This window comes from Microcoleus sp. B7-D4, from assembly GCF_036705125.1.
In the GTDB taxonomy this organism is placed as follows: domain Bacteria; phylum Cyanobacteriota; class Cyanobacteriia; order Cyanobacteriales; family Microcoleaceae; genus Microcoleus.
Map to the genome: position 1 here is coordinate 1 of NZ_JAUBTT010000021.1, position 84,626 is coordinate 84,626.

An 84,626-nucleotide genomic window follows, 5' to 3' on the forward strand; every position below is an offset into this window, starting at 1 on the left:
TTAAATAATGCGGCCCAAGAGGGACAATTTACCCGCGATCCTTATATTGCAGCCACTCAACCGAAGTCTATTCTTTGTACTCCTCTGCTGCACCAAGGTAAGCTGACTGGCATTCTTTATTTGGAAAATAACCTGACTGAAGGGGCTTTTACTACCGATCGCCTAGAATTGTTAAAACTTTTATCTGCCCAAATTGCTATTTCCATTGAGAATGCTCAACTTTACGATCAATTAGGGGAATACTCGCGAACGCTGGAACGTAAGGTTATAGAAAGAACGCAAGAATTGCAACAGGAAATCGCTGTTAGGATGCAGACAGAAAGAGCCTTGGGCAAGTCTGAGGAAAAGTTTTCTAAAGCCTTTCGTTCCAGTCCTAACCCGATCGCGATCGCCCGGTTTGCAGATGGACGCTACATCGAAGTGAACGACAGTTTCCTCAGCACTTTTAGTTACTCTCGCGAACAGGTAATTGGTTTTACAGCAAGTGAGTTGAATTTTTGGGTTAATTTAGAAGAATGTGACAGATACAAACAGCTATTGCAAGAATCAGGAGTGCTTCGCAATCAGGAATTCGATTGCCGTACTTCCGCAGGCGAGGTGAGGAAGATGCTGGTATCAGCAGATATTATTGAGCTGGGTGGAGAAGCGTGTATTCTCTTAGTCACTAACGACATTACCGATCGTCAAAGGGTAGAAGAAGCGCTCAAAGAAAGCGAGGCTAAATACCGTGACTTAGTTGAAACATCGCAGGATATGATTTGGTCAGTTGATGCTGAAGGGCGTTATACCTTCGTCAACGCTGCCGTCCAACAGATTTTTGGCTACTGCCCTGAAGAAATGATAGGGCGAAAATTCACTGATTTCAAACCACCTCAACAACTTCCCAAAGATCACGAGATATTCCAACGTATGCTGAACGGAGAGTCCGTCTTTCAGTATGAAACTATACACTTAGCTAAAGACAGCAGACCTATCAATCTCCGGCTTAATTCAATTGTAGTGCGGGATTCCGAGGGAAATATTCTAGGAATAACTGGCACAGCAAGCGATATTACGGAAAGTAAAAAAGCAGAGGCAGCCTTACAACAAGCCAAAGAAGTAGCAGATGCGGCTAACAAGGCTAAAAGCGAATTTTTATCAAAAATGAGTCACGAATTGCGAACTCCCCTCAATGCAATTCTCGGCTTTACCCAAGTGTTAGCCCGCGACTCATCCCTTTCTCACATACAGCAGGGACAGATTGGCATCATTAGTCGTTCTGGCGAGCATTTGCTGACGCTGATTAATGACGTGCTGGAAATGTCTAAAATCGAGGCAGGTCGGATTACCTTAAATCCTACTAGCTTTGACCTGTATCATTTGCTCCATTCTCTCGAAGAAATGCTCAAACTCAAAGCTGATTCTAAAGGTTTACAGCTCAGTTGGCACATCAGTTCTAACATTCCTCAGTATGTAAAAACTGACGAAAGTAAATTGCGTCAAGTTTTGATTAATCTGCTAGGAAATGCGATAAAGTTTACTACAAAGGGAAGTGTAACGCTTCGGGTTGCAGCAATTAGTGCGAAACAAAAGTCCCCCATAGACAACGAACCACGGACTCTTACGTTTGAAGTGGAAGACACTGGTTACGGCATTGCTCCTACTGAGCTAGATTCTCTATTTAAGGCTTTTGTGCAAACTGACGCAGGTCGGAAATCTCAAGAAGGAACAGGCTTGGGTTTACCCATCAGCAGACAATTCGTACAACTGATGGGAGGAGACATTACCGTCAGCAGTACCTTGAATCGAGGAACAACTTTTAGTTTTGATATCCAAATTAGCTCCCCTGATATGGCTGAAATTCAACCTCGACAATCAAGAAGGCGGGTAATTGGTTTAGAACCCAACCAACCCTCGTATCGCATCTTGGTGGTTGATGATAAATGGGAGAGCCGTTTGCTATTGGTTAATGTTCTCGAACCGCTTGGCTTGGAGGTACGCGAAGCAGTAAATGGTCAAGAAGCTATTACAATCTGGGAAACTTGGAAACCCCACCTAATTTGGATGGATATGCAAATGCCTGTGATAGATGGGTATGAGGCCACCAGACAAATTAAAGCCAAGATTCAAGATGAGGCTACCTCGATTGTTGCGTTGACCGCTAGCGCTTTTGAGGAGGAGCGAGCCATTGTTTTATCATCAGGCTGTGACGATTTTGTGAGCAAGCCTTTCCAAGAAGAAGTTATTTTTGCCAAAATGGCTGAACATTTAGGGGTACAGTATATCTATGAAGATTTACCGAACTTTACATTATCTCAGCTTGAGGGTCAAGACTTGAGTGTAAAAGAAGGGGAAAAAACTGAAAATTTAAGGACAACTTTGGGGACAATGCCTGCGGAGTGGGTGATACAGTTACATCAAGCAGCTATCGATGCTGATGCAGAGCTGATTTTAAGTTTGGTCGCCGCAATTCCTGAATCTAATACTTCTTTTGCGGAGGCTATCGCTGATTGGGCTAACAACTTTCGTTTTGATAAAATTACTAACTTAACTGAAGAAAATATTCCATGAACAGCCAGCAATTAGAATCTCATGTTGCAAATCTTTTAGTGGTGGACGATACCCCAGACAACCTGCGTCTTTTATCCACTATGTTGAGCGACAAAGGATATAAAGTTCGGGGCGTAATAAACGGGGAAATGGCATTAAAAGCAGCACGTTCAACCCCACCAGATTTAATTTTGCTCGACATCACGATGCCCCAGATGAATGGCTACGAAGTTTGCCAACATTTAAAAGCGGATGGCAGAACTTCGGGTATTCCAGTTATTTTCTTGAGCGCCCTAGATCAAGTGTTGGATAAAGTCACAGCCTTTGCTGTTGGAGGAGTAGATTACATCACCAAGCCATTTCATTTAGAAGAAGTTTTAGCTCGTGTCGAAAATCAACTAACTCTTCAGCGTTTGCAAAAAAAATTGCACGAGCAAAATGCGCGATTGCAGGAGTCAGAGGCTAAAGAGCGAGAGAAAGCCCAAGAACTAGAGCTGGCTCTACAACAGTTACAAAATGCACAAGCTCAACTCATCCAAAGCGAGAAAATGTCAAGTTTGGGGAATGTTGTAGCAGGAGTAGCTCACGAAATTAACAATCCGATTAGCTTCATTAAAGGGAACCTCTCGCCCGTAAGGGAGTACACTGAAGATTTGCTGAGGCTGGTGCAACTCTACGCAGAAGATTTCCCCAATCCCACAGCAGCTATCCAGGAACAACTGGAGGCAATCGATTTCACTTTTCTCAGGAATGACTTGCCGAAGCTAATTGCTTCTATGAGCATAGGAGCTGACCGAATCGGAGAAATAGTGCACTCGCTACGGAATTTTTCCCGCCTCGATGAAGCTGAGTTGAAAGCGGTAGATATCCATGAAGGGCTTGAAAGTACGCTGATGATTTTGCAGCATCGGCTGAAAGATGAAGCAGACCAAACGATAATTAAAGTGGTAAAAGAGTATGAGGATCTGCCAAAGATAGAATGCTACGCAGGGCAAATTAATCAGGTTTTTATGAATGTTCTGACTAATGCGATTGAGGCGTTGCAATCCCAAAAATGTTTGGCAAATGATGTAGATGATACCAGCCCAATCCCTACTATTACTATTTGCACGAAATTACTCTCCGACTTTCAAGTGGGTATTTATATTACTGATAATGGGCCCGGCATAACCGAAGATATTCAACAACGCATATTTGAGCCATTTTTTACAACGAAGAAAGTGGGTCAAGGAAAGGGGTTGGGGTTATCGATTAGCTATACTATTGTAGTGGACAACCACGGGGGGCAACTCCGTTGTTTTTCGATACCGGATCAAGGGGCGACATTAGCCGTCGAAATTCCGATTTACCACTCTAAAAAAGGTTTTTTTTAAAGCAGATTTGGTCGGGGTATAATCCACGCTAAAATAAAAGTAGTCAAAAAGGGTCTAAAATCGTGAATCGTGTTTATTTAGGAGTCATATCATGCCCGATCGATTAACCATAATATCCCGGTCGGGGCGGGTTTTTGAGATTGTCAATTATTGGCAGGTATTGTGGGTGAACCCGCCCCTACAAAAATTGCGGTCGAGGGGACATGATATCATTATGATTTGCAATCTTTACACAAATTTCCCTTAATGGCAAGTCGCCAAATTGCTTTTTTTTAGTAGCTTATGCACGCACTCTCAAACCCAAAATAATGATGAATTTAAACCCCGATCTTTTTTCCGTAAAAACCCTAGCAATTGTTTGTGCAATTGCTGCGTTGGTTGTCCTTGGGGGCAAAGTCCTTGCCACAACAATCGATTATGCACCGCCATTTAAAGAAACTAGCTTTTACAGTACGACTATATCTGCTAATAACGATTTAGCTGATATTTATTATCCTAAACCATCCGATCTTAATTCGGGTAATTACTCTTTCCCCATTGTACTGTTATTGCAAGGTGCGCTTGTAGATAAATCATTTTATTCAGATTACGCTAGCCATGTGGCGCGGTACGGCTTTGTGGTAGTTGTTCCGAATCATTTGCGCCCTTCGCCCTTCAATCCCACTTCACCGCCTAATTTGGCGTCGGAAACTTCGCAAATTGCGGCGGTTTTGTCTCAAATGGCGATCGAAAACACAAAGCCCACATCTCCGATCGCGTCTGTTATCGATACGCAGCGCCTTGGTTTATTGGGTCATTCTTTTGGTGGTGCAGTGGGGTTATCCGTTATTGCTAACAAATGTCTCCCAGAATTGTATTTGTGTCAAGAGCCATTTACGCGCCCGAAAGAACTATTAGCGGGTGCATTTTTTGGAGCTAACCTGCGGAATCCCATTGCTAATGAATTTGTACCCATCGCTAATGATGGCATTGCAGTGGCGTTGATTCAAGGATCTATCGATGGTGTCGCCCTGCCCGATCGAGCTCAAAGCACCTTTGACCAAATTCAAACACCACCCAAAGCTTTGATTACTGTTATGGGTGCAAATCACTTCGGCATTACCAATGTTAATAACCCCGCTGGTGCGATGCCCGATCGCAATACTGCTACCTTAGAGCGAGCCGTGGGTATTGAAACGATCGCCCGTTGGAGCGCCCTGTTTTTGCGGGCAAATATGCTTAAAGATCGATCGGCATTTGATTATATTTACTCTCAAGGTGACGCCCTCGATCCGAATGTCCGTGTTACCACCGTTGCAGTTCCCAAACCATCTTCTAAGTAGCTCCACCTAAAAAAACGTAAGATAGATTAAAGTTAATAGATAGTGTGCCTACATTTTTATTATTGGGCATCACTTATCTGACAGACGGCGAGCACTATATTGTGTTAACCATCTATGTACAGTAATTCTATATCGATAACGGTTGAGTAAAGTCCAAACGATCGAACCCATCTGATTGTGGTAGTTCTCTTAGGACATGATATTCCTCTAAATTCTTCAGTCTGCGGAGGCAGACATTGTTTGTATAGACGCGGTTTCAACCGCCGACTCCCCGCCGACTCCCCGCCGACTCCCCGCCGACTCTCCGGCAACAAACACCCGCCCAAGTGGGATCGCGAAGCTGTAATCCGCTACAATCTGTGTTTGGTAAAGAATTTTTACAAGTTCACAGCCCATTACAGCCTTTGCGGCTTGTACTACCCAACCTGCCTGAAAATATGGATTTTGCTACTCTTGCTGCCCAGCTAAATGCTGGAACTATCTTGCCAGAGGGAATTGTCATCATCACCCTCTTGGTGGTTCTCGTCGGCGATTTAATCGTAGGCCGCAGTTCCTCGGGTTGGACTCCCTACGTTGCCGTTGCGGGTTTGCTGGCCGCCGTCGCTGCCTTGTGTTTGCAGTGGGATAACACGGATACCATCTCGTTTCTGGGCGGTTTTAACAGCGATGCCTTGAGTTTAGTGTTTCGCGGAATTATCGCTTTGAGTACGGCTGTCACTATTTTGATATCCGTCCGCTATGTACTGCAAACGGGTACCGCTTTAGCGGAATTTATCGGCATTTTGCTGACCGCTACTTTGGGGGGAATGTTCCTCAGCGGCGCTGATGAATTGGTGATGATTTTTATTTCGTTGGAAACTCTGAGTATCTCGTCTTATTTGCTGACGGGTTACACAAAACGCGACCCGCGTTCCAATGAAGCTGCTTTGAAATATTTGTTAATTGGGTCGTCTTCTTCGGCGGTGTTTCTCTACGGGCTGTCGCTGCTGTACGGCTTGTCTGGTGGCGAAACTAAGCTGAGTGCGATCGCGGCTAACCTTTCTACGGTGAATGAAGGTCAATCTCTCGGTTTGGTGATTGCTTTGGTTTTTGCGATCGCCGGAATCGCCTTCAAAATCTCTGCAGTTCCCTTTCACCAGTGGACTCCTGACGTTTACGAAGGTTCTCCTACACCCGTTGTTGCCTTTCTTTCTGTCGGTTCCAAAGCAGCAGGTTTTGCCCTAGCAATCCGCTTGTTAACAACTGCTTTCCCCGCACTTATCGAACAGTGGCAGTTCGTGTTCACGGCCTTAGCCATTCTCAGCATGGTGTTGGGAAATGTGGTTGCCCTCGCCCAGACTAGCATGAAGCGGCTTTTGGCTTATTCGTCGATCGCCCAAGCCGGTTTTGTAATGCTGGGTTTGATTGCAGGAACAGAAGCCGGTTACTCCAGCATGATATTTTATATGTTGGTTTACCTGTTTATGAACTTGGGTGCTTTCGCCTGCATCATCCTGTTCTCGCTGCGGACGGGAACCGACCAAATTAGCGAATACTCAGGTTTGTACCAAAAAGATCCGCTGTTAACTTTAGCCTTAAGTATTTGCCTGCTTTCTCTCGGTGGAATTCCGCCCCTGGCTGGATTTTTCGGCAAAATCTATCTGTTCTGGGCGGGCTGGCAAGCAGGACTTTACGGCTTAGTTATTCTGGGATTAATTACCAGCGTAGTTTCGATTTACTACTACATCCGTGTTGTCAAGATGATGGTTGTAAAAGAACCTCAAGAAATGTCAGACGCGGTGAAAAATTATCCCGAAATTCGCTGGAACCTTCAGGGAATGCGCCCTTTGCAAGTCAGCGTTGTACTCACTTTGGTGGCGACAACATTGGCGGGAATTTTGTCGAATCCTTTGTTTAATTTGGCTAATGATGCTATTACCAAAACTCCCATGTTGCAGTCGGCATTGAGTCATGTGCAACCTGTTGTGGCTGCTAAAATTGACTCGAATTTGGTGTCTCGCGGGGATTAATTTTTCCTGGTTTTGAAATAGTAGAAAACGCCTGACTCTTTGCAGTTGGGCGTTTCTTTTTTGTTGTGATATACTGTTATAGCCTTTCGAGCTCTCATATGAGGTACTCATGGGCATAGGGCATAGGCCTCCGTGGGCATAGGCCTCCGTGGGCATAGGGCCTACCTCACCACGCTTGAGAACCGCTATAATTATGATTTTTAACCGCAGATGTAGGCAGATTAACGCAGATTAACGCAGATAAAAGTTAGTACAGAGGCAACAATGTTAGTACAAAGTAAGGCAAAGTTTTATAGTCCAGATGAGTACCGGGAGTTAGAGGAAACTGCTGAGTTTAGAAATGAATACCGCGATGGAGAAATTGTAAAAATGACGGGTGGTAGTATTAATCACAGCCAGATCATCGGTAATATTTATGCGTTCTTAAAATCTGCTTTGCGGGGAAAGAATGCCAGACCATTTATGAGCGATTTGCGGTTGTGGATTCCTCGGTATCGACGCGGGACTTATCCAGATGTGATGGTAGTTGAAGGAGAATTAGTTTGCACAGAGGGACGGAAAGATGAAATACTCAATCCTGTGCTGATTGTGGAAGTGCTTTCTAAGTCTACCAAGGATTTTGATCGAGAGGATAAGTTTCGGTTTTATCGATCTATCCCTGAATTCCGTGAATATGTGTTAGTCAATCAATCTGAGTTTTTAGTCGCACAATATATTAAAACCGAATCAAATGAATGGTTGTTTCGGGAATATGAGGGAGAATCAGCAATAGTTTCCTTCGCTTCAGTGGAAGTGCAAATGTCGATGCTCGATATTTATGAGCTGGTTGTATTTGAAACCCAGGAAACGGAAGTACAAGAAGAAAATTAATGCTATTGGGGGATGCGAATATCAAGAGACTCGACTGCTGAATCAAATTTATTCAGTAGTAATCGAGATTGTTACCAAGAAGTCGGGGATTTCGTTGGTTTGCACGTGAGTTTCCAAATTTAAATTAAGAGTAAAATTAGATGAATGTAATTTGGTTACTGTTAAAGGCTTCTTGGTTAAATGTTTCCATTGCCATACTCACAGGCTTAATCAGCGGCGGTTGCAGCGCTATGTTAATTTCCCTAATTAATCGTGCAATCAGCGACAATTCCAATGGGAATTTAGTCTGGTATTTTGCGGGATTAGCAATCTTGGCTCTTTTGAGTGGCTTTGTATCCCAATTTTTGTTAATCTACCTTTCTCAAGAAGCTGTTTACAATCTGCGGCTGAGTTTGAGCCGTGGCATTTTGTCTACTCCTTTGCGGAATTTGGAAGAGTTGGGTGCTAACCGCTTGCTGGCAACTCTCACGGATGATGTGGGAACGCTTTCTAATACTATATTTTTGATTCCTTTTCTCTGTGTTGATATCGCTGTTGTCGTGGGCTGCTTAACTTATTTAAGCACGATTTCGGGTACGGTTTTTGTTGTTGTATTTAGTTTTCTGGTGCTGATGATTGGCACGGTGCAGTTGTTGCTCAGCAAAATGCGGAAATTCTTCGATTTAGCCAGAGAAGAACAAGATATATTATTTAAGCATTTTCGCAGTATTACTGATGGAATTAAGGAACTTAAACTGCATTCCTTGCGCCGCCAAGAGTTTTTTACGGAAGAATTGCAGGTGAGTGCTGATGCTTCCCGCGATTATAACGTGACTGCTTTGAATACTGGTGCAGTTGCGATTGGAGTGGGTCAGTTGCTATTTTTTATGCTGATGGGTTTGCTGCTGTTTGCTTTGCCGAAATTTGTGCCTGTTTCTACTCCGGTTTTGTCAGCTTACATTCTGACAAGTACCTATTTGATGTCTCCGTTTAACAATATTTTGCAAAGGTTGCCGGCGATTTTTCGTGCTAATACTTCTGTGGAAAAGATAGAGAGAATGGGATTGGCTTTGGCGAGTCAAGCTGAGATAAATTCAACGCTTAAACCGTTTCAAACTGCTGAGTGGGAGACGCTGGAGTTAAATCGAGTAATTCACAGCTATCCGGGAGAAAAAGAAGACAGCAATTTTAGTTTGGGCGAGCTGAATTTGAAGTTTCATCCGGGTCAATTGGTGTTTATAATTGGCGGTAACGGCAGCGGTAAGTCTACTTTAGCTAAGTTAATCACTGGTTTGTACATTCCTGAATCGGGAGAAATTCTCCTAGATGGTCAGCCAATTACTGATGAGAATCGTGAGTGCTACAGGCAGAATTTTTCGGCAATTTTTTCGGATTTCTATCTGTTTGAAAGGCTTTTGGGGATGACTAATCACGATTTGGACAAGCAGGCTGCTGAATATTTGCGAGAGTTTCATTTGGACAATAAAGTTCAGGTGAAAGATGGAGTTTTGTCAACTACGGCTTTGTCTCAGGGACAGCGAAAGCGGCTGGCTTTGCTGACGGCGTATTTGGAAGATAGACCGATTTATTTGTTTGATGAATGGGCTTCGGATCAAGATCCGTTTTTCCGCGATATTTTTTACAAGCAGTTGCTACCAGAGTTGAAGCGGCGGGGGAAAACGGTGTTTGTGATTAGTCACGACGATCGCTATTTTGATATTGCCGATCGCGCAATTAAACTAGATTACGGTAAAGTAGAGTATGACCGCTCAAATGGATAAGTACCGAATTGTCGAAACTTTGACCGAAAGCCAGGTTTCCGACTTGATGGATTTGTACAAAAACGAGTTTTGGAGCGACAAGCGGACGCGGGAGGATGTTGTGAAAATGCTGGCGGCGACTGATGTTATCATTGGTTTTGTCGATGAGAGCGATCGGCTAATTGCTTTTACTCGCGTTATCACCGATTTTGTGTACAGAGCAACAATTTGTGATGTCATCGTCAACCCAACGCACCGCAAGATGGGACTAGGTGTGAAGTTGATGGATGCAGTTGTAAATCATCCTAAATTGCAAGCTGTTGAAACATTAGGACTTCACTGTTTGCCGAAGATGATACCATTTTATGAACGGTGGGGCTTCAGTGATGATGTGGGCGAGAGGAAATTTATGAAACGAAAAAAGTCCTGAGATTAGTAATTTTCTTTCATCTGCATTTATTCGTAGCCGTAAGGTGCGCCCATAAGGGCCCTTCTAAATTCCCAACTTTTCTCGCATCACATCTGGTGTCTCTCTAAAGCCTACTAAAACAGCCGTTCCATCTTTAACAAACATAGGACGTTTCAGCAGCATCGCATCCTTAGCAAAAGCCTCTACCCACTGTTCGCTAGTCCAATTATTCTTGTCGTCGCCCAAAGCGCGGTAGGATTGACCTGAAGTATTTCGCATGGGTTGAAAACCCAAAGCAGCTACCCAGCTTTGGATTGTTTCGCGAGTCGGCGGCTGTTCTTTGGTGTTAATGAACTCGTAATTAACATCGCTATCTTGGAGCCACTGGAAAGCTTTTTTGCAGGTTCCGCAGTTCGGGATTCCGTAAACTTGAATTGACATAATGATTGTTGACTGTTGACTGTTGACTGTTGACTGTTGACTGTTGACTGTTGGCTAATAACAACTGACTAATGACTGTTGACTGTTGACTGTTGACTGTTGGCTAATAACAACTAACAACTGACAACTGACAACTAACAACTGACAACTGACAACTGACTAATGACTACTGACTAATCTAGCTTGTTGAACCCATTTTTGCACGCGATCGACTGAAGGAGTTAAGTCATTGCGCTGCATTGTCGCTACGTGCAGCCTTAAAATTTGTTGGTGCAATCTCTCGACGGGCATTTGAGCCAATTGAGCCGGCGAAGCAACGCCGGCGTGAAGTAACAGCCCGCAATACTGACACCCTACACTTGGAATTCGAGCCAAATTTGCCATCGCTACCCATTTATTAACATATTGAATGTTAATCTGTAATTGATTGGCTAGCAACACTTTCGCCGCCTGCGTTTTCGTCAGGCTAATTAGTTGTCCGGTTGTCGTGATGCTGCACTCTTCCAGTTGAGATTGGTTTTCCTTGCTCAATCCCGGTAAGTGTGCTATCGGCCAGTCGCGTACTTGCACAGAAGTTTGAGGAGCTTTATGAGAAATTTTCATGTTTTTTCTGTTAATTTTACTTATACTTTAAAGTCTCATATATCAAACAGTCAATAGAGGATCTCGCTCACGTCACCCAATCAACAAAAACCAGACCCAGGAATTTGACTAATTGCGGGGGTTGTGACCTTTCTGCTAATTGCCTGCGGAGTAGCCGTTTCAGCCTGTTTTTACTGACTGGGGATCGGGCTTACAGCTTAACCCAATCATCCGGGTGATGACGACCAAGACTATAAAAAAGACAGCCTATAAATGCTAGCAAAAAAGAAGTGACCGATGAGAATTTTCTCAAAAATGCCTGCCAAGTTGGCAGTCAGAATTTTAGTGCTTTAATGCTGAGAATGCAAAAACTTGTGGCTGACTGCAAACCCAACTCTAAATTATAGGTTTTTACCCATGACAATTACACAAGGTGATGATTTGTTAACTAATACTCTACACCAACGGCGGCAAAAACTGGCTAGTTTAATTAATTTTCCGGTAATTTTATGGTCGGGGCGCAGCATTCCTCGCAATTATCCGGCACTTACTTATCCCTTTCGTGCCAGCAGTCACTTTCTATATTTTGCTGGTTTGCCCTTAGAAAATGCTGCCATTCGCTTAGAAGCGGGCAAATTAGAATTGTTCTTAGATGACGCACCTGCTAGCAGCACGCTTTGGCACGGAGAAATGCCGAAAAGAGCAGAAATTGCCGAACTAATTGGCGCTGATGCTGCTTTTCCAATGGCTGAATTAAAAGCGCGCTCAACAAATGCAGCAACGATCGCAATTCAGGATTCTTGGACTCAGTTGCAACAGTCTCAAATTCTAGATCGCCCTCTGGCACCGCCCAACTCGCCAACCGGAATCGACCTAGAATTAACCAAGGCCATCATATCTCTGCGCCTGAGCCACGATGCAGCCAGTTTGGCCGAATTGCGTCAAGCTGCCGCTGTCACTGTAGAAGCTCACAAAGCGGGAATGGCGGCAACCCGAAATGCTCAAATTGAAGCAGGGGTGCGCGCTGCAATGGAAAGTGTCATCATCTCCAAAAATATGACCTATGCCTATCCTAGTATCGTGACGGTGCATGGAGAAGTGCTGCATAGCGAACATTATCACAATCCCCTACAAACAGGAGATTTGCTGTTAGCAGATGTCGGTGCGGAAACATCAACGGGATGGGCGGCTGATGTGACTCGCACTTGGCCGGTTTCTGGCAAGTTTTCTCCGACTCAAAGAGCGATTTATGATGTAGTTTTGGCAGCACACGATGCTTGTATTGATAAAGTTAGTGCGGGGGTGGAATATCGAGACATTCACCTGTTAGCTGCTCGGATTATGGCGGAAGGATTAGTTGATTTAGGTATTTTGCGGGGCAATGTTGAAGATTTGGTAGAAATGGATGCTCACGCGCTGTTTTTTGTACATGGAATCGGACATTTAATTGGTTTAGATGTTCACGATATGGAAGATTTAGGAGATTTGGCTGGCTATGAAGAAGGAAGAACGAGAAGCAGTCGGTTTGGGTTGGGATTTTTGCGGTTGAATCGAGTTTTGCGTCCGGGAATGCTGGTATCGATCGAACCGGGATTTTATCAAGTTCCGGCCATCTTAAATAACCCAGAAAACCGCGCTAAATATGAAGATTTTGTTAAGTGGGAGGAGTTGGAAAAATTCGCCGATGTGCGGGGGATACGCATAGAAGATGATATACTTGTCATCGATGAGGGTAGAGAAGTATTGACAGGCAAATTGCCCACAAAAGCTCCGGAGATTGAGGAGTTAGTTGCGGTAAATACGTAAGTAGAGCCGAGTTCGATCGCACCATTGGTGTCAACTTAACGTCAAACCCAGTTAGAGACTGATGTTTGACTATTAAGGCTAGATCACCCTGGCGCCCCCCTTAATAAGGGGGGGACAGGAGTCTTCTCAAAGTCAACCCCTACTCCCCAACAATCAGGGGGATTTAGGGGGATCTAGACTTTACCTAAAAGCGACATTGATCAGGGGTTTCAGGCTTAAGTTGACACCAATGATATCGCACATACGCAGTTCCATCAGGGGTGAAAAAAAATAAATAAAGATGAATAAAGGTTGGCCAACAAGTCTTTTGATATTAGTTAAAAAAGTGGTCTCGCAAGTCAGAAAATTCGCTGCACTAATACTTCCACGCATTGTTCGCAAACCTATATCCTCGCGGCCGCCGATGCAAGCTGCACCTTTGCCCAGCAACGAAGAAGAGAGAATAGAAGCACTTCACCGCTACAACATTCTCGACACAGAAGCCGAAGCAGCTTTTGATGATCTAACAGCTTTAGCATCCTATATTTGCGGCACTCCTATTGCTTTAGTAAGCTTAATAGATTCTAACCGACAGTGGTTTAAATCCAAAGTCGGCCTGGAAGCGCCCGAAACTCCGAGAGAGTCAGCTTTTTGCGCCCACGCTATTTTAAATCCCAACGAATTGCTAGTTGTACCCAATGCTTTAGATGACGATCGCTTTGTCGGCAATCCGCTAGTAACTTCCGATCCCAATATTCGGTTTTATGCTGGAGCCCCGCTAGTAACTCCTGACGGTTATCCGATCGGCACTTTGTGCGCGATAGATACAGTTCCTCGTAATCTCACCCCACAACAGCTAGAAGCGCTGCGGACTTTAGGACGGCAAATTATTAACCAAATGGAGTTGCGAATAAATATAACTAAATTAAAGCGCGCACAGATCAGGAACAAACAAGTAGAAGCCAAACTCCGTTCTACAGACGAGCAAATTGTCAATTTTTTAGAAGGAATGAGCGATGCTTTTTTTGCTTTAGACACCCAGTGGCGATTTACTTACGTCAATTACAAAGCAGGGCAATTTTTGCAGCGATCGCCGGAAGAAATTTATGGTAAAAATATTTGGGAAGAGTTTCCCGAATTAGTGAGTTCTGATTTTTATGAAGAGTATCATGCAGCGGTAGCGAAACAAGTTGGAGTGAGTTTTGAAAAATATTATCTTCCCTTAAAAGTGTGGTTGGAAGTCCGGGTTTTTCCTAGTCATGACGGCCTTTCTGTGTTTTTTCACAACATTTCCAAGCGCAAAAAGATGGAAGCTGCACTCAAGAAAGAACAGAGAAAAACTGACGGTTTACTGCTAAATATTTTGCCCGGAGCGATCGTCGATCGGTTGAAGCACGAACCGGGGGTGATTGCAGACAAGTTTGAAAAAGCAACAATTCTTTTTGCTGATTTGGTGAATTTTACCCAAATTTCTACCACCATGTCCGCAACTAAATTAGTGTACTTGCTGAATGAAATTTTCTCAGCTTTTGACCAACTGAGTGAGAAGCACGGCTTAGAAAAAATCAAGACGATCGGGGACGCTTACATGGTAGCAGCCGGTATTCCCATTGAACGCCCCGACCACGCAGAGGCGATCGCCGAAATGGCGCTGGATATGCTAGTAGCAATTGAGAAATTAAATGTGAAGCTAGACGCGAAATTTGACCTCCGCATCGGGATTAATAGCGGCCCGGTGGTAGCAGGGGTAATCGGCACTAAAAAATTTATTTATGATTTGTGGGGAAATGCCGTGAATACAGCCAGCCGTATGGAATCTCACGGCATAACAGGCCGCATTCAAGTCAGCCACTATACTTATGACTTACTGCAGGATAAATATGAATTTGAAGATCGCGGCGAGATCGAGATTAAAGGTAAAGGGCCAATGCAAACTTATTTGCTGACGGGTAGAAAAACAGCAAGCGATCTCAAAATCTGAGAGTCAATAAAGCTAAGAGTTGAAAGTACCTGATTGTTGAGGAAATGCCGGAGGCTGCGATTAATCGCCTCGAAGGCGCGATCGCCCGCTCGGCAGAACGGCTGCTGCAGATCAACCAAATAAGATTATGCTATAGACAGAGATATCGCAGCAATCCTAGGCGCGGTACTCGACCTTATAAAAATACTAAGTTGAAGTCGTCGGAGCCTTTAATAATGGTTCAATTTCATATTCAAACCGATAGCGATATTCCAGCATCCACCCAACTATTCAATCAAATTAGGTTTGCGATCGCCTCGCGACAATTTCCGCCCGGACACCGCTTGCCCAGCACCAGACAGCTAGCCATGCAGACGGGTTTGCACCGCAACACCATCAGCAAAGTATACCGCCAGCTCGAAAATACCGGACTCGTAGAAGCCCAAGCAGGATCGGGCATTTACGTCCGCGCCCTAGGCAACGAAGGCGGCAACAAACTCAAATCTCCGATCCTCGAAGAATATCCCCTGGCCAACAAAATAGTGCAAGGAAGTATCGATCAACTGCTGGGACAGGGCTGTACGCTCAACCAAGCGAGGGAATTATTTTTGGCCGAAATTGACTGGCGGCTCAGGTGCAGCGCCCGCGTGGTCGTCACAGCCCCCACAGAAGACATCGGCGTGGGTGAACTGATGGCGAAAGAACTCGAACAAGCTCTCCGCATTCCCATACAGTTAGTGCCGATGGAACAGCTAGGTACTTTTTTGGATCAAATCTCTTCGGGAACTGTGATCACCAGCCGATATTTTATCGGAGAAGCAGAATCGATTTCGGCACCTCGTTCGGTGCGAGTGATTCCCGTAGACATCTACGACTACAGCCAGGAAATCCAGTTAGTCGGGGGTTTGCCGAAAGACAGTTATTTGGGTCTCGTTAGCCTGAGTCCGGGAATGCTACGATCGACCGAAGTCATCATCCACAGCATCCGGGGAGAGGATTTGCTGGTGATGACGGCCTTGGTGTCAGACGAGTACAAGATTAACTCGATCGTGCGATCGGCCAGAACAATTTTTTGCGACCAACCGAGTTTTGCTACAGTAAAAGCTGCCATCAATGCGGCTAGAGAAGATATTATTCGTCCCCCGCAACTGATATGCTCCGAAAATTACATCGGATCTAAGTCGATTAATTTGCTCAAGCGCGAGTTGGGCTTGGGGTAAGTCAGCAGTCATTAGTCATTAGTCATTAGTCATTAGTTATTAGTTATTGGTAGCCACTCACAAATAACATCGGACAAATAACAAATAACAATGCCCAATGCCCGATGCCCGATGCCCAATGCCCAATTCCGAATGCCCAATGCCCAATGCCCAATGCCCAATGCCCAATGCCCAATGCCCAATTACCAATTACCAATTATCCATGACAATTGAAATCCAACCTTCAATTAATGTTAAAACGGCGATCGAAAGCCGGCGGGCCGCGCGCAGTTTCCAACCCGATCCGATTCCCCCAGCAATATTGGCAGAGATTTTGCGATTGGGAGTGCGATCGCCCTCTGGTTACAACTTGCAGCCTTGGCGGTTTATCGTAATTCAAAACGCAGCCAGCAAAGAAAAATTAAAAGCTTGCGCCTTCGATCAGCGCCAAGTGGTAGAAGCCCCAACAGTATTAATCTGTTGTGGCGATCGGCGCGCCGCCAGGCCCGAAAACACCGAAGCCGTCATCGACTTGGGCAAAACCACAGGCGCAATGAATGACAATTTAGCCGGTTATATGCGACAAGCAATCCCGCAATTGTTCGAGAACCGTCCCTGCTTCGAGTCCCTAGAAGCTTGGACAAACAGACATACAATGCTCGCAGTAGCCCACTTAATGATTGCAGCTAAAAGCTTTGGGGTAGACAGTTGTCCGATGGAAGGTTTTGTCAGCGCTAAGGTGAAAGAAGCTTTTCAAATTCCCGAAGAAGTAGATGTTTGCTGTTTGCTGCCGCTTGGTTATGCAGCAGCACCTTTGAAACAATATGGCGGACGTTTTGACGTGACTCAAGTTTATTACAGCGAAAGTTATGGACAGGCTTTGCAAGCTGAGATTTGAGAGTTAAGATTTTGTGGCGACTTGAATTTTCAGAGTTAAGATTTGGAATGAATCGGGGTCAAAGTTCAAACAGATCAAAAATCCCGACTGTTCTGCAATCTAAAATCTAAAATTCCAAATCTAAAATCGAAAGTGGTGAGATTAGACAGAGGAGAAAATATGACAGCAGCAACGCGACAAAGCAACGCACAAATTCTAGAAGTTAAATTGCAGCAACACTTGCAAGCAGCCGGATTTAAAAACTTACCGCTTTATATTAGTTGTGATTTTCGAGATGAATCTTTAACGGTTGTGGGAGAACACCCGCGCAGTGTAGTTCTCAAAGCCAAACCGACTTTTGCGGTGCTAGAAGCAGCAATTCTCGAAATAGAACCCGAATCTATTCAACAGATTGGACTTTGCCTAAAAATTACCGGGCAAAAACAGCCTTATGCTTTCCATTCTTTTACCATGCACAACCCTGTTTTGTCAAGACCAAAAGCAGTGCTGTTGTTCAAAAAAACCGAGAATCCCCCTGCCGAAGAAACCGGGATAGTCTTAACAGAAAATGTGGTCGAGACGGCGGATGTAGAGGAGGAGATACCGTTAGAAACGGATGGGAAAGATGCGTGGGATGAAGAATATTTTCCCAATTTGTCTGAGAGTTCCAGCAATTCCGAGCCGATCGCCTTCAGCGTGCAAGCAATCCCGGCAGATATTGCAGACAATCCCTTCAATCCGCTGGATATGGAAGCGGTAACAGTTGCCCAAAAACCTAAGCATTCACCGTTGGCGATGCTGGCTGCAGCAGGAATGGTCAGCATGGCGGCGCTAATTTTGGCAGGCGGTTATTATATGCTGAGCCGGCCCTGCGTCATCGGAGGATGTAGTGCTTTAGCTAATGCCAAACAGTTGAGCGAGAATTCGACGAAGACGCTGAAAACGTCAAAAGTTGCCAACAGCCCCCAAGAAGCGCAGCGACAGTTAAAACAGGCGATCGCCCTTTTGGAACCGATTCCCTCATGGTCAATTCATCGCGGTGAAGCTCAAAGCGCTCTGGAAAGCTACCGTTCGCAAAATCAGAATTTAAACTCTGCGATCGATGCAGCGCGCCTCGCACAGTCAGCAGCCCAGAAAACCCAAAATCCGCCTTATTCTGCCGAGGACGGGCAGGAAGCGCAAGCTCTGTGGCAAAGTGCGATCGCCGAACTCGGAGAAATCCCCACAGACAGCCCAGTGTATCCATTTGCTCAGAGAAAAACGAAGGAATACCGGAAGAATGTAGCAACAGGAAATCGGCAGTTAAGCACAGAGAAAAAAGCCGAAAAAACGCTGCTCGCGGCCAAAAATACAGCCCAAATAGCAGAAGCTCGCGAAGCAGTAGCGACTACTGCCGAGACTTGGGATCAAGTGCAAGCAGGTTGGGAAGAATCCCTCGCAATCCTATCAGAAATTCCCACGGGCACGACATCTTACCAACAAGCTAAACTGCTAGTTCCCAAATACGAAACCAAACTTTCAGAAGCTCGCGAGCGCAAAAATGTCGAAGGAATTTCGGAAAATGCCTATACTCAAGCTGTGACTTTAGCAGCGGAAGCTCGAATTTTTGAGGGCAAAAACGCCTGGTTTAAAGCATCAGAATCCTGGCGAAGAGCTTTGAGTTACGCGGAGCAAGTGCCGGCGGCAACTGCCTATTCTCAGAAAGCCCAACCGCTGATCGCTTCCTACAAAACTTCATTGCAGCAAGCAGAAGTAAAGTTGCAGGAAGAAAGGAACCTGCAAAAAGCCCGCACCGATTTAGATAGAACTTGCAAAGGCAACCCCAAGATTTGCGACTATACTGTTAGCAAAGATTTGATTGCGGTGCAGATGACTCCAGGTTACGTGCAGAAACTGCAACAAACTTTCATTCAAGCAAACAACAACAATGCTGTGAAGTCTCGCCAAGCTGTAGAAAAGCACGTTCAAACATTGCAAAAAGCTTTGGAGGCGATCGCCGAAAACGCCCAAATCCCGATGCAGGTGTACGATGGCGAAGGCAAGCGGATTGGGAGTCACGAACCGAAGTAAGCTGTTACGGCATTTAATTTTAGTTTTTGGGGCGGGCTAGGAGCAACGCCCCACTCATTGTTTCAAGAAACATGATTGTTACAATTAAATGCGCGCTAACAACTTAGAACATCCGAACACACACTACAAGCTCGGCAATCAAACTGTATAAAATAATATTAGCAATCAAATGCTAGAAAAGGTCAAACTTCATAACTTCAAAAGTCATAAAGATACAGAACTTAGTTTAGATAGTTCACGCCTACACGCACTCGTAGGACAAAACAGTTCGGGTAAAACATCAGTTTTGCAAGCAGTGCATTATCTCAGTCGGCTTGCTAATTCATCATTTGACAAGATTTTTCAGCATGAAAAAGAGCCTCAATTTATTACAACAATTGGGCAAGATAATATGTCTGTTACTGCAAGTGGTTTTTGGAAAAACCCAGATATAAATAATTGGGAAGCTTCCTATGAGTGGAGACGAAACGTTAATCAGATGTGGGAGTTTACAGCATTATGGAAGGCAGATAAAAACCAGGAATATAGGAAAGTAATGTCTGAAACTTCCTTAATGACTACGGAAGAGCCAATTCAGCAATCTTTGAGAAACGCAGTTCATCTTAAGCTCGTAGCTACTAATCTTGCTAAAGCAGCTTACAGTGATGCAATTACACCGCGAGTTGAGTTCGATGGTTCAGGGTTAGCACCTACCTTAGACTATCTTCGTGACGAAGATCCAGATAAATTTCAATCTTTACAGAAAATGTTGAAACGGATTGTACCAGGTGTCCGCGAGGTAGGGGTAAGGCGAGCTAAAGTTATGGTCAATCGCCAACGCTTAATCGAAGTCGATGGCAAATCTATCTCCTACGAAGAAAGTCAGGAAATTGCAGGGCAAGAAGTTGTCCTAGACATGAATACTGGTAAGCGCATACCAGCCCATGCCATTAGCGAAGGCACAATGCTCGCTCTCGGATTACTGACTGTTTTGATGAATCCCAATCAACCTAATTTAGTGTTATTAGATGATGTTGAACAGGGACTCCATCCCAAAGCGCAACGAGAATTAATCGCTGTTTTCAAGGAAATTCTTCAATACAACAGCAATCTGCAAATTATTTTTTCTACCCATTCTCCTTACATTGTGGATGAACTTCTTCCTTCTCAAGTTCATGTATTAAGTAACAACTATTCAGGTGTGACTCGTTGCAAACGATTGGATGAACATCCTGATGTAGAATGGGCAAAACAAACTTTAACCACTGGAGAATTCTGGGATGCTGAGGGAGAAGATTGGGTGGTTGCAGGAGAAATAAATGATTGAGTTTGTGGTGATTGTAGAAAGTAGTGCAGACGCACGAACCGCTACTAGATTAGCCGATCGCGTTTTAGTAGAAAAAATTGATTGGTTAGAACCTGAGATGCTGCAACATCTATTTCAATGGAGTGGTTTAGAAGCTGGCACGGAGAATTCTTGCTGGAAAAATATTAATCAAATTATAGATAATTTCCAACAAAGCTTAGGATTTCGTCCTCCAAGGTATTTAGGTCATCGTAAAGATGGAGCCTTAAAAGCTGATGGTGCAGCAGCTATAAAAATTATTAATTTAGTACGATTTATTCAAAAAACACGACAGATTAAAGCAGTTCTCCTGATCCGCGATTTAGACAATCAACCTCAGCGAAGAGAAGGTATTGAGCAAGCACGTTCAGAACAAATCGAACGACAACCTAAATTAGAAATTATTATGGGTACAGCCGACAGAATGCGGGAAGCTTGGGTTTTAAATGGGTTTATTCCATCTAATCAACAGGAAAAACAAATTCTTCAAGAGATAATGACCGAATTGACGTTTAATCCTTGCGAGGAGTCACACAGACTACGCTCTAACTCATTGACAGAACCCGATCGCATTAGAAATCCTAAAGTTGTTGTCGAAAAGCTAACAGGTGGCAAGATGGAACGCGAACAACAGTGCTGGGAAGACACGCCTGTGGAATTTCTACGAAAAAAGGGTGTTTATACAGGCTTAACAGCCTATATTGATGAAATCGAGGAACGATTAATTCCTATTCTTTTATCTGAGTAAAAGAGTAACTCAGGATTTACGCATAACCTCTATCTTGCAGGTTTGCAATGCGCGCCTTACCGCTATGGGTAGGGCGTAAAATCACTTCTTCCCTAAGTCCTGTTCCTTCAAAACTAATCGGTATCCCCAGCAATTTCATCCCCCGTCAATCCAGCTTGAAAAACTTGTTTAGCCGTCAAATTCAACTCTGGAAAAGTTGGCGACTCAATCCTATCATTTCCCCGAAACAAACTCACCTCATACTCGCCATCAACCAACTGATAAACCGATATCGTTGGTTGCTTGGGATTCCCGATAAACCTACGGCCGCCCAAACCGAGATAATCCACAATCCAGTATTCAGGAATCCCAATTAGTTCGTATTCGCCTACTTTTTTGATGTAGTCATCTTGCCAATTCGTGCTAACTACTTCAATAACCAGCGGAATTGATGCGCCTTGAGTCACGGTTGAGAATTTTTTCCACATAGGTTCTGACGCTAAGTTGGGGCGATTTAATATCGGAAGATCGGGCGAATAAGCTGATTCGTTTTCCAGTGGCTTAACTAATGCTTGTTTGGGGATGAAGTACGGAAGTTTTACCTTTCTAAACTCAGCAGTTAACTCTGAGGCTAAAAAACCGATAACTTCTTCATGGTCTCCTAATGGCTGTGACATTTCAACAATCTCTCCATTGTGCAGTTCATAACGTCCGTTTTCTGGCTTCCATTCCGCAAATTCTTCAAAAGTTAGCGTTTTAGTTGCTGTTTGAATCATGGTTATTCTCCTTAGTGATGGCTAGGGCGGGCTAGAAGCCCACCCCACAAGATAACTCACTCTTTGTGGAACAGGCATCTTGCCTGTTCATAAAAATACTGCCACATACAAGTTCCTACCTACATTATATTATCAATTCCCAATGCCCTGTTTGGCCAATTCCCAATGCCCAATTCCCAATTACCATTTGATCAATTGTGCATCTTGATTAAAAAATTTCCGGGACAATCCCTCAGTCAACAGCAGAGTTGCGATTACAGTTGCCAGCGCTAACACAAACATAATTAAAATCTGGTAAGATGCTGCATCGAGAGGACTGACACCGCTCAGCATTTGACCTGTCATCATTCCGGGTAAAGTTACGATTCCTACCACCGTCATTGTATTTAATAGTGGGATTAATCCAGCTTTGATGGCATCTTTGCGGTACTGCTTTACTGCTTGCTGCGGCGTGGAACCTAAACTTAAATGGGTTTCTATTTCTAACTGGCTGCTATTAACTGTACTGACAAGTCTTTCGCCCGCGATCGCCCCGGAGTTCATGGCATTGCCCAAAATCATACCCGCTAAAGGAATCAGGTATTGCGGTTCGTACCAAGGGTCAGGTTGCAAAATTAGCAAGTTTGTATAGGCGAGAGTCAAGGCCGTACTGATAAAAATTGAACCCCAAACTAAGGGCAGTAAGTTCTTGATTTTTTTGCTGATGCGGTTGCTGGCAACCATGCTAGCTGTTGTCAGCATGATTGCTAAAACTGCTAAAACCAGCCAAGGATTTTTCCCCTCCGGGTCAAATACGACTGCGAGCACGTACCCGACTAAGATTAGCTGGATCAGGGTGCGCCCTGCGGCGATCGCGATCGTCCCCTCCAATCCCAATCCCTGCCACGCCGAAAGCCCGATCGCGATCGCCACCATCCCCAAAGCCCAACCCAAATCTGTAAAATCTAGCAGAATTAACACCGGCCCACCCTTTCGATAATGTGATTGTTTGCCTGTCCAAATATAAGATATTGCAATAAAGGTTTCTGAGAAACAGTTTTGCTGCAAGAATTTGCTTTGATAATGCTTGAAATTTATGGTGTGAAGAGTGAATAATGTTCCCCCCCTCGACTTAACCCGCCAATACGCGCTCCTTGGCGACGAAATAACCGCTGCGGTGCAAAAAGTGCTTGCCTCTGGCGGCTACGTAGGCGGCCCGGCCGTGAAGAGTTTTGAACGAGAGTTCGCCGACTACATCGGCGTTTCCGAGTGCGTTGGCTGCAACTCCGGCACCGATGCCCTGATTTTGGCTTTGCGAGCTCTCAAAATTGGCCCCGGCGATGAAGTGATTACCACTCCCTTTACCTTTTTTGCTTCGGCTGAGACAATTAGCGCCGTCGGTGCGACTCCAGTATTTGTCGATATTGACAGCGAGACTTTTAATCTGGATGTCGAACTCCTCGAAGCGGCAATTACCGACAAAACCAAGGCAATTATGCCCGTCCACATCTTCGGCCAACCGGTAGACATGACTCGGTTGATGGAAATTGCGACTCGGCACAATTTAGCCGTAATTGAAGATTGCGCCCAATCTGTCGGGGCCCAGTGGCAGTCTCGAAAAGTCGGCAGCATCGGCCATGTCGGCTGCTTCAGTTTTTATCCGACCAAAAACTTAGGCGCTTGCGGTGATGGTGGCGCGGTGACGACAAACGATCCAGCCCTCGCAGCTTCCATGCGAATGCTCAAAGAACACGGACAGTCTTCTAGGTATTTCTACGAAGAAATCGGCTACAACAGCCGTTTAGATGCCCTGCAAGCGGTGATTCTCAGCATTAAATTGCGATATCTCGACAGTTGGAACGCCCAGCGGCAGGAGAAAGCGACACTTTACAGCGAATTTCTCTCCCGCGTGCCCGGAGTTGCCCTCCCCAAAGAATTGCCCGAAGCAAAAGGAGTTTGGAATCAATACACGATCCGGCTGACAAGTCCAGAAGACGCGCAAAATCCCTCTGGCAATTTCCGGGACTCGGTGCGGGCTCAGTTGCAGGAAGCTGGCATCGGTTCGATGGTTTACTATCCGTTACCTTTGCACCTGCAACCTGTTTACAAATCTTTGGGCTATTCTGTCGGTCAATTGCCACAGGCTGAGCAAGTTTGTCGCGAAGTCTTGTCTTTGCCGATGTTCCCGGAACTGTCGAGGGATCAACAAGAGCGGACGATTTATGGTCTGAAAGATTGCTTGGCAAAGGGCGATCGCATCCGGTAGCTTTGGCGCGATGGCATCAGCGAGGGAAATGCAGGAGGAGAAAAGAATTGCAGGGTTGCATTGCTGTGAGAATGTGCAGCGGTCAGGGAGAGCTGTTAAGTATTTTGACTGATCACTTGTACTTTTATGTACTATATTTAATGAAAAGAAACAAATTTAGGCTAGCAATCCGCCTCGAACGGGTGCATTTTCCGCTCGCCTAAAACTTGAAATGCGATCGGTCAATGATGAAAAAGGAAGTTCGGCAACGGATTCGCTCGACGGATGTAACGGAGGTAACGGATTTCAGGAAGAGGGAAGAGGGAAGAAGGAAGAATAAAGAATAAAGAATGTTGGAACTTTCGACTTCTAATCCCCGATGCCCGATGCCTGATGCCCGATGCCCGATGCCCGATGCCCGATGCCCGATGCCCGATGCCCGATGGCCGATGCCCAATTCTCAATTTAACCTGTAATTTTCAGAAGATAAGAGGAAAATAAACGAGTGCCTCAGTATCAATTCACTCAGGCTAGACGCTACGATCCACAAGCGATCGCTCAGTATTACCGCAACCGTCCTTGGAAAGCAATTTGGCGCGCAATTACCGTTATTTGGTCTTTTGCGGGCTTTGTGCTAGGGATGCTGTGGGACAGTTGGCAGCACGAAGTCGCAGCACACCAGCCGGAACGGGCCGCCCACCTGCGACAAATACTCACTCGCTTGGGCCCAACTTTCATTAAAGTCGGCCAAGCCCTTTCTACCAGACCGGATTTGATCCGCAAAGACTTTCTTGAAGAATTGATCAAACTTCAGGATCAATTGCCGCCGTTTGACTCGGTGCGCGCTTTCGAGATTATTGAAGCGCAACTCGATCGCAAAATTAGCGAAACCTACAGCGAAATCTCCCCCGAACCTGTCGCCGCGGCAAGTCTTGGTCAAGTCTACCGAGCTCGCCTCCTCACCGGGGAAGCAGTAGCAGTCAAGGTTCAGCGACCGAATTTGCTGCCAGTCTTGAGCCTGGATCTTTATTTAATGCGCTGGGCCGCTGGATGGTTGGGCCCGTTGTTGCCGCTGAATCTCGGTCACGACCTTTGTTTAATAGTCGATGAATTCGGTATCAAATTGTTCGAGGAAATTGATTATATCAATGAAGGACGCAACGCCGAGAAATTTGCTACAAATTTTGCCGACGACCCGACAGTAAAAGTTCCCAGTATTTACTGGCGCTATACTTCAAATTGCGTTCTGACTCTCGAATGGATTGACGGCATCAAGCTGACAGATATGGCAAGTGTTAAAGCCGCAGGTTTGGATACCGATAGTTTAATTGAAGTCGGAGTCCGCAGCGGTTTGCGACAGTTGCTGGAACATGGATTTTTTCATGCTGACCCCCATCCGGGAAATCTGTTTGCCTTAGCGGATGGCCGCATGGCTTACATTGATTTTGGGATGATGGATCAGATGGAAGAAACAACTAAAGAAACTTTGGTTGATTCTGTCGTTCATTTGATCAACAAAGATTACTTACAGTTAGCTAAGGATTTTGTCAAACTTGGCTTTTTGACGCCAGATACAGATATTATGCCGATCGTCCCGGCGTTGGAATCTGTACTGGGTGATATCGTCGGCGAAAAGGTGTCAGATTTTAACTTCAAGACGATTACAGACCAGTTTTCGGAGTTGATGTACGATTATCCTTTCCGAGTGCCGGCGAAATTTGCCTTAATTATTCGCTCTCTGGTGACAGAAGAAGGTTTGGCCCTGACGCTGAATCCGAATTTCAAGATAGTCGAGGTGGCGTATCCTTATGTAGCGCGGCGTTTGTTGAACGGAGAATCTCCGGCACTGCGGCGGCGTCTGATTGAGGTATTATTCAAAGATGGCAAATTCCAGTGGAACAGGTTAGAGGACATGATCGCGATCGCCCGATCCGATCGCAGTTTCGACTTGCTCCCCACAGCACAACTAGGCTTGCAATTTTTGCTGTCCGAGGAAGGGTCGTTTTTGAGACGCCAGCTAATGTTAGCTTTGATTGAGGACGATCGAATCCACACCGAAGAAGTTCGCAGCCTGTGGAACTTAGTCAAGGAAGATTTGCAGCCCGGTCGCCTGTTCAACGTTGCTCTAGGCGCTTTGACGGAGTTTTCCACAGCAGGAGCAGCCGCGCTAACTCGATTTTAGTCATTAGTCATTGGTCATTAGTCATTAGTCATTGGTTATTTGTTGGTTGTTAGTTGTTGGTTCTAATAACTAATTCCCCATACCCAATGCCCTGCGCGGGCCAATGCCCCATGCCCCATGCCCAATTCCCCATTCCCCCTTCCCCCAATTAAGGAATTATTCGTGTATTATTTTCCAGAACCTCCCTATTTTTTAATGTCGGCTGGATTACTAGCAGGTATGGCTTCCGGCGTAGCATTTGAAGCAACTCTCAAACAATCGGTACAACAGTGGTCTAAAAATCGTTCTACTCGCACCTTGGCTAACCTGCCAAGGCTGCAATTGGTCATACCTTTTCTGGGAATGGCTGGCGGAATTTGCGTATTTTTAGCTTCTGGGATGGAGATTTTTGGCTTCCCAAAACTACTTTGTTATGCCCTAGCTTTGCCACTGACGGTACTCACGGGCTGGCTAGTTTGGACTCAGCTAGGTAAGCTTTTGATCGAGTTAGAACGCGGAGGTTCCCAAGCGCTGGATTTAGATTCTTTTGAACAATGAAAGTTAACTATCAACCTCTTTTGTGAGAAGCAAGGGGGTTGATAGTTATCTATGATTATCCTATTTGATGCTTTTTGAACCGCAGAGAACGCAGAGTACGCAGAGGAAGAGAAAGAAGAAGATGACAACTTAGGCAATAATTTGTGTATTTTTTTAAAAATAAAATCTAAAATCTAAAATCTAAAATCGAATGAGTATTTTAATTGTTACGGGTGCGGCGGGATTTATTGGCTCTAATTTAGTAGAAACTCTTTTAAATCGAGGGGAGACGGTGATCGGTGTTGATGAGTTCAACGATTATTACGATCCGGATCTCAAGCGCAAGAATATTGCACGATTTGAAAGGTATCCGGGTTTTGAATTGGTGGAAGGCGATATTTTGTCTGTAAATTGGCGAGGTCTTTTATCTGATGCGAAGGTAATATTTCATCTGGCGGCGCAAGCAGGAGTTCGTGCTAGCTGGGGCGATGGTTTTCGCAGCTATACCGAACGCAATATTAACAGCACTCAAGTATTGTTAGAAGCGGCCAAAGATGCGCCAAGATTGCAAAAGTTTGTCTATGCTTCTTCTTCTTCAATTTACGGCAATGCTGAATCTTTTCCCACGAATGAAAACGCTTGTCCGCAGCCGGTTTCTCCCTACGGAATTACGAAATTAGCCGGTGAACGTTTGTGCGGACTTTATTACAAAAATTTTGGCGTTCCCACTACTTCCCTGCGCTATTTTACTGTTTACGGGCCCAGACAGCGCCCCGATATGGCTTTTCACAAGTTTTTTAAGTCGATTTTGTTTGACGAGGCGATTTCAATTTTCGGCGACGGATTGCAAACGCGGGATTTTACGTTTATCAGCGATTGCGTTGCGGCGAATTTAGCGGCGGCTGAGGTTGCGGAAGCTGCGGGGGAAGTTTTTAATATTGGTGGGGGAAGTCGGGTAGTTTTGAAAGAAGTTATTGATACAATAGAGAGGATTGTCGATCGACCTATTCGGATAGATTTTACCGAAGCTGCGAGGGGAGACGCGCGGCACACTAGCGCGGATGTGTCTAAAGCCCAGAAAATCTTAGGTTATCAGCCACAGGTTGCTTTAGAAGAAGGATTAAGGCGCGAATGGGAGTGGATTCAGTCTGTGTACAGTTAGAGTACAGTTAGAGTACAGTTAGATGCTATCTATCCCAGAAATTCCGCAACTTAAATTGAACATTGTTGATTTTTTGAATTCGCCAACTTTTGAGGTTTATCTGCAATCGAAATGCTGCGATTATAGCATTATATTTTAGAAAAAATCGCACTTGTTGTGAGTAGTAATGGCTTCGATAATTTTATTCAAAACTTTTTTAGAATCAGTCATTGTACTTAGCCAATAACTGCCTGAATGTAGCCGATGATAATAACTTAAATTACTCACAGCATACAAGCTGGCGCCACTTTTTAACCACAAATAATTGAAAGCGGCGACATCGGAAGCTTGCACGCAAATATCTTGATTATCCTCGGCACAATCCAGGTATTTCTGTACATTGACGAAGTAGTTTCCATCATTAATAAAATTGCGAAATAATTTAGGATTGGGATTATTTAGAATTAATTCTCGTGCTTTTTCAAGATTGATTTCTGTGTCCGAAAATAATTTAAAATTAAAGTAGGGATTTGCGGATGTCGGACAGTAAATTAGGTTGGGATTCCATGCAGTTATGTGGTATAGTCTATCGACATAAGTTTCGCTCAAGGCATTGTCAGAGTCAAGAATAATTGCCCACTCATTTTTGCAGTGGGAAATCGCCATAATTTTGCTTTTATACGCACCAAAATTTTGCTCACCTCTGCAGATAGAAATCTTAGGTGACAAGTTTGCTATATTTGCTTGCATCCTAGAAAACTCTTCGGGGGAGGAAGCATCATCGTAAATAATAATATCATCAATCCGATCGTCATACAAAGCATTGCACAATGCCCCTACAACCAAACTAGAACGGTTAAAATGGGTAATAGCTAGAGATATTTTACTTCTGTTAGCCACAGACGGACGCCGAATTGAAGTTAAGCGAACGCCTAGAAGGCTTGTCCGCAAGTCCATCATAATTTTGTAATACTGTTGGTAAACTTTATTTTCGAGTTGTAAACTGCGAATTTTTCGGCCAGCTTTTCGCAAAATATTCATTTCTGTATTTGCCAATCTATACCTAAAGTTGATATTTTTTTGCCTGACAAAGGTTTTGGCATTTCTGTATCCGCGCACTAGCAAACTTGGGGATTTGAGTTTGGGGCATTTTTCCGGCGACTTCAAATAACGGTAGTGCAGAAATACATCTCGGTAGGGAATCTCCACATCTTCACCAGCACACAATAGATTAATTTTGGTAGCCGAAATACTCATGTAATGCAAATAAGTCAACCGTCGCCCTTTGTCATATAGAACATAATCTATCACATCAAATTGAGAAGACCAATGATTCCCCGTTACCTGTTCGGGTTGAGTATATGCAAAGTTGTAAAAAGATATTTTGCTGCGGGCTACTAAATAGTTAAGTAAAGATTGGTCAGCGCCCCGCAAAGACATAATTTCCGCTTCTCCTGATGTTAATTTTTCTAAAAATTGAGAAGCATTATTACGATTAAAAACCCCTAGTTTTGACGCAAACCAACCCGCACAAAAAGTATGAGATGGCAGTTCCTCCAAGTTTAAAACTTGAGGTAATTTTGCGGAGGACAAATCAAATATATAATTGAGGTCTGATTTGTATTGAAAATCGTTGGCTACCCAATCAAAATCATCAAGCTTTTGATAAATGTAATCGAGAGAACCCATTAACAGAGTGTCTGCGTCAAAATAGATGAATTTATCAAAAGGGCCGTCGAAACAACATAATTTTCGGTGCATCTCCAAACATTGAACAGGTTTCAAACCTTGAGATTGCCAAACTTTTTGAGCTTTTGCATGAGTTTTCCAAACTTGAGTCGCAAAGTCTTCCCAGAAATGGAGGGAATCGGTATTTTCAAACAGGGTGACATGAGGACGAGTTGCAATTTCTACTCGCACTTTTTTCATTCTGTCATCGTAGGGAATGATGCAAATAGGAATATTTTTTGCCCCATTGACTTCGAGGCTGTTTAATAAAGCGACTAAGTGGTCGAAAACAACATCGTTTGCCAGAATATAAATGCCGTCAGCCATAGTTTTTTAGTTAATAAGTAACCCAGCGCATATATATTGCTTTTTAGGTGCGGGCAAGATGCCCACACCACAACAAATAAAATTTATTGATTGTGGAACAGGCATCTTGCCTGTTCTCCAAAGCTTGTTGGCTGTCAGAAACAGAACAAAATTTATGAATTGTGGAACAGGCATCTTGCCTGTTATTCAAAGCTTGTTTGATGTCAAAAACACGCCCAAATTTATGAATTGTGGAACAGGCATCTTGCCTGTTCTCCAAAGCTTGTTGGCTGTCAGAAAAACCCCCGAATTTATGAATTGTGGAACAGGCATCTTGCCTGTTCTTCAAAGCTTGTCGGGTGTCAAAAGCACCCCCAAATTTATGAATTGTGGAACAGGCATCTTGCCTGTTCTCCAAAGCTGGTTGATAATGATACAACATATGATTTTATCCTCACCTACTGAAAACCCGAAATATTTTTTGCACTAAATTTGGTTGTTCCTCATTGAGATAACGATAATGTTTCCAAAGATTCCAATAAGGACTACCCGATTTAATTGGTATTCCCGCCCAGTGAATATATTTTAACCTTTTGCCTTTGTCATAAAGAACATAATCTATTTCTTGAAAATGTTTGGAACCAGCCCAGCTTCCAGGTTCGCTTGGTGAAGCTTTAACAAGGTTGCAGCGCTTGGGAATCAGCTTAAGAGTAATATAATTTAGTATAGGTTGGTCTGTGACATTTTGAGTAAAGTCAAAATATTCTCGATGCTGCGAACATTCTCGCAAAATTTCATACATTTGCGATTCTGTAATATTTCCTTTTCTGGAAGCCCAAAAACCGCTGTTGAATACATCTTGAAGCTGTGAGTCGGTAAAGATATTCTGTTCTTTTACAGCGGGTGAAAATACATTTCGCAGTTTTTCGCTGAGGTGGTGGTAGTCGCAGCAAAAAAAGTCTACTTCTGATAGTTTGTTTAAGTTGGCTGCGATGTCTTCAAAGACGATGATATCGGTATCGATGTACAGAAATTCATCGAGGGGGCCAAACCAGGCGGCGAGTTTTCGCATTTTGTTGGGGAGGGCTAAAAAGTTGCGATCGAACATTTGGCCAATTTCTCTGGTAAACTGTTCCACAAACTCCAGATTTGGGAACAATCGCACCCCGTGGAGACTGCTGAGTGCGGCTGCGACTTGCTGATAATTGTCGTCGAAGGGAATCAGAAAAATTGGTACTTGACAATTGTACAGACGTATGCTGTTTAAAAGGGCGATCGCACTTTCGATCACCTTATCATTCGCAACAATATAAATACCGCGATTCATACATTTATCCTCAACCTTCTCAATACCCTGGTTAACAAATTCGCCCCAGAAACCTCAGTATAAGACTTTGGCGCTTCGGCAAAAATCGGACGCTTTGACGGTTCCCGGAGATAGCGGTAATGCAGAAACAAATCGCGATAGGGAAAGTCAATATTTTCGCCCGCACAAACTCTCCGAATTAAATCCGGCGGCACACCAATATAATGAATGTAAGTAAGTCGGTTTCCCTTGTCGTACAAAATTCTATCTTGCTCTTCAAAATGTTTAGAAGTGACGCTACACCCAGTTTTTTCGCCATCCGGGAGGCTGTAAGCAAAATTATAGCTATTCATCCCCGTTTTCATCACCATATAATTGAGCAACGGCTGTTCTCCCGCACCTTCATACAGCATTTCCGCCTCGCCCGATTGCAGTTGAGCTAACAGCCATTCCCTAGTGTTTTGCTCAAACAATCCTTGCTTGCTGGCATAAAATCCCGAACAAAATATTTCCGAGTCGATCCGATTTGGCTCAAAAACTTCGAGGAGTTTTGGTGAGTGAATATTGTATACTTTAGTTGGGGATAGAAATTGAAAATCATAAACCACAAAATCCGATTTCTCTAACTTCTGAAAAACCGCATCAAGGGAATTCATCACCAAAGTATCGGCATCCATATAGATAAACTTTTCAAACGGGCCGTCGAAAGCGCAAAAGCGCCGGTGTGCGCCGTAAAGCCGGAATTTTTGGCGATTCAAACGATCGGGTGCGGCTGCTAGCATGAATTTGTCCCATCGCTGAATAGATGCGCTATCTTCATAAATAAAGACGTTGGGACGGTTAACAATTTCAGCTTTGATTTGCTCTATTTGGTCGTCGAAAGGATAAATACAGACAGGAGTATTTGAGCCTAAGATAACTTCAATACTGTTGAGCAAGGCAATTAGTTGGTCGTAAACTGTATCGTTGGCAAGCGTGCAAATTCCATTCATATCTATTAGTCCGCGAAGGCGGACTTTGTTTGTGTAGAAGCGGTTTCAACCGCCGAATCATTTAGTAAAATGGTAGAGGAGGGCGATCGGGGGGAGGCTAGGAAATAGGAATATCCAAAGAACAAGCTACACGAAAACCCCAGTATCTGTGACCCTCACCTGCCAAATACCAATAACGACTCATGCTACGGCAATAGGGAGCCTCATCTTCCCAGGAACCACCACGCAGAACTCGGTTATCATCTGTACCAGTTTCCCAAGAACTCCCGTCAGAAGGCGCGTCGATGTAGCTACTGTGCCGCCTATCACTGCACCATTCACAAACGTTCCCGTGCATATCGTAAAGTCCAAAAGCATTCGGAGGAAAACTCCCGACATTAGTTGTTTTTCGACGGTTAACTGGCGATTTTGGAACACGACAGAACTCATTTTGCTTGTAATTCGCTAGATTGAATGTAATAGTTTCCCCAAAATGAAATGGGGTTGTTGTGCCGGCTCGACAGGCGTATTCCCATTCTGCTTCACTCAGGAGGCGATACTTTTTCCCGGTTTTTTGCGATAGTTTGCTACAGAATTCGACGGCATCATTCCAGGATACTTGTTCTACAGGAAGTTTTTCACTTTTGAAATAGGAGGGTTGGTTTCCCATCACTGCTTGCCACTGTGCTTGGGTGATGGGATATTTGCCTGCATAAAAAGCCGGTACTGTGACTTCATGCTGCGGCCTTGCAAAATCATCTATAAGTTTCTCTGTTACTGGCGAACCCATTATAAATGTGCCACCTGAAATATAAACCATTTCCAGCATAACTCCGTTACCTAAGTCTTCTGGGAAGAAGCGAGCAGAGGACGTATTACGACTGTTTTCTGTTCCTTTAGGATCAACTGTGATGACATCAAACTCAAAGATAGGCAAATTGTTTAGTAAATGCAACTTTTCCTTTAAATCTTCTATCTTTTGCAGGAGGAAGTATGCAGCCAACTTCACCTTCATTGATTCATCTTGCAGTGTCCCAATTATTAAATCTAAACCTGCATCTCCATATTTGAGCGCTTCAGACAGTGCAGCAATTTTCACCTCGACAATCGGTGAAGCCAAACGACTCTTAACACCGGGAATCCCGCCTAAAACAGCCGCAGCGAATGGCACTTGAGATTCACCGCCCTTGACGGCATCGTATTCTCTGGGTTGATTTTGATTTTCTGTCATTGCGCTATTTCCTAAGATACAAACTTAGACAGCCAATTAAGCAGGTTCAATTCGTGGAGAATGATTTGTCTAGCTTCGGCAATTTTCTCCCTCGCTTCATGCCAATAATCCGGCGTAGCCACAACCTCTTTAATAAATTCTACTCCTTTCTCATCCAAACTCGGCAGCCGCAGAAAACTCCCCGCCGGCAACAACTTATCCGCCGCCGAACCGCCGTAATAAATTGGCAAACACCAAGCTAACAAAGCATCCCAAAGCTTCTCGCTGACATACCAATCGTTTTCGGCATAATTTTCAATAGCTAAGTTGTAATAGTATGGTGCGACAGCGTGCCATTTATTGTTTATAGTGCCATTCCCGCGCGCCCAAGTTGGCAAGTTTCGCCCGTAAAGGTCAAAATCCAATTCTTGCGATCGCAGCAATTTGATAAAATCTAATCTCTGGCGGTGATTGGCGCTGCGGCTAACACCTGAAGTAATCCAAGAACAGGATTTAGTTTTCGGCGGCGCAGGCATTTCATCTAGTTCTCGAAACGAGTTAGAGTGATACCAAATCGCGGGCATATAATCGGGTTTTGGTGCGAAATCGTCTGGCCCGGAAACGTAACCGCAATAAAGTTTGGCTTGTTCGTAGTTGGCTTTGGTAATTTCAATAACTTCTGGTAATGGTGGCTCGCGGATTAGGTAAATTATCCGTTCCTGGGGGACGCCGCGCAATTTTTCTCGAACGTCATTTTCGGGATTTTGGGGGCTGGGACGGCGAATTTTGTCGAGCCAGGATTGCTTTTTGGAAGGTTGGGGAAAGTCGAATTGATACATGAGTAAAAAGTCTGGTTCGGGGTGGTTGGCGAGCATTTGAATGTTGCCCCATTTGCCGAAGTTGTGGGGAGTTTGTTGCCACAGCCAGTCGCTTTGGTTCATGCCTGGGTATGTGGTGATTGTACCGATAATTTTTGGGTTCATATCTAATAATAAATCGGGTTTTTGCGTGTGGGCGGGGCGGGTTTATGAGATTGTTTACTTGAGGCGATTATGGTTGGTAAAAGCCGCCCCTACTGATAATAAATGTGGTTTTTGCGTTTGGCAGGGCGGGTTTATGAGATTGTTTATTTGAGGCGATGATTGTTGGTAAAACCCGCCCCTACTGAATTTTGAATTATCGGATATCGCACTTGCTCATCTACATAACCCATAATTTTCTGTATCCTATTTTCCCAGGAAAATTGCTTGACAAAATTCAATGTTTCTGCATAACCTTCGCTTTTCCTCGGATATTTGGTTAAACAATCTCGAATGCTTTTTGCAAATTCATACGGGTTATCCGGTTCGCACCAAGTTGCTGCTATATTTCCAGATTTAAATTCCATTAAAGATGCAATCTCCGTCGCTACAATCGGAGTTCCCGATGCCATGTAATCAAAGAATTTTAAAGGAGATGTGAACGTCGCGGCCTCTGTCAAACAGTGCGGGTGAGTCAAAACATCGGCTGCTTGCAGCAAGCTAGCCAGTTGATTTTGAGGCAGGTAGCCGAGAAATTTAATGTTGTTAACTTGCTTGGATTTGGCTAACTGCTGGTATGCTGTTACTTGGGATGAATCACCGCCCGCGATCGCAAATTGAACCAGTGGCAATTCCTTAGCCACATCCACCAACATATCAACACCTTTAAACGGGTAAAGTCCGCCTGCATAAACTGCTAAATGCTGTCTGTCATCTTCTAATAATTGCTGTCGCCAATTCTGGGCAGATTCTGTTTGTCGGGCGAGAAACAAATGGTTAAAACCGTTGTGCAGCATAATTACTTTTTCCGGTGGCATCCCATTCTTAATCATGCTGTCTCGGACAGTATCGGCAACAGTTACAGCAATTTGAAATAGAGGATTGCGAACGATTTCTGATTCAAATTGCTTGTTTTCATGGTGATGCTGTTCGTAGATAGCGGGAATTCCGTTTTTAACTGCTGCTTTGACAAAGTTCCAGTCGCGGGTGTGGACAATTTTAGTGGATTTAAGCAGGTGAATCGGTAAATAGTATTTGGATACTATTGTACTGGAACTCGTCCACTTGCTGTCCAAAAGGTCGATCGGCCACGGCATCGGTAAATCTGCTACTTTTAATTTATCTTGAATATTGTAAATTTTGGCAAGTTTGTCATCGGGTTTCCTGGGTTGAAAAGGAAAAAGCAAATCAACCGGATTCAAAGCACTCCAGCCTTTGCGGAGATATACCAAAACTGCTGGTAAACCGAGATTTGCTGCGGCATTTGCAGAGTGTGCAACTTGAACTAAGCTCGCTACATTGGGTTGCGGCAAGATATTTCGGGTAAAAAATACATAATATTTGGACATGGTAATTGGTAGTTAGTAATTGGTAATTAGTAATTGTTGACTGTGCAGACTGTTGACTGTTGACTGTTGACAACTGCCAACTGACAACTGCCAACTGCCAACTGCCAACTGCCAACTGACTACTTTTTAACAGCCTGACGCTTAATAGTATTTTCTATAAATTCTAAAGTAGTGAAAATATTAGCAGCCGAGTGAAATGATTCTCTGATTAACTCGTCTCTTTCTTCGGGAGAGTCTACCATTTCATCTACGAGCAATTTGAGGTAAGCTATCATGGGAGTCAGGCGAGTGCGAATTTCGTAAGAACCTCTAATTAGAGCTTCATCGCGAGCGGTTTCTTCGGCAAATTGCACTGAATACAAGCGAGTGTAGTACCCTCCTTTGGCTAGCAATTCTTCGTGGGAACCCATTTCTACTACTTGTCCGCGATCGATCACGGCGATTTTGTGGGCTTTTTGGACTGTGGAGAGGCGGTGGGCAATTACCAACGTTGTGCGATCGCAGCTCAATTTCTCGATCGCCGCTTGCACGTACCTTTCCGAAACCGTATCCAGCGAACTCGTTGCCTCATCTAAAATTAAGATTTCCGGATTTTGCAGCAGGGCTCTAGCAATTGAAATTCTCTGACGCTGCCCTCCCGATAAGATCACGCCCCGATCGCCAATTTGAGTATCCAACCCCTCCGGCAATAGTTGGATAAACTCGTAAGCATTCGCCCCCTTCGCCGCTTCCACAATTTCTTCCTCAGTCGCTTGGGGTTTAGCATAAGCAATATTTTCCCGCACTGAAGCATTAAATAAAAACGTATCTTGGCTAACAATACCCATCGCTTGCCTGAGACTTTTCAGCTCAAATTCGCGCAAATCCCTGCCATCTAGCGAGATATGACCTTCAGTAGGATCGTAAAATCTCGGCAGTAAATCTGCCAAAGTTGACTTGCCCGAACCCGAAGTTCCTACCAAAGCCAAAGTAGTACCGTGAGGTAGAAATAAATCAATTCCTTGCAAAACTAAATTTTTGTGGTTAGGATAACTAAAAGATATTTTATTAAAATGAATTCCCGATCGCAAATGAGTGTAAGGCACAGAACCGTTCAGCATAAATGGCTTGTCCTCGCAGCTCAAAAAATCATTAACCACCTCTACACTAGCCGACGTATTAGCAAATTGACTGCGCCCGCTATTCAACTGAGAAATTAAAGGAATTAACCTAAAAAGTACCAATAAGTAGGTTAATAAAATTGTCGAAATAGACTCTATCTCATTAGCAAATATTGTGCGACCTATAAATACAATCAAAATTACAACTATTAAATTAACAACTTCGTTAATTGGGGCGATCGCCGCATAATTTACCTGAGCCTGAAAATCCGCTTGTTCTCGCCTTTGAATTAAATGCTTGATCCGCTGATACTCCCTTTCCTCGTTCCCCGTTGACTTGACCAGCCGAATCCCAGTAATCGTTTCCAACACCCTAACCGAATAATCTTTCGACATTTCAGAAAGCAGGTAGCCAAAATACTTGGAACGGTTAATAATATATTGATTTGCCCAAGCAACTAAGGCCAGCAAAAGTGTAGCTGTCACCGTCAGTTTCCACGAGATAGAAAGTAGCAGACCCACAAACACCAAAACGGTGATTGACGTAGTAAACATTCCGATGGCCGTACCAACTGCACTAGCAGTCCGACCAATCTCTCCGCCCAATCTATTAATTAAATCCCCGACTTTAGTTTTCGAGTAAAAATCTAAATCTACTTCTAACAACAACCGCAAACCTGCTTCTCGCAAATCAAAAGTCAGAGAGCGCGTCAGAGAAGTAGCTACTAAAGTATTGATATAACTCGCAACATTTTTTAAGAAAATTGCCAGCACAACCGCCCCGGTCATCAACATTAAACGCTGATTTTCGGGCATTCCCTCAAAGGGATACATCAAAGTTTTAATTAGAGGTGGAGCACCACGCAGCTCGATAGCGTGCTCTAAAAAACTTAAAAGCACTGGTACAATCAGAGTAGTGCTGATACCGTTGAATAAAGCGCCAGAAAAGCCCAGCATCACAGTTAAGAGAATCCTGCCGGGATATCGTCTGGCAAATTTTAGGAGTAGCTTATTGGCAGACATGAAGCATTCCCAGCTAAACAGTACGGCATCTCAAAATATTCTTTAATAACAGCCAGCTTTTCTTCCTCCCGTGAGTTTTTTTTTAAATAACATTTACATACCTGCGATTATATCTGAAAGTATCGGTTTCATTGCTTCAATACTATATTCTTTTACACATTTTTCCCGAGCTTTCATTCCTTGTAAATTAGCCACTGTAAAATTTTGAAATATCCATTGAATTTTTTGTGAAATTTGAGCGGGAGAACTAGGATCGACTAAATAACCCGTTCCTCCTAAAATTTCTGGAATATCCCCCACTCGCGTAGACAAAACAGGCTTAGCCATTGCCATGCCATCTGTCAGCTTGAGCGGAAACTGAGCCACGGCTGTGAGAGTTTCTCGCTGAGGAACAACGACAACATGAGCCGCCGCTACAACCGACGGCATCATCTCCACTGGAAACCTTGGCAGTTTAATAATCCAACGCCCCCATTGTTTCACAAGTTTATCATCATAATCATCATAAGGACTCCCGCCGACGATCGCTAATTTTAAATCGGGTTCATTTAACTGTTCGAGGGCCATCAAAACATCCTCAACACCTTTGTGAGGTCGCGGCGCACCGGGGAACATTAAGATTCTATACCCGGACAAGCCGTAACGCTGTCTGCTCAATTCAGGATTGTATTTAGCAGGGTCGAACATTGCAGTATCCTTACCATTAGGCAAATATACACCACCAAAACGCTGTTTTAAAAACTCAGTATCAACGGTGACTGCATCCGCACGGTGAATGAGACTTTCCATCCACTTGAGATAGAGGGGATTATCGGGTTCTCTCAATTGACCATTGTGTTTAAAAATATCTCGATAAAGTTGTTTGAAAGAGGGACGGTATTGCCATTCATCTCCCCCGTACCAGCTCAGTTCCCAGTCGTCTATATCTAAAATTATAAAGTGGCGACTCGCCAGTTTTTTTAGCAGCGATAACCCAAAGCTTGTCGGTTTAGGTTTGACTGCATAAATAATATCCCCATCTATTTTTTTCCAAAGTTTTTGAGCATCCATCAAAAACCCCGGATAATTTTGAGCTGGTATCGCACATACGGGGATGTCTCTGGGAGGAATAGCATACAAGTCCTTGCCAAACTGAAATCCCACTACTTCTACATCACATTTAAGCTCTATCAAGACTTGAGCTAATAAAAAAGCACGAATTGCACCTCCTCCTGACAAATCGCTCACTACTAATGAAACTTTCACTGAGTATTTTGTTTAAAACATTTGTTTAATTTTCCTGCTTAACCGAGCTTTTGTCAAGGCGATAGGGACTCACGCACTCCCGACCAAAGCAACCGGGTTTTTAACCAGGGGAAAGGACAGCAACGCGTCTTTTGGTAAAAATCAACCAGTGATGCACCCAGGACTGTTATTCAAGCCAGCAATAATTCTTATAGGTAAATTTTCGGATATGTTGAGGCTAATTTTTTTTATGGTGGGCTGAATTTTGTTGCTTTTGATGCAGTTGGCCAACAAACTTTAATTATTTTAAACGCCAGGGATTGTTAAGTTGATTTGGTAAAAATATTTGAGCCGTGCGATCGACTATTCTAGTAAAGAGCGATCGCGTCACGTTCTTCGCGTATTGAGGGCGGTAAGGATAAGTGCAGTGCATTACTTTAATCGGTTTGTCGATCGTATAAACATCTTTCCACTTATCTAAGTAGTTGTAAACCGGGGACAAAGTTGTCATTTTCGGTTTCACCGATTCCACAGCAGCCGCAAAAGCGCCCTGGTCTTTTAACAGTAGCACATTTTGATGCGCCACTACCATCTCGAAATATTTCTTAAAGTTTGTAAACAATTCCTGAGTTTTACTGCTTTTCGTAAAAGCGATAAATCCGCCATTGTATTGAATGCTATTTTCATTTAGCGGCAACCCGACCGACTGCAAAGTTGACAGAATATCCTGCTTGACTCTTAATAAATTTGCCGCTTTAGCAATCGCAGGCTGCACATCTTCCGTCACCAACAAATCCACCCCATCAAGAAAATCAAACACCTCATCTATTGGCGACAGCAAACAAATATCACAATCCATATAAATAGTTTTCTCAAACAGAGATTCCCCGTACAAAGCCAGCTTAGCTAGCCGCGACGCTAAAACAGGATTTTCATTAGAGGGCGCAGGTTTCAATATGACATTTCCGAACACGTGAAGTAAAGGATATAAAATTAGAGGAACTCTATCTATTAAAATAATAATGGGTTCCCGGTGAAACTTCCTGACAGACGCCAGAAAATGAACGCAATCCTGGAAAGAGTAAAGACCAGTTAAAATAGTGATAAATCCCTTGACTGCTAATTTATTTGAATTCATTAATTTACTTATTGATTTACTTATATAGCAATCCTAAATCATTTGTAAAAATATGTAGGGGTAGTGCTACCCCTACTCCCCGTGCCTACCCCAGTCAAGGCGGGGCAACCGGGCGTGGGTTTTGCCCCTACAAGAATTACACGAATCATTTAGGATTGCTATAGCGGTTCTCAAGCGTGGTGAGGTATGCCCACGGAGGCCTATGCCCCATGCACGTCGGGTACCTCATGTTACTGAGAAATGCTATATTTCCCTCAGTGTGTCCACTCCCAAAAGCTCTCACTCCAGTCATCTCGACCGTGAAAAATTCCTTGCCATTCATAAAAATGTACAAAATCTTTCAGGTTAATTGTTTTATTGACATCGCGGATCATATAAAGAGGTTTATCTCCATAAAAAGAAGCCCACATAGTATAACTGCTAGGCGGCCCGACAACATAGTCGCACTCAGCCAAAGCATACATATCTTCAATTAAATGACCGCTGCCAAATCCACAGTTAAAATCGTCAAAAAAACTCGGATTTTGCGAAACATTAGAACAAATCAAAAAGTTTATTTTTTTGCCTTCAAATAGCCTCATCACATAATTCATGACTTCTAAATATTGCTCACTTGTGTAAAAGTATCTACCCTTTTGATGCTGAACATAATCCCCTTGGCGGATGTGAATTCCGACTAGGATATCAGAGTTATTTTTTAAAGTCAATATCAAACGATCTACATTGATTCTATATCGCTCTAATGGTGCAAAGTATGCTCTAATCGGGTCGGCGTACTTGTGTAAATAGGGGATATCTTCTACAAACCAGCCATCTCGAAATAGCCAGCCTTGAAAAAAAACAATTGAACCCTGCTTGATTTGTTCGATCTCCTGATATTTGAGCCAACTAAAAGGTTGTTTTCGGGTTATTTCTTGCGTTTTTAATATTTTTTGTTTGCTTAAATACTTAATAAAATTATAATATTTCCTTCTGACAAACTTGTTACCTGCTGCGGTAAAATATGGAGGAGGATAACAACACAAAAAATCCCCTGCGGTTCCCACAAAGAATTCTGCATATTCGTCAAAAGCAGGATTGAGAACAGTCAAATTATGCTCGATCGCCCAAGCGATGAAATTAGCAAAAAGCAGCAGTCGGTTGCCCAGTTGTCCCGATTTAGCAGATATTATTAGCATATTGTATTTTTGGGGCGGGCGGGACGCCCAACCCTACTCCCCACAAGAATTCAATCAAACTTTGCTGTAATGGTAAGGTGCGCTGCACCTTACAGACTAAGAGTTGTGGCGTTTTTGGTGCCACTGCCAAGCATGGGAGATAATGTTCTTAATGTCGGGATATTCAGGAGACCAGCCCAAGGTTTTGATGGCTTTCTCGCTGCTGCCAACCAAAGCAGGTGGGTCTCCCGGACGCCGCACGAAACCGCCTTAATCTCTTTTCCCGTCACTTGACGAGCCGTTTCTATCACCTCTTTCACCGAAAACGCGCCGCCATTGCCCAAATTAAAGAAATCAGATTTGCCACCATTTAGCAAATATACTAATCCTAAAATGTGACCAGATGCCAAATCGTTAACGTGAATGTAATCCCGAATGCAAGTACCGTCAGGAGTCTCGTAATCCGTGCCAAAAATCGCGATCGAATCTCGTTTACCCAAAGCCGCGAACAACACCAGTGGGATCAAGTGAGTTTCTGGATTGTGATCCTCTCCTAACAACCCGTTAGGGTCAGCCCCAGCCGCGTTAAAATAGCGGAAACAAACAGACTTGAAATCATACGCAGCGTCAAAATCCGACAAAATCCTTTCTACCATTAACTTAGTAGCACCGTAGGGATTGATCGGATTTTGCGGGTGGTCTTCTGTGAGCGGAATTTTCTGCGGTACACCGTAAGTCGCGCAAGTAGAAGAAAACACCAATTTCTTCACGTCAGCAGCGATCATTGCTTCCAAAAGCGTAATAGTGCCGATGACATTGTTGCGATAATATTTAGCTGGGTCGGTAACAGATTCGCCCACGTAAGCGTAAGCAGAAAAGTGCATTACCGCATCAATCTTGTGCGTAGCAAACAAGTTGTCTAGAAGAGTGCGATCGTTCGTATCGCCAACTACCAACTCGACCTGCAAAGCCCGATCTACTATATCTCTGTGACCGTAAACTAAATTATCCAAAATCACCACACCGTAACCGGCGTTTTTCAGCGCTAATACCGCGTGAGAGCCAATATATCCAGCTCCGCCCGTCACCAAAATAGTTTGTTTTTCTGAACTCATTTTCTTCTGCCTGTTTTTGTAGCTGGGATTGCCAAGAGCCTTGTTACTTTGAGACTTCCACATCAGACGCTTTCACACTCCGCGTGAGCCGGAGAATTAAAGCGAAATATATAGGCTTTGCTGTGCCCGACGGGACGATCGCACTCCTAAAGAACGCTTTTTACACTCCAGATAGATGCTGACTGTGCAAGTCTTTCTGTTCACTCGATAAACTTGAGGCGACCAATTTGGATATAATCAAATATCCGATTAATCTGATGTCGATCCTCTTCTGAAATTTTATCATCTGACAGGATAGCCGAAGTCAAAACTAAGTGTTCCCTGCGACTGATCTTGCCAGACGCTACAATCCGATCGACTTTTTGAGAAATTGTTAAGTTCGATTTGTTGTGAGAGGTTCGCATTTATTCGATCGCTTTTATGCCAAAATAGTTAAAGCCGATTGCAGTTCATGACCCAAAAATGGTGCGTACCCGACCGCAAATCAATTTGCTCAACAGCAGAAATAACGTATCAGAAACGTATCAGAAACGTATCAGAAACGTATCAGAAACGTATCAGAAACGTATCAGAAACGTATCAGAGTTTTACTTCCCAAGATAGATATGCGGACTTAATAAATCTGCAATCAGCCTTCGGATAGCGTTCAGACTAACTTAATTATATAATATTTTTCCGAGAGAGGCACTTTTCTATGCAGGTTTATCGGCTTCCGGTACTGTCCGACAATTACATTTTCTTGCTGCACGACCCCGATCGCCACACAGCAGCAGTCGTCGATCCAGCGCAAGCAGAGCCGGTCTTGCAGCAACTGATCTCGCTCGGAGCCGAATTAACAGCAATTTTCAATACGCACCACCACAGCGACCACGTAGGCGGCAACCAGCAACTGATCGATCGCTTTCCCCAAATTAAAGTTTACGCTGGCGCAGAAGACCGAGGCAGAATACCCGGACAGCAAGTGTTTTTACAAGCGGGCGATCGAGTTTCTTTCGCCAACAGAACCGCCGAAGTCTTCTTCCTACCCGGCCACACAAAAGCTCACATCGCCTACTATTTCCCCCCCAACAACCCCAGCGAAACCGGCGAATTGTTCTGCGGCGACACCTTATTTGCTGGAGGCTGCGGCAGGCTCAAAGAAGGCACTCCCGCCCAAATGTTAGCCTCTCTGCGGCAACTGCGAAACTTGCCTGATAGTACGAGAGTCTGGTGCGCCCACGAATACACGCTGAACAACCTGCAATTTGCCTTGAGTGTGGATGGCGACAATCCCGATTTACAGCAGCGCTTCGCCGAAGTCAAGGAAGCGCGCAGTCGATCGCAACCTACAATACCATCATCGATCGGGCTCGAAAAAAGCACAAACCCATTTTTGCGCTGGGATTTTCCCAACATCCAATCAGCCACCAACACCCGCGATCCAGTGCAAACCTTCGCTCGATTGCGCGGCATGAAAGACCAATTTTGAACTTAACGTTTTTGTTGTTTCAGGTAACTCTTAAACTTGAGTATCGGTTCGCTCAACCATCGGTCAAGTCTTTTGTATTTTAGGTGAAAGCTCGACAGCCCCTTAAACTTATTTGGGATTTTTTCCAGTTCATCCTTAAACGGTGTCTGAGACAACATATCGAGCCATAATTGATTGGGGGCGGAGCTTTCCCACGGTTTCGGTCTTGACATAAAGTGCATCACTTTACTTGACATATCATCAGTCTTGTGGTTGTTCCATATTTGGTCTAATTGCTTCCACCTTCCCACTAAAACTGAATTTAATGCACCTTGATCGCGATCGCCCCAAACGTGGGTTCTAGCATTTTGGAGCAACTTTTCCGACAGTTGCTCTTCCTCCCAAAGCTTCATGTTGTAAACTAAAACACCACTATTGAAATAAGGGTTTCGAGCTTGATAATTGTTGGGATTTCCCCAGAAGTTGGCGGCGGCTGCTATCGGCATAGTTTGAAAATCTAGGTTCCACAGCGACTTTAAGCTGTCCAGAACGATCGTATCGCTGTCGAGCCAAATCAGCCTTTCTGTTTCTTTGGTATATTTTCGCGGCTCCAATTTAACGTAAGGAAGTTTAGAACCTGATACCGAAAGAAGTTGGTCGTAATTAGATTGCAATTCTTGCCATTCAATCGGGTATTTGCAGCAATTCTGTAACTGTTCCTTTTGCGGTGAATATATCCTGGTAGATACAACGGTAATTTTGACCTCCTCCTCCCCAGATTGGCTAACATTCAGATCTACAGACTTGAGAAGTGCTGCTAACCCCAGAATATAGGTGCGATCGGCGGCTGTGAATATGTGCATAGGATTAAGTTTGTGAGATGAACGGCAAACGTGACACAAACGTTGGGACTGGAGGAAGCAGGCGACCCTGTATTGAGGTAAATGCGATCGCCCGTTTACCGTTGAGACGAACAAAATCTTGCCTAAATTTCCGGTTAGATTTACACAAAGAAACGGGGTTTCTAAGTAGGTAGGCGCAAATAAAGTTTACAATGTAACAGAATGTAAGGCGGGCGTAACAAGAGCGATTGCTTCGTTTCACTCGCTGCGAGAGAGGGGTTATGTATTTTCAAGCTTCATCTACTTATTTACCTGTGTGCAAGTGCCATCTGTGCGCGCCCGAAAACAAGCAACAGCCATTGGTAATATGCAGCAACGCGATAAATAATGAGAGGGACTAACCTGGCATTTGAAACAGCCAGAAAATTCCCCGTCGCCTGTGCTGAATCCCGCAACTGGTTCAGACGTGGGACTCTACGATAAAATAAATTGTCTAGATATCGATATTACCGCAGAACGATCGACATCCATCTTAGGTTTGAAGTGTCACCCTGCTCAAATCAAAAGTTCCTCTGGTTATTTCCCTATTATTGACCGCCATGTGCTTTGCCCAAAGTAAAATGAGCGTTGTTAGAAACCGATGCAAAACCCCCCCAATACTGAACCCCAAGCAAAAATCGACCCCTCTGTTTCAACGGATTCTAACAAAGCGTTCTACCCAGCCGCGCCTTTGCCAACTGATGTAGGGATGGTTCTGCAATTGGCAGATGGTAGCATTCAGGGCTGCAATTCTCACGCCCAGGAGCTATTGGGGATGACAGCAGAACAGATGCAGGGCTGGACTTCAATCAACAGTCGCTGGCACACTCTGCGTGAAGATGGCTCGGATTTTCCCGGCGAGACACATCCGGCGATGGTGGCGCTGCAAACCGGGCAACCATGCTCAAATGTCATCATGGGCTTTGATCGGCCACAGGGAGAATTGATTTGGTTGAGGCTCAATTCTCAACCTTTATTTCAGGGAGATCGATCGACTCCCTATGCGGTAGTAACCACCTTCACTCCTATCGCTCAACAAAAGCCTGAACCAGTCTGTAACGCGCCCGCGCCCCAACTGTCAGACACCCTCGAAAGTATTTCGGACGGGTTTTTTACTTTGGATCGAGATTGGCGATTTACCTACCTCAATTCGCAAGCAGCGCGGTGGCTAAATCGACCCTCGCAAGATTTGATTGGCAACAACATTTGGGAAGAGTTTCCCGAATCAGCGGGCAGTTTGTTTGAGATCGCATCTTGCACCATTCTCAAGAACGGGCAAGATGCCCGTTCCACAAAAGATGAATTTTCTTCTTGTGGAACAGGCATCTTGCCTGTTCGGGAACAAATTACGGTTAGTTTTGAATCTTTTTATCCGCCACTCAATGCTTGGTATGCGGTACGAGCCTATCCCATCCCATCGGGACTTGCCGTTTATTTTCAAGATGTCACCGAGCAGAAAGCGGATCGGGCTGATTCAATTAAACAAGCACAAACTGTGCAGCAGCAAGTAGCAGAAATAGAGGCGATTTATGCTAGTGCGCCGATCGGACTTTGCTTTATAGATACCGAGTTGCGGTTTGTCCGCATCAACGATCGGCTAGCAGAAATTAACGGAGTTCCAGCCGCCGCCCACATCGGCAAAACATTGCGCGAAATCTTGCCAGAACAAGCAGATGAGTTAGAGCCGCTTTACCGACAAGTTATTGAAACTAAAGTTCCTCTCAAACAGCTCGAAGTTCGCGGGACGAACTCAGCACAGCCGGGAGTCGATCGCGATTGGCTGTTGAGTCTCTATCCGCTGAAGGCCGAGGACGATCGCGTCTTGGGCGTGAATGTGACGGTGCTAGAAATTACCGAACGCAAAGCTACCAAAAAAGAAATTCAACGGCTCAACCAAGAACTAGAGCGACGAGTCAATGAACTCGAATCGATACTTGATGCTGTACCCGTCGGTATTACGATCGCCCACGACCCCCAGTGTAAAGTAATTCGCGCTAACCGATTTGCCCAGGCGATGTTGAAAGTGCCACCCGATACCAATGTTTCTGGAACCGGAGAGCAAGCTGCAGCCCTTCCCTTTAGACGACTCCGCAACGGAGAAGAAATTCCGGGAGAACAACTGCCCATGCAACTGGCCGTGGCTTCCGGCGTTCAAGTGCGAGATGTGGAAATTCAAATGGTGCGCGAGGACGGGGTAGCCTTTGATTGGTTGGTGAATGCGGTGCCGTTATTTGACGAACAGGGCGCAGTTCGTGGCTGTGTGGCGGCCTTTATGGATATTAGCGATCGCAAACAAGCTCTTGCTGCTTTGGGTCGTTCCGAGGAAGGCTATCGCACTTTGTTTGAGTCCCTAGACGAAGGTTTTTGCGTCATCGAAATGCTGTTTGACGAAAACGAAAAGCCGATCGATTACCGCTTTTTGGAAGTCAATCCTGCCTTTGTCAAACAAACCGGACTCGAACAAGCTACAGGTAAAACGATGCGACAGCTCCTTCCAAATCACGAAAATTATTGGTTTGAGATGTACGGCAAAGTCGCGCTCACGGGGGAACCCTTGCGCTTTGAACACGGCTCGGAAGCCATGAACCGCTGGTTTGAGGTTTCGGCGTTCCGCACTCCTGAGCCGCAGAGCCGAAAAGTTGCCATACTTTTCAAAGACATCAGCGATCGCAAACAGTCGGAAAATCTCTTGCGGCAACAGGAAGAGCAACTGCGGCTGTTCGTAAAACATTCGCCTGCGGGGGTGGCGATGTTTGACCGCCAGATGCGGTATATGCTGGTGAGCGACCGCTGGCTGGCAAGTTACGGGCTCGGCGATCAAAACATTGTGGGTCGATCGCACTACGAGATATTTCCCAATTTGCCCGATCGTTTCAAACAAATCCACCAGCGCTGTCTGGCGGGATCAGTCGAAATCTGCCAAGAAGATCAGTTTCCCCGCCCTGATGGCTTGATCGACTGGGTGCGCTGGGAAATTCACCCTTGGCGAACCAACACCAATGAGATTGGCGGCATCATGATTTTTTGCGAAATAATCACCGAGCGCAAAAACGCTGAACTCGCGCTGCAAACTGCCAACCAACAAGTCAGCAATATTATAGAAAGTATTACCGATGCCTTTATGGCGATCGATTCGCAATGGCGCTATACCTACGTTAATGCCACAGCAGAAAAACTGCTTTCTCGTTCGAGAAACGAGTTGCTAGGTCGATCGATCTGGGAGCTATTCCCCGCCGATAAAGAATCGAATTCGATGGTATATCAAGAATTTCATCGAGTCGTTAACGAGCAAGTTCCTGTCAAGTTTGAAGAATTTTCGCCGTCGCTCCAGATGTATATAGAAGTGAGCGCCTACCCAGCGGCCGCAGGACTTACGGCTTATTGGATCGATATTAGCGATCGCAAACGCACTGAAGAAGAACTGCGGCAAAAGAATGCGATTTTGAACGTGATTAACGAGTCAGCACCCACGCCAATTTTTGTCAAAGATCGAGAAGGACGGATTATTTATGCCAATCCAGCTACGCTGGACGTACTGGGAAAACCTGCTGCTGAAGTAATTGGCCGGCGCGATCGCGATTTATACCCAATAGCAGAACTTGGAGTCATAGTCTCGGAAAACGATCGGCGCATTATGGAATCCGGCAAAACAGAAGTCGTCGAAGAATCTCCCGATGGCATTCGGACATTCGTGGCAATGAAAGCTCCCTACTGCAATCAGGCGGGAGAAGTCATCGGCCTGATTGGCATCTCCAGCGACATCACAAATCGCAAACGAGCAGAAGTCGCCATGCAAGAACAAACTAAGTTACTGCAAGTAATCATTGACAGCATTGGTGATGGTTTGATTTTGGCCAACCAACAAGGGGAGTTTGTGCTGTTTAACCGAGCCGCCGTGGCGATATTCGGTCAGCTATCGAATGAAAAATCCTGGGAGGAATGGTCGAGCACCTACGGGCTATTTTTGCCAGACCAAAAAACCCTCTTCCCCAACGCTGAGCTACCTCTAGCCAGAGCCATCAAAGGTGAATATGTCAATGATGTAGAAGTATTTGTCCGCCGCGAAGATGCCGAAAATCGCTGGATCAGTATCAGCGGTTATCCGGTAGTTGATATTAGCAGCGAAATCAAAGGCGGAGTGATTGTCTGTCGGGATATCACAGAACGCAAACAAGCTTTATCAGCGCTGCAAGAAAGCGAAGAACGATTCCGCAATATGGCTAACAACGCTCCATTTATGGTATGGGTAACAGACTCCACAGGCTATTGCACTTTCTTGAGCGAAAGCTGGTATGACTTCACAGGTCAAACTGAGGAAACAGGTTTGGGATTGGGTTGGGTAAACGCGGCGCATCCAGAAGACCGAGAACAGGCCAAAAATGTGTTCTTGACCGCCAACGAACGCCAGGAATCTTTCCGCGTGGAATATCGCCTCCGGCGCCAGGATGGCAGATATTCTTGGGTGATTGATGCGGCTGCTCCCAGATTTTCCGAAAGGGGACAATTTGAGGGTTATATCGGCTCTGTTATCGACATTACAGAGCGCAAACAAGTGGAAACTGAGCGCGATATGGTTCTGCAATTAGAACAAACTGCCCGCGCGGAAGCTGAGCGAGCTAACCGCATTAAAGACGAGTTTCTGGCGGTGCTTTCTCATGAGTTGCGATCGCCCCTGAATCCGATTTTAGGCTGGTCCCAACTGCTCGTCGGCGGCAAGCTGAACGCGAGTAAAAGTGCCAAAGCCTTTGAGACTATTGAGCGCAACGCCAGACTGCAATCTCAATTAATCGAAGACTTGCTTGACGTGTCTCGGATTCTGCAAGGAAAACTCAGATTGAATGTGACTCCGGTGAATCTGGCAACCATTATTCCGTCTGCTGTGGAAACCGTGCAATTAGCAGCCGAAGCTAAAAAAATTCAAATCCAAACAATCTTAAATCCCGATGTCGGGCAAGTTCTCGGCGATACAAGTCGCTTGCAACAAATTGTGTGGAATTTGTTATCAAATGCGGTGAAATTCACGCCCGAAGGCGGTAGAGTGGAAGTTCGATTAGGGCAAATCGCACGCCAAGCTCAAATTCAAGTCACGGACACGGGTAAAGGTATTCTTCCCGATTTCTTGCCTTATGTTTTTGACCATTTCCGACAAGAAGATGGCGCTACAACGCGCAAATTTGGCGGCTTGGGACTGGGATTGGCGATCGTTCGCCAACTGATCGAACTTCACGGCGGAACGGTGTTTGTAGAAAGCGCAGGAGTTGGTCAAGGAGCCAAGTTTACGGTGAGATTACCGCTATTAAATGATGATTCTAGAAGGCAGGAGGATGAAGCCCTCAATTGGTCAGCTTGTCCCGATCTCTCATCCTTGCCGCTAGCTGGATTGAGAATTTTGGTGGTAGATGATGAACTCGACTCGCGAGATTTTGTGGCTTTCGTGCTTGAGGAAGCGGGTGCAGAGGTGATTTCCCTCTCATCTGCTGCTGAGGCGCTAGAGTCGATCGAACAAACTGCACCGGATTTGCTCGTCAGCGACATCGGAATGCCCGAAATGGACGGGTATATGTTGATAAATCGCATCCGCACTCAGCTTGCGCCTGAGTATCGGCAGTTGTTGGCGATCGCCTTAACGGCCTATGCTGGAGAAGCGAACGAGCGGCAAATTTTGCAAGCCGGATTTGACCAACACTTAGCCAAGCCGATCAATTCGACCCAGTTAGTTGCTACTGTAGCGCGATCGATCGCCCGTGAGCGCCTTGAAAATAAAGCCTGAGCGATCGGTAAGAGATTGCACTGTAGTTGATTTAGCTCATTACAGCACCCGCGTTTTGCGTAATTTCAAACTGAATTTGCCCCTTAAAAATATTATCCCTGTTTCTTCCCTCGAACGTCGAATCTCGAACCTCGAATCTCAACATCCATCCATTAAATCCGTTAAATCCGTTACATCCGCTACATAATCCGTTGCCGAACTCCCTTGCGATCGCCCCTCAAACTTCGCTATTATAAAAAGTTGCAGTTAAAACCCCACAACCCACGATCATGGCCAAGCGCGTTCAATTAGTTTTAAATAAAGATGTCAGCAAACTCGGCAAAGCTGGCGACGTAGTAGAAGTAGCCCCAGGCTACGCCCGCAACTATCTAGTACCCCAAAACCTGGGATTTAAAGCCACTCCGGGCATTCTCAAGCAAGCAGAGCGCCGCCGTGAAGAAGAAAGACTGCGCCAGCTAGAGCTCAAGCAGCAAGCTGAAGTCCGCAAAACCGCCCTCCAATCGGCTGGGCCTTTCATCATCTCCAAGCAAGTTGGCGAAGCAGACGCGATTTTTGGTACTGTCACCAACCAAGAAGTAGCAGAACTGATTTTCAACTCTACCAGTCAAGAAGTCGATCGGCGCGGCATCACTCTGCCCGAAATTCGCCAAACTGGTACATACAAAGCTGAAATCAAACTACACGCAGAAGTTACTGCCGAAGTTGATATTCAAGTTGTTCCGATGTAATTAAGAGTCATCAGTCATCAGTCATTAGCCATTAGTTGTTAGTCATTAGCTAACAACTAAGCACTGCTAAGTAAGGACTCAATAACGCTAACTTGCAGATTGAGAACCGGAGCATCTCTCCAGAGAGTAAGAAGCATTTTTTCAGGAGTGCGAGATCGAGAGAGCGTGAGTCTGGTATAAACGCGAGCTCGCGACAGAGCGCACTCCTACAACCTTACACTGATAATAACTAATGACACCGCCGGAAAAACGGACACAAGCCCCGACGCTCATGAGAGTCGAACCTAAAATTTTAGGATCTTGTTCAAGCTCCCAGATTCATCTGTAGAGTAAATCTAAAATCTAAAATCTAAAATCTAAAATCGACTGACTGAGGACTATTGACTAATGAGCGATTTGATGCCGACAAATATAGAGGCAGAAGAAGCAATTTTGGGCGGGATTTTAATAGACCCCGAAGCTATTTCCCGAATTGCCGAACTGCTGCGACCGGAGTTTTTTGCCATCACCGCTCATCAAGTCATTTATCGATCGGCATTAGGGCTATTTTTACAGGGCCAACCTACCGATTTAATGACGGTAACAACTGCGCTAACCGACCGCAACCAGTTAGAGCAAGTAGGAGGACTAACTAAATTAGCACAATTAGTCGATCGCACAGTTTCCGCAGTCAACATCGACCAATATGCAGTTTTAGTAGAAGACAAATATCAGCGCCGCAAATTAATCGAAGCTGGCAACAACATAGTACAATTAGGTTACGAGACGGCAACACCACTAGAAACAGTCTTAGACCGCGCCGAACAAGAAATTTTCAGCATCACTCAAGAACGTCCGCAACAGGATTTAGTATCGATCGGCGAAACATTAAACCAAACATTTCAAGACCTAGAAAATCGCAATGAAGGCCTCACACTTCCCGGTATTCCGTGCGGTTTTTATGACTTAGATGCTATGACAGGAGGCTTTCAGCGATCGGATTTAATCATCGTTGCAGCCAGGCCGGCGATGGGCAAGTGCCAAGCAGCCTCTACCGTAATAGTAGAAAGTGATGGAACTGTTTCTAGTATAGAACAAATCTATCAAAAACGTCAAGCTGAATTACTAACATTAGGAGAAGATTGGCAATTTCACCTAACTAGACCATCAGCTTTTATAGATGATGGAATTAAGCCTGTATTTCGGGTTACAACAAGACTGGGACGCTTTATAGAAAGTACAATTACACACCCATTTTTAACAATTAAGGGCTGGCGGCAGTTGAGGGAAATACAAGTAGGCGATAAGATTGCTGTTCCCCGCAGGATGAATCTTTTTGGTAAAGAAACCATCCGAGACTGTGAAGTTAAATTATTGGCTTATCTAATTGGCGATGGGTGTTTGACACGCAGCGCGCCACACTTCACCAATGGAAATACTGCTATACTACAAGATTTTGCTGAAGCTGCTACTAGCTTCGGAGGTCTTAAGCTGCGATTTAACGATAAAGGGAGACGCGCACCAGAATATTATGTCATGGGCGATCGAGAAAGTTACACAGATAGTATAAAAAACTTTGGTTATAATTTAGAACTAATCCTTTTAAAACGAAATTTTGACTCTAAAAAATTAGCGCGAGAATTGAAAGTTCCACCGCGATTAGTCCGGTCTTGGGTGGAAGGAATAGCATTTCCCAATCAAGAATTATTTAGTGGCATTTGCAGAGTTTTAAGAGTAGATCCAGAACACCTAGCCGATGAGGGAATGGATGTTATTAATACAAGTCATAAAAATCCCCTGAGAAATTGGTTAGAAAAGTTAGGTCTGATGGGAAAAAATGCTCATGAGAAAACCGTACCGGACATAGTGTTTAGATTGCGGCGATCGCAAGTTGCCCTTTTCCTCAACCGCCTCTTTTCAACTGACGGCTGGGCAACCCTACTTACCAGCGGTCAATCTCAACTAGGCTACTGTTCTGTCAGCGAGGGACTAGCCAGACACGTACAGCATCTACTGCTGAGATTTGGCATCATTGCAGCCCTCAAAAAGCGTTCTGTCAAATACAAAAATACTCGTAGACCAGCTTGGCAAATCGATATTACTGATGCAAAATCAATCAAAACATTCATATCAGAAATTGGCATTTTTGGCAAAGAGGTAGCCTTATTCAAAGTAAAAGAAGCATTAGAAAATAAAGAATCTCACAATAACCGCGATTTGATTCCTGTAGAGGCGTGGGAATACCTAGCATTAGCAAAAGGCAACGAATCTTGGGCATCCTTAGCAAAACGCGCAGACATCAAAGGTCACTCAAATATCCACGTTGGTAAACGTGCGCTGTCCAGAGAAAGATTTTTAGTTTTAGCAACGGCTTTAGATAATTTATGGCTGAAAAAACTGGCAGATAGCGAGGTTTACTGGGATGAAATAGTTTCTATCGAACCGATGGGAAACAAGCAAGTTTACGACTTAACTATCCCGGAGACACACAATTTTGTGGCTAACGATATCTGCGTTCACAATACAGCTTTCTGTACCAACATCGCCCATCACATCGCCGCCGGACAGCAAAAATTGCCGGTTGCCGTTTTCAGCTTAGAAATGTCGAAAGAACAGCTAGTGCAGCGTATCCTGTCGAGTGAAGCCAAAATAGAAAGTAACCGATTGCGATCGGGTAGAATCAGTCAAAACGAATGGGAACCAATCAGTACAGCCATTGGCAATTTATCAGAACTACCGCTGTTTATTGACGATACTCCCAATATTACCGTCACAGAAATACGATCGAAAGTCCGCCGCCTCCAAGCAGAACAAGGCGGAACCCTAGGATTAGTCTTGCTAGATTACCTGCAATTAATGGAAGGTACCAGCGACAACCGCGTGCAAGAACTATCTCGAATTACCAGAAGTCTTAAAGGTTTAGCCCGCGAACTCAACGTGCCGATTATTGCCTTATCTCAGTTGAGTCGGGGTGTGGAAGCCAGGACAAACAAGCGGCCGATGATGTCTGATTTACGCGAAAGCGGATGTCTCGGTGGCGATAGTTTAGTTACCTTGGCGGATAGTGGATTAGAAGTCCCGATTCGTGATTTAGTCGGCAAATCTGGCTTTGCTGTTTGGGGATTAAATTCAGATACTCTGAAACAGGAAAAAGCGATGGTGACTAATGCTTTTTGTACTGGAGTCAAGCCCGTCTGGGAGATGACGACTTGCTTGGGAAATTCGATTACAGCAACAGGCAATCATAAGTTCTTTACATCAGATGGTTGGAAGCGGTTAGATGAATTAAAAATAGGCGATCGAATTGCTACACCTCGATCAATTCCTTGTACTGAAGTGCAGACGATGGGTAATGCTGAATTAGCTTTACTAGGACATTTAATTGGTGATGGTTGTACTTTACCCCGACATACCATTCAGTACACGACGCGAGAATTAGATTTAGCTGAATTAGTTGCACATTTGGCTACAGAAGTATTTGGTGATAAAATTAATCCCCGCATTAAACGCGAACGCGATTGGTATCAAGTTTATCTCTCCGCTAGTTATCGTCTCGCTCCCAATATTAAAAATCCGATTACTAAATGGCTCGAACAATTAGAAATATTTGGTTTACTTTCCCATGAAAAATTTATTCCCAGTTTAGTATTTACCCAACCGCAAGAATCGATCGCTCTTTTCCTTCGACACCTATGGGCAACTGATGGTTGTATCAAACCGACTAAAGGGAAGAAATGTCTTTATCCAGCTATTTATTATGCTTCTAGTAGCGAGAAGTTAGCCAGAGGAGTCCGTTCTCTGTTGCTTAGACTGAACATCAATGCGGCTGTCAGAGTTATTTCTCAAGGTAAAAAAGGGCGCGCACAATATCAAGTTTGGTTAGGAGGGAAATCAGACATAGAAATATTTGCGAATGTAATTGGTGCAGTTGGTAATTATAAAAAATCTAGTTTGGAAGAGGTAAAAATATATTTAAATAATGCTGATAGTGGGAAGACTAATCGGGATTTAATTCCGAATGAACTTTGGCGAACTCAAGTCAATCTTGCCCAAAAGCGCCTTGGTTTAACCGTCAAACAGATGCAAGATTGCTTAGGTATGCGTTATTCAGCCACAACGGATTACAAATGTGATATTGGTCGAGAACGCGCATATCAGTTGGGGAATATTTTGGATGCCGAAGAGATATTCAAGCTAGCTGTTAGCGATATCTATTGGGATAAGGTGAGAGAAATCAATTTTTGTGGCGAAGAAATGGTTTACGATATGACAGTAGAAAATATTGAAAGCTTTGCCACACAAGGTTTGTATGCCCATAATTCCATAGAGCAAGACGCCGACTTAGTAATTATGCTCTACCGCGATGAATACTATAACCCTGATTCCCCCGATCGCGGAATTGCAGAAGTAATTATTACCAAACACAGAAACGGGCCCACAGGAATCATCAAACTATTATTCGACGCCCAATTTACCTGCTTTCGCAATCTGGCATCTCCGAAGCGATCGTAAATCAACCAGAACATACACAGAAACCCGGTTTCTTAAAAAAAACCGGGTTTCTAAACACCGTAAAAGTTTTACGTTGAATTAGATTGAGCTACCTAACCAGCGATTTTCAACAATTCCACATCAAAAATCAGCGTAGCATTAGGAGGAATCACCCCGCCCGCACCGCGAGCACCGTAACCGAGTTCAGGGGGAATAATCAATTGGCGGCGGTCTCCAACTTTCATCGTACCGACACCTTCATCCCAACCCTTAATTACTTGACCCACGCCAATTTTGAACTGAAAAGGTGAATTGCGATCGCGCGAACTGTCAAACTTCGTGCCATCCTCCAAAGTTCCCGTGTAGTGTACGACAACCGTCTGCCCGGTTTTTGGAGTCGCCCCCTTACCCTCTGTCAATTCAACATATTTCAGACCTGAATCTGTGGTGACAGTTTTCTCAGTATTAACAGTTTTCTCAGTATTATCAGTCATGTCATTGCCAGCGATAGTAGCTGGTACCTCTGGTAAAGTAGCATCAGCTACTAGCAAGCTATTTTCATTCAAAGACTGCGCTGACAACTTCTCAATAGCAGTCTCGGGTAAAAGATTGTTCAATTCGGCTGCAACTGCTTGGGACCCAGAACCGCCCATTTGAGCGACTATCAAAAACAAAAAGCAAACCAGCATTACTCCCAAGCTGACTAGAACTCCTCGCAAAATTAATCCTCCTAATACTTTTAACCGCGATATCTCAGATATCTAAGACATCTCGTACAACAAGAAATACCAAATGTTATCTGAACTTTTCTACCAAAAAAGGGCAGGTTCCAGATAATTTGAAAGGCAAAAGTATGAAGTCAGAATGTTTGTAATTCTACATAAGTGGCTTCTACATAAGTGCCTTTTTTTAGCCTTCTGCCTTCGGGTGACAATCTTATCACAAGATAGCAGCGAACTTCTCGCGGGCGTTAGCGAAGCTTGCAGAAGAGGATCGAACTCAGCGCCAGTTACGGTTTTCTAAATCCCGCATCTGACGTTCTAAACGATCGAGCCTTCCGCGCAACTCATCCATTTCCGACTGTCGGGGAACTCCCATATCTTGCAGCATATTCCGTAGTTGCCGCTGCAACTGCGTATCCCAATTGCCCTGTTCAGACTTGAGGTGCTCCGTCATGTCATCCACAAAGGTTTTGGCTTGCTCGGAATTGATTTTGCCATCTTTGACCCATTGCTCGCTCACTTCCTGCAATTTCTCTGCCACCAGGGAGGTAGTACCAATGCCCAGCATTACCAGTTGTTTGAGTAAGTTGCTATTGTTATCCATAGATTTTTCCTAATGTTGGCCCTTTGATACCCGATCGGCTCAGGTCGCCTGCTGTCGCTGCGAAACCATCTGTAAACTTAAAGTTACATCAGCGCACACCTACCTTTCTATTTTGGAGCATCCAGCCGCCTGATGGCGAGGCGATCGCCCATTCTCGGCGTTCGGAAAACCCCCTAATGAGCCTACCCACCACATTACCCCATCACCCTGCTGTCTATGCCTGATTGCCCCCGCTGTCACCAACCTGTAGACGCCCAAGCGCTCGCCTGTGCACACTGCAAAATCCCCCTCAAAGCTTTCGGTCATCCGGGTATCCCTCTTTATCGATCGAAACCCGAAGAATTTCTGTGCACTACCTGTATTTATCACGAAGACGACACTTGCAACTACCCGCAGCGTCCCTTTGCCAAAGAATGCACGCTTTATCACAATCAAGCTGAGCCACTTGTGCCACAGACGATCCGTTACAGCAGCGGCGGCTGGCCACAATCAATCAAAAATTGGTGTCAGCGCCATCTGGTTTGGTTAGCATTATTAGGTTTAATTATTATTAGCATTGCTCTGTCGATTTAATCTCACATCTTGCACCATTCTGAAGAACAGGCTTTCCGGCCTGTTCCACAGGAGATTAATTTTCTTGTGGAACAGGCCGAAAAGCCTGTTCATAAAAGGCTTATTGACAATGGTGCAACATCTCAGTTTAATCTGATTGTACAAAGCGTAGAATAGAGAGATATCTGTTAATCTGGGTTGCTCTATTATTCTCTAAATTATTCATGAGTTACGTATTCGGCATCGACGGCGGCGGCACTAAAACAATCTGCCTTTTAATGGATGACAACCACCTTGTTTTAGGACGGGGTGAAGCAGGGCCGTCCAATTATCAAACCCTGGGAATTGAGACAGCAAAACAATCCATCCAATTGGCGATCGAACGAGCAGTTCTGTCCGCTCAGGTCGAGTCTGTAGGCAATCTCAACATAGAAGCAATTGGTCTGGGACTAGCAGGCGTCGGGCGTCCAAAAGATCGTGAAATAGTGCAATTTGTAGTGCAGAACTTGCAGTTGACGAATACTTTACCAGTAACCCGATCGTTCCTGCCCAGGAATATAGTAATTTCCAGCGACTGCGCGATCGCACTTGCTGGCGGTACAGGCCATCCAGTGGGTATCGCCGTTATTTCAGGAACCGGTTCGATTGTTTTTGGGCAAAACCGTCAAGGGAAAACTAAACGAGTCGGCGGTTGGGGATACATTTTAGGCGATGAAGGCAGCGGATATAACATCGCCCTTCAGGGTTTGCAAGCTGCTTTGAAGTTCTATGACGGACGCGAAGATTTTACTGTGCTTGCGGAAAAATTTCAAGAGCATTTAGGCCTCAATAACCTAGAAGAATTGGTAGAAGTCGTTTACGGGCGCGGTTGGGGAGTCAAAGAAATTGCTGCTTTAGCGCCGATTGTCGAGGGAGCAGCAGCAGAGGGCGATCGCGTCGCTGACTGCATTATCAATAATGCTGTGGCCGAATTAACCTATTCAACAAAAATAGCCATTTCAGCGCTATTTAACCAAACAGAAGAATTTGAAATTGTGATCGTAGGAGGTGTGTGGGGTGGAGAGGCAAATTGCCGAGGTCGGTTTGAAGCGGCCATAAGTGCGATCGCCCCAAAAGCTAAGGTAATTTCGCCCCGATACGAACCAGCTTTCGGTGCAGGATTGCTAGCTTTAAACGCTCTCAACAATTAATTGTTGACTGTTGACTATCTTCCTTATCTTCCCGATAGCCCCTGTCTTGCGGATTTTCTAGATTTTTCCAAATTTTAAACTTCTGGATTATCAACCTTATCTTCCCAACTGGTAGAATTCCAGCCTGCCATAATCAAAACATCAGATGAATGCGAAACCAGAAACAAATTTAGCAGTAGTGCGTTCCTAAGTAAACAAAAACGACAGCAAGGAGACAATTTATATGATTACTTCTCAAAAATGGCGTTCAGCAACAGCAGCAATCCTCGCACTGGGCATTACCGTTGGAACCAGCGCGCCGCTGGTGGTAGCTACTCCCGCAGAAGCCCAACAAAGAATTTCCCAATTTGATAGCATCCGAATTCCGTCGGGCAGTGTAATTCCAGTTAGGTATGAAAAAGACAAAATAGTTGTCACCCGCGAAGAAACGGCACCTTTAACTTTAACAGTAGCGCAAGACATCCGCACACCTCAAGGCAGAGTATTAATCCCTGCAGGCAGCCAGATAGTCGGGGCACTGCAACCTGTCAGAAGAGGCAATCAAAGTGGTACTCAATTTGTTGCCAGAGAGTTAATTATCAGCCGCCGCCAACGCTATCGGATTGACGGAAATTCAGGAATTATTACCCGAACCGAAAGAGTCCAAAAAGGTGCTGGCACAGGTTCAGTAGCGCAAGGTGCAGCCTTGGGTGCAGCAGCAGCAGCAGCACTCGCAGGCATTACCGGCGACAAAGCGATCGCGACTGAAGAAGTATTGGGAGGCGCTGGGATCGGCGCTTTAGCTGGAGTATTGTTGGGGCGGCGCAGCGTTGACGTGCTCGTGATTCGCCCGGAACAAGATTTGGCAGTGAGATTGCGATCGGACATCGTGCTCCGCTAATATTGGGCTATTCGGATTAATTATTTGCAGTAAAACATTGTCGATCGCTAACTTGTGGTCTCCCGATCATTGGCTAGGCATACTGTTAAGGTTGTGCCTAGCCATGTTTGTTGGCGGAATTATTGGATGGGAGCGCCAACTCAGAAACAAACCAGCGGGATTGAGAACTCATATGCTAGTAAGTATGGGTTGTGCACTGTTTGTTTTAATGCCGCTGGCAATGGGGAAAAATGAAAACGGAGGAGATGCTGTAGCGCGCGTAATTCAAGGGATTGCTGCCGGGATTGGGTTTTTGGGAGGCGGAGAAATCCTGCGGCAAAATCACCAGGAAAGAGGCAAAGTTGAAGTTCACGGCCTCACCTCTGCCGCCGCTATTTGGGTGTCAGCAGCTTTAGGAACTGCTGCCGGATGCGGGTTGTGGCAACTGGCATTAATTGGCGCTTTAATGTCGCTGTTTGTTCTGAGAGTAATTAAAGAGTTAGAGCGTCGAGCTCGTAGGAAATAGTCTCAAGGATTATATAAAAGTGGGTATAATAACCGTTATAACGTTTGTAGTGACGGGAAGTACGAGCGAGTTTTATGACGGTCAAAATCCTCACTACCAACTAATTTTATTGCGGTCGATGGAGGGTAAATAATATTAGCTGTTTCATACCAAGTCCAGTTAATCATTGAGCATAAATTGTTGGCCCTCATCCCAGCCATACCTCTCAAGAAAGTGAAAAATGAGCCTTACACAATTTGAGGATGATTATTGTGGGCATTGGTGTCAACTTAACGTTAAACCCTCATTCCGGCAGGGGTTTCAGCAAGAGTCTCAAAGTCAAAGTCCTCTCAAAGAGGACTAATGAGTTCTTCAGTCCTCTTTGAGAGGACTTTCGCTATGAGACAGGGAATTCATTCCCTGGCGGACTTCCGGGTGAGCGGGAGGACTGGCGGACTAAAAGCTTAAGTTGACACTAATATATTGTGGGGTGTTCCGCCTGGTGTGAAAATACACGCCTTCGGACTACGAGAGCCCATTCCACAAAAAAACAATCAAAATTATCCCGCAATTATGCAACGCCTACAAAGTGGCTCAAACGCTTGAAATCTCTGCTTGGGGCGATCGATAAATCTTCTCCATTTGATAGAGAATTAACAATACATAACTTTTCAAGCATAATGCTCAACTGTTACGAAGCAAACACCTTGACAGGTCTAGTCATCCAAGCCTGACCTTTGACGAGTCAAGTCCTCACTCTCCACTGACATATTCATTTTAATATTTATTTCAATTTTATTTAATTTGCTCAACACCCATTGAACCAAAATACCAATATTTTATAATTTAATTAGTAGAGAAGTCATCCAAAAATTATAGCTTTTCCGCGTTTGTTGAGGATAGAAAATAATCGTTATCTTGCCAGATAAGTGAACAAGAAATTAATTCCTATCCGGGTAAATTGGCATTTTAATCACTTCCAAAGACTCTTGCCTCACCCGACCAGCCATCGCAGCTAACTGCAAGCTCATAAAAGCATTCAAATCTTCCAAATCACACTTTGCTGAGGAAAAAATCTTCTGCATTTCATTTTCTGCTTCCAAACTCAGATATCCAGCGGCAATAGCTTGTTTTACAACTTCACGAACCTGCACTGTAGAAATGTCCCTTACTAAATTTCAACTAATCAAAAGCCAACTAATTACTAAAAGGAAGTTTCGGAAGCCGTCTCGCCAAAGATTTCAAATTTTTTCAGCTCGCGAGACTCTTGTTTCACTCCTCCGGACATAGCTGCTAGTTGCAAAGCCATAAAAGCATTTAAGTCTTCCAAGTCATATTTGGTGGTAGTTAACATCCGCCGCAGTTGATTTTCGGCTTCAAGGGTTAGATAGCCTAGAGCCAGAGCTTGCTGGGCGAGGTCGCGAATTAGTACCATAACACTTCCGGATTTTATTGGTTCAAGCCTCAGTATCAACTTTTTTCACAGAATCAGCAGTGACGGCTATTGCTCGATCGGTGTGACATTGTGACGGGCCACTCGTGACAGCCGGAGTCGCAGAGTGTGACTAATTATTTGCAAGGTTGTGACGGCGATCACATGGGGGATGCCAGAGGAGGAGTCGGAGAGTGGGGAGTCGGAGAGTGTCCGGGTGTCTGGGTGCGGGAGTCGGAGAGTGTCCGAGTGGAGGAGTCGGAGAGGGGGAGCATTTTTCTTCTTCCCTCGGACTAATGACTGATGACTACTGCCTTCTACCTTCAGAAGACGCTCAACGTCTATAATCAGCAAGTTAAATATTTACTGCAAGACCCATATGGAACTAGCTCATAAAGATTTGCTACAACAAATAGCCCGACTATCTGAAACTTATGCTAATTTGGCCGATCGCCTATCCCAAGCAGCAAAACAACTGCAAGACTCCGGCCTTCCTCCCTCTGACAGCTTGCTGCAAGAAGTAGCCACCTACAGCCGCAACTTTGCTGCAGTCCAAAAACAAGCTCTCGAAGCAAACAACTCCGCGATCGCCCCAGGGGAAATTACTTCCCTCAAAGACATTCAAAACTTAGTCGAGACTGCCGCAGCTTCTGAAGGTAAAGCAGAAATTCGCGATGCAGCATTGAAAGTGATCGATCGAGTATTGGCGATCGCCCACCGCGAACAAAGCGACTTCGCGCCCTTACAATCAGTTCATGCCAGAGCCCGCGAACTGCAGCGCGCAATTTCCGAATCAACCCCAACTCAACTGCATTCAGACGCAGAATCCTTAGTCAGCGGCAAACACCCAGTTTCAGCAGTCCTCGCCCTGGTGGAACAGCAAGACAAATTAGACGACGAACAGTGGGTAATCCTCGAAGAAACAGTCAGCGCCGCTTTTGGCAAACAAATAGCCGTAGCCATTTCCAGAGGCAAATTAACCATTGCTGAGATGGTAAAAGCAGCACCTGCAAAAGTCGAACCCGCATTTAAACCAGCGCCAGAACAAAAAATCAGCGCCGAACCTTTGCCAGAAGTGATTGTCATCCCGTCAGGAAATGTGGCACCGAAACAAGTTACAGTTGCGCCACAGATCCAGATTTTGGAATCCCCCGCACCTTCTGCCCCCATGCACGAGGTGATTATTGTTCCCAGTGTGGAAGTACCTAAGTCTCTTCAGACAACCGGTTCCGGGAACATTGTTTTTGGAGCACCTAGGGACATTCAACCAGCGGTGGCAGTAGAGGGCGCTTTGGGAATCAAAGTTTTGGTGCACATTCAGGGAATTGGCGATCGAACTTTCGGTTCTCAAGAATACGCGGGTTCTAAGGGTCAAGGGCGGCGCGTCGAAGGATTTCAAATTAATATCGATCCCCCAATTCCCGGCTTAAATGTCGAGTACATGGCTCACGTCGAAGGTGTTGGCGATACTCCTTGGCTCAGCGAGGGAGAATTGGCCGGTTTTCGGGGTCAAGCGAAACGAATTGAAGGATTTGCAGTGCGATTGAGCGGGCCGCAAGCTGATAAGTACGACGTATTTTATACCGCTCACATTCAGAATATCGGCGACACCGACGTGTCCTCCAACGGCGAATATTGTGGCACTCGTGGCAAAGCTTTGAGGATCGAGGGTATCAAAGTTTGGATCGCGCCGTCTGCTAGTTCGCAAGCTGCGGCGCCTGTGGGTTTAAAAGTGTTGGCGCATATTCAAGGAATTGGCGATCGAACTTTTAGCGATCGAGAATACGCGGGTACTAAAGCTCAAGGCCGCCGCGTGGAAGGATTTCAAATTAAAATAGAGCCTCCCGTTGCCGGTTTAAATTTGCAGTACATGGCTCACGTTGAAGGAGTTGGCGACACTGCTTGGATCTCGGAAGGGGAGTTAGCTGGATTCCGGGGCAAAGCCAAGCGGATTGAGGGATTTGCCGCGCGGCTGACTGGGCCGCAAGCTGATAAGTATGACGTATTTTATACGGCTCACATCCAGAATGTGGGCGATACTCCTGTTACTGCTAACGGTCAATATTGCGGCACTCGCGGCAAAGGTTTGAGGGTTGAGGGGATGACTGTTTGGGTTGAGCCGAAAGCGTAAAAAGTGAGAATGAATGGAAAATTTGCATGGGATTTTCCATTCATTTAACACCGGGTTTTTAACCAAAATATGCCATGACATTCAGGGGTATTAGGTGAAAAAATCCGGTTTATCGCCACCCAACGACAGGAATTATAGCGCACGATCTCAGAAACCGGGTTTCTGAGTGTATTTTTCGTACTCAACCGAAATTTGTCGCAGAAACCCGGTTTCTCGTCACCTGCAAAGTCTTGGCGCACGCTGATCTCACTACTATTTGTTAAATTGGTTGAAAATAATGCTTGAACAATAGGTAAAAGCTTCAAAAACAAGAGTTAAGTTTAATCAAATTTTGTATATTAAACTGGTCGGCGTTGCTTAATCAGGGCATCAAAAAAAATAGTTAAAAATCCAGAAGCTTTGTGGATAGTGGTTTCTCTGATATCATTTCCGGTTACACTCATACATGATGTTGACGGTTGACGGTTGACGGTTGACTGTTCACTGTTCACTGTCAACAGTCAACCGTCAACAGTGAACTCGAATTTACTATTCCGATGCTAACGGATTTGATATGACTTGCATATTTAGCCCTTCATACCGTAAATCAGCAACGCCACTTTTTGTTGGGTAGAGTTTCGATTCGCACTGTACTCGACAAAACAGGACAACCCGACCAATAATCCGTAACTCAACTCGATGACTTATTTCCCTTGCAACACCGTACCGTTCGAGGAGAATTGTAGCTGCGATTAATATCATTTACAGTAATTAATAGCGAAACAAAACCTATAATGGTCAACTAGAAAAAATTATGCCATACAGTCAATTTACTACGATCGCCAAAGCGAAACAAGCTTTCGGTCTCACAGTCCAAGAGGGAACTCGCTTTATACCTCCGCTAAACCCGATCGCACCCTCAGACATTCTCAGCGGTACTCTCAATGATAGCCTCCCCATCGTCGCTACATCGGGAAGTGAAAAAGCGCGATCGGAAGGAATCATCTATCCCGTACTGCTGGAAGTGAGGCGGATTCTCGATCGCCAAATTAGCCTCTTCTCCGGCGAAGATTTCACCATCGACGAAGCTGTCGGACTGAATGGAGTGTTTGATTTTCTGCTGACGCGATCGTCCGAAGTCCTAGAAATTGAAGCCCCCGCCGTTGTAATTGTCGAAGCTAAAAAGACCGACCTCAAAAGCGGATTGGGTCAGTGTATTGCCGAAATGGTTGCCGCTCAACGCTTCAATCAAGCCAAAGAAAAAAACATCCCCATCATTTATGGGAGCGTGAGTAATGGCATTCAATGGCAATTTATCCAACTCGAAAACCAAACTGTGACGATCGACTTATCCGTCTATCCTCTGCCCCCTGTCGAGCAAATCCTCAGCTTTTTCGTTTGGATGATGCAGAATGATGCCGTTAACTCAGAAACAATTTAACCGATACTTTTTTGCTAACATTTGCTAACAAATACATAAGTTGAGATCATATCTCAACCAAGGCGTATCAACCGATGCCCGTAGAATTTTCTACAAGCACTTATATTCTTGCCTTCAGCTTGGTTATCGCTTACAGCCCCACGCCAATCTGATTATTTGCTTTGATAATGTAGAGGCAACTTATTTATATAGCGGTTGCGTACTACCAAGGTTTTTCACCTACATCTGAGTGGCTAAATTCATTCTATATGACATGAAGACCAGAAGGCAAATGTAAGTGATTGTTAGCAAATCTCAGAAAAAGTCTTACTGTTAATCAACCTTCCAAAGCCGCCAAAAGACACAGCAACAAAGCCTCCGTCCACTCGACTACAGCACCGTAAGTATCGCCCGTGTGGCCGCCCAAACGGTGGTTAAACCAGGCTCCGGCAAAAATTCCGATCGCACTTCCCCCCAAAGCCATCCCCACCGCCAACAGCCACCGATCGCCCTCCAAGACAACTTGCACCACGCTCAAACTCAGCAGCAACAGCACTCCCGGTATAAAATCAAAAGGAGAATAAATCGATTCCTTGTGAAAAGCTCCCTTACCCTCTGCCCGGAGATAGGGATAGCGGGCGATCGCCACCAGTTGGGCCCACCTCCCCCAACCCGCGACACCCATCAAAGCCAGCCAGCGATAGTTATTCAAGTCCGAGAGAGCGGCAGTTTTCAGCAGCACGATCGCGATCGCAGCCATCGCCCCAAAAGCCCCTGTAACGCTGTCCCGCATGACTTCCAGCCGACGCACGGGGTCGGGTACAGCCAGCCCGTCCGCCGCGTCCATTGCCCCGTCTAGGTGCAGCCCGCCAGTCACCGCGATGCCCAAGACTACCACCAAGGCCGATCGAGTCAGAGCAGGCATTCCCAACAACTGCAACCCAACATCCGCCAGTCCCACCATCCCCCCAATCAAAAGCCCGATCGCCGGTGCCAAGCGGGCAATGCCCCGAAACTCCAAAGTCCAAGACACCGGTACCGGCAAACAAGTATAAAAAGCGACTGCGGCTGCGATGGCAGCGCCTTGATTCCGGAAAAAGTCGATCGTAGAGCGAACCCATTTATCATGCACCATAAGATAGAAAATTTTTCATCTGGTATGCAGTTGTCAATCGATTAGCGTGTGCCAGAATTGGACTGTAACACCCTAGTTTTTTGGATCGAGCATTCCTCCTGTCGCCCGCTCTTTTCCCCGGAAAACCTCTGTCGGCAGCGATCCCAAAGCTCCCTATCTAAAAAGACTAAACTCAAGATCCGCGTTTCCCTTCCCAAAAATTCTAGCTAACTCCCTGATTTTCAAGACGGGAACATACACTACAACAGAGGCTTTTACTCCATGAGTCACGATCAATTGAATAACAGGGTAGTTGCTCCTTGCATCATCGATACAGGGATTGTCGTCAACAAACGCGATATCAAAAGATTGCTGTTTGATTTAGGACGTGTCCGCTACCTTCACATACAAGATGGCCAGATTTATAGCGAAGGGGAAGGTTATGTACTCGAAGTCTTCGCCAACCCCCACCGTTCTACCCTGATTGCCAATCATGCGCTTTATTTGAACGTGTATAGTTTTGATTACCTGGAACTGAAACAGTCCCCGGTCGATGGTGCTTATTTTGACTTGGTTCAAGACGGACGGCTGTTGCGGTTAATTCCCCTCTCCAATCCTTTGCAAGAACAATTCGCCCGGAATTTAAATGCTGCGGCTTTGGATGCGGTTGTCGATCAGGTACTCTCAGGCAACTGGGATCTGCAATTGGATGATGATGATTCCCCCTTTTAATGGTCAGTCGATTTTAGATTTTAGATTTTAGATTTTAGATTTACTCGCAGCGCCGTGAATCTGGGAGGTAGAACTAAGGTCTAAAATTTTTTGCCCTCCACGACGATTGTCGGAAACTTGTCTCCGTTTTTGGGCGGGGTCATTCGATTTTAGATTTTCGATTGTCGATTTTGGATTGACTTGCGCGAGATAAATTCGGGGGCTTGAGGATTTTCGATTGTCGGTTTTGGATTGATTCCACGGATAAATCACGTGGCGGGTACCATCTAGAAATTCTCGGTCATGAGTTTTTTGTCGCGATGTCAACAACAATAGATTAAATAACACTCACATCTTGCACCATTCTCGCTTAACAGGCTTTTCGGCCTGTTCCACAAAGAGTGAATTTTCTTGTGGAACAGGCCGAAAAGCCTGTTCCTAAACAAGTAATTGAGAATGGTGCAACATCTCAAATAACACGGACGGCCGAGTAGCGGTTAACGAGCATCGAGGACTAATGACTGAGGACAAGGCGAAATTTTCTTTTAAATGTCAGGCTAATTGCAGCCATACCCAAGCGCGTGCAGGGGTTTTTGCTACTCCCCACGGTGTTGTGGAAACACCTAAATTTATGCCAGTGGGGACGCTAGCTAATGTCAAAACTTTGACACCTGCACATCTTGAGGCGGCGGGTTCTCAAATGGTTTTGGCAAATACTTATCACTTGCACTTGCAGCCGGGGGAAGCAATTGTCGCAGGCGCGGGCGGATTGCATAAATTCATGGCTTGGCCGGGCCCGATGCTGACGGATTCGGGTGGCTTTCAGGTGTTTAGCTTGAGCCAAATGCGGACTATTTCTGAGAATGGGGTGACTTTTCGCTCTCCCCGCGATGGCCGCATGATTAATTTGACGCCGGAACGATCGATCGAAATTCAGAATCAGTTGGGCGCCGATGTGATTATGGCCTTTGACGAGTGTCCCCCTTACCCGGCTACACGGGAGGAGGTGGAGGCGGCCACAAATCGCACTTACCGCTGGCTGCAACGCTGCATTCAAGCTCACTCGCGTCCGGATCAAGCTTTGTTCGGCATCGTCCAGGGGGGCGTTTTCCCTGATTTGCGATCGCGCGCGGCGAACCAGTTGGTAGATTTGGATTTACCAGGCTACGCCATCGGCGGCGTTAGTGTGGGGGAATCGGGGGATTTGATCGCAGAGATTGTGAAGGTGACTGCGCCCCTGTTGCCGGCCAATAAACCGCGTTATTTGATGGGGATTGGGACTTATCGGGAAATGGCGCTGGCGGTGGCGAGTGGGGTAGATATGTTTGACTGCGTGATTCCGACTCGGCTGGCCCGCCACGGGACGGCTTTTGTTGGTGGGGAACGCTGGAGTTTGAAAAATGCTCGGTTCCGGGACGATTTTGCTCCGCTGGATGAGTCTTGTCCTTGTTATACCTGCCAAAAATTCAGTCGGGCTTATTTGGCCCATTTGGCGCGGGCTAACGAAGTGCTGGGGTATACTTTGCTTGCGATTCACAATGTGACGGAGTTGATTCGCTTTACTGGGAGGATGCGGGAGGCGATTTTTGCCGATCGATTTACTGAAGAGTTTGCCTACTGGCTTGCACCGAGAGTCGATCGATCATGATTGCCGTGGGTGAAGATATGCGACAATTATGAAAATTGTGTTGGATAGGTAGGTTGATTCATGGAAGCTGCATTACTCTTAGCAAAACTGCCCGAAGCTTATTCGATTTTTGAGCCTTTGGTTAATGTTTTGCCGGTCATTCCCGTATTTTTCTTGCTGCTGGCTTTTGTTTGGCAGGCGGCTGTAGGATTCAGATAAGTTTGATTTTGCTAAAAGCAGGGGCAATTTATGAATTGCTCCTGCTTTTACGTGTTGAGTTTTTGGGCTGATCTCGTTTACGGTTGTTTCGGAATGATTTAACCGCAGAGACCGCAGAGACCGCAGAGGAAGAGAAGAGAGAGATGAATAATTAATCCGTGTAGTGCCTTGCTTCAGCTACCGCCGATCGCACTTTTGAATGCCGGTCTTTCTGTGATCCGCTTGATGTAATCTACAACAGCCGGATAAGGACTGAGGTCGAGTTTTAGCATCATCGGAATGTAGGCTAAAATTGACCCGACTGCTGCGTCGGCGACGCCGAATTCATCACCCATTAAAAATGGCTGTTTCTCGAAGATTTCATTTAACGGTTTTAACAACTTGGGAGTTTCGCGATCGCGAGTTGCTTCTGTAAATATTCCCGGCCCCAGGGTGGCGTTAGCAAACGTGACCCACTGCACGATTTGAGCTTGCTGCTCCAAAGTGTCTGGCATTTTACCATGTTTTTGAGCTAAATATAGCAGAATTGCGCCGGATTCCCAAAGTTTAAAATCTCCATCAACAATTGCCGGTACTTTGCCGATCGGGTTAATTTCGAGATACTCTGGCTGCAAGTGTGCCCCTGCTTGCATATCCAGGGTGACGAATTCGTAAGGAATTCCTATTTCTTCTAGATACCACTTGACAATTGAGGCCCTGCTGCGGGCTCCGCCGTAAAGTTTCAGCACAAAATTTTTATCCTTTAACGCAATATTGCTGTTATAGCATTTTTTGGTCAGTTGTCAGTTGTCAGTTGTCAGTTGTCAGTTGTCAGTTGTTAGGAAAGCAGTTGTCAGTTGTCATTTGGGAAAATTCCCAATTATCTTTTTGCCAATTACCTTTTTCCCAATTACCCATTCCATTACCAATGACTACTGACTAATGACTGCTGACTAATGACTAATGACTAATGACTAATGGCAGTTCTGTCAAGTGCATAAACAAGATTCTGCTGCCAATAAAAATCAAAATTGCTCCGCCCAATATCTCAATTTTATTAGCAAACAAGTTGCCGCACTTGTTCCCGATAAACACGCCTGCAAAGGCTAAAAAGAAAGTAATAAATCCGATCGCAGTCACCGCAAGAGCAATAGAATCTTTCAGGACAGCAAATCCGATACCAACTGCGAGGGCATCGATACTCGTCGCCACCGACAGCGTTATCAAAGTCCCCGTATCTAAGGGATTGAACTTTTTCTCGCATTCTTCGCCTTGCAGCGATTCGTAAATCATTCTCCCGCCAATGAAACTCAACAGCCCAAAAGCTATCCAATGGTCGATCGGTGTTATCAAAAAACTAAAACTAAGACCGATTAACCATCCTATTACGGGCATTAAAGCTTGAAAACCTCCGAAAAATAAGGCAATTTTTAAAGCTTTATTGACCTTCATGTGTTTGATTGCTAAACCGCTCGAAACAGCGACAGCAAAAGCATCTGCTGCTAGTCCCAAGGAAAGTAAGATGGTAGTGGCTGCATCCATTTTTGTAAAGTGTTAGGTGTTATAAATAAAGTGTTCCTCTTGACTGTTTTAGTTTACACTTAATTTTGATATTATTGCGTTTTTATCATAATGTTTTCATTTTTATTTCAGATTTATTTCACAATTGGCGAGGGTTGAAAAAATTTGCGCTTAGCTGTATTATGTAAAAGATTATTTATCAACTAGCAGAATTAACGATGCCGCCATCTAGATTGTACCAGCCACTGCTGCTCAGGTTACTGCACGGGGTTAACGCTGCGATCGCCCTTTTAGCAATTGTGAGCGCATTTCTGGTTTACAACACCTACGATGGGCGGTTTGGCAAAGTCCCCGTGCCCCAGATTGCAGATATTATCGGGATTCACGGCACTTTTGGCAAGATGTTGCTGTTAGGAATAATGCCGGCTTTTGCATTGTACAGTTTCCACGCAGGTCAAAAACGCTTGGTGCAGCCGGATTCTTTTGGGAAACTAACGCAGTTGGGAAAACCGATTTGGTGGTACAGTTTGCACCGGATTGTGAACACGTTGATGTTGCTGGCACTGACTTGGGCGATCGCTTCTGGCAGTATGGTTAAGGAAGAATGGCTGCCGGCTGGGGAATTGACGCGGGTTTGGTATTATTTACACGCTTCTGGTTGGGTGGTATTGGTATTTTGTCTGGCAATGCACTTGTTGATGAGTGCGAAGGTGGGGGGTTTGCCACTAATTTTGTCGATGTTTGATGCCGCGTATCGCCCGGAGGATTCGCCCGCTGCTTGGTGGAAGAAAATTCGCTCTTTGGTCGATCGCTCTTAATGTGAAAATGCTTAATTTGAAAATGAACAGAAATATTTTATTAATTGTTGCGGAAGTCTTAGTCATGGGAGGCTGGTTGTTTGCTGTGGTTGCACCTTTATTATTTCCATAATCCTATCATAGCAATTTGGGTTAACAAATGATCGTTAGGTTTGTAGTGAGGACTTCAGCCCTCTGTTTTATGGCTAAAGTCCTCATACCAATTTAATGTGAAGTTGCACATATCTCGATCCCCCTCGCATCCCCCTTAAGAAGGGGGACTTTGAGAGGAATCTTGTCCCCCCCTTTGTAGGGGCGGTGCCCCCGTGCCCGCCCTCTTGGCTAGGGGGGATCAGATTCTATGCAACCTCATAAAAAATTGGTATCAGTACAAACCGAAATTAAGCTTTTCGCGCAGCTTGCTAGCAAGATTTGCGACGGGTTTCTCTGGCGGCCAAATGCGATATCAAACGATCGGCAATTTTACCCTAAATTCAGCACCGCCCCCAGTTTGAGATTTAATTTGAGGTTGAACCGGAGATTCAACTGTCAGGCGGCCGCCGTGCAATTCTACAATAATTTTATAGCAAACCGACAACTCCAACCCGGTAAAATTTTTAAAGGATTTAGTATGACCAAACTCCTCAAATATTCTGGGTTGAATTTCCGGCGGAATAATTGAGCCATTGTGGGCGATCGCTACAACAATAAATCTGCCTTTATATTCCTCGACAATATCGGTTTTGATTGTAATAATTTGAGCGGAATTTTCAATACTTTTAACTGCATCTATAGCATGGATGATCAGACTCGCGAATACCTGGCTCAGTTGACCGGGATAACAAAAAATTGGTGGCAGGTTGTTGTACTCCTTGACTACTAATATTTTTTGCTCCAGTCTGTGAGCCAGCAACAGCAAAAGATTGTCGATGCTCTCATTAACGTTGGCGTGTTCTTTGTTGGCTTCGTCAGGAAGTGAAAATTTCCTCAAAGCCAGGACTATCTGGCGAATGCCATCGGCTCCTATTTTCAAAAAATTGAGGATTTGTGGCAACTCTTTGCTGATAAAATCTAGGTCGCAACGCTCTATTTTTTTGGCAATTCGTGGCACAGGCTCAGGATATTGTTCTCGATAGAGGCGAATTATACTAAGCAAATCTTTGATATAATCATTGAGGTGAATCAGGCGGCCGTAAATAAAGTTAATCGGGTTATTAATTTCCTGAGCAACTTCGGAGGCTAGTTGACCCACAATTGTAATTTTTTCGCTTTGTACTAAATGCTCTTCGGTGATTATGAGTTTGGCTAATACTTCTTCCAAAAGTTGGATTTCTTCTTGAATTTGCCCGTGGAGTTGGGATTGGGAAATTGCGATCGCCAGCGAGTCTGCAATTGCTTCCAAAACTTCCACCTCGTCGGGAGTCGCAAACCGGCGCTTTGCACAGGCAAACAGATATCCAAGCCGATGATTCTGAGTTAGTACGGGTACTGCTGCGTAGTGACGATTTGTGAGTTCGATATGGGCGTGTTCCTCAGACGCTGTGGCATCAGGGGCGGCGGTTTTATGTAGCAGTATCGTTTCGCAGCGGTGAAGCCGTGCAGCTAAATCTCCAGAGGGCCCTCCTGGAACACCAAAGATTCCCAAGCGCCCCGGCAAACCTTCCCGGCAATATTCCCAGCCAAATTCTAAAGTATCTTGTCGGGGGTCGTACCATGCGAAAATTGCTCGATCGAGCTTCAGTAAAGTACCGAGTTCGTCTACTGTAGTTTGGAGGATGCGATCGAGGCCCAAGCAAGCGCGAATGCGGCCGGTCAAGCGGTGGAGAAGGGCTTCTGTGCGACTGCGAATGCCATTTAGGACAAACAGCTTGAGCGCCACCATTGTTGCGAAAATAGCTGCGGCGGCAAGTACGCCGGCGGCTACTGCTAGTATCTTGAAAGGAAGGAGTTCTTTTTCGAGATTGTCGCGGGGAATTACAACGGCGATCGACCATTCAGCTTGTTCTAAAGGAAGATAGGCAACATAAACTCTGGCGTCGTTGATTTGAGTCAGCACAATGCCCGTTTTTTGATAAACCATCTCCCGCGCTACATTCGCCAAATTAGCATCTGCGGACTCTAAAAGACTCGGAGCCGGCTTGTGGATATTTCCGATTAATCGAGCGTCGGGATGGACAATTGGCACTCCTTGAGAATTGAGAACAAAAGCGTAAGTTCCTGCCCCATATTCCAGCTTTCCTACTACTTCGGCAATTCGATCCATGCTAATGACGCCGTTCATTACTCCGATCGGCTTTTCGGTTGTTTTATCAAGAGAATTTACCGAACTTGACCACACTGGAGCCGAAATGGGAACAATCCTTCTTGGTTTTTTGAGCGTGCGAGAAATGGTAGGATCTGAAACATAGACTTCCCCAGCCATTGCCTTTTTGAAGTGTTGGCGGTCGCTAACATTAATCAAGGATCTGCCCACTTTTGTGGTGAAATAAGAACCGTCGGGATCAATTAATGCCAAGTGCTGGAATTCTTGCAGTCGATTTACTTCCGATTTTAAATAAGGCTGTGCCACTGACCAATTCATCGAACGAACGGGAGGAGTGTGGGCGAGGATTTCGATCTCAGCCTTTCTAGTGCCGAGCCAGCGATCGATCTTGTTGGCGCGCTCCCTAACTTCTAACAAAGCATTTCGCTCGCTTTTGGTGATAATCAAGCGGCGAACGCTTTGATAGCTGATACAACCCGTAATGCTAGCTGCCAGAATTGTTACGCCCAAAATTAAGAGCGCAGTTTGGTACCCAAGATGGTATTCGCCCTTTAATCCCGCTGGCAATAGTCTAGTTAATTTCCACCACTTTACTCTCGCAAAGCTTCGCATGGTTTGACCAATTTGTGAGATTGAAATCCTTAGCTCACCTACGCTGTACTCGCCCGCCTGCCAGTCGTCTTAAACTACTAGCATTCAATAATTGCGGGGATTTTTTAATTTTTTCCCCCCGAGCAGATCCTCTCGTTTCCGGTTGCACCGAAATGATATAAAGGACACGGCAGTGCCGTTTCCCTACCCAGATTAATTGTAGGGACACGGCACTGCCGTGTCCTAGCGGTGGGTAATATTAATTCCGAGGCTACCCGATTTGATATCACTTTGTTAAACAGGAATAATATCATACCACATTTTTGACCAATTAAAAAAGTTTATCAACTACTTAATTTTTGTTTACAGTCGTTAATAATTTATGTTATTTAGGTGATGTGAGCAGTAGACATTTTAGGTTGAGATGTTTGGTGTGTGTATTAATCAATAGTCCAGACTGTTTTTAGTTCGTAGTCTGAAACCCTTGATTTTCGGTTGGTATTTCGAGTACGCGATCGCCTTGAAACCGTTATTCTACGGTTGGTAATCAAAAACTGTCCGCAGTATTGCTTAATAACGAAATATTAAAAGTTTTTCGTTCATTATTAATGAAGGAAAAACTTGTTAAATCTTTAATTTACATCTCAACAATCAAAACTATTTTCCGTGCATCCGCTGGCTGAGGCACTGCTAAATTGCCCCAGTTGCGGGATTTGTTTAAAGAACCTTGTGAGTGTGTTCGTGCTGTTTCACATTGTCTTCAGTGCGAATGATGCGCTCGGAGTTGAGCACCCTTTTGCGTTCTAAGGAATAAGTAAAGTCGTTGCGAACTGTTCCCAAGGGAATGTGAAGTTGAGCTTGGGGGCGGATTTTGTAAGTGCGGGCAGCAGCGATCGCCCGAAAGCCAAATTCTTCGCTAAACTGAGCGGATGTCGGGAATTCTGGCAACATTTTGGGTGTTTCGCCGTCGAGCACTGCTCCCAAAGTCGTCCCGCAAACCATTAAATAGGATGTGGGAATTCCCTTCACAATTGCTTCTAAAGCTGCTGAGGGAATAGCTTCGATTACTTGCACTTCAAAAACTTCGCCTTCTTCTTTGATGAAGCAGGTAGCTACACCGACTGCTATGTAGTCGTCGGTGCCGAGATCAGGAGCGTTGGGATAAACTGTTGCAGTCGTCATAAGAAAAGCTTGGTAGTGTGGAAACCGGGAACGAGAAATTATATCATTTCCGGTAACACCGGAATGATGTTGGCTGTTGACTGTTGACTGTTGACTGTTCACTGTCAACAGTCAACCGTGAACTCGAATTTACTATTCCGATGCTAACGGATTTGATATTAAGCGATTTTAGATTTTAGATTTGAGATTTATTGCACGGTTTTTTTCGGGGATTTTACGTGAAAAATCTTAAACCGGCTGTTCTAATACCTAAAATTTTTTGGTTAAGCTCCAAGGAGCCGATCGCACGATTGTGTCGATCGTACCACATCAAGGTAGATGCCGGATGATTCGGCAAGGATTCCCCGCCGCCACAACGTTTGCGGGAATATCTTTGACAACAACACTGCCTGCGCCGATCGTGCTATTGTCGCCAATAGTGACTCCTGGACAAATAATACTGCCGCCGCCAATCCAAACATTATTGCCAATATTAATTTCAGCGGCGAGTTCTAGGCCAGAAATTCTCATTTCCGGGTCTGTGGGGTGAAAAGCGGTGTAAATTTGTACGTTGGGCCCGCACAATAAATTTTCGCCAATATTAACTCGATTGCAGTCGAGAATCACGCAGCCAAAATTCATATACAATCCGTTTCCCGCATAAATATTACTGCCGTAGTCGCAGTAGAAAGGTGGCTCGATTTCAACTTTTGGGCCAACTGCACCGAACCATTCGGCGAGAATTTCTAACCGTTTGTCTGGTTCGTCTTCGCGGGTTGAATTGTAAGTTCTGGCGAGGCGGCGGGCTCGCTGGCGATCTAAAATTAATTGCTCATCGGCAGCTAAATACAATTCGCCGGCAAGCATTTTTTGTTTTTCGGTTTTTTCCACAGTTTTTTCCACGGTAAGAATCGGCGGTTTCAACCGCTACTTCACCAACAAACTTCCTTTCTAAGTGACTGAAGAATAATGTAGGGTGCGCTAAGCTGTGTTGCATCTAGATTGCCTATGGTACTAGAGAGGGAGAGGGGGAGAAGGGGAGAGGGGGAGAGGATTTGACGATTTTTGATCGGGACTCGAAATATACAATTTAAATGCACAACAGCTTAGGCGCACCTTACCGCTATAATTAGCGCGTCAGATCATTTTTTGATTTTGTAGCATACATTTAGGGTTCAGGTTTTGACTGCAAACAAACAGCTAAATCCAGATTGGCTAATTTCTCAAAAGCTCGATCGATCGATCCTTTTCCCCGCAAAAAACCAGTATTTGCACCGGGACAAATATACTGTAAAGTTTCCGGCGAAAATCGATCGATAATTGACTTGACGCTGTTAATTTGCCTAGGCCAGTGAAAAGTTTTTGCCGTCAACAGCGGTACTGGGGCACCTTCGAGGTTGGGAAGCAAGTGTCTGCCCGAAAACAGCACTCCACCGCTGCCACTATGATAAAGGCAAGAGGAACCAGGAGAATGGCCAGGAGTCCAAAATGCTTTCATTCGATCGCTCACCACAAATTCTCGCTCAAAAACCGTCACCTTCACACCCGGCAGTAAATAAGCTTCCTGCTCTTGAATCAGGATCTCGCACCCCGTGGCTTCCTGAATCTCCCGCGCCTTGGCCATAGCGCCGCGGTGGGTGAGAAACAGCAGTCGCACGCCGCCGTGTTCCCGCAAAAATGTTTGGTTAATCTCATCCCAAGCGGGACAATCCACCAGGATGTTAGTTTGGTTTTCTACAATGAAATAGGCTGTTGCACCCAGGGTATCCCGGTTAGGGGGGAAAGCCAGGATATTGTCGAGCACGGGCCTGGGTTGTTTGGAGACTGAACTCTGTTGTTTCAAGGAAGTATTTCAGAAGGGAATGGGATAAATATTATGTTCTTTTTACTATGGTTGTTCGTATTGGGGCTGATATCGTACTTCTTGTTGCAGAACGGCACCAGCCGCATCACCAGGACTCCGATATGGCTGCTGTGGCTGGTAATGATGGCGCCCGCGCTGATTTGGAGTGGTTGGATGTTAGTGTACGGCACCAGCAAAACTGTACCGCCGGAGTTGGTAATTATACCTTTTCTGGTTTGCCCTTTTTTGTATTGGTTTTTGGTACAGTTGGGGCGCAAGAAAATTACTGCCGAAACGGCAGAGCAGTTACCAGACTCTGCGACTGAACCTGTAAAGCCAAAACCGCCCGTGCGCCCGATCAATCAAGAAGAAGAAGCGAGTTTGCGCGATTGTTTTCCTTGGTCAATTTACTTTTTGCGAGATTTGGAATTTCGGCCGCAGGCTGTAATTTGTCGCGGACAGTTGCGGACGAACCCGGAGGCGGCTTATCAGGCGATTCGGGAGAATGTGGAGAGGCTTTTTGGCGATCGCTTTTTAGTAGTATTTCAAAACAGCTTGAGCGGTCAACCTTTTTTTGCTATCGTTCCCAATCCCAGCCACCAATCAGGGGAAACTCCTGTCACAACCGAATCTGCAACCCGGCCATTTTTCGCCTTAGCTTTGCTGCTAATCACAGTGTTTACGACTACGCTTGTCGGGGCGCGACTTGCTGGAGTTACTGAACAAGCTTTGCAGTCCAACCCATCAATGTTGCTGCAGGGTTTGCCTTACTCGCTGGCTCTAATTACTTTTTTGGGAATTCACGAATCCGGCCACTATTTAGCTGCCAGATTTTACCAAATTCGCACGACTTTGCCTTATTTTATTCCGATTCCTTTTTTCTTGGGAACTTTTGGCGCCTTCATTCAAATACGGAGTCCAATTCCCAACCGCCGAGCTTTATTTGATGTTAGTATTGCCGGGCCCCTGGCGGGTTTAGTTGCGGCAGTGCCATTATTAATTTGGGGTTTGGATCATTCGACAATTGTACCGCTGTCAGACAAGTCGGGAATGTTAAATTTTGACTCTTTCAAACCCAATTTTTCGCTGCTGATGAGTCTCTTGAGCAAGTTAACCTTGGGTGGTGCTTTCAATGCGGAAACTGCGATCGATTTGCATCCGGTAGCGGTGGCGGGTTATTTGGGTTTGATCGTGACGGCGTTTAATTTGATGCCGGTGGGACAACTCGACGGCGGGCACATTGTACACGCGATGTTCGGCCAGCGAGCGAGTATGGCGATCGGGCAAGTTGCTAGACTTTGTATGCTGCTGCTTTCTTTTTTGGAACAGGGTTTACTGCTGTGGGCAATTATTTTGTTTTTCACGCCGCTAAACGACGAACCGGCGTTGAATGATGTCAGTGAATTGGATAATGGGCGGGATTTTTTGGGGCTAATAGCGATCGGGCTTTTGTTAATGATTTTGTTACCCGCGCCCAGGGTACTCCTTGAGTGGTTAAATGTTTAGTCTCAAGAAGGGGAAGGGGAAGGGGAAATAGGAAGAAGGAAAAGGTTCATAAATCCTAGGGACTTTAGCATTTATCAACCCGCTCTTTCTAGACGCGATCGCGACGAGCGCGGCAAAATACATATTGTTAAAAAATTATCATCAATATTGACATTGAAACCATAGATGTGTTATTGTTTTCCCTGATTACGGGATAGATTCACCCACTGCAAGTGCTGCCATAGGTGCGATCGGCTAGATTTGCTAGCTAGTAGCTAGGTAAATTGGGAAGTCGATTCAGGGGAATTGGCATTTCAAATTTAATTAAACAGGACTTACGCACAGCCTATACATATAGCGTTCATATAGCGTTTCGTAGGGGCAATCCCTCCGGCGTTGCCTCTATCCATAGGATTGTTGCGTCCAGAACTATTGAATTTACCCTAGTCCCCTCGTCTTTGGTATAATGTGCGGGATCATTTAATAAAATTAAAATCGAGCTATGAATATTTTTGTACTTTCTTCACGGGGTTTATGGTCGAGCGTTTCCTGGGACCCTGTTTTTGAATTAGAAAATATTGTGGTACGAACCTGCAACGCACAACTTTTGGTACCATCTGCCCGCGATGTAATCCAGTGGTCATCCACACTTTATCCGCTAGCTGGTCGAGTAATCCGTAAAGCTGTTAAGTCTACTACAGGTGTATATAATTTACCACCTTTACCTCAATTGTCAGACAAACCTAATGTTTTACTGATGATTGGGATATCAGGAGCCGATCTGGAACTACTCTCAAGTATACCTAAGTGGAGGGAGCGTTTTGATGTTGTCATCGCTTATATTTTCGATTCTTGGGCACCGGAAATTTATTCAAAAAATGTCTATCATTTAGATCATTTATTCGTGGCACTTCCAGAAATTATAGATGAACTGAAAAAACGTTTTGGTATACCAGTATCCCTGATCCCTTTTGCTGCTGATGTTCTCGCTCAGGGTTCGTGTCAACTCAAGCGTTCAATAGATTTAACAAGCTTCGGGCGGATACCTTCACATTATGACACTGTGTTGTTAAATAAATTCAATCAACCTGGTTCCGAACAAATTTACTATAAATCTACGCCCAGAACAGCAGAGGAATTTCCGAAATTGCCTTACGAAATGCGTAGAGACGAGCCAGATACTCGGCTGCTATTTCACATTCTCAGACATAGCAAACTCACCTTGGCATTTGACACTCTCTATCCTGGTATGCGTCGGTTTCCTTACTCGTTTATTACACTGCGTTGGTTTTATGGTACTGCGACTGGCGGTGCGGTAGTTGGGAAGCGTCCAACTACACCTCTAATGGATGAGTTGATGAATTGGGAAGATGCTACTATTGAGTTGCCCGATGACCCGCAAAAAAGTGTTGAATTCATTAATGAACTTTTACAGGACGAGGTGAGGCTTAATTCTATATACAAACGCAACTATGTTGAGAGTTTAGCCCGTCACGATTGGAGGCATCGGATTCAAAGTATGCTGGAATCTGTGAAAATTCCTCTACCGCAGGGACTGCTGGAAGAACTGTCACAGATGAAGATGATTCATGAAAAAATGGTCAGCCGATTTTAGATTTGGGATTTGGGATTTGGGATGGGAGCTAGTACCTAGGTAGCGAATAAATAGACAAAATGGTACACTTATAGACAAAGCTACGGTGTACCATTTTGTTTAAACCACACGAATTCGCGAAAAAGCTCGGATTGTCAGTAAAAACACTCCAGCGTTGGGATGTTTCAGGAAAACTACCAGCCAAGCGCACCCTGTCGGGGCATCGGTTCTACACAGAAGACGATTTCTTGATAGCCAACGGCTTGAAGCCCGTAGAAGCCAAACGAAAGATCGTAGTTTACTGTCGAGTTTCATCCAGCGGGCAAAAGCCAGAGCTAAAAAACCAGTTGCTAGCGATGGAAGCCTTCTGCTTGGGACGAGGACTGAGCGTTGACGACTGGGTATCAGAAATTGGTGGCGGACTAAACTTTAAAAGAAAAAAGTTTCTAGCAATTATGCTGTCAATGCTCAAAGGTGAAATATCAATAATTGTAATTGCACACAAAGATAGGATGTGCAGATTTGCCTTTGAATTCATCCAAGAACTTGCCGTATCAGTCGGATGTGAAATTATAGTCGCCAACCAAGAATCACTGTCTCCTCAACATGAATTAGTAGAAGACCTGATGGCAATAATTCACTGTTTCTCCTGTCGGCTGTACGGTTGGCGAAATTACTCCAAGGAAATCAAAGAAAATTTAAAAAATGCTATTGACAAACCAGTACAGGACGTGGCAGAGTTAAACAAAGAAATCCAGTGTTGAGGTCGAACAATGCTTCTATCCATCAAAACAAAGTTAAAGCTAAACAAAAGTCAATCAACAGTTATGAGTAAACACGCTGGCATAGCGAGATTTACTTATAATTGGGGACTGGCTACTTGGAGCAGCCTTTATAAAGATGGATTGAAGCCCAACAAATACTTGCTCAAAAAATTCTTTAACAATCATGTAAAACCTGAATTTACGTGGATAAAGGAGGCGGAAATCTGTCAAAAGATAACTCAATACGCCTTTGACAATCTTGGAGATGCGTTTGCTAAATTTTTCTCAAAAAAAGGTGGATATCCCAGGTTTAAGAAGAAAGGGCATCACGACTCTTTCACGATTGATGCTAGCGGTAAGCCTATCCCCGTAGGTGGTACGTCTATAAAGTTACCGACAATCGGCTGGATAAAAACTCACGAAGGGTTGCCTCATACAACTTGCAAGTCAATCACCATCTCGCGCACTGCCGAAATTGAACTAGCAAAGCATCATGCAAAAATAGCAAACCTCAGAAAAGATACTCTGCATCAAATCACTACTTACTTATGCAAAAACCACGCAACGATAGTAGTAGAAGATTTGAATGTCTGTGGAATGCTAAAGAATCACAAACTTGCGGTATGGTAATAGCTGACTGCGGATTCCACGAATTCAAGCGCCAGTTAGAATACAAAGCTAAAAAGTTTGGCTGCGAGATCGTCGTTGCCGACCGCTGGTTCCCATCAAGCAAGACCTGTGTGCGATTCGTTCAGTCGAAACCGTGAAAACGGGGGATAACTGGCTTCTCTGGGGTAATCCTTAAAAGGATTGAGTTCGCACTTTAATCCCCTGTAGATGACAACTGAATTACCTTGTATGTGACTGCAAGTACCCTAGAAAGCAGAAGTCATACCCTACAAGTGCAGTAGTGACAGCACTACCCCTACTGAGGAGATTGGTTATCAAAATTGGTAAAGCGGGGTAGAAAGGTGGTAACTGCGAACTGTACGCAGAACACCATCGAGCATGAATTTATGAGTAAAGCTGCGGCTTGAATCCACGTCTGAACCATCGTGATGCTTAATGGGCTACGACAGTTATTGCCCAAGCCAAAAGGCAAAGATAACGGTGCTGGCAATTGCAGGTCTGACCAGTATGCACTACCCATAAACGGGCGTGGAAAGTGGGACTCTAAGGATTCAAACAAAAGGTGATTTGGAACGAAGTAACCCCTCAAAATCTCTCAGAATGGTCGAAATCTGAGCAGGAAACCATCCGCATGAATCGAGGGGAAGGATTGTCTAAGAAGCCAAAGCTTTGAGTAATATCGAAGATATGCTGACGTAGACACTTTGACTCAGATTGTAAAGGTGTAATTAGTAATGTATAAGTCTAAAACCGAACAACAGTTCAGGGTGGAATGGGAGAATGACATCCCTATCTGTATAGGTCAAGAGTCAAACCAGCAATGGAGAGACATCAACTGGAAACAGGTAGAAAGAGTCGTCTACAAGTTACAAACACGCATTTACAAAGCCAAAAGTCGTGGTGATTACAAAGCTGTCCGCAGGCTTCAAAAGACTCTGATAAATTCACGGTCAGCCAAGCTACTAGCTACCAGAAAGGTAACACAAGATAATCAAGGTAAGAAGACGGCAGGAGTGGATGGAATTAAATCTCTATCCCCAGAAGCACGTCTCAAACTTGCAGGACAATTACAACTTACGGATAAAAGTCGAAAAACTCGCAGAGTATGGATACCCAAATCCAATGGTGAAAAACGTCCACTTGGAATACCCACAATCAGGGACAGGGCAACTCAAGCCTTAGCTAAGTTAGCACTCGAACCGGAATGGGAAGCCATATTTGAGGAAAATTCCTATGGTTTTCGTCCGGGTAGAAGCTGCCATGATGCTATAGTCGCAATCTACATACATATCAACCAAAAGCCTCGATATGTATTGGATGCGGATATCGCTAAATGCTTCGATAAAATCAATCATCAAGCGTTGCTAAAGAAGATTAACAGCTTCCCAAGAATGCACCCAGCAGATCCAGGCATGGCTTAAATCTGGTGCAATGGATGGAAACCAACTCTTCACGACCGATGAAGGTACTCCTCAAGGTGGGGTAATATCCCCCTTACTGGCAAATATAGCCTTACATGGTTTAGAAAAGCTGGTTAAAGAGTATGTCAAATCAATCGATAGGAAGGATGTCAACGGCTACAAAATTAGACCGAGAGACAAAGTGAAAGCCACTGCACTAATCAGGTACGCTGATGACTTTGTGTGTATGCACGAAGAAAAAGAAGTTGTCGAAGGTTGTCAGAGAATTATATCCGAATGGTTAGCCGAAATGGGATTAGAATTAAAACCAAGCAAAACCAGAATCTGTCACACACTCGAAGCAGTAGAAGACCAAAATGGTTTTAACTTTCTTGGCTTTAACATTCGACAATATCCCACTGGCAAATATAGAAGTGCCAGAAATTCAAACGGTAATCCACTAGGATTTAATACGCTCATCACCCCAAGCAAAGAAAAAAGAGCCACCCACCAGAAAAAACTGGGAGAAGTGATAGACCGTCAGCTTAACGGAAAACAGTCCGAATTAATACTTGAACTTAATCCAATTATCAAAGGCTGGTCAAACTACTACTCCCATGTTGTCAGTCAGGAAACATTCAGCAACATGGATTATCTAGTCTGGCAAAAATTAAAAAGATGGGCTATTCGTCGTTGCCCAAAAAGCAATAAGTACGAAATATTCTCAAGATATTGGAAAACAGTAGGCACGGACAACTGGAGATTCTGCACGACCGAAGGATTGAAGTTAGCCAAACACGGCGAGACAGAAATCACAAGGTTCGTCAAGGTTCAAGGTAACAGAAGTGTTTATGACGGAGATTTTACCTACTGGGGAACCAGACTGGGAAAACATCCTGAAATTCCAATGAGAATGGCAAGGCTACTCCAAAAGCAGAAAGGAAAATGTGCGTACTGCGGAAACTATTTCAAGCAAGACGATGTTATGGAAATTGACCATATTCAACCAAAATCTCAGGGAGGGAAAGACCAATATGGCAATCTCCAACTTCTTCATCGTCATTGCCATGATACAAAAACTGCCAGCGATGGTAGTTATGGTGCTTGTGTAAAAAGCTCAGTCAAAGAGGAGCCGGATGAGGTGAAAGTCTCAAGTCCGGTTCTGAATGAGAGGTGGGGAAAGTGATTTCCCCATCGACTCTAACTCAAATTGCGGACACATCCAAGATATGCCGTTGAAAGAAAGGATTTACAACTGTGAAAGTTGCGGTCATTCGATGGACAGGGATTTAAATGCAGCCATAAATTTATCGCGGTTGGCTAAACCGTGAAAGCTTACCGAGGGATAGCCGCTCCCATGCTCCCGATGAAGTAAGAAGCAAATGTCTAGACTTGTCTAGTATTTGTAGAGCAGAATTACTGATACTTTTAATCCAGACAATCCCCGACAATCGGCAACAATCTGAATATAGCACACTCATCAGACAGGTCCCAGAGTATGGTGGTATCCCACAAAGCTTTGAGAAAAATCCCCAA

Annotated in this window: 70 protein-coding genes and 1 pseudogene; 42 read left to right on the plus strand and 29 right to left on the minus strand. The window is 44.8% G+C overall.

All coding sequences use genetic code 11. The annotated features are described in order from the left end of the window. The 7 genes from QUB12_RS10805 to QUB12_RS10835 form a co-directional block, all read left to right on the plus strand. Nucleotides 1–2,550: PAS domain S-box protein (locus tag QUB12_RS10805; RefSeq protein WP_333144853.1), on the plus strand; the 2,550-nt coding region annotated here is incomplete at its 5' end. Beyond that, the gene (locus tag QUB12_RS10810) at nt 2,547–3,902 is read left to right on the plus strand and encodes a response regulator (RefSeq protein WP_333144852.1); all 1,356 of its coding nucleotides are present in this window, start codon (nt 2,547–2,549) and stop codon (nt 3,900–3,902) included. The genes QUB12_RS10805 and QUB12_RS10810, both read left to right, overlap by 4 nt. Nucleotides 3,903–4,210: 308 nt before the next feature. Continuing rightward, a complete protein-coding gene (locus QUB12_RS10815; RefSeq protein ID WP_333144851.1) occupies nt 4,211–5,224 on the plus strand; it encodes a poly(ethylene terephthalate) hydrolase family protein in 1,014 nt (337 codons plus the stop codon). 437 nt (nt 5,225–5,661) lie between these two features. Then, on the plus strand, nt 5,662–7,233 hold the full coding sequence (locus QUB12_RS10820) for an NAD(P)H-quinone oxidoreductase subunit N (protein WP_333144855.1): 1,572 nt from the start codon (nt 5,662–5,664) through the stop codon (nt 7,231–7,233). 264 nt (nt 7,234–7,497) lie between these two features. After that, nucleotides 7,498–8,103 carry a Uma2 family endonuclease gene (locus QUB12_RS10825; RefSeq protein WP_333144850.1) on the plus strand — a complete coding sequence of 202 codons (606 nt, stop codon included), beginning with the start codon at nt 7,498–7,500 and terminating at the stop codon, nt 8,101–8,103. Between the two features lie 140 nt (nt 8,104–8,243). After that, complete coding sequence (locus QUB12_RS10830) at nt 8,244–9,863, plus strand: cyclic peptide export ABC transporter (protein WP_333306698.1); 1,620 nt, start codon at nt 8,244–8,246, stop codon at nt 9,861–9,863. Next, nucleotides 9,844–10,272, plus strand: coding sequence for a GNAT family N-acetyltransferase (locus tag QUB12_RS10835; protein WP_333104348.1), 429 nt, complete (start codon nt 9,844–9,846; stop codon nt 10,270–10,272). Before QUB12_RS10830 ends, QUB12_RS10835 begins: the two co-directional genes overlap by 20 nt. 63 nt (nt 10,273–10,335) lie before the next feature. Here the strand turns inward: QUB12_RS10835 and QUB12_RS10840 are convergent, their stop codons facing one another. Together QUB12_RS10840 and QUB12_RS10845 are read right to left on the minus strand one after the other, a co-directional pair. Beyond that, the gene (locus tag QUB12_RS10840; protein WP_333306700.1) at nt 10,336–10,692 is read right to left on the minus strand and encodes a Spx/MgsR family RNA polymerase-binding regulatory protein; all 357 of its coding nucleotides are present in this window, start codon (nt 10,690–10,692) and stop codon (nt 10,336–10,338) included. 159 nt (nt 10,693–10,851) lie between these two features. Beyond that, nucleotides 10,852–11,295 (minus strand): DUF4332 domain-containing protein, encoded by a 444-nt coding sequence (locus QUB12_RS10845; RefSeq protein WP_333306702.1) that lies wholly within the window; start codon nt 11,293–11,295, stop codon nt 10,852–10,854. A 396-nt stretch (nt 11,296–11,691) separates the two neighbouring features. Here QUB12_RS10845 and QUB12_RS10850 point away from each other — a divergent pair, with 396 nt between their 5' ends. The 7 genes from QUB12_RS10850 to QUB12_RS10880 all read left to right on the plus strand — a co-directional run bounded on the left by QUB12_RS10850 (nt 11,692) and on the right by QUB12_RS10880 (nt 21,237). Further along, nucleotides 11,692–13,080, plus strand: coding sequence for an aminopeptidase P family protein (locus QUB12_RS10850; RefSeq protein ID WP_333306705.1), 1,389 nt, complete (start codon nt 11,692–11,694; stop codon nt 13,078–13,080). A gap of 403 nt (nt 13,081–13,483) precedes the next feature. Further along, nucleotides 13,484–15,040 carry an adenylate/guanylate cyclase domain-containing protein gene (locus tag QUB12_RS10855; protein ID WP_333306707.1) on the plus strand — a complete coding sequence of 519 codons (1,557 nt, stop codon included), beginning with the start codon at nt 13,484–13,486 and terminating at the stop codon, nt 15,038–15,040. A 215-nt stretch (nt 15,041–15,255) separates the two neighbouring features. Further along, entirely contained in the window at nt 15,256–16,239 is a 984-nt protein-coding gene (locus QUB12_RS10860) for a GntR family transcriptional regulator (RefSeq protein WP_333144854.1), read from the plus strand. A 118-nt stretch (nt 16,240–16,357) separates the two neighbouring features. Next, nucleotides 16,358–17,116, plus strand: coding sequence for a nitroreductase family protein (locus QUB12_RS10865; protein WP_333300941.1), 759 nt, complete (start codon nt 16,358–16,360; stop codon nt 17,114–17,116). Between the two features lie 159 nt (nt 17,117–17,275). Continuing rightward, entirely contained in the window at nt 17,276–19,165 is a 1,890-nt protein-coding gene (locus QUB12_RS10870) for a hypothetical protein (RefSeq protein ID WP_333144843.1), read from the plus strand. Nucleotides 19,166–19,334: 169 nt separating this feature from the next. Further along, entirely contained in the window at nt 19,335–20,471 is a 1,137-nt protein-coding gene (locus QUB12_RS10875; protein ID WP_333144842.1) for an AAA family ATPase, read from the plus strand. After that, nucleotides 20,464–21,237, plus strand: a complete 774-nt coding sequence (locus QUB12_RS10880; protein WP_333144841.1) for a hypothetical protein — start codon at nt 20,464–20,466, stop codon at nt 21,235–21,237. The genes QUB12_RS10875 and QUB12_RS10880 overlap by 8 nt, the downstream gene beginning before the upstream one ends. A gap of 113 nt (nt 21,238–21,350) precedes the next feature. On the opposite strand, the gene QUB12_RS10885 is transcribed toward QUB12_RS10880, so the two are convergent. Together QUB12_RS10885 and QUB12_RS10890 are read right to left on the minus strand one after the other, a co-directional pair. Beyond that, the gene (locus QUB12_RS10885) at nt 21,351–21,992 is read right to left on the minus strand and encodes a Uma2 family endonuclease (protein ID WP_333144840.1); all 642 of its coding nucleotides are present in this window, start codon (nt 21,990–21,992) and stop codon (nt 21,351–21,353) included. A gap of 180 nt (nt 21,993–22,172) precedes the next feature. Continuing rightward, nucleotides 22,173–22,952 (minus strand): ABC transporter permease, encoded by a 780-nt coding sequence (locus tag QUB12_RS10890; protein ID WP_333144839.1) that lies wholly within the window; start codon nt 22,950–22,952, stop codon nt 22,173–22,175. 127 nt (nt 22,953–23,079) lie between these two features. Here QUB12_RS10890 and QUB12_RS10895 point away from each other — a divergent pair, with 127 nt between their 5' ends. The 4 genes from QUB12_RS10895 (at nt 23,080) to QUB12_RS10910 (ending at nt 28,076) form a co-directional block, all read left to right on the plus strand. Beyond that, nucleotides 23,080–24,237: a DegT/DnrJ/EryC1/StrS family aminotransferase gene (locus QUB12_RS10895; RefSeq protein WP_333306709.1), complete on the plus strand. Its 1,158-nt coding sequence runs from the start codon at nt 23,080–23,082 to the stop codon at nt 24,235–24,237. Nucleotides 24,238–24,721: 484 nt separating this feature from the next. Next, nucleotides 24,722–26,398 carry an AarF/ABC1/UbiB kinase family protein gene (locus QUB12_RS10900; protein ID WP_333144836.1) on the plus strand — a complete coding sequence of 559 codons (1,677 nt, stop codon included), beginning with the start codon at nt 24,722–24,724 and terminating at the stop codon, nt 26,396–26,398. A 117-nt stretch (nt 26,399–26,515) separates the two neighbouring features. Next, nucleotides 26,516–26,935 (plus strand): hypothetical protein, encoded by a 420-nt coding sequence (locus QUB12_RS10905; protein WP_445300660.1) that lies wholly within the window; start codon nt 26,516–26,518, stop codon nt 26,933–26,935. Nucleotides 26,936–27,125: 190 nt separating this feature from the next. Further along, nucleotides 27,126–28,076 carry an NAD-dependent epimerase/dehydratase family protein gene (locus tag QUB12_RS10910; protein ID WP_333144835.1) on the plus strand — a complete coding sequence of 317 codons (951 nt, stop codon included), beginning with the start codon at nt 27,126–27,128 and terminating at the stop codon, nt 28,074–28,076. Nucleotides 28,077–28,211: 135 nt separating this feature from the next. Here QUB12_RS10910 and QUB12_RS10915 read toward each other — a convergent pair whose 3' ends face one another. From QUB12_RS10915 to QUB12_RS10975, 13 genes and pseudogenes are all read right to left on the minus strand, one after another. After that, on the minus strand, nt 28,212–30,110 hold the full coding sequence (locus QUB12_RS10915) for an Npun_R2821/Npun_R2822 family protein (protein WP_333306711.1): 1,899 nt from the start codon (nt 30,108–30,110) through the stop codon (nt 28,212–28,214). A 43-nt stretch (nt 30,111–30,153) separates the two neighbouring features. Beyond that, nucleotides 30,154–30,531: a hypothetical protein gene (locus QUB12_RS10920; protein WP_333306713.1), complete on the minus strand. Its 378-nt coding sequence runs from the start codon at nt 30,529–30,531 to the stop codon at nt 30,154–30,156. Nucleotides 30,532–30,543: 12 nt separating this feature from the next. Beyond that, the gene (locus tag QUB12_RS10925; RefSeq protein WP_333306715.1) at nt 30,544–31,416 is read right to left on the minus strand and encodes an Npun_R2821/Npun_R2822 family protein; all 873 of its coding nucleotides are present in this window, start codon (nt 31,414–31,416) and stop codon (nt 30,544–30,546) included. Next, on the minus strand, nt 31,413–32,387 hold the full coding sequence (locus tag QUB12_RS10930) for an Npun_R2821/Npun_R2822 family protein (RefSeq protein WP_333306718.1): 975 nt from the start codon (nt 32,385–32,387) through the stop codon (nt 31,413–31,415). Before QUB12_RS10930 ends, QUB12_RS10925 begins: the two co-directional genes overlap by 4 nt. 97 nt (nt 32,388–32,484) lie before the next feature. Continuing rightward, complete coding sequence (locus QUB12_RS10935) at nt 32,485–33,597, minus strand: formylglycine-generating enzyme family protein (protein ID WP_333306720.1); 1,113 nt, start codon at nt 33,595–33,597, stop codon at nt 32,485–32,487. A gap of 11 nt (nt 33,598–33,608) precedes the next feature. After that, nucleotides 33,609–34,559 (minus strand): glycosyltransferase family 10 domain-containing protein, encoded by a 951-nt coding sequence (locus QUB12_RS10940; protein ID WP_333306722.1) that lies wholly within the window; start codon nt 34,557–34,559, stop codon nt 33,609–33,611. A 143-nt stretch (nt 34,560–34,702) separates the two neighbouring features. Beyond that, on the minus strand, nt 34,703–35,944 hold the full coding sequence (locus QUB12_RS10945) for a glycosyltransferase family 4 protein (protein ID WP_333306724.1): 1,242 nt from the start codon (nt 35,942–35,944) through the stop codon (nt 34,703–34,705). A gap of 119 nt (nt 35,945–36,063) precedes the next feature. Continuing rightward, nucleotides 36,064–38,067 carry an ABC transporter ATP-binding protein gene (locus tag QUB12_RS10950; RefSeq protein ID WP_333144827.1) on the minus strand — a complete coding sequence of 668 codons (2,004 nt, stop codon included), beginning with the start codon at nt 38,065–38,067 and terminating at the stop codon, nt 36,064–36,066. Nucleotides 38,068–38,160: 93 nt separating this feature from the next. Next, nucleotides 38,161–39,312, minus strand: a complete 1,152-nt coding sequence (locus QUB12_RS10955) for a glycosyltransferase family 4 protein (protein ID WP_333144826.1) — start codon at nt 39,310–39,312, stop codon at nt 38,161–38,163. Nucleotides 39,313–39,592: 280 nt separating this feature from the next. Then, entirely contained in the window at nt 39,593–40,429 is an 837-nt protein-coding gene (locus QUB12_RS10960) for a hypothetical protein (RefSeq protein ID WP_333144825.1), read from the minus strand. Nucleotides 40,430–40,683: 254 nt separating this feature from the next. Then, on the minus strand, nt 40,684–41,607 hold the full coding sequence (locus QUB12_RS10965; protein WP_333306727.1) for an alpha-1,2-fucosyltransferase: 924 nt from the start codon (nt 41,605–41,607) through the stop codon (nt 40,684–40,686). Nucleotides 41,608–41,703: 96 nt separating this feature from the next. Further along, a pseudogene (gene galE, locus QUB12_RS10970) lies at nt 41,704–42,701 on the minus strand (UDP-glucose 4-epimerase GalE). A gap of 200 nt (nt 42,702–42,901) precedes the next feature. Beyond that, nucleotides 42,902–43,105: a hypothetical protein gene (locus QUB12_RS10975; RefSeq protein ID WP_333144783.1), complete on the minus strand. Its 204-nt coding sequence runs from the start codon at nt 43,103–43,105 to the stop codon at nt 42,902–42,904. 290 nt (nt 43,106–43,395) lie between these two features. On the opposite strand from QUB12_RS10975, the gene gloB reads away from it, so the two are divergent. Beyond that, nucleotides 43,396–44,169 carry a hydroxyacylglutathione hydrolase gene (gene gloB / locus QUB12_RS10980; RefSeq protein ID WP_333306729.1) on the plus strand — a complete coding sequence of 258 codons (774 nt, stop codon included), beginning with the start codon at nt 43,396–43,398 and terminating at the stop codon, nt 44,167–44,169. A 2-nt stretch (nt 44,170–44,171) separates the two neighbouring features. Here the strand turns inward: gloB and QUB12_RS10985 are convergent, their stop codons facing one another. Next, entirely contained in the window at nt 44,172–45,011 is an 840-nt protein-coding gene (locus QUB12_RS10985; RefSeq protein WP_333144781.1) for a glycosyltransferase, read from the minus strand. 388 nt (nt 45,012–45,399) lie between these two features. On the opposite strand from QUB12_RS10985, the gene QUB12_RS10990 reads away from it, so the two are divergent. From QUB12_RS10990 to QUB12_RS11005, 4 genes are all read left to right on the plus strand, one after another. Then, entirely contained in the window at nt 45,400–45,609 is a 210-nt protein-coding gene (locus QUB12_RS10990) for a hypothetical protein (RefSeq protein ID WP_333306731.1), read from the plus strand. 21 nt (nt 45,610–45,630) lie between these two features. Beyond that, nucleotides 45,631–50,799, plus strand: coding sequence for a PAS domain-containing protein (locus QUB12_RS10995; RefSeq protein ID WP_333306733.1), 5,169 nt, complete (start codon nt 45,631–45,633; stop codon nt 50,797–50,799). Nucleotides 50,800–51,068: 269 nt separating this feature from the next. Further along, complete coding sequence (gene rplI / locus QUB12_RS11000; protein WP_333144779.1) at nt 51,069–51,527, plus strand: 50S ribosomal protein L9; 459 nt, start codon at nt 51,069–51,071, stop codon at nt 51,525–51,527. Nucleotides 51,528–51,914: 387 nt separating this feature from the next. After that, nucleotides 51,915–56,018 carry a replicative DNA helicase gene (locus QUB12_RS11005; protein WP_333306735.1) on the plus strand — a complete coding sequence of 1,368 codons (4,104 nt, stop codon included), beginning with the start codon at nt 51,915–51,917 and terminating at the stop codon, nt 56,016–56,018. Nucleotides 56,019–56,110: 92 nt separating this feature from the next. On the opposite strand, the gene QUB12_RS11010 is transcribed toward QUB12_RS11005, so the two are convergent. Both QUB12_RS11010 and QUB12_RS11015 read right to left on the minus strand, forming a co-directional pair. After that, the gene (locus QUB12_RS11010; RefSeq protein WP_333144777.1) at nt 56,111–56,716 is read right to left on the minus strand and encodes an FKBP-type peptidyl-prolyl cis-trans isomerase; all 606 of its coding nucleotides are present in this window, start codon (nt 56,714–56,716) and stop codon (nt 56,111–56,113) included. A 280-nt stretch (nt 56,717–56,996) separates the two neighbouring features. Then, nucleotides 56,997–57,323, minus strand: a complete 327-nt coding sequence (locus QUB12_RS11015; protein ID WP_333036214.1) for a phasin family protein — start codon at nt 57,321–57,323, stop codon at nt 56,997–56,999. A gap of 216 nt (nt 57,324–57,539) precedes the next feature. Between QUB12_RS11015 and QUB12_RS11020 the strand changes: the two genes are divergently transcribed. From QUB12_RS11020 to QUB12_RS11035, 4 genes are all read left to right on the plus strand, one after another. Next, the gene (locus QUB12_RS11020; protein ID WP_333144776.1) at nt 57,540–57,896 is read left to right on the plus strand and encodes a zinc ribbon domain-containing protein; all 357 of its coding nucleotides are present in this window, start codon (nt 57,540–57,542) and stop codon (nt 57,894–57,896) included. A 203-nt stretch (nt 57,897–58,099) separates the two neighbouring features. Beyond that, complete coding sequence (locus QUB12_RS11025; protein ID WP_333144775.1) at nt 58,100–59,065, plus strand: BadF/BadG/BcrA/BcrD ATPase family protein; 966 nt, start codon at nt 58,100–58,102, stop codon at nt 59,063–59,065. A gap of 223 nt (nt 59,066–59,288) precedes the next feature. Next, nucleotides 59,289–59,945, plus strand: a complete 657-nt coding sequence (locus QUB12_RS11030; protein WP_333306737.1) for a hypothetical protein — start codon at nt 59,289–59,291, stop codon at nt 59,943–59,945. A gap of 103 nt (nt 59,946–60,048) precedes the next feature. Further along, entirely contained in the window at nt 60,049–60,450 is a 402-nt protein-coding gene (locus tag QUB12_RS11035; RefSeq protein ID WP_333144774.1) for an MgtC/SapB family protein, read from the plus strand. A 920-nt stretch (nt 60,451–61,370) separates the two neighbouring features. Here the strand turns inward: QUB12_RS11035 and QUB12_RS11040 are convergent. Together QUB12_RS11040 and QUB12_RS11045 are read right to left on the minus strand one after the other, a co-directional pair. Then, nucleotides 61,371–61,583, minus strand: coding sequence for a hypothetical protein (locus tag QUB12_RS11040; protein WP_333144773.1), 213 nt, complete (start codon nt 61,581–61,583; stop codon nt 61,371–61,373). A 50-nt stretch (nt 61,584–61,633) separates the two neighbouring features. Next, a complete protein-coding gene (locus tag QUB12_RS11045; protein ID WP_333109616.1) occupies nt 61,634–61,864 on the minus strand; it encodes a hypothetical protein in 231 nt (76 codons plus the stop codon). Between the two features lie 126 nt (nt 61,865–61,990). Here QUB12_RS11045 and QUB12_RS11050 point away from each other — a divergent pair, with 126 nt between their 5' ends. The 3 genes from QUB12_RS11050 to QUB12_RS11060 all read left to right on the plus strand — a co-directional run bounded on the left by QUB12_RS11050 (nt 61,991) and on the right by QUB12_RS11060 (nt 65,412). After that, nucleotides 61,991–62,158 (plus strand): hypothetical protein, encoded by a 168-nt coding sequence (locus tag QUB12_RS11050; RefSeq protein ID WP_333144772.1) that lies wholly within the window; start codon nt 61,991–61,993, stop codon nt 62,156–62,158. Nucleotides 62,159–62,240: 82 nt separating this feature from the next. Further along, a complete protein-coding gene (locus tag QUB12_RS11055; protein WP_333144771.1) occupies nt 62,241–63,992 on the plus strand; it encodes a hypothetical protein in 1,752 nt (583 codons plus the stop codon). Between the two features lie 793 nt (nt 63,993–64,785). Next, nucleotides 64,786–65,412, plus strand: a complete 627-nt coding sequence (locus QUB12_RS11060) for a hypothetical protein (RefSeq protein WP_333144769.1) — start codon at nt 64,786–64,788, stop codon at nt 65,410–65,412. A gap of 316 nt (nt 65,413–65,728) precedes the next feature. Here QUB12_RS11060 and cobS read toward each other — a convergent pair whose 3' ends face one another. Beyond that, nucleotides 65,729–66,526, minus strand: a complete 798-nt coding sequence (gene cobS / locus QUB12_RS11065) for an adenosylcobinamide-GDP ribazoletransferase (RefSeq protein WP_242722367.1) — start codon at nt 66,524–66,526, stop codon at nt 65,729–65,731. A gap of 261 nt (nt 66,527–66,787) precedes the next feature. Between cobS and QUB12_RS11070 the strand changes: the two genes are divergently transcribed. From QUB12_RS11070 to QUB12_RS11080, 3 genes are all read left to right on the plus strand, one after another. Continuing rightward, nucleotides 66,788–67,237: a hypothetical protein gene (locus QUB12_RS11070; protein WP_333144768.1), complete on the plus strand. Its 450-nt coding sequence runs from the start codon at nt 66,788–66,790 to the stop codon at nt 67,235–67,237. Nucleotides 67,238–67,733: 496 nt separating this feature from the next. Beyond that, the gene (gene tgt, locus QUB12_RS11075; protein WP_333144767.1) at nt 67,734–68,864 is read left to right on the plus strand and encodes a tRNA guanosine(34) transglycosylase Tgt; all 1,131 of its coding nucleotides are present in this window, start codon (nt 67,734–67,736) and stop codon (nt 68,862–68,864) included. A 60-nt stretch (nt 68,865–68,924) separates the two neighbouring features. Further along, nucleotides 68,925–69,062, plus strand: a complete 138-nt coding sequence (locus QUB12_RS11080; protein WP_006634808.1) for a photosystem II reaction center protein K — start codon at nt 68,925–68,927, stop codon at nt 69,060–69,062. A gap of 173 nt (nt 69,063–69,235) precedes the next feature. On the opposite strand, the gene QUB12_RS11085 is transcribed toward QUB12_RS11080, so the two are convergent. Both QUB12_RS11085 and QUB12_RS11090 read right to left on the minus strand, forming a co-directional pair. Continuing rightward, nucleotides 69,236–69,790: a glutathione S-transferase family protein gene (locus QUB12_RS11085; protein WP_333144766.1), complete on the minus strand. Its 555-nt coding sequence runs from the start codon at nt 69,788–69,790 to the stop codon at nt 69,236–69,238. A gap of 211 nt (nt 69,791–70,001) precedes the next feature. Next, nucleotides 70,002–70,583 carry a manganese efflux pump MntP family protein gene (locus QUB12_RS11090; RefSeq protein ID WP_333144765.1) on the minus strand — a complete coding sequence of 194 codons (582 nt, stop codon included), beginning with the start codon at nt 70,581–70,583 and terminating at the stop codon, nt 70,002–70,004. Between the two features lie 197 nt (nt 70,584–70,780). Between QUB12_RS11090 and QUB12_RS11095 the strand changes: the two genes are divergently transcribed. Beyond that, nucleotides 70,781–71,380: a cytochrome b/b6 domain-containing protein gene (locus tag QUB12_RS11095; RefSeq protein ID WP_333144764.1), complete on the plus strand. Its 600-nt coding sequence runs from the start codon at nt 70,781–70,783 to the stop codon at nt 71,378–71,380. Nucleotides 71,381–71,825: 445 nt separating this feature from the next. Here the strand turns inward: QUB12_RS11095 and QUB12_RS11100 are convergent, their stop codons facing one another. The 4 genes from QUB12_RS11100 to QUB12_RS11115 all read right to left on the minus strand — a co-directional run bounded on the left by QUB12_RS11100 (nt 71,826) and on the right by QUB12_RS11115 (nt 77,217). Beyond that, entirely contained in the window at nt 71,826–74,132 is a 2,307-nt protein-coding gene (locus QUB12_RS11100; RefSeq protein WP_333306739.1) for a cache domain-containing protein, read from the minus strand. A 798-nt stretch (nt 74,133–74,930) separates the two neighbouring features. Next, entirely contained in the window at nt 74,931–75,395 is a 465-nt protein-coding gene (locus QUB12_RS11105; RefSeq protein WP_333144762.1) for a hypothetical protein, read from the minus strand. 309 nt (nt 75,396–75,704) lie between these two features. Beyond that, nucleotides 75,705–76,265: a sugar O-acetyltransferase gene (locus QUB12_RS11110; RefSeq protein WP_333144761.1), complete on the minus strand. Its 561-nt coding sequence runs from the start codon at nt 76,263–76,265 to the stop codon at nt 75,705–75,707. A gap of 277 nt (nt 76,266–76,542) precedes the next feature. Continuing rightward, complete coding sequence (locus QUB12_RS11115) at nt 76,543–77,217, minus strand: MBL fold metallo-hydrolase (protein WP_333306741.1); 675 nt, start codon at nt 77,215–77,217, stop codon at nt 76,543–76,545. Nucleotides 77,218–77,250: 33 nt separating this feature from the next. On the opposite strand from QUB12_RS11115, the gene QUB12_RS11120 reads away from it, so the two are divergent. The 8 genes from QUB12_RS11120 to QUB12_RS11155 all read left to right on the plus strand — a co-directional run bounded on the left by QUB12_RS11120 (nt 77,251) and on the right by QUB12_RS11155 (nt 84,421). Further along, nucleotides 77,251–78,723, plus strand: a complete 1,473-nt coding sequence (locus QUB12_RS11120) for a site-2 protease family protein (RefSeq protein WP_333306743.1) — start codon at nt 77,251–77,253, stop codon at nt 78,721–78,723. A 481-nt stretch (nt 78,724–79,204) separates the two neighbouring features. Further along, a complete protein-coding gene (locus tag QUB12_RS11125) occupies nt 79,205–80,317 on the plus strand; it encodes a glycosyltransferase (protein WP_333105143.1) in 1,113 nt (370 codons plus the stop codon). 92 nt (nt 80,318–80,409) lie between these two features. Then, on the plus strand, nt 80,410–81,060 hold the full coding sequence (locus QUB12_RS11130; RefSeq protein ID WP_333306749.1) for an IS607 family transposase: 651 nt from the start codon (nt 80,410–80,412) through the stop codon (nt 81,058–81,060). A gap of 9 nt (nt 81,061–81,069) precedes the next feature. Next, complete coding sequence (locus QUB12_RS11135) at nt 81,070–81,690, plus strand: transposase (RefSeq protein ID WP_333306745.1); 621 nt, start codon at nt 81,070–81,072, stop codon at nt 81,688–81,690. After that, nucleotides 81,684–81,827: a zinc ribbon domain-containing protein gene (locus QUB12_RS11140; RefSeq protein ID WP_333306747.1), complete on the plus strand. Its 144-nt coding sequence runs from the start codon at nt 81,684–81,686 to the stop codon at nt 81,825–81,827. The genes QUB12_RS11135 and QUB12_RS11140 overlap by 7 nt, the downstream gene beginning before the upstream one ends. 597 nt (nt 81,828–82,424) lie before the next feature. Continuing rightward, the gene (locus tag QUB12_RS11145; protein WP_333148350.1) at nt 82,425–83,111 is read left to right on the plus strand and encodes a reverse transcriptase N-terminal domain-containing protein; all 687 of its coding nucleotides are present in this window, start codon (nt 82,425–82,427) and stop codon (nt 83,109–83,111) included. 10 nt (nt 83,112–83,121) lie between these two features. Then, nucleotides 83,122–84,276, plus strand: coding sequence for a group II intron maturase-specific domain-containing protein (locus QUB12_RS11150; RefSeq protein ID WP_333148347.1), 1,155 nt, complete (start codon nt 83,122–83,124; stop codon nt 84,274–84,276). Beyond that, nucleotides 84,257–84,421, plus strand: coding sequence for a zinc ribbon domain-containing protein (locus tag QUB12_RS11155; RefSeq protein WP_445252100.1), 165 nt, complete (start codon nt 84,257–84,259; stop codon nt 84,419–84,421). The genes QUB12_RS11150 and QUB12_RS11155 overlap by 20 nt, the downstream gene beginning before the upstream one ends. Nucleotides 84,422–84,626 lie beyond the last annotated feature (205 nt).

Excerpts from the sequence above, each read along its gene's own strand:
- QUB12_RS10820 (WP_333144855.1), top strand. The coding sequence starts at position 5,662 with ATGGATTTTGCTACTCTTGCTGCCCAGCTAAATGCTGGAACTATCTTG.
- QUB12_RS11080 (WP_006634808.1), top strand. The coding sequence starts at position 68,925 with ATGGAAGCTGCATTACTCTTAGCAAAACTGCCCGAAGCTTATTCGATT.
- tgt (WP_333144767.1), top strand. The coding sequence starts at position 67,734 with ATGACTGAGGACAAGGCGAAATTTTCTTTTAAATGTCAGGCTAATTGC.
- QUB12_RS10960 (WP_333144825.1), bottom strand. The coding sequence starts at position 40,429 with ATGAATTCAAATAAATTAGCAGTCAAGGGATTTATCACTATTTTAACT.
- QUB12_RS10860 (WP_333144854.1), top strand. The coding sequence starts at position 15,256 with ATGGTTCAATTTCATATTCAAACCGATAGCGATATTCCAGCATCCACC.
- QUB12_RS10915 (WP_333306711.1), bottom strand. The coding sequence starts at position 30,110 with ATGGCTGACGGCATTTATATTCTGGCAAACGATGTTGTTTTCGACCAC.
- QUB12_RS10965 (WP_333306727.1), bottom strand. The coding sequence starts at position 41,607 with ATGCTAATAATATCTGCTAAATCGGGACAACTGGGCAACCGACTGCTG.
- QUB12_RS11125 (WP_333105143.1), top strand. The coding sequence starts at position 79,205 with ATGAATATTTTTGTACTTTCTTCACGGGGTTTATGGTCGAGCGTTTCC.
- QUB12_RS11030 (WP_333306737.1), top strand. The coding sequence starts at position 59,289 with ATGATTACTTCTCAAAAATGGCGTTCAGCAACAGCAGCAATCCTCGCA.
- QUB12_RS10880 (WP_333144841.1), top strand. The coding sequence starts at position 20,464 with ATGATTGAGTTTGTGGTGATTGTAGAAAGTAGTGCAGACGCACGAACC.
- QUB12_RS11120 (WP_333306743.1), top strand. The coding sequence starts at position 77,251 with ATGTTCTTTTTACTATGGTTGTTCGTATTGGGGCTGATATCGTACTTC.
- QUB12_RS11140 (WP_333306747.1), top strand. The coding sequence starts at position 81,684 with ATGGTAATAGCTGACTGCGGATTCCACGAATTCAAGCGCCAGTTAGAA.
- QUB12_RS11090 (WP_333144765.1), bottom strand. The coding sequence starts at position 70,583 with ATGGATGCAGCCACTACCATCTTACTTTCCTTGGGACTAGCAGCAGAT.
- QUB12_RS10835 (WP_333104348.1), top strand. The coding sequence starts at position 9,844 with ATGACCGCTCAAATGGATAAGTACCGAATTGTCGAAACTTTGACCGAA.
- rplI (WP_333144779.1), top strand. The coding sequence starts at position 51,069 with ATGGCCAAGCGCGTTCAATTAGTTTTAAATAAAGATGTCAGCAAACTC.
- QUB12_RS11155 (WP_445252100.1), top strand. The coding sequence starts at position 84,257 with ATGAGAGGTGGGGAAAGTGATTTCCCCATCGACTCTAACTCAAATTGC.
- QUB12_RS11150 (WP_333148347.1), top strand. The coding sequence starts at position 83,122 with ATGGATGGAAACCAACTCTTCACGACCGATGAAGGTACTCCTCAAGGT.
- QUB12_RS10995 (WP_333306733.1), top strand. The coding sequence starts at position 45,631 with ATGCAAAACCCCCCCAATACTGAACCCCAAGCAAAAATCGACCCCTCT.
- QUB12_RS10945 (WP_333306724.1), bottom strand. The coding sequence starts at position 35,944 with ATGTCCAAATATTATGTATTTTTTACCCGAAATATCTTGCCGCAACCC.
- QUB12_RS10865 (WP_333300941.1), top strand. The coding sequence starts at position 16,358 with ATGCCCAATTCCGAATGCCCAATGCCCAATGCCCAATGCCCAATGCCC.
- QUB12_RS11035 (WP_333144774.1), top strand. The coding sequence starts at position 60,049 with ATGTTTGTTGGCGGAATTATTGGATGGGAGCGCCAACTCAGAAACAAA.
- QUB12_RS11135 (WP_333306745.1), top strand. The coding sequence starts at position 81,070 with ATGCTTCTATCCATCAAAACAAAGTTAAAGCTAAACAAAAGTCAATCA.
- QUB12_RS10840 (WP_333306700.1), bottom strand. The coding sequence starts at position 10,692 with ATGTCAATTCAAGTTTACGGAATCCCGAACTGCGGAACCTGCAAAAAA.
- QUB12_RS11005 (WP_333306735.1), top strand. The coding sequence starts at position 51,915 with ATGAGCGATTTGATGCCGACAAATATAGAGGCAGAAGAAGCAATTTTG.
- QUB12_RS10950 (WP_333144827.1), bottom strand. The coding sequence starts at position 38,067 with ATGTCTGCCAATAAGCTACTCCTAAAATTTGCCAGACGATATCCCGGC.
- QUB12_RS10910 (WP_333144835.1), top strand. The coding sequence starts at position 27,126 with ATGAGTATTTTAATTGTTACGGGTGCGGCGGGATTTATTGGCTCTAAT.
- QUB12_RS10815 (WP_333144851.1), top strand. The coding sequence starts at position 4,211 with ATGATGAATTTAAACCCCGATCTTTTTTCCGTAAAAACCCTAGCAATT.
- QUB12_RS11095 (WP_333144764.1), top strand. The coding sequence starts at position 70,781 with ATGCCGCCATCTAGATTGTACCAGCCACTGCTGCTCAGGTTACTGCAC.
- QUB12_RS10830 (WP_333306698.1), top strand. The coding sequence starts at position 8,244 with ATGAATGTAATTTGGTTACTGTTAAAGGCTTCTTGGTTAAATGTTTCC.
- QUB12_RS10940 (WP_333306722.1), bottom strand. The coding sequence starts at position 34,559 with ATGAACCCAAAAATTATCGGTACAATCACCACATACCCAGGCATGAAC.
- gloB (WP_333306729.1), top strand. The coding sequence starts at position 43,396 with ATGCAGGTTTATCGGCTTCCGGTACTGTCCGACAATTACATTTTCTTG.
- QUB12_RS10810 (WP_333144852.1), top strand. The coding sequence starts at position 2,547 with ATGAACAGCCAGCAATTAGAATCTCATGTTGCAAATCTTTTAGTGGTG.
- QUB12_RS10985 (WP_333144781.1), bottom strand. The coding sequence starts at position 45,011 with ATGCACATATTCACAGCCGCCGATCGCACCTATATTCTGGGGTTAGCA.
- QUB12_RS11020 (WP_333144776.1), top strand. The coding sequence starts at position 57,540 with ATGCCTGATTGCCCCCGCTGTCACCAACCTGTAGACGCCCAAGCGCTC.
- QUB12_RS10930 (WP_333306718.1), bottom strand. The coding sequence starts at position 32,387 with ATGAATGGAATTTGCACGCTTGCCAACGATACAGTTTACGACCAACTA.
- QUB12_RS11045 (WP_333109616.1), bottom strand. The coding sequence starts at position 61,864 with ATGGTACTAATTCGCGACCTCGCCCAGCAAGCTCTGGCTCTAGGCTAT.
- cobS (WP_242722367.1), bottom strand. The coding sequence starts at position 66,526 with ATGGTGCATGATAAATGGGTTCGCTCTACGATCGACTTTTTCCGGAAT.
- QUB12_RS10845 (WP_333306702.1), bottom strand. The coding sequence starts at position 11,295 with ATGAAAATTTCTCATAAAGCTCCTCAAACTTCTGTGCAAGTACGCGAC.
- QUB12_RS10935 (WP_333306720.1), bottom strand. The coding sequence starts at position 33,597 with ATGACAGAAAATCAAAATCAACCCAGAGAATACGATGCCGTCAAGGGC.
- QUB12_RS10975 (WP_333144783.1), bottom strand. The coding sequence starts at position 43,105 with ATGCGAACCTCTCACAACAAATCGAACTTAACAATTTCTCAAAAAGTC.
- QUB12_RS11105 (WP_333144762.1), bottom strand. The coding sequence starts at position 75,395 with ATGACGACTGCAACAGTTTATCCCAACGCTCCTGATCTCGGCACCGAC.
- QUB12_RS10825 (WP_333144850.1), top strand. The coding sequence starts at position 7,498 with ATGTTAGTACAAAGTAAGGCAAAGTTTTATAGTCCAGATGAGTACCGG.
- QUB12_RS11025 (WP_333144775.1), top strand. The coding sequence starts at position 58,100 with ATGAGTTACGTATTCGGCATCGACGGCGGCGGCACTAAAACAATCTGC.
- QUB12_RS11145 (WP_333148350.1), top strand. The coding sequence starts at position 82,425 with ATGTATAAGTCTAAAACCGAACAACAGTTCAGGGTGGAATGGGAGAAT.
- QUB12_RS10870 (WP_333144843.1), top strand. The coding sequence starts at position 17,276 with ATGACAGCAGCAACGCGACAAAGCAACGCACAAATTCTAGAAGTTAAA.
- QUB12_RS11070 (WP_333144768.1), top strand. The coding sequence starts at position 66,788 with ATGAGTCACGATCAATTGAATAACAGGGTAGTTGCTCCTTGCATCATC.
- QUB12_RS10920 (WP_333306713.1), bottom strand. The coding sequence starts at position 30,531 with ATGTTGTATCATTATCAACCAGCTTTGGAGAACAGGCAAGATGCCTGT.
- QUB12_RS10855 (WP_333306707.1), top strand. The coding sequence starts at position 13,484 with ATGCAAGCTGCACCTTTGCCCAGCAACGAAGAAGAGAGAATAGAAGCA.
- QUB12_RS10850 (WP_333306705.1), top strand. The coding sequence starts at position 11,692 with ATGACAATTACACAAGGTGATGATTTGTTAACTAATACTCTACACCAA.
- QUB12_RS10885 (WP_333144840.1), bottom strand. The coding sequence starts at position 21,992 with ATGATTCAAACAGCAACTAAAACGCTAACTTTTGAAGAATTTGCGGAA.
- QUB12_RS11015 (WP_333036214.1), bottom strand. The coding sequence starts at position 57,323 with ATGGATAACAATAGCAACTTACTCAAACAACTGGTAATGCTGGGCATT.
- QUB12_RS10875 (WP_333144842.1), top strand. The coding sequence starts at position 19,335 with ATGCTAGAAAAGGTCAAACTTCATAACTTCAAAAGTCATAAAGATACA.
- QUB12_RS10925 (WP_333306715.1), bottom strand. The coding sequence starts at position 31,416 with ATGAATCGCGGTATTTATATTGTTGCGAATGATAAGGTGATCGAAAGT.
- QUB12_RS11060 (WP_333144769.1), top strand. The coding sequence starts at position 64,786 with ATGCCATACAGTCAATTTACTACGATCGCCAAAGCGAAACAAGCTTTC.
- QUB12_RS11055 (WP_333144771.1), top strand. The coding sequence starts at position 62,241 with ATGGAACTAGCTCATAAAGATTTGCTACAACAAATAGCCCGACTATCT.
- QUB12_RS10905 (WP_445300660.1), top strand. The coding sequence starts at position 26,516 with ATGCCCAATTCCCCATTCCCCCTTCCCCCAATTAAGGAATTATTCGTG.